89 protein-coding genes are annotated in these 115,343 nt (G+C 73.0%); 41 read left to right on the top strand and 48 right to left on the bottom strand.

Going from position 1 to position 115,343, the window contains the following annotated elements; translation table 11 throughout:
* Positions 1-61: 61 nt before the first annotated feature.
* A complete protein-coding gene (locus IE274_RS10865; RefSeq protein ID WP_229909504.1) occupies positions 62-883 on the top strand; it encodes a PPK2 family polyphosphate kinase in 822 nt (273 codons plus the stop codon).
* Positions 884-892: 9 nt separating this feature from the next.
* On the opposite strand, the gene IE274_RS10860 is transcribed toward IE274_RS10865, so the two are convergent.
* Positions 893-2,176, bottom strand: a complete 1,284-nt coding sequence (locus IE274_RS10860; protein WP_229909454.1) for a methyltransferase — start codon at positions 2,174-2,176, stop codon at positions 893-895.
* Positions 2,177-2,343: 167 nt separating this feature from the next.
* Entirely contained in the window at positions 2,344-2,754 is a 411-nt protein-coding gene (locus tag IE274_RS10855) for a VOC family protein (protein WP_190115452.1), read from the bottom strand.
* 244 nt (positions 2,755-2,998) lie between these two features.
* Between IE274_RS10855 and IE274_RS10850 the strand changes: the two genes are divergently transcribed.
* The 3 genes from IE274_RS10850 to IE274_RS10840 all read left to right on the top strand — a co-directional run bounded on the left by IE274_RS10850 (position 2,999) and on the right by IE274_RS10840 (position 5,322).
* Positions 2,999-3,973 carry a polysaccharide deacetylase family protein gene (locus tag IE274_RS10850; RefSeq protein ID WP_190115451.1) on the top strand — a complete coding sequence of 325 codons (975 nt, stop codon included), beginning with the start codon at positions 2,999-3,001 and terminating at the stop codon, positions 3,971-3,973.
* A gap of 10 nt (positions 3,974-3,983) precedes the next feature.
* Entirely contained in the window at positions 3,984-4,169 is a 186-nt protein-coding gene (locus IE274_RS10845; RefSeq protein WP_190115450.1) for a hypothetical protein, read from the top strand.
* 274 nt (positions 4,170-4,443) lie between these two features.
* Complete coding sequence (locus tag IE274_RS10840) at positions 4,444-5,322, top strand: peptidyl-tRNA hydrolase (protein ID WP_190115449.1); 879 nt, start codon at positions 4,444-4,446, stop codon at positions 5,320-5,322.
* 29 nt (positions 5,323-5,351) lie between these two features.
* Here the strand turns inward: IE274_RS10840 and IE274_RS10835 are convergent, their stop codons facing one another.
* Complete coding sequence (locus IE274_RS10835) at positions 5,352-5,939, bottom strand: SMI1/KNR4 family protein (protein ID WP_229909453.1); 588 nt, start codon at positions 5,937-5,939, stop codon at positions 5,352-5,354.
* A complete protein-coding gene (locus IE274_RS10830) occupies positions 5,936-6,379 on the bottom strand; it encodes a DUF5959 family protein (RefSeq protein ID WP_190115447.1) in 444 nt (147 codons plus the stop codon). The genes IE274_RS10835 and IE274_RS10830 overlap by 4 nt, the downstream gene beginning before the upstream one ends.
* A gap of 359 nt (positions 6,380-6,738) precedes the next feature.
* Here IE274_RS10830 and IE274_RS10825 point away from each other — a divergent pair, with 359 nt between their 5' ends.
* The 5 genes from IE274_RS10825 (at position 6,739) to IE274_RS10805 (ending at position 12,713) form a co-directional block, all read left to right on the top strand.
* On the top strand, positions 6,739-7,506 hold the full coding sequence (locus tag IE274_RS10825) for a DUF4142 domain-containing protein (RefSeq protein WP_190115446.1): 768 nt from the start codon (positions 6,739-6,741) through the stop codon (positions 7,504-7,506).
* 204 nt (positions 7,507-7,710) lie between these two features.
* A complete protein-coding gene (locus IE274_RS10820; RefSeq protein WP_190115445.1) occupies positions 7,711-9,183 on the top strand; it encodes an MbnB/TglH/ChrH family RiPP precursor modification enzyme in 1,473 nt (490 codons plus the stop codon).
* A 102-nt stretch (positions 9,184-9,285) separates the two neighbouring features.
* On the top strand, positions 9,286-10,041 hold the full coding sequence (locus tag IE274_RS10815; RefSeq protein WP_190115444.1) for a DUF4142 domain-containing protein: 756 nt from the start codon (positions 9,286-9,288) through the stop codon (positions 10,039-10,041).
* A gap of 98 nt (positions 10,042-10,139) precedes the next feature.
* Positions 10,140-10,910 (top strand): TIGR04222 domain-containing membrane protein, encoded by a 771-nt coding sequence (locus IE274_RS10810; RefSeq protein WP_190115443.1) that lies wholly within the window; start codon positions 10,140-10,142, stop codon positions 10,908-10,910.
* A 162-nt stretch (positions 10,911-11,072) separates the two neighbouring features.
* Positions 11,073-12,713: an alpha/beta hydrolase gene (locus tag IE274_RS10805; RefSeq protein WP_190115442.1), complete on the top strand. Its 1,641-nt coding sequence runs from the start codon at positions 11,073-11,075 to the stop codon at positions 12,711-12,713.
* Positions 12,714-12,719: 6 nt separating this feature from the next.
* On the opposite strand, the gene IE274_RS40360 is transcribed toward IE274_RS10805, so the two are convergent.
* The 3 genes from IE274_RS40360 to hemG all read right to left on the bottom strand — a co-directional run bounded on the left by IE274_RS40360 (position 12,720) and on the right by hemG (position 15,563).
* A complete protein-coding gene (locus tag IE274_RS40360; RefSeq protein WP_372447142.1) occupies positions 12,720-12,965 on the bottom strand; it encodes an RNHCP domain-containing protein in 246 nt (81 codons plus the stop codon).
* 359 nt (positions 12,966-13,324) lie between these two features.
* On the bottom strand, positions 13,325-14,044 hold the full coding sequence (hemQ, locus tag IE274_RS10795) for a hydrogen peroxide-dependent heme synthase (RefSeq protein WP_190115441.1): 720 nt from the start codon (positions 14,042-14,044) through the stop codon (positions 13,325-13,327).
* A gap of 4 nt (positions 14,045-14,048) precedes the next feature.
* Positions 14,049-15,563, bottom strand: coding sequence for a protoporphyrinogen oxidase (gene hemG / locus IE274_RS10790; protein ID WP_190115440.1), 1,515 nt, complete (start codon positions 15,561-15,563; stop codon positions 14,049-14,051).
* A 391-nt stretch (positions 15,564-15,954) separates the two neighbouring features.
* Between hemG and IE274_RS10785 the strand changes: the two genes are divergently transcribed.
* On the top strand, positions 15,955-17,127 hold the full coding sequence (locus tag IE274_RS10785; protein ID WP_229909452.1) for a DUF4349 domain-containing protein: 1,173 nt from the start codon (positions 15,955-15,957) through the stop codon (positions 17,125-17,127).
* A gap of 86 nt (positions 17,128-17,213) precedes the next feature.
* Entirely contained in the window at positions 17,214-18,599 is a 1,386-nt protein-coding gene (locus IE274_RS10780) for an FAD-dependent oxidoreductase (protein ID WP_190115438.1), read from the top strand.
* Positions 18,600-18,717: 118 nt separating this feature from the next.
* Here IE274_RS10780 and hemE read toward each other — a convergent pair whose 3' ends face one another.
* Positions 18,718-19,722, bottom strand: coding sequence for a uroporphyrinogen decarboxylase (gene hemE, locus IE274_RS10775; protein ID WP_229909451.1), 1,005 nt, complete (start codon positions 19,720-19,722; stop codon positions 18,718-18,720).
* Positions 19,723-20,073: 351 nt separating this feature from the next.
* On the opposite strand from hemE, the gene IE274_RS10770 reads away from it, so the two are divergent.
* The 5 genes from IE274_RS10770 to IE274_RS10750 all read left to right on the top strand — a co-directional run bounded on the left by IE274_RS10770 (position 20,074) and on the right by IE274_RS10750 (position 26,610).
* On the top strand, positions 20,074-20,733 hold the full coding sequence (locus tag IE274_RS10770) for a DUF3000 domain-containing protein (protein WP_190115436.1): 660 nt from the start codon (positions 20,074-20,076) through the stop codon (positions 20,731-20,733).
* Between the two features lie 282 nt (positions 20,734-21,015).
* Entirely contained in the window at positions 21,016-21,678 is a 663-nt protein-coding gene (locus IE274_RS10765) for a response regulator transcription factor (protein WP_016643199.1), read from the top strand.
* Positions 21,679-21,756: 78 nt separating this feature from the next.
* The gene (locus tag IE274_RS10760; RefSeq protein ID WP_190115435.1) at positions 21,757-23,052 is read left to right on the top strand and encodes a ribonuclease D; all 1,296 of its coding nucleotides are present in this window, start codon (positions 21,757-21,759) and stop codon (positions 23,050-23,052) included.
* A 202-nt stretch (positions 23,053-23,254) separates the two neighbouring features.
* On the top strand, positions 23,255-24,481 hold the full coding sequence (locus IE274_RS10755) for an acetyl-CoA C-acyltransferase (protein ID WP_190115434.1): 1,227 nt from the start codon (positions 23,255-23,257) through the stop codon (positions 24,479-24,481).
* Entirely contained in the window at positions 24,478-26,610 is a 2,133-nt protein-coding gene (locus tag IE274_RS10750; protein WP_190115433.1) for a 3-hydroxyacyl-CoA dehydrogenase NAD-binding domain-containing protein, read from the top strand. The genes IE274_RS10755 and IE274_RS10750 overlap by 4 nt, the downstream gene beginning before the upstream one ends.
* A gap of 107 nt (positions 26,611-26,717) precedes the next feature.
* On the opposite strand, the gene IE274_RS10745 is transcribed toward IE274_RS10750, so the two are convergent.
* Positions 26,718-27,752 carry a PLL family lectin gene (locus IE274_RS10745; protein ID WP_190115882.1) on the bottom strand — a complete coding sequence of 345 codons (1,035 nt, stop codon included), beginning with the start codon at positions 27,750-27,752 and terminating at the stop codon, positions 26,718-26,720.
* Positions 27,753-27,872: 120 nt separating this feature from the next.
* Between IE274_RS10745 and IE274_RS10740 the strand changes: the two genes are divergently transcribed.
* Positions 27,873-28,241, top strand: a complete 369-nt coding sequence (locus tag IE274_RS10740) for a PIN domain-containing protein (protein WP_190115432.1) — start codon at positions 27,873-27,875, stop codon at positions 28,239-28,241.
* 71 nt (positions 28,242-28,312) lie between these two features.
* Here IE274_RS10740 and IE274_RS10735 read toward each other — a convergent pair whose 3' ends face one another.
* The 6 genes from IE274_RS10735 to IE274_RS10710 all read right to left on the bottom strand — a co-directional run bounded on the left by IE274_RS10735 (position 28,313) and on the right by IE274_RS10710 (position 36,092).
* On the bottom strand, positions 28,313-28,777 hold the full coding sequence (locus IE274_RS10735; RefSeq protein WP_190115431.1) for a hypothetical protein: 465 nt from the start codon (positions 28,775-28,777) through the stop codon (positions 28,313-28,315).
* A gap of 195 nt (positions 28,778-28,972) precedes the next feature.
* Entirely contained in the window at positions 28,973-30,043 is a 1,071-nt protein-coding gene (locus IE274_RS10730) for a C40 family peptidase (RefSeq protein WP_190115430.1), read from the bottom strand.
* A gap of 16 nt (positions 30,044-30,059) precedes the next feature.
* Positions 30,060-30,542, bottom strand: coding sequence for a poly-gamma-glutamate biosynthesis protein PgsC/CapC (locus tag IE274_RS10725; protein ID WP_030357209.1), 483 nt, complete (start codon positions 30,540-30,542; stop codon positions 30,060-30,062).
* Positions 30,539-32,371: a poly-gamma-glutamate synthase PgsB gene (pgsB, locus tag IE274_RS10720; protein ID WP_190115429.1), complete on the bottom strand. Its 1,833-nt coding sequence runs from the start codon at positions 32,369-32,371 to the stop codon at positions 30,539-30,541. Before pgsB ends, IE274_RS10725 begins: the two co-directional genes overlap by 4 nt.
* 6 nt (positions 32,372-32,377) lie before the next feature.
* On the bottom strand, positions 32,378-34,612 hold the full coding sequence (locus tag IE274_RS10715; protein ID WP_190115428.1) for a HAMP domain-containing protein: 2,235 nt from the start codon (positions 34,610-34,612) through the stop codon (positions 32,378-32,380).
* A gap of 280 nt (positions 34,613-34,892) precedes the next feature.
* The gene (locus tag IE274_RS10710; protein ID WP_190115427.1) at positions 34,893-36,092 is read right to left on the bottom strand and encodes a CapA family protein; all 1,200 of its coding nucleotides are present in this window, start codon (positions 36,090-36,092) and stop codon (positions 34,893-34,895) included.
* A gap of 107 nt (positions 36,093-36,199) precedes the next feature.
* Between IE274_RS10710 and IE274_RS10705 the strand changes: the two genes are divergently transcribed.
* Positions 36,200-37,222 (top strand): hypothetical protein, encoded by a 1,023-nt coding sequence (locus IE274_RS10705; protein WP_190115426.1) that lies wholly within the window; start codon positions 36,200-36,202, stop codon positions 37,220-37,222.
* Positions 37,223-37,452: 230 nt separating this feature from the next.
* Here the strand turns inward: IE274_RS10705 and IE274_RS10700 are convergent, their stop codons facing one another.
* From IE274_RS10700 to ngcE, 9 genes are all read right to left on the bottom strand, one after another.
* The gene (locus IE274_RS10700) at positions 37,453-39,003 is read right to left on the bottom strand and encodes an amino acid permease (protein WP_190115425.1); all 1,551 of its coding nucleotides are present in this window, start codon (positions 39,001-39,003) and stop codon (positions 37,453-37,455) included.
* 148 nt (positions 39,004-39,151) lie between these two features.
* Positions 39,152-41,080: a 1-deoxy-D-xylulose-5-phosphate synthase gene (dxs, locus tag IE274_RS10695; RefSeq protein ID WP_190115881.1), complete on the bottom strand. Its 1,929-nt coding sequence runs from the start codon at positions 41,078-41,080 to the stop codon at positions 39,152-39,154.
* 267 nt (positions 41,081-41,347) lie between these two features.
* Positions 41,348-42,664 (bottom strand): sugar ABC transporter permease, encoded by a 1,317-nt coding sequence (locus tag IE274_RS10690; protein WP_190115424.1) that lies wholly within the window; start codon positions 42,662-42,664, stop codon positions 41,348-41,350.
* A complete protein-coding gene (locus IE274_RS10685) occupies positions 42,661-43,461 on the bottom strand; it encodes an ATP-binding cassette domain-containing protein (protein WP_190115423.1) in 801 nt (266 codons plus the stop codon). Before IE274_RS10685 ends, IE274_RS10690 begins: the two co-directional genes overlap by 4 nt.
* Positions 43,462-43,672: 211 nt before the next feature.
* Positions 43,673-44,770, bottom strand: a complete 1,098-nt coding sequence (locus IE274_RS10680) for a substrate-binding domain-containing protein (protein ID WP_229909450.1) — start codon at positions 44,768-44,770, stop codon at positions 43,673-43,675.
* Positions 44,771-44,892: 122 nt separating this feature from the next.
* Positions 44,893-46,092, bottom strand: a complete 1,200-nt coding sequence (locus IE274_RS10675; protein WP_190115422.1) for an ROK family transcriptional regulator — start codon at positions 46,090-46,092, stop codon at positions 44,893-44,895.
* Between the two features lie 199 nt (positions 46,093-46,291).
* Positions 46,292-47,218, bottom strand: coding sequence for a carbohydrate ABC transporter permease (locus IE274_RS10670; protein ID WP_190115421.1), 927 nt, complete (start codon positions 47,216-47,218; stop codon positions 46,292-46,294).
* Positions 47,219-47,231: 13 nt separating this feature from the next.
* A complete protein-coding gene (locus IE274_RS10665; RefSeq protein WP_190115420.1) occupies positions 47,232-48,161 on the bottom strand; it encodes a carbohydrate ABC transporter permease in 930 nt (309 codons plus the stop codon).
* Positions 48,162-48,282: 121 nt separating this feature from the next.
* Positions 48,283-49,731, bottom strand: a complete 1,449-nt coding sequence (ngcE, locus tag IE274_RS10660) for an N-acetylglucosamine/diacetylchitobiose ABC transporter substrate-binding protein (protein WP_190115419.1) — start codon at positions 49,729-49,731, stop codon at positions 48,283-48,285.
* Positions 49,732-50,317: 586 nt separating this feature from the next.
* Here ngcE and IE274_RS10655 point away from each other — a divergent pair.
* From IE274_RS10655 to IE274_RS10635, 5 genes are all read left to right on the top strand, one after another.
* Positions 50,318-51,655, top strand: a complete 1,338-nt coding sequence (locus IE274_RS10655) for a KAP family P-loop NTPase fold protein (protein WP_190115418.1) — start codon at positions 50,318-50,320, stop codon at positions 51,653-51,655.
* Positions 51,645-53,441, top strand: a complete 1,797-nt coding sequence (locus IE274_RS10650) for a hypothetical protein (protein ID WP_190115417.1) — start codon at positions 51,645-51,647, stop codon at positions 53,439-53,441. Before IE274_RS10655 ends, IE274_RS10650 begins: the two co-directional genes overlap by 11 nt.
* 159 nt (positions 53,442-53,600) lie before the next feature.
* The gene (locus IE274_RS10645; RefSeq protein ID WP_190115416.1) at positions 53,601-57,506 is read left to right on the top strand and encodes a GH92 family glycosyl hydrolase; all 3,906 of its coding nucleotides are present in this window, start codon (positions 53,601-53,603) and stop codon (positions 57,504-57,506) included.
* A gap of 121 nt (positions 57,507-57,627) precedes the next feature.
* The gene (locus IE274_RS10640; protein ID WP_190115415.1) at positions 57,628-58,320 is read left to right on the top strand and encodes a DUF7019 family protein; all 693 of its coding nucleotides are present in this window, start codon (positions 57,628-57,630) and stop codon (positions 58,318-58,320) included.
* Positions 58,321-60,351 carry a HEAT repeat domain-containing protein gene (locus tag IE274_RS10635; RefSeq protein ID WP_190115414.1) on the top strand — a complete coding sequence of 677 codons (2,031 nt, stop codon included), beginning with the start codon at positions 58,321-58,323 and terminating at the stop codon, positions 60,349-60,351.
* A 34-nt stretch (positions 60,352-60,385) separates the two neighbouring features.
* Here IE274_RS10635 and IE274_RS10630 read toward each other — a convergent pair whose 3' ends face one another.
* Entirely contained in the window at positions 60,386-61,831 is a 1,446-nt protein-coding gene (locus IE274_RS10630) for an MFS transporter (protein ID WP_190115413.1), read from the bottom strand.
* A gap of 121 nt (positions 61,832-61,952) precedes the next feature.
* On the opposite strand from IE274_RS10630, the gene IE274_RS10625 reads away from it, so the two are divergent.
* Positions 61,953-62,273 (top strand): ArsR/SmtB family transcription factor, encoded by a 321-nt coding sequence (locus IE274_RS10625; RefSeq protein WP_190115412.1) that lies wholly within the window; start codon positions 61,953-61,955, stop codon positions 62,271-62,273.
* Between the two features lie 118 nt (positions 62,274-62,391).
* A complete protein-coding gene (locus tag IE274_RS10620) occupies positions 62,392-62,781 on the top strand; it encodes a VOC family protein (protein ID WP_190115411.1) in 390 nt (129 codons plus the stop codon).
* Positions 62,782-62,851: 70 nt separating this feature from the next.
* Here the strand turns inward: IE274_RS10620 and acnA are convergent, their stop codons facing one another.
* Together acnA and IE274_RS10610 are read right to left on the bottom strand one after the other, a co-directional pair.
* Positions 62,852-65,578, bottom strand: coding sequence for an aconitate hydratase AcnA (gene acnA, locus IE274_RS10615; RefSeq protein WP_307822160.1), 2,727 nt, complete (start codon positions 65,576-65,578; stop codon positions 62,852-62,854).
* A gap of 278 nt (positions 65,579-65,856) precedes the next feature.
* Positions 65,857-66,885, bottom strand: coding sequence for a LacI family DNA-binding transcriptional regulator (locus tag IE274_RS10610; RefSeq protein ID WP_190115409.1), 1,029 nt, complete (start codon positions 66,883-66,885; stop codon positions 65,857-65,859).
* Between the two features lie 239 nt (positions 66,886-67,124).
* On the opposite strand from IE274_RS10610, the gene IE274_RS10605 reads away from it, so the two are divergent.
* From IE274_RS10605 to IE274_RS10595, 3 genes are all read left to right on the top strand, one after another.
* Positions 67,125-69,047 carry an amidohydrolase gene (locus IE274_RS10605; RefSeq protein ID WP_229909449.1) on the top strand — a complete coding sequence of 641 codons (1,923 nt, stop codon included), beginning with the start codon at positions 67,125-67,127 and terminating at the stop codon, positions 69,045-69,047.
* 208 nt (positions 69,048-69,255) lie between these two features.
* Positions 69,256-70,785: a UDP-N-acetylglucosamine 1-carboxyvinyltransferase gene (locus tag IE274_RS10600; protein ID WP_190115408.1), complete on the top strand. Its 1,530-nt coding sequence runs from the start codon at positions 69,256-69,258 to the stop codon at positions 70,783-70,785.
* Between the two features lie 68 nt (positions 70,786-70,853).
* The gene (locus IE274_RS10595; protein WP_190115407.1) at positions 70,854-72,305 is read left to right on the top strand and encodes a hypothetical protein; all 1,452 of its coding nucleotides are present in this window, start codon (positions 70,854-70,856) and stop codon (positions 72,303-72,305) included.
* 93 nt (positions 72,306-72,398) lie between these two features.
* On the opposite strand, the gene IE274_RS10590 is transcribed toward IE274_RS10595, so the two are convergent.
* The 3 genes from IE274_RS10590 to IE274_RS10580 all read right to left on the bottom strand — a co-directional run bounded on the left by IE274_RS10590 (position 72,399) and on the right by IE274_RS10580 (position 74,992).
* Positions 72,399-73,235 (bottom strand): alpha/beta fold hydrolase, encoded by an 837-nt coding sequence (locus IE274_RS10590; protein ID WP_190115406.1) that lies wholly within the window; start codon positions 73,233-73,235, stop codon positions 72,399-72,401.
* Positions 73,236-73,313: 78 nt separating this feature from the next.
* Positions 73,314-73,712, bottom strand: a complete 399-nt coding sequence (locus tag IE274_RS10585) for a RidA family protein (protein ID WP_190115405.1) — start codon at positions 73,710-73,712, stop codon at positions 73,314-73,316.
* Positions 73,709-74,992: an acyl-CoA dehydrogenase family protein gene (locus IE274_RS10580; RefSeq protein WP_229909448.1), complete on the bottom strand. Its 1,284-nt coding sequence runs from the start codon at positions 74,990-74,992 to the stop codon at positions 73,709-73,711. Before IE274_RS10580 ends, IE274_RS10585 begins: the two co-directional genes overlap by 4 nt.
* 144 nt (positions 74,993-75,136) lie before the next feature.
* Here IE274_RS10580 and IE274_RS10575 point away from each other — a divergent pair, with 144 nt between their 5' ends.
* Together IE274_RS10575 and IE274_RS10570 are read left to right on the top strand one after the other, a co-directional pair.
* Positions 75,137-76,846, top strand: a complete 1,710-nt coding sequence (locus IE274_RS10575; RefSeq protein ID WP_190115404.1) for an AMP-binding protein — start codon at positions 75,137-75,139, stop codon at positions 76,844-76,846.
* A 9-nt stretch (positions 76,847-76,855) separates the two neighbouring features.
* Positions 76,856-77,755, top strand: a complete 900-nt coding sequence (locus tag IE274_RS10570; RefSeq protein WP_190115403.1) for a PaaX family transcriptional regulator — start codon at positions 76,856-76,858, stop codon at positions 77,753-77,755.
* A gap of 264 nt (positions 77,756-78,019) precedes the next feature.
* On the opposite strand, the gene IE274_RS10565 is transcribed toward IE274_RS10570, so the two are convergent.
* Both IE274_RS10565 and IE274_RS10560 read right to left on the bottom strand, forming a co-directional pair.
* Positions 78,020-80,482: a bifunctional salicylyl-CoA 5-hydroxylase/oxidoreductase gene (locus tag IE274_RS10565; RefSeq protein ID WP_372447128.1), complete on the bottom strand. Its 2,463-nt coding sequence runs from the start codon at positions 80,480-80,482 to the stop codon at positions 78,020-78,022.
* Positions 80,479-81,306: an enoyl-CoA hydratase family protein gene (locus IE274_RS10560; protein ID WP_190115401.1), complete on the bottom strand. Its 828-nt coding sequence runs from the start codon at positions 81,304-81,306 to the stop codon at positions 80,479-80,481. The genes IE274_RS10565 and IE274_RS10560 overlap by 4 nt, the downstream gene beginning before the upstream one ends.
* A 373-nt stretch (positions 81,307-81,679) precedes the next feature.
* On the opposite strand from IE274_RS10560, the gene IE274_RS10555 reads away from it, so the two are divergent.
* A complete protein-coding gene (locus tag IE274_RS10555) occupies positions 81,680-82,132 on the top strand; it encodes an ATP-binding protein (RefSeq protein ID WP_372447141.1) in 453 nt (150 codons plus the stop codon).
* 39 nt (positions 82,133-82,171) lie between these two features.
* Here the strand turns inward: IE274_RS10555 and argF are convergent, their stop codons facing one another.
* From argF to IE274_RS10525, 6 genes are all read right to left on the bottom strand, one after another.
* Positions 82,172-83,182 carry an ornithine carbamoyltransferase gene (argF, locus tag IE274_RS10550; RefSeq protein ID WP_190115399.1) on the bottom strand — a complete coding sequence of 337 codons (1,011 nt, stop codon included), beginning with the start codon at positions 83,180-83,182 and terminating at the stop codon, positions 82,172-82,174.
* A gap of 170 nt (positions 83,183-83,352) precedes the next feature.
* Complete coding sequence (locus IE274_RS10545; RefSeq protein WP_190115398.1) at positions 83,353-84,579, bottom strand: arginine deiminase; 1,227 nt, start codon at positions 84,577-84,579, stop codon at positions 83,353-83,355.
* 102 nt (positions 84,580-84,681) lie between these two features.
* Positions 84,682-87,510 (bottom strand): polynucleotide kinase-phosphatase, encoded by a 2,829-nt coding sequence (locus tag IE274_RS10540; protein WP_229909446.1) that lies wholly within the window; start codon positions 87,508-87,510, stop codon positions 84,682-84,684.
* Positions 87,507-89,024, bottom strand: coding sequence for a 3' terminal RNA ribose 2'-O-methyltransferase Hen1 (locus IE274_RS10535; RefSeq protein WP_190115397.1), 1,518 nt, complete (start codon positions 89,022-89,024; stop codon positions 87,507-87,509). Before IE274_RS10535 ends, IE274_RS10540 begins: the two co-directional genes overlap by 4 nt.
* A gap of 347 nt (positions 89,025-89,371) precedes the next feature.
* A complete protein-coding gene (locus IE274_RS10530) occupies positions 89,372-90,376 on the bottom strand; it encodes a 2-dehydropantoate 2-reductase (protein ID WP_190115396.1) in 1,005 nt (334 codons plus the stop codon).
* 234 nt (positions 90,377-90,610) lie between these two features.
* Positions 90,611-92,935, bottom strand: a complete 2,325-nt coding sequence (locus IE274_RS10525) for an MMPL family transporter (protein ID WP_190115395.1) — start codon at positions 92,933-92,935, stop codon at positions 90,611-90,613.
* 326 nt (positions 92,936-93,261) lie between these two features.
* Here IE274_RS10525 and IE274_RS10520 point away from each other — a divergent pair, with 326 nt between their 5' ends.
* Entirely contained in the window at positions 93,262-94,494 is a 1,233-nt protein-coding gene (locus tag IE274_RS10520; RefSeq protein ID WP_190115394.1) for a sensor histidine kinase, read from the top strand.
* Between the two features lie 120 nt (positions 94,495-94,614).
* Here IE274_RS10520 and IE274_RS10515 read toward each other — a convergent pair whose 3' ends face one another.
* Positions 94,615-95,289 carry a response regulator gene (locus IE274_RS10515; protein WP_190115393.1) on the bottom strand — a complete coding sequence of 225 codons (675 nt, stop codon included), beginning with the start codon at positions 95,287-95,289 and terminating at the stop codon, positions 94,615-94,617.
* Between the two features lie 160 nt (positions 95,290-95,449).
* Here IE274_RS10515 and IE274_RS10510 point away from each other — a divergent pair, with 160 nt between their 5' ends.
* Positions 95,450-95,752 carry a hypothetical protein gene (locus IE274_RS10510; RefSeq protein WP_229909445.1) on the top strand — a complete coding sequence of 101 codons (303 nt, stop codon included), beginning with the start codon at positions 95,450-95,452 and terminating at the stop codon, positions 95,750-95,752.
* Positions 95,753-95,864: 112 nt separating this feature from the next.
* On the opposite strand, the gene IE274_RS10505 is transcribed toward IE274_RS10510, so the two are convergent.
* Entirely contained in the window at positions 95,865-96,788 is a 924-nt protein-coding gene (locus tag IE274_RS10505) for an LLM class F420-dependent oxidoreductase (protein ID WP_190115392.1), read from the bottom strand.
* 265 nt (positions 96,789-97,053) lie between these two features.
* Between IE274_RS10505 and IE274_RS10500 the strand changes: the two genes are divergently transcribed.
* Positions 97,054-97,302: a hypothetical protein gene (locus IE274_RS10500; protein WP_233103348.1), complete on the top strand. Its 249-nt coding sequence runs from the start codon at positions 97,054-97,056 to the stop codon at positions 97,300-97,302.
* A gap of 361 nt (positions 97,303-97,663) precedes the next feature.
* On the opposite strand, the gene IE274_RS10495 is transcribed toward IE274_RS10500, so the two are convergent.
* The 4 genes from IE274_RS10495 to IE274_RS10480 all read right to left on the bottom strand — a co-directional run bounded on the left by IE274_RS10495 (position 97,664) and on the right by IE274_RS10480 (position 100,767).
* Positions 97,664-98,185 (bottom strand): DUF6099 family protein, encoded by a 522-nt coding sequence (locus tag IE274_RS10495; RefSeq protein WP_190115391.1) that lies wholly within the window; start codon positions 98,183-98,185, stop codon positions 97,664-97,666.
* 411 nt (positions 98,186-98,596) lie between these two features.
* Complete coding sequence (locus IE274_RS10490; RefSeq protein ID WP_030357267.1) at positions 98,597-98,920, bottom strand: nucleotide pyrophosphohydrolase; 324 nt, start codon at positions 98,918-98,920, stop codon at positions 98,597-98,599.
* 12 nt (positions 98,921-98,932) lie between these two features.
* The gene (locus IE274_RS10485) at positions 98,933-100,237 is read right to left on the bottom strand and encodes an AAA family ATPase (RefSeq protein ID WP_229909444.1); all 1,305 of its coding nucleotides are present in this window, start codon (positions 100,235-100,237) and stop codon (positions 98,933-98,935) included.
* Positions 100,238-100,383: 146 nt separating this feature from the next.
* Complete coding sequence (locus tag IE274_RS10480; protein WP_190115390.1) at positions 100,384-100,767, bottom strand: cell division protein SepF; 384 nt, start codon at positions 100,765-100,767, stop codon at positions 100,384-100,386.
* Between the two features lie 195 nt (positions 100,768-100,962).
* Here IE274_RS10480 and IE274_RS10475 point away from each other — a divergent pair, with 195 nt between their 5' ends.
* The 6 genes from IE274_RS10475 to IE274_RS10450 all read left to right on the top strand — a co-directional run bounded on the left by IE274_RS10475 (position 100,963) and on the right by IE274_RS10450 (position 107,004).
* Complete coding sequence (locus tag IE274_RS10475; protein WP_229909443.1) at positions 100,963-101,247, top strand: hypothetical protein; 285 nt, start codon at positions 100,963-100,965, stop codon at positions 101,245-101,247.
* Between the two features lie 68 nt (positions 101,248-101,315).
* Entirely contained in the window at positions 101,316-103,673 is a 2,358-nt protein-coding gene (locus tag IE274_RS10470) for a heavy metal translocating P-type ATPase (protein ID WP_190115875.1), read from the top strand.
* Positions 103,670-104,347: a copper chaperone PCu(A)C gene (locus IE274_RS10465; RefSeq protein ID WP_190115389.1), complete on the top strand. Its 678-nt coding sequence runs from the start codon at positions 103,670-103,672 to the stop codon at positions 104,345-104,347. The genes IE274_RS10470 and IE274_RS10465 overlap by 4 nt, the downstream gene beginning before the upstream one ends.
* Before the next feature lie 269 nt (positions 104,348-104,616).
* Complete coding sequence (locus tag IE274_RS10460; RefSeq protein ID WP_190115388.1) at positions 104,617-105,255, top strand: ATP-binding cassette domain-containing protein; 639 nt, start codon at positions 104,617-104,619, stop codon at positions 105,253-105,255.
* A 112-nt stretch (positions 105,256-105,367) separates the two neighbouring features.
* Positions 105,368-106,252: a metal ABC transporter permease gene (locus IE274_RS10455; RefSeq protein WP_190115387.1), complete on the top strand. Its 885-nt coding sequence runs from the start codon at positions 105,368-105,370 to the stop codon at positions 106,250-106,252.
* Complete coding sequence (locus IE274_RS10450) at positions 106,195-107,004, top strand: metal ABC transporter solute-binding protein, Zn/Mn family (protein ID WP_190115386.1); 810 nt, start codon at positions 106,195-106,197, stop codon at positions 107,002-107,004. The genes IE274_RS10455 and IE274_RS10450 overlap by 58 nt, the downstream gene beginning before the upstream one ends.
* A 122-nt stretch (positions 107,005-107,126) precedes the next feature.
* Here the strand turns inward: IE274_RS10450 and IE274_RS10445 are convergent, their stop codons facing one another.
* Both IE274_RS10445 and IE274_RS10440 read right to left on the bottom strand, forming a co-directional pair.
* Positions 107,127-108,875: a class I adenylate-forming enzyme family protein gene (locus tag IE274_RS10445; RefSeq protein ID WP_190115385.1), complete on the bottom strand. Its 1,749-nt coding sequence runs from the start codon at positions 108,873-108,875 to the stop codon at positions 107,127-107,129.
* 122 nt (positions 108,876-108,997) lie between these two features.
* On the bottom strand, positions 108,998-111,229 hold the full coding sequence (locus IE274_RS10440; RefSeq protein WP_229909442.1) for a CoA transferase: 2,232 nt from the start codon (positions 111,227-111,229) through the stop codon (positions 108,998-109,000).
* Between the two features lie 235 nt (positions 111,230-111,464).
* On the opposite strand from IE274_RS10440, the gene IE274_RS10435 reads away from it, so the two are divergent.
* A complete protein-coding gene (locus IE274_RS10435) occupies positions 111,465-112,631 on the top strand; it encodes an acyl-CoA dehydrogenase family protein (RefSeq protein WP_372447295.1) in 1,167 nt (388 codons plus the stop codon).
* Between the two features lie 57 nt (positions 112,632-112,688).
* On the opposite strand, the gene IE274_RS39370 is transcribed toward IE274_RS10435, so the two are convergent.
* Together IE274_RS39370 and IE274_RS10425 are read right to left on the bottom strand one after the other, a co-directional pair.
* Complete coding sequence (locus IE274_RS39370; protein WP_229909441.1) at positions 112,689-113,972, bottom strand: sugar ABC transporter permease; 1,284 nt, start codon at positions 113,970-113,972, stop codon at positions 112,689-112,691.
* 13 nt (positions 113,973-113,985) lie between these two features.
* Positions 113,986-115,122 carry an MFS transporter gene (locus IE274_RS10425; protein ID WP_190115873.1) on the bottom strand — a complete coding sequence of 379 codons (1,137 nt, stop codon included), beginning with the start codon at positions 115,120-115,122 and terminating at the stop codon, positions 113,986-113,988.
* Between the last annotated feature and the right edge of the window lie 221 nt (positions 115,123-115,343).

The following is a 115,343-nucleotide window of genomic DNA, read 5'->3' as shown; positions in this document are numbered from 1 at the left end:
GGGCGGCGGCAGGAAGGGCAAGGCCGCCGCCGACGCGCCCGCGCTCCGCCTCAGCGATCTCCTGCGCGTCCCCGAGGGCGAGCCGTACGACCTCGCCGCCCGGGACGCGGCCGCGACCCCCGCGGGCCCGGCGGACAAGGCGGCCGGGCTCGCGGCGACCGCCCGGATGGGCGAACACCTCACGGACCTCCAGGAACGCCTGTACGCGGCGAGCACGAAGGGCGATCCGCGCCGGGTGCTCCTGGTCCTCCAGGGCATGGACACCAGCGGCAAGGGCGGCACGATCAAGCACGTCGTCGGCCTGTTCAACCCGTCGGGCTGCCGCATCCGGGCGTTCAAGGCGCCGACGCCCGAGGAACGTGCGCACCCGTTCCTGTGGCGGATCCGCAAGGCCCTGCCCGAGGCGGGCGAGATGGGCATCTTCGACCGCTCGCACTACGAGGACGTCCTCATCGCCCGCGTCCGCGAACTGGTGCCACGCGCCCAGGTGACCCGCCGCTACGCCCAGATCAACCGCTTCGAGCAGTCCCTCGCCGACGACGGCGTCACCGTCGTGAAGTGCTTCCTGCACCTCTCCTACGAGGAGCAGCGGCGCCGTCTGGCGGCGCGCCTGGACACCCCCGAGAAGCACTGGAAGTTCAACCCGGCCGACATCGAGGAGCGGGCGGTGTGGCCCGCGTACCAGGAGGCGTACGAGCTGGCCCTGGAGCGCTGTTCGACGGCGGCGGCGCCCTGGTTCGTGGTCCCCGCGGACCGCAAGTGGTACCGGAACTGGGCCATCAGCACGCTGCTCCGCGAGCACCTGGAGGCGCTGGACCCGCAGTACCCCAAGGCGGACTTCGACGTGGCGGAGTGCAAGGCGCGGCTGCTGAGCGAGGGCTGACCCGCTGGTTCAGCCGGCGGGGGCGAGCCGCCACAGGGAGGTGACCTCGGCGGCGCGGGCGGCGTGCAGGGGGTCCGTGGTGTCGGCGGCGCGGGGGTGCCGGGGCTTGGCGTCGTGGCGGTCGACGACACGCAGCCCGGCCGCGTCGAAGGCGCCGACGAGTTCGTCCCGCGTCCGCAGACCGAGGTGTTCGGCGAGGTCGGAGAGGATCAGCCAGCCCTCGCCGCCCGGCTCCAGGTGGTCGGCGAGCCCGTCGAGGAAGGCGAGCAGCATGGCGCTGCCCGGGTCGTACACGCCCTGCTCCACGGTGGAGGTGGGGCGGGCCGGGAGCCACGGCGGATTGCAGACGACGAGGGCGGCACGGCCCGCCGGGTAGAGGTCCCCGCTGTCGACGACCTCCACCCGGTCGCCGATGCCGAGCCGTTCGACGTTGTCCCGCGCACAGGCCAACGCCCGGGGACTGCTGTCGGTGGCGACGATCCGGTCGAGGCCGCGGTGGGCGAGGACGGCGGCGAGGACGCCGGTGCCGGTGCCGAGGTCGAAGGCGGCGCCGCGGGCGGCGGGCAGCGGGGCGTCGCCGACGAGGTCGACGTACTCGCCCCTGACCGGGGAGAACACGCCGTAGTGCGGGTGGATGCGGGCGTCGAGCGCCGGGATCGGCACGCCCTTGCGGCGCCACTCGTGGGCTCCGATGACGCCGAGCAGTTCGCGCAGCGACACGATGGTGCGGTGCCGGGGCGGGCCGTAGGCCTCGGTGCAGGCGGCCCGGACGTCGGGGGCGCGCCGCAGGGCGAGCCCGTGGTCGTCCTCCAGCACGACGAGCAGCATGCCGAGCACCCGGGCGCGGTGGCCGCGGGCCTGCCGGTGCCGGTGGAACGTCTCAGCGGGGGTGGCCCCCGGCTTCGGCGTCAGCCGGTCGAGCCGCCGCCCCAGGGCGGTCAGCAGCTGCCGCGCCCCCTGATAGTCCCCGCGCCAGAGCAGCGCGGTCCCCTCGCAGACCAGGCGGTACGCGGCGTCGGCCTTCATCCGGTCGTCGACGACGCGGACGCGGCGGGGGGCGGGGAGGCCGCTCTCGGAGTGCCAGGGGGTGGTGTGGGTGAGGGTGGTGGGGGTGGTGTCGGACTCAGGGGTGGGGCTGGTGTCGGGCTCAGGGGTGGGGGTGTCCGGGTCCCCGGGGAGGGAGTCGTCGCCGGGGCCCGTCGCGCGTCCCGGCCCGTGTCCGGACCGGCGTCCCGGCCGGGTTCTGGTCGGCCGGACGTCCTCGGTCCAGGTGATGTCGGTGTGGTCGGACATCGACGGCTCGTCAACTCCTCGTGGTCGCGGGTGCGCGGGGCCCGGGGCCGCGGCGCGACCGGGAAGCGTCCGGGGAAGTCAGGACCTCAGGACGATTCCACAGCGGCCGCCCCCTGGCAAACCCGGACTTCCCCGGCGAACACCGTCCGCCGCCCCACCCGCACGCCTCACTCCGACTTGGCCCCGCCGCAGGTCACGGCCTCGCCCCGGTCCCGTTCCGCCGCGCTGCGCAGCACACAGAACTCATTGCCCTCCGGGTCCGCGAAGACGACCCATCCCGTGCCGTCGGCCTCGCGCCGGTCGGCGACCACGGTCGCGCCGACGCCCCGGAGCCGCTCGACCTCCTCGTCGCGCGGGCCGTCCGGCCGGAGGCACACGTGCACGCGGTTCTTGCCGTTCTTGGGCTCGGGGATGTTCTCGAAGTACAGGTGCAGGCCCGTGGGCAGCGCGATCACGGCGACGGGGTCGCCCGGCCGGTCCTCCTCGTCCAGCGGCTGTCCCACCACCTCGCTCCAGAACCGCGCGAGTCCGTACGCGTCCGCGCAGCCGAAGGCGACGTTGTAGAGGGAGGCGGGCATGGGGCACGTCCTTTCGTACGATCATGGGCCGGGCACGCATTGTCTCCCACGCGGTCCGCGGTGTGCTTCGGCTTTTCCGTGGGCCTCGGGGTCCGCGCGCTTCGGCGTCGCGCATGCTTCGGCGGCTCCCGCGTGCTTCGGCGCCCCGCGTGCCTTCGGCGGCTCCCCCGCGCTTCGGCCCGGCACCCCCTCGGGCGGGCCTCGCCTACCCGATTAATCCTATTTGCACAGTTATCTTCACCGCATGATCACTCGTGCACGGCAGCGGGCCGCCCGCGCCTCCCTGGCCGCATTCGCCGCGGCGGCACTGACCGCCCTCAGCGCCTGTGCCTCGCCCTCCACCCCCACCCGCCCCCACAGCCCCGCTCCCCACCACAACCCCCAGAAGGCCGCCCCGCCCACCCTCGCCCCGGGCCCCCAGGGCCTCACCCCGGTCTTCAAGAACGCCCCCCGCACCAAGCAGGGCGCGCCCACCGTCGCCCTCACCTTCGACGCCGACATGACGGCCGATCAGGGGCCCCGCGCCGGGGCGGGCGAGCGCTTCGACAACCCGGCGCTGGTCGACACCCTGCGCCGCCTCAAGGTCCCGGCGACGTTCTTCATGACGGGCCGGTGGGCCGAGGAGTACCCGGCGCAGGCCAGGGCCATCGGCCGCAGCCCGCTCTTCGAGGTCGCCAACCACTCGTACAGCCACTACTCCTTCACCCCCGACTGCTACGGCCTGCCCACCGTCGCCCCGCACCGCATGCGCGCCGACGTCGAGCGCGCCTTCGCCGCCTTCCGCAAGGCGGGCGTCGAGCGGCCGGTGCCGTACTTCCGCTTCCCGGGCGGCTGTTACGACCAGCGGGCGCTGCGCGCGCTCGCCCCGGCCGGGGTGACCGCCGTGCAGTGGGACGTGGTGGGCGGCGACGCGTTCGCCACGGACCCCGACGCGGTGGCCCGGCAGGTGCTCGACGGGGTGCGGCCCGGCTCGGTCGTCGTCCTGCACTGCACCCGCAGCGCCGCCCCCGCGACGGAACGCGCCCTGCGCACGATCGTCCCGAAGCTGCGCGAGCGCGGGTTCCGCTTCGTCCGGGTCTCGGAGCAGATCGGGGCCGCGCGCACTCCGGAGGGAGCGCGGCATTCCGGGCCTGGCGGGCCTGCCGGGCCTGCCGGGCCTGCCGGTGCCGACGAGCCCGCGCGGCACCGCCCGGAACGGACCGCCACCGGCCCGAACTAGGCTGCCCACCATGGCGGACGACGACGAGTACTGCGCCCCGGCCCCTTCCACCGCCCCCCGGCCGACGGCGGGCCCGCCCTTCGCGGAGTGCGTGCTGTGCCGGAAGCCGACGGAGTACCCCGAGTCGTACCGGGGCAGCACGCTGTGCCCGGTCTGCGAGTGGCAGGAGGCCCAGCGGACCGCTTGCTCGGGGTGAGCGGGGGCGGGGTGGAGGGCGGGGCTGGAACACCGGGCCGAGGCCAGGAGCACCGGGCCGGGGCTGCGAACACCGGGCCGCGCCCGGGAGCACCGGCCCCGACCCCACAGAACCCCACCGCCCAAGCCCGACGCGGCCGCCCCTCACCCCCGACGCGCGCACACCCCGCAAGCCACCACCACCGCCACCACCCCCGCGAACCCGCGCCGCAGCCCTCCCCGCGCCCGCCGCCACCGCCCCGGGCCTGCGATCACCGCCCTGGCAGACTGGACGGGTGACCAGCAACGCGCCCCGCCCCGGAGACTCCGAGCCCACCTCCCACACCGAGGGCCACCCGAACACCACGACCACCGCGGGCACCGCGAACTCCCCGGGCACCCCGAACCCCGAGGACCCGGGCACCCCGGCCGCCCTCGACGCCCCCGCCTCCCCGGCCACCCGGTACTCCCCGCCGGCCAGCCCCTTCCGCGTCGAACGCACGCCGCGCGACGAGGCCCCGCAGTTCGTGCTTCCCCTGGTGGCCCGGATCGAGCGGGGCGCGCCCCCGGCGCGTACGGACGCGTTGGAGACGGCGGCGCGGGCGGTCCTGACGATCCTGAGTGACGAGCGGGCGCTCGGCGAGGGCGAGTGGGCGCAGGTGATGCGGGACTGGCAGGACGCCCGGATCCGCAAGGTGGTGCGCAGGGCGCGTGGCGCGGAGTGGCGCCGGGCGGAGGCGCTGCCCGGCATCACGGTGACGGGCAAGTCGGCCGAGGTCCGGGTGTATCCGCCGGTGCCGCTGGACGGCTGGCCGAAGGACCTGGCCCGCCTCCAGGTCTCCGGCACGGACCTGGACGACCCGGAGCCCCCTCGGGACCCCGACCCGTCGACCCCGGTCCTCTGGCTGAACCCCGACATCACGATGTCGGCGGGCAAGGCGATGGCCCAGGCGGGCCACGGCGCCCAGTTGGCCTGGTGGGACCTCTCCGCCCCGGACCGCACGGCCTGGCGCGAGGCGGGCTTCCCCCTCTCCGTCCGCACGGCCCCCGCCCCCCGCTGGCCCGAACTGACCACGAGCGGCCTCCCCCTGGTCCGCGACGCGGGCTTCACGGAGATCGCCCCGGGCTCGTGCACGGTGGTCGCCGACCACCCGGCACTGCGCCGCCGCCCTTGAGCCGCTGGTGGGTGAGCCGGAAGACTTCGTCAGCCGTCGTCCCGCAGCTGTTCGAAGGACCGCCGTTCGTCGGCGACGAGGGCGGCGAAGGAGGCGCGACGCTCGCGCAGGCCCGGGTACCAGCTGGCCCAGATGTTGGCGGCCCATTCCCCACCGGGTGAGACGTCGCCCGGGTCGAGCAGCCAGTACTGGGCGTCGGCGACGTCCGATATCAGCAGCACCCGGTCCATGTAGGCGGCTTCCTCGGGTCCGCCCTGGCGGATGATCTCCCAGGTCGAGGGCTCCGCCTCGCGCAGCCAGCCCACTGACCTGGTGGTTCTCATCTCGTACAGGAACGGACCCAGGTGGCTGAAGCCGTTGGACGCGCCCAGGAACGCGCGGTAGCTGGGCGGCAGTCGCGTACCGAGCCGTTCTTCCGTGGCCGCCAGCTGTTCCTCGGTCGCACCCGCGCAGCCAAGCCAACCGGCGGCCCGCTGAGCGTCGCTGATCCGCTGCCAGTCGTCGTTCTCGTACGCCCGCAGGACATCGATGCTGTACGAGGCGAGGTAGGCCCGCCAGTACTCGACGCTGTCCCACCGTGGGGCGTCAGCGCCTGTCGCGTGTGCCGCGTCCCTCACCCCCGCAGCGCCCCCTCCACCGGCCAGGCCCGCAGCGTCGCGTCCAACCGGTCGTACGCCTCGTCGAACCACTCGTCGGTGAGGGTGACGGTGGCCGTCACCGTGGTGAGGGACATCGTGTGGTCGGCGATCGTGACGTGGGCCCGCTCGCCGTCCGGGTCGAGTTCGACGAGGAGTTCGGGGGCGCGGCCGCCCTCGCGCCAGGTGCTGTCGTCGCCGCCGTCCAGGGCGTCGAGGGTCTCGCGCCACTGCGTGAGGTCCTCCGGGGACACCGATGTGGCGAGCGTCCCCTGGACGAAGGCGGTGTCGACAAGGATCTCGCCGACGAGTTCGTCGATTCCGGGGCGCCCCGGGGCGGGACGTTTTCCGGTGATCCTGACGACGACGCTGTTGTCCTCGCCCTCCAGGCGGATCAGGTCGATCGGCTTCTCGGACGCCATGGCCCCTCCAGTTCCCCGTGTGCACCGCCCGGTCCGGCTCCCCCGCGCACTCCCAACCCGTTCCCCGTGCGCGCGGGGCCGCCCCCGCGGTGTGCTGTGTGCGGTCGTGTCCTTCCGGGCCGCGGTCCGTTCCCTTTCGAACCCCGGCCCGTGTCCTTCCGGACCCTAGTCGACGGCACTGACAACGCCGAGGCGGCGAACCGCCTGCCCGTACAGGCCCCTTGCGTGACCCCCGTCACAGAACCTTCACGCCGCTGAACACCGGCCCCGCACCTCCCGTACCTTCCGGTACCACCAAGTGGCCCGGCCCCCGGCCGGGATGCGGCTCGGGAGGCAGTACTTTGCAGCGCATCAGGCACATGGGGCGTATCAACGGCACGGCCCTGATCATCGCCGCCCTCGTCGTCACCGTGGGAGCCCTCGCCTTCCCGGTGTGGTCCTACGCCGACCGCTCGGGCACGGGCGAGGCGAATCTCAACGCCGGGAGCGTGTCGACCCGTTGGGGCCCGCTGTCCGCCACCGACCGGGACTTCCTCGTGAAGGTGCGGCTCGCCGGGCTCTGGGAGATACCCGCCGGACAGCAGGCCGTGGAGCGCGCGCCGAGCAAGGCCGTCAAGGAGGCGGGCGACCATCTGATCGTCGGCCACACCGACCTCGACCAGCGGGTGCGCGGCGTCGCCTCGCAGCTCGGCGTGGAGCTGCCGAACCAGCCCAACGCCCAGCAGCAGGGCTGGCTGCGGGAGTTGACCGACGCGAGCGGCGAGGACTACCAGCGCAAGTTCGCCAACCTGCTGCGCGTCTCGCACGGGAAGGTCTTCAGCCTCATCGCGCAGGTCCGCGACACCACCCGCAACTCCCTTGTCCGGCAGCTCGCGTCCGACGCCAACCAGACCGTCCTCGACCACATCACGATGCTCGAAGGCACCGGGTACGTCGACTTCGACGCCATCGCGAACGACACCGCGGGAAAGTCCACCGCGAGCCCGACCGGCCCCCCGCCGCCCGGCGGCAACGCTCCCCCGCAGCCCGATCCCGCCGGCCCCACGGGCGACGTCTCCGGCACCTCACGGCCCTCTCCCGGCGCTCCCGGCACGGTCAACACGGATCGGCCCGAACCTCAAATGTAGCTCTGAAACCCCTGATCAGAAGGTTCACCCCGACCTGGCACGGTCATGACTACGGCTACGTGCACCAATGGGGAGGACCAGCGGCAAGGAGGGGGAACGAGGATGACCGCACGGGGGACGACAGCGGTATCGGGGGCTGCGGCGCGCGAGTACGCCGCGGTACAGCGGGCTGCCACGGTACGAGGAACGACCGCGCGAGGAACCATGGCTCAGCTCGGGACGGGGATCGGGTGGCGCCCTGAGATCGCCGACGCCGTCGAGCGCATGCCCGGCATCGACTGGGTCGAGGCCGTCGCCGAGAACGTGTGCCCGGGCCACCTGCCCGACTCGCTGCTGCGGCTGCGCGAGCGCGGCGTGACGGTCGTGCCGCACGGCGTCTCGCTCGGGCTCGGCGGCGCGGAGCCTCCGGACGAGGCCCGGCTCAGGGCGCTCGCGGAGCGCGCTGAGGCACTCGGCTCGCCGCTCGTCACCGAGCACATCGCGTTCGTACGGGCCGGGGGCGCCCTCACCGCGTCCCCGCACCTCGAAGCGGGCCACCTGCTGCCCGTCCCGCGCACCCGCGACGCGCTCGCCGTGCTGTGCGAGAACGTCCGCATCGCCCAGGACGCCCTGCCCGTGCCCCTCGCCGTCGAGAACATCGCCGCCCTCATCTCCTGGCCCGGCGAGGAGCTGACGGAGGGGCAGTTCCTGTACGAGCTGGTGGAGCGCACCGGCGTACGCCTCCTCATCGACGTCGCCAACCTGCACACCAATCACGTCAACCGGGGCGAGGACCCGGCCCGCGCCCTGGACGAGCTGCCGGTGGAGGCCATCGCGTACGTCCACGTGGCGGGCGGCTTCGAGCGGGACGGCGTCTGGCACGACAGCCACGCCCACCCCGTCCCGCGGCCCGTCCTCGACATCCTCGCCGACCTCGCCGCGCGCACCCGGCCGCCGGGCGTGCTCCTGGAGCGGGACGAGAACTTCCCCGAGGAGGGGGAGCTGGAGCGGGAGTTGGCGGCGATCCGGGAGACGGTGGAGACGGCGACGCCCATGAGCTCGGCGGCGGCCCCCGTGACGGCCTCGGCTCCGGGCTTCTCGGCGGACACGGGGGACACGGGGGACACGCCGGACACGGCAGACACGGCACCGGCCCTCGCCACGGCCCCCGCCGCCGCCCACCCGACCACCACCCCCGACCCGACCGGCACACCCCCCACCCTCGCCACCCGCCAGCGCGTCGCCCTCGCCCAGGCCGCCCTCCTCTCCGCCCTCGTCGCGGGCACGCCCGCGCCGGAGGGCTTCGACGGGACCCGGCTGCGGGTGCAGAGCCGCGCGCTCGGCGCCAAGCGGGCGGACGTCGTGGCGAAGGTCGCGCCGGAACTGCCGTGGATCGTCGGCGACGCGTACCGCGCGGAGTTCCTCGACTACGCCCGCACCCGCCCCATGACGGGCGGCTACCGTCAGGACGCCCTGGACTTCGCCGAGCACCTGCTGCTCGCCGGGCGGCCCGAGGACGCGGAGGGGCGCGGGGAGCTGACGGCCTGGTGGCTGGAGCGCTCGGGCCCGAAGCCGCTCGACGGGCGCCCCCTCACCCGCTGGCTGCGCACCCGGGCGGCCCGGCTCGCGCTGCGCCGGGCGCGGCGGCGGACGCCCGGCCACGAGGGCGTGGACGCCGGCCCCGCCCCGGCGACGTAACCGCTCCCCCGGCGCCGTACAGCCGTTGGCGTACTCCGCCCGATATGCGGGACGCCTCCCCCGCGCCGCGCACTAGCGTGCGGTGGCGCGACAGGAGGCGTCATGCGTTCCCGAATCATCAGCGGCACCGGGCTCGTGCTCACGGGGCTCGTGGCCACGCTGGCCGCGCTGGTCTATCCCGTGTGGTCGTACGAGGACCGCTCGGGCACCGGCCTCGACGCGCTCACCTCGCAGAGCGTGGCGACCGAGTACGGGCCGCTGTCCGCGCTCGACCGGGACTTCATCACGAAGGTGCGGCTCGCGGGCCTGTGGGAGCTGCCCGCGGGCCAGCAGGCCGGGGAGCGCGGCACCACGCGGGCCGTGCACACCGCGGGCAAGCACCTGGTCGAGGGGCACACGTTCCTGGACGCGCGGGTGCGCGAGGTGGCGGCGGCGCTGCGCCTGGAGCTGCCCAGCCAGCCCAGCGGCCAGCAGCGGCGCTGGCTCGCGGAGCTGAGCGCGGTGCGCGGCACGGCGTACGACGTGAAGTTCGCGAACATCCTGCGGCGCGCGCACGGCAAGGTCTTCGCGCTGGTGGCGGAGGTCCGCGCCAGGACCCGCAACTCCCAGGTGCGCGCGCTCGCCGACGACGCCAACACCACCGTCCTCGACCACATCAAGGTCCTGGAGGGCACGGGTCTGGTCGACTTCGACGGCCTGGCCCGCGACGCCGCCACGTCCACCCCGCAGCCCCCGGCCCGCTCCCCCGCGCCACCGGGCCCCGAGGACTCCCCGCCGCCCGCGGCGCCGGTGTCGCCGACCCCCACGTACTCCCTCCCCCCGGCCGTCTCACGGCCCGCGCCCGACCCGCGCGACTGAGGCACAGCGGGTCAAACGGCAGCTCGGGCGGGCAGGACGGTGTCCACATCGTGGAATACCGGTAGCGGCGTCACACCTCCTTCACATAGAAAACCGGCATGTTCTGGGTCCCGCTGCTGCTCCTCGCCTGTGCTCTCGCCGCGCTGTCCTGCGGTCGGCTCTGTGTGGCCGCCGTGCGGGCCGCGGCCAGTGAGGCGCGCGGGGCGCACGAGGGTCGGCGACTGACGCTCTACGAGGCGGCGTTCCTGTCGGGCGGGCCGGGGCGCGTCATCGATGTGGCGCTGCTCTCGATGGCACGGGGGCGGCGGCTGCTGCTCGCGCACACGGGGTGGGCGACCGTGGTGGATCCGGTGGCCGGGGACGACCTGGAGCGGTCGGTGCTCGGGGCGATCGGTCCCGCGGGGCAGTCGCGGATCGCGCCGGTGCGCCGGGCCGCGGCGGCCGGGGACGGGGTGCGGGCGCTCGCGGACCGGCTGGTCGCGGCGGGGCTCGCGGTGCCGGACGGGATGTGGTCGGGCATCGCGGGCGCGGCCCGGCAGGTGCGGGCGGCCGCGGCGGCCGTCGTGGCCCTCGGGGTGTGCGCGACGCTGCTTCCGGCGCAGGGGCGCGAGGGGGAGATGCCGGTCGGGGTGTGGTTCGCGCTGCCGTTCTTCCTCACGGTGAGCTGTCTGGCCATCGCCCGCTTCGAGGTGCCGACCACGCGCTGGGCGTCCCCGGCGGGGCGGCGGCTGCTCGGCGCGCTGCCCTCGCGCGACGACCTGACGTCAGTGGCCGTGCGCGGCATCCGCGCCCTGGAGGACCCCGCCCTGCGGGCCGCGCTCTCGCACCGGGACCCGAACCTCGACGGATACCGGGAGACCCGCTCCTAGCGTCCCGCGCGGCCGCCACGAAGGGCCATTGGGGCGCGACTCGCGACGCCCGCGTTCCGGTGCTGGACTTTGCCACTCTTCGAACTGAATATCCCTTTTGTTGTGATTTTGCGATTTACGCAGTCACTTGGGCCCGCGCCGCGAAAGGGACACAGAACAGCGATGAGAGCACCAGCAACCGCCGCCGCCCGGTACAGAGCCGTCAGAACCGTCGGAACCATCGGCTCCCTCGTCCTGACCGCCCTCGCCGCGGCCCCCGCGAGCAGCGCCGCCACCCCCTCCGCCGCCACCCCCTCCCCCGAGACCCTCGGCACCGCCCTCGCCGCCCAGCGCGCCCAGACCACCGGCATCGAGTTCGGCCCCTGCCCGAAGGCGGAGAACCTGCCGCCGTCCGTGGAGTGCGGCACGGTCGCCGTCCCCCTCGACTACGCCCACCCCGACGGCAAGCAGATCCGACTGACCGTCAGCCGCGTCGAGGCCACCGGGAAGTCGGGCCGGGCCGTGGTGTCGCGGCAGGGCGCGCTGGTCTTCAACCCGGGCGGCCCGGGCGCGTCCGGCATGTACTTCCCGATGGTCGGCCCGATGCCGGAGTGGCGGCGCGTCGCGGCGGCGTACGACCTCGTCGGCTACGCGCCGCGCGGTGTCGGCCGCTCCGCGCCGCTGTCCTGCCAGGACCCGAAGCAGTTCGCCAAGGCGCCCACCCACTCGCCGACGCACCCCGACGCCTCGTACAAGGCGGAGCGCATCGCGCAGGCGAAGGCGTACGCACGCGGCTGCGCCCGGCACGCGGGCCCCGACCTGGCCCACTACACCACCCTCAACAACGCCCGTGACCTGGAGGTGCTGCGCGCCGCCCTGGGCGAGCGGAAGCTGACGTTCATGGGCGCCTCGTACGGCACCTACATCGGCTCGGTCTACGCGACGCTGTTCCCCGGGCACGTCCGCCGCATGGTCTTCGACTCCGCGGTCAACCCGGCCCCGGACCAGATCTGGTACGCCAACAACCTGGACCAGTCGTACGCGTTCGAGCGGCGCTGGGCGGACTTCCGCGCCTGGGTCGCCAAGCACCACAAGGCGTACGGCCTGGGCACGACGCCCGCGGAGGTGCAGCGGTCCTACGAGACGGTCCGCGCCGAGCTGACGCACAAGCCCGCGGGCGGCAAGGTCGGCTCCTCGCAGCTGCGGTCGGCATTCCTGCGGGCCGCGTACTACGACGACTACTGGCCGATGCGGGCGACGGCCCTGTCGCAGTACCTGAAGGGCAACCCGAAGCCGCTGATCGAGCAGGCCGCGCCGCATCCGGCGGCGGCCGTCGAGGACGAGAACGGCAACGCCGTCTACACCGCCGTCGAGTGCAACGACGCCGCCTGGCCCACCGACTTCGCCACCTGGGACCGCGACAACTCCCGCCTCGCGCGCCTCGCGCCGTTCGAGACCTGGGACAACGCCTGGATGAACCTGCCGTGCGCCTACTGGCCCGCGCCGCGCCAGCAGGCCCTCGACGTCCGCACCGCCGAGGGCGCCCTGCCCCCGACCCTGATCCTGGCCGCCGAGCGGGACGCCGCGACGCCGTACGAGGGCGCCCTGGAACTGCACCACCGGCTGGCGGGCTCGACCCTGGTGACCGAGAAGGACGCGGGCACCCACGGCATCGGAGGCGGCACCAACGAGTGCGTCAACGCGCACCTGGACGCCTACCTCCTGGAGGGCCGCCTCCCGGCACGGCGCGCGGCGTGCGCACCGCACCGGGAGCCGGAGCCCCGGCCGGGGACGAGGACGGCGGACCTCCGCAAGGCGCTCTAGGAGAGATCAGAGCGCCCCGAGGCGCTCCAGCGGGAACGGCGGCTGCGCCAGCGGCCGGACCGCCAGCCGGGTGAGCGGCAGGACGTTGTCGTCACCCGCGGTGCGATGGGCGTGCAGCACGCCGCAGTGGATGCACCGGTGCACGAGAACCCACTCGCCGTCTCCGCGCACGGAGATGGCGAGTGGTTCCATGCGGGCGCCGCAGTCCGCGGCCCGGTCGCCGGGCGAGTCGTCGAGGTGACGGCTCCACAGGCAGTTCGGGGAGGGGGTCCCCCTGCTCTTTAAGAGCTTGGGGGAGGTTGCGGTGATCGGTGCCGGGCGCGGTCATCGGGACGTCGAGACCGCACTGCAGGCAGCGGAAGGACTGGGCGCGTGCTTCAGTGCGCGCCCGCCGGGAGGTGTTGCGAGGCATGGACATGTTGCGAGACATGGTGGAAGTGACTCCAGTGCGATGCGGAAGGGGCTGACCTCGAGCTGTTCCGCAGGGCCCTGGGCATACACGCACCATCTTTCGTTGCTAGGTCTCGACCTCTCGATGAAACGCGCACCGGGCGGGCGCGGCAACCGAATTAACGGTGCCGCGCCCGCCCGGCGCGTGCGGAGGGGGTCGCTTACGCGAGACCCGCCACGAGGTCGGCCACGGACTTGCGGCGGCCGGTGTAGAACGGCACCTCTTCGCGGACGTGCATGCGGGCCTCGGAGGCGCGCAGGTGTCGCATGAGGTCGACGATGCGGTACAACTCGTCGGCCTCGAAGGCGAGCAGCCACTCGTAGTCGCCGAGCGAGAACGAGGCGACGGTGTTGGCGCGCACGTCGGGGTAACCGCGGGCCATCATGCCGTGGTCCTTGAGCATGCGGCGGCGGTCCTCGTCGGGCAGCAGGTACCAGTCGTAGGAGCGCACGAAGGGGTACACCGAGACGTAGTTACGGGGCGTCTCGTCGGCGAGGAACGCCGGGATGTGCGACTTGTTGAACTCGGCGGGGCGGTGCAGCGCCATGTTCGACCAGACCGGCTCCAGGGCGCGGCCGAGCTTGGTGCGGCGGAAGAGGTTGTACGCCTCCTGCAGCTCGTCGGCGGTCTCCGCGTGCCACCAGATCATGACGTCGGCGTCGGCGCGCAGGCCGGACACGTCGTAGGTGCCGCGGACGGTGATGTCCCGGGCCCCGAGCTTGTCGAACAGCTCCTGGACCTCGTCCGCGTAGCCGAGGCGGCTCTCGGGCAGGACGTCGCGCAGCTTGAAGACGGACCACAGGGTGTAGCGGATGACCTCGTTGAGGTCCTTGGCCTTCTTGCCGGCGTTCGGGATCTTGGCGGGGGCGTCGTCACTCATGCGGCTATTCTCCCGCGCCGCCGTGCAGGCTCTGCACCGGGTTGGCGGTGAGCTCCCGCACCGCGGAAAGGTCCCCGGTCAGCTGGTCCACGGCGGCGTTCGCGCTGGCGATGCAGGCCGGGATGCCCACGCCGTCGTACGCCGCCCCGCAGACCGCGAGCCCCGGCACCCGGCCGACCTGCTCGCGGACGCGGGCCACGCGCGCGTGGTGGCCGACGGGGTACTGGGGCAGGCCGTCGTGCCAGCGCGTGACCGTCGAGTCGACAGGGGCGGCGTCCAGGCCGGTGGCCGCGCGCAGGTCGTGCCGGGCGATGTCGATCAGCTCGGCGTCCGGGCGCCCGAAGTCCTTCTCGTCGCCGTACCGCCCCACGGACGCGCGCAGCACGAACAGATCCGGGTCCTGGTCCGCGATCCACCCCCACTTCTGGCTCGCGAAAGTGGACGCCTTGATGGTGTGCCCGTCGACGGGCGGCACGAGGAAGCCGCTTCCTGCGGGCAGTGCGCCCGTGTCGGCGCGGCGGTAGGCGAGGGTGATCAGCGCCATGGAGGCGTACTCGACGGCGCGCAGCTCGGCGGCGGCGCCGGGGACGTCGTGGTCCAGGAGGCGGGCGGCGTGCGGAGCGGGGACGGCGAGGACGACGGCGTCGGCCGCCAGGTCCCAGTCGTCGACGTACACCTCCCAGCCGTCCTCGACCCGGCGCAGGCCGTGCGCCGCGGAGTTCAGCAGGATCTCGCCGCCCCGGGCCCGCACCGACTCCGCGACGGCGGGCGGCAGTTGGCCGATGCCGCCGTCGATGCCCATGAAGACGGGGCCGGGCTGCCGGCCCTGCTGGTTCGCGGCGGCCCGCGCCTGGATGTCGCGGACGCCCTCGGTGAGGGAGGTGTGGGTGCGGGCGACCGCGAAGAGCTGCGGGACGGCCGAGCGCATCGAGATGCGGTACGCGTCCCCGGCGTACACCCCGCCGAGCAGCGGCTCCACCAGGCGGTCCACGACCTCGCGGCCGACCCGCCGGGCGACGTACTCGCCGACCGCGACGTCGTCGCCGACCTCGGTGGGCGGCAGCTCGGCGTCCTGCCCGACGCGGCGCAGGCCCTCCTCGGAGAGGACTCCGGCGACGGCGGCCGCGGCACCGGGCACGCCCATGACGTGCCCCTTGGGCATGGGCCGCAGCGCGCCGCGGGTCCAGAGCGCGGCGCTCGCCGTCGCCGGGGGCCGCAGCCGGTCGCCGAGGCCGACCTCGCGGACCAGGGCGACCGCCTCCGGCCTGCGGGCCAGCATCGACTCGGCGCCGAGGTCGACGCCCACGCCCGCGATCTCGCCGGTGTGCAGCTTCCCGCCGAGCCGTCCGGAGGCCTCCAGGACGGTGACGCGCGCTCCGGCGTCGAGGAGGCGGTGCGCGGCGGCGAGGCCCGCGATGCCGCCGCCGATGACGACGACGTGGCCGAGGCCGCCGGGGGGGCCGCCGGGGGCGTCGGGGGCAGAGGGGTTCTTGCTCGTCCGTGGGTCCGCTGCGCGCATGTCCCCACTCTCTCAGAGCCGCTCAGGACCGCTTTCGGGTACCCGCGCGCCTCCGGTCCGGGTACCCGATCGCCCGCCGGTCCGGGTGCCCGCGCGCGCTTCCGGACGAGTCCCGTCCGTGACCGCGCCGGAACCTCATCGGGACCACCCGGACCGAACACCGTGCCCGGTCCCGGCGTCGTAGGAGCACACTCACCACGACCTCGGGGGTACGTCGATGCACACGTCCAGCACGTCAGGGTCATCCGGTACGGGCGGTGCGTCCGCGCCCCCGGACGCGCGTCCGGGCACGCCTCCGGGCACGCCGACGCTTCCCGGTGCACCGACGGCCCGCGGCCGGGCGGGGCGCGGGCGCGCGGCGCGGCGGGGTCCGCTCACCGGGCTCGCCGCGGTGCTCCTCACCGTGACGCTCGCGGTCGCGGGGTGCGGCGCGGGCGGCGACGACTCCGACCAGGGCAGTGGGTCCGGCGGCGACCGGGCCGCGGGGGCGCAGGCCAGCCAGGGGCCCGCCGACGGCAGCGGCGCCCTGACCGACGAGAGCGGGGCGCGGGACGGCGCCAAGGCGGACAGCGACCGTGCCGGGAGCGGGAAGGAGCGCGCGGGCGGCGACACCCGGAATCCGTCCGGGCCGCTGCGGGCGGCCGACACCCACATCATCCGCACGGCCTCCTTGACCGTACGAGTCAAGGACGTGCCGCGGGCCCTGGAGCGGGCGCGGACGGCGGCCGAGGACGCGGGCGGTCTGGTCGGTGACGAGTCCACGGACCGCGACCGGCGCGGCCACGACCGCTCCCGCGTCGTGCTCCGCGTCCCGCAGGACCGCTACGAGCAGGTCCTCTCCGACCTCGCGGGCACGGGGAAGCTGATCAGCCGCACCGCCAAGGCCGAGGACGTCACCGAGGAGGTCGTGGACGTCGAGAGCCGGATCAGGACGCAGCGGGCGAGTGTGGCGCGGGTGCGGGCGCTGATGGACAAGGCCACGAAGATCAGCGACATCGTGTCGCTGGAGGGCGAGTTGAGCGGCCGTCAGGCGGACCTGGAGGCCCTGCTCGCGCGGCAGTCCTCCCTGAAGGACCGCACGACGATGGCCACCATCACGCTCACGCTCACCGAGTCGCCGCAGGCCGGTGCGGACGGCAAGGACGACGACCCGACGTTCACGGGCGCGCTGTCCGGAGGCTGGAGCGCCTTCGTGACGATGCTGGGCTGGCTGGCGGTCGCCCTGGCGGCGGCCCTGCCGTTCGCGGCCGTGTCGGCGCTGTTGGTGCTGCTGTGGCTGCGGGTGGTGCGGCCGTGGACGGGGCGGCGGGCGGTCGCGGTGCCCGCGGGGTCGGCCGTGGGCCCGGGCCGGGCTGTGGATCCGGGCGGGGCGGTCGGTCCCACGGGTCCGGGAGGCGCGGGGGGTTCGGGAGGCCCGGGGGCCTCTGGCGGCAGCGGGACGGGCGGCTCCGGGAGCGGCGGCACGGGAGGGCCGGGCGGCTCCGGCGGCAGCAGCGGTTCCGGGGGCACCGGTCCGACTGGCCCGGGCGACCCCAAGGCCCCGAAGGCGTCCGGCGGTTCCTGACCTGCGCGGGGTGGGGACGGGGTCCCGGTGCCGTGCCGGGGGCGGCACCGGGACCCGAACTGCCCCCCGCCCCGTAGCGTGTCCGCATGAGTGAACGACTGGTGGTCATCGGAGGGGACGCGGCCGGGATGTCGGCCGCGTCGCAGGCACGCAGGCTGAAGTCGCCGCGGGAGCTGGAGATCGTCGCCTTCGAGCGGGGCAACTTCACCTCGTTCTCGGCGTGCGGGATCCCCTACTGGGTGGGCGGCGACGTCGCCGAGCGGGACGACCTGATCGCGCGGACGCCCGCACAGCACCGGGAGCGCGCCATCGACCTGCGGATGCGCACCGAGGTCGTCGAGATCGACCCGCGGGAGCGGCGCGTACGCGCGCGGGACCTCGACTCGGGCGCCGAGGAGTGGACTTCGTACGACAAGCTCGTGATCGCCACCGGCGCCCGGCCGCTGCGCCCGGACCTGCCCGGCATCGACGCGCCGGGCGTGCACGGCGTGCAGACCCTGGACGACGGGCAGGCGCTGCTCGACACGCTCACCGGGACGCCCGGCCGCCGGGCCGTGGTGATCGGCGCGGGCTACATCGGCGTGGAGATGGCGGAGGCGCTGCTCGGGCGCGGCTACGAGGTGACGGTCGTCAACCGTGGCCGGGAGCCCATGTCCACGCTCGACCCGGACATGGGCCGCCTCGTGCACGAGGCGATGACCGGCATGGGCATCACGATGGTGAACGACGCCGAGGTCACCAAGATCCTCACCGAGGACGACGGGCGGGTCAGGGCGGTGGCCACCGAGGACCGCGAGTTCCCGGCGGACGTGGTGGTCCTCGGCGTCGGCGTACGCCCCGAGACCGCGCTCGCACGCGCCGCGGGTCTGCCCGTCGGGGAGCACGGCGGACTGCTCACCGACCTGGCGATGCGGGTGCGCGGGCCGGTCGCCGACGGGGCGGTCTGGGCGGGCGGCGACTGCGTGGAGGTCCTCGACCTGGTCTCCGGCCGGGAGCGGCACATCGCGCTCGGCACCCACGCCAACAAGCACGGGCAGGTCATCGGGTCGAACGTGGGCGGCGGCTACGCCACGTTCCCGGGCGTCGTCGGCACCGCGGTGAGCAAGGTCTGCGACCTGGAGATCGCGCGCACGGGCCTGCGTGAGAAGGACGCGCGGGCGGCGGGCCTGCAGTACGTGGCGGTGACCATCGAGTCGACGAGCCGGGCCGGGTACTACCCCGGGGCGGCCTTGATGACGGTGAAGATGCTGGCCGAGCGGCGCACGGGGCGACTCCTCGGCGTGCAGATCGTGGGCCGCGAGGGCGCGGCCAAGCGGGTCGACGTGGCGGCGGTGGCGCTGACGGCACGCATGACGGTGGAGCAGATGACGGCACTCGACCTCGGGTACGCGCCGCCGTTCTCGCCGGTGTGGGACCCGGTCCTGGTGGCGGCGCGCAAGGCGGTGGCCGCGGTGCGGGCGGGCGGGGCATGAGGCCTGGGGGCGGCCCCCGTCCCATGGACAGCGCGGACAGCACGGACAGCACGTCCTGAGCCGCCGGGCAGGGAGCCGCCCCCGTGGCGTGTACCGCCGCCTGAACGAGCTGCGGCCGTCAGGCGGTGCGCGTGTGCACGTACTCCACGAGCCGCGTCAGAGCGTCGGGGTCGGTGCTGGGCAGCACGCCGTGACCGAGGTTGAAGATGTGTCCCTCGAGGCCCGAGGCGGCGGCGAGCACCTCGTCGGCCTTGGCCTCGACGGCCTCGCGGGAGGAGAAGAGGACGGCGGGGTCGATGTTGCCCTGGAGCGCCTTGCCGGGCCCGACCCGCCGGGCGGCCTCGTCCAGGGGCACGCGCCAGTCGACGCCGACGACGTCGGCCCCGGCCTCGCCGAGCAGTCCGAGGAGTTCGCCGGTGCCGACGCCGAAGTGGATGCGCGGCACGCCGTACCCGGCGACGGCGTCGAAGACCTTGGTGGACGCGGGCATCACGGAGCGCCGGTAGTCGGCGGGGGCCAGCGCGCCGACCCAGGAGTCGAAGAGCTGCACGGCGCTCGCGCCCGCCTCGATCTGCACCTTCAGGAAGGCGCCGGTGATCTCCGCGAGCCGGTCGAGCAGGTCGGCCCACAGCTGCGGGTCGCCGTACATCATGGCCTTGGTGTGCTCGTGGTTACGGCTCGGTCCGCCCTCGACGAGGTAGCTCGCGAGGGTGAAAGGCGCACCGGCGAATCCGATGAGCGGCGTCTCGCCCAGTTCCCGGGTGAGCATCCCGATGGCCTCGGTGACGTACGAGACGTCCTCGGGCGTGAGGTCACGCAGCCTCGCGAGGTCGGCGCGGGACCGGATCGGCTGCTCCACGACCGGCCCGACGCCCGGCTTGATGTCGAGGTCGATGCCGATGGCCTTGAGGGGAACGACGATGTCGCTGAAGTAGATCGCCGCGTCCACGCCGTGCCGGCGCACCGGCTGCAGCGTGATCTCCGTGACCAGCTCCGGCATCATGCACGACTCCAGCATGGCCGTGCCCTCGCGCACCTTGCGGTACTCGGGCAGTGAGCGCCCTGCCTGCCGCATGAACCACACCGGCGTGTGCGGCACGGGCTCACGCCTGCACGCCTTCATAAATGCGGAGTCGTACGTAGCTGCGTTCTGCCGGCCCGTGGCCTCGTCATTGACACTCACCCCCAAAGTCTCGCACGCGCCCCACCCTCGGGATCGCCGGGTCAACAACGAGCCCGCTTCAGCCCGTCCGGCGCTTGCGGACGAGCGCGCAGCGCGACAGAGCAGCACCCCCACGGCGGGACGGGGCAAAGGCCACAGCCGGAAGGAATTCAGCCCGTCCGGCGCTTGCGGACAAGCGCGCAGCGCGGCAAGGCGGCAACCGCCCCGAGCCAGGGTCAAGGAGTGAGCAAAGCGCGCCCCGAGAGGGGCGCCTCCCTGCACGGAGGCGCCGTTCCCCTTAATCTTCCCCGCATGGCTGCGGCTCAAGGACAACGGTCGGACGACGCGGGCGAGATGGACGGCGCGCAGGGGGTGGTGGCGGACGCGGGTCCGCCGCCGTTCCGTGCTGCGGTCGAGGCCCTGCGCGGGGCACGGCTGCGGCCGCAGATCGAGGTCGAACAGACCCGGTCGCCGAAGCGGCTCGCTCCGTACGCATACGCGCTGGAGGCGGCCGTCGTGGACGGCGAGGAGGACCTGGCGGACGGCAGGCTGGTGCTGCTGCACGACCCGGACGGGCACGACGCCTGGCAGGGCACGTTCCGGCTGGTGACGCTGGTGCGGGCGGAGCTGGAGCCGGAGATGGCCGCGGACCCGCTGCTTCCGGAGGTGTGCTGGTCCTGGCTGACCGGGGCGCTGAGCGCCCGGGGCCTGGCCTGCGGCGAGCCGAGCGGGACGGTGACGCGGGCGGGCTCGCACTACTTCGGCGGCCTCGCCGAGCGCCCGCCCGCCTCCCAGATCGAGATCCGGGCGTCGTGGACGCCGCGCGAGTCGGCCGCCGGGGTGCCGGACACGGCGGCGCACTTGGCGGCGTGGTGCGACCTGCTGTGCCAGATCGCGGGGCTGCCGCCGATCGCGGCGGCCGACGGCTCGGTGGTGTCGCTGCCGCAGCGGCGGGGGCCGCGCTCCACCTGAGGGCGCGACGCGGTGGTGCCTCGGGCGGCACGGCGATGACCCCCGGCGTTGACGTGGCCGGGGGTCGGGCACGGCCGACAGGAACGGCACGCCTGGTGAGAGGGGTTGATCGTCGGATGATCGATCACATGTCCGAATCGCCCGAATTTGTTACTCACCAAATCGTGATCATCCCCTAAAGGCGGGTGCCATTGGTGCCGAAGAGGTCTGTGACCTTGAAACGTACGGTTCGTCCCGGCTTCATCCCCGAGCCGGTTCCGACCCGCCACCCCAGGAGGCCTGGTGTCCGTTCTCCTCGAGCAGCCCGCAAGCCTGGTCGCCTACCGCCCGAACAAGCCGACCGCCATGGTCGTCGTGGCCGACCCCCGCGTCCGCTCCACCGTGACCCGCCACCTGTGGGCCCTCGGTGTACGTGACGTCATCGAGGCCTCGTCCATCGCGGAGGCTCGTCCCCGCATCGGCAACCCCCGCGACATCTGCGTCGCCGACGTCCACCTTCCCGACGGCTCCGGCCTGACCCTCCTGTCCGAGACCCGCGCCGCGGGCTGGCCCAACGGACTCGCGCTCTCCGCCGCCGACGACATCGGCGCCGTGCGCAACGCCCTCGCGGGCGGCGTCAAGGGCTACGTCGTCACCGGCACCCGTACCAACGTGGGTCTGCCCACCCGTCCCGGCGCCGCCCCCATCGGCTCCGCCGCCGCCCGTATGCACCGGCGCCCGCCGGGAACCCCGAGCCACCCGGGCGGCTACCGCGAACTGTCCGGCCGCGAGGTGGAGGTTCTCCGCCTGGTGGCCGAGGGGCAGTCCAACAAGGCCATCGGCGTCTCGATGGGCCTGTCCGCACTGACCGTAAAGAGCCATCTCGCCCGCATCGCCCGCAAGCTCGGCACCGGTGACCGGGCGGGAATGGTAGCGGTGGCCCTGCGCACGGGAATCATCCACTGACCGATTTACACCCCCTGGCCGCCCGTCGACGTAACGTTCCGTCGACGGGCGCCGTGCGTTCACAGATACCCTTGACAGGTGACCGACGCCCAAGAGACCGCAGCAGACAGTTCACTGCGAACCACCGGAGGCGCTCCTCCGGACGAAGGCGTCACAGGCGTCTCCGTCGAAGGGACACCGACCCCTCTCCTCGAACCGCGTGACGGCATTCCGCCCGTCGTGGCCGACGACGCGACGCTCGCGCAGGTCATCGCGGCATTTGCCGCCGGTACGGGACCGGTGGCCGTGGACGCCGAGCGGGCCTCCGGGTACCGCTACGGCCAGCGCGCCTATCTGGTCCAGCTCCGCCGCGAGGGCGCGGGCACCGCGCTCGTCGACCCTGTCGCCTGCCCCGACCTGTCCAGGCTCGGCGAGGCGCTCGCCGGCACCGAGTGGGTGCTGCACGCGGCCACCCAGGACCTGCCGTGCCTGCGGGAAATAGGCATGGTCCCGTCCGCCGTCTTCGACACGGAGCTCGCCGGGCGGCTCGCCGGATTCCCGCGGGTCGGGCTCGGCGCCATGGTCGAGAGCGTCCTCGGGTACGTCCTGGAGAAGGGCCACTCCGCCGTCGACTGGTCGACCCGCCCGCTGCCCGAGCCCTGGCTGCGCTACGCCGCGCTCGACGTGGAACTCCTGGTCGACCTCCGCGACGCCCTCGAGAAGGAGCTCGACCGGCAGGGGAAGCTGGAGTGGGCCCGCGAGGAGTTCGACGCCATCGCCTCCGCGCCGCCCGCGCCGCCCCGCAAGGACCCCTGGCGGCGGACGTCCGGCATGCACAAGGTGCGGCGCCGCCGTCAGATGGCCGTCGTACGGGAACTGTGGGTGACCCGGGACCGGATCGCGCAGCGGCGGGACGTCTCGCCCGGCAAGGTCCTCAGCGACGGCGCGATCGTGGAGGCCGCGCTCGCCCTGCCCCCGAATGTGCACGCGCTCACCGCGCTGCCCGGATTCGGGCACCGCATGGGGCGGCGGCAGCTGGAGCAGTGGCAGGCCGGGGTCGACCGTGCCCGGGCCCTGCCGGACGCGGAGCTGCCGCAGCCCGGGCAGGCGGTGGCGGGGCCGCCGCCGCCCCGCTCCTGGGCCGACCGGGACCCGGCCGCGGCGGCCCGCCTCGCCGCGGCCCGCGCCGCCGTCTCCGGCCTCGCCGAGCGCCTCAACATGCCCCAGGAAAACCTCATCACCCCCGACACGGTCCGCCGCGTCTGCTGGGAGCCCCCGTCCGACCTCACCGTCGACACGGTCGCCACGGCCCTCACCGCCCATGGCGCCCGCGCCTGGCAGATCACCCAGGTGGCCCCGGCCCTCACCACGGCCCTCGCCACCCCGGCCCCGTAACCGGACCCTCGGGCCCCTGACCCGCCTCGCCCCCCGGCGCAACGGCACGGGTGGGCGGGTGGGGGCGGAGGCAGGGTCCCGGACCGCGCAGCACATGTGACGTGTGCCTCCCCGGACCAACCCTTGGCCTCGTAGTTACCGGCAAGTAGCATGAACGGAGGAAGCGCGCCGCAGGCGCACCGCACCCTGGAGGAGAGCCATCGTGCCTCGTACCGTCAGGGACGTCGTCTTCGTCGACGGCGTCCGCACCCCGTTCGGCAAGGCGGGCCCCAAGGGCATTTACCACGAGACCCGCGCCGACGACATGATCGTGAAGGCCATCCGGGAGCTGCTGCGCCGCAACCCGGCCCTGGATCCGGCCAAGATCGACGAGGTCGCGGTGGCCGCGACCACGCAGATCGGCGACCAGGGGCTCACGATCGGCCGCACGGCGGGCATCCTCGCGGGGCTCCCGCAGTCCGTGCCGGGCTACTCGGTGGACCGCATGTGCGCGGGCGCCCTGACGGCCGTGACGACGACCGCGGGATCGATCGCGTTCGGCGCGTACGACGCGGTGATCGCCGGTGGCGTCGAGCACATGGGCCGCCACCCCATGGGTGAGGGCGTCGACCCGAACCCCCGGTTCGTGAGCGAGAAGCTCGTCGACGAGTCCGCCCTGTTCATGGGCATGACCGCCGAGAACCTGCACGACCGCTACCCCTCCATCACCAAGCGCCGCGCCGACGAGTACGCCGTGCGCTCGCAGGAGAAGGCCGCCAAGGCGTACGCCAACGGCAAGATCCAGCAGGACCTGGTGCCGATCTCCGTGCGCCGCACCAACGAAGAGGCGGGCGAGACCGGTTGGGGTCTGGCCACCCAGGACGAGCCCATGCGGCCGGGCACGACGCTGGACAACCTGTCCGGCCTCAAGACGCCGTTCCGTACGCACGGCCGCGTCACCGCGGGCAACGCGGCCGGTCTCAACGACGGCGCCACCGCCTCGATCATCGCCTCCGAGGACTTCGCCCGGGAGAACGGCCTTCCGGTCAAGATGCGGCTCGTGTCGTACTCCTTCGCGGGAGTCGAGCCCGAGGTCATGGGCTACGGCCCGATCCCGGCCACCGAGAAGGCCCTCGCCCAGGCGGGGCTCTCCATCTCCGACATCGGCCTCTTCGAGATCAACGAGGCCTTCGCCGTGCAGGTGCTCGCCTTCCTGGAGCACTACGGCATCGCCGACGACGACGCCCGCGTCAACCAGTACGGCGGCGCCATCGCCTTCGGCCACCCGCTGGCCTCCTCCGGTGTCCGCCTGATGACGCAGCTGGCGCGGCAGTTCGAGGAGCAGCCGGAGGTCCGCTACGGCCTGACCACCATGTGCGTGGGCTTCGGCATGGGCGCGACGGTCATCTGGGAGAACCCGCACCACAAGGACGCCGGAGGCGACAAGTGAGCACCACCACCACTGAGCTGTTGAAGGGTGCGGCCGAGCTGTTCCCGGACGAGGTCGTGACGCAGGCTCACGTACGTCACCTCGATCTGCCCGCCGGTGCGGGCCGGTTCGCCCTCATCACCCTCGACAACGGCTTCGACCACACCAAGCCGACCACCTTCGGCCCGGGCTCGCTGGCGAACCTGAACGCCGCGATCGACCAGGTCGAGAAGGAGGCGGCCGAGGGCACCGTCGTCGGTGTCGGCATCACCGGCAAGCCGTTCATCTTCGCCGTCGGCGCCGACCTCAAGGGCGTCGAGATCCTGCAGCGGCACGAGGACGCGCTGGCCATCGGCAAGGGCGGCCACGACGTCTTCAAGCGGCTCTCGGGCCTGGCCGTGCCGACGTTCGCGTACTACAACGGTGCCGCCATGGGCGGTGGCGTCGAGGTCGGACTGCACTGCTCGTACCGCACCGTCTCCAAGGCGCTGCCCGCGTTCTCGCTGCCCGAGGTCTTCCTCGGCCTCGTCCCGGGCTGGGGCGGCTGCACGCTGCTGCCGAATCTGATCGGCGCGGACCGAGCGGTTTCGGTCATCATCGAGAACTCGCTGAACCAGAACAAGCAGCTCAAGGGCAAGCAGGTCTTCGAACTCGGCATCGCGGACGCGCTGTTCGAGGGCGCGGACTTCCTGGAGCAGTCGCTGATCTGGACGGCTTCCGTCCTCAACGGCACCGTCAAGGTGGAGCGGCCCGAGATCGACCGCGGCGAGGGCTGGGACGCCGCTGTCGCCCGTGGCCGCGCCATCGCCGACTCCAAGGTGCACGGCGCCGCCCCGGCCGCGTACCGCGCCCTGGAGATCGTCGCCGCCGCCAAGGACGGCGACGCCCAGAAGGGCTTCGACGCCGAGGACAAGGCGCTCGCGGACCTCATCATGGGCGGTGAACTGCGCAGCGGCATCTACGCGTTCAACCTCGTCCAGAAGCGCGGCAAGCGCCCGGCGGGCGCCCCGGACAAGAACCTGGCGCGGCCGGTCACCAAGGTCGGTGTCGTGGGCGCGGGCCTGATGGCCTCGCAGCTCGCCCTGCTGTTCCTGCGCCGTCTGGAGGTGCCGGTCGTCCTGACCGACATCGACCAGGAGCGCGTGGACAAGGGCGTCTCGTACGTCCACGGGGAGATCGACAAGCTCCTCCTCAAGGGGCGCGTCAACCAGGACAAGGCCAACCGCCTGAAGGCCCTGGTCACCGGTGTCCTGGACAAGGCCGAGGGCTTCTCCGACGCGGACTTCATCATCGAGGCCGTCTTCGAGGAGATCGGCGTCAAGCAGCAGGTGTTCGCCGAGGTGGAGGCGGTCGCTCCGGCGCACGCGATCCTCGCGACCAACACCTCGTCGCTGTCGGTGACGGAGATGGCGTCGAAGCTGAAGCACCCCGAGCGGGTCGTCGGCTTCCACTTCTTCAACCCGGTCGCGATCCTGCCGCTCCTGGAGATCGTGCGCGGCGAGCAGACCGACGACGCCTCGCTGGCCACGGCCTTCGGTGTCGCCAAGAAGCTGAAGAAGACCGCGGTCCTGGTGAAGGACGCCCCGGCGTTCGTCGTGAACCGCATCCTCACCCGCTTCATGGGCGAGATCCAGAACGTCATCGACGAGGGCACCCCGGTGCCGGTCGCCGAGAAGGCCGTCGAGCCGCTCGGCCTGCCGATGTCGCCCCTGGTCCTGCTCGAACTGGTCGGCCCGGCCATCGGCCTGCACGTCTCGGAGACGCTGAACCGTGCCTTCCCGGACCGCTTCACGGTGTCGCCGAACCTGAAGGCGGTCGTCGAGGCGGGCAAGCGCGGCTTCTACGTGTACGACAGCGGCAAGCCGGAGCTGGACCCGGAGGTGGCCGCGCTCCTGAAGCAGGGCGACTCCGTCCTGGCCGAGGAGCAGGTGCGGGCCCGCGTGCTCGACGCCGTCGCCCAGGAGATCGGGCTCATGCTCGACGAGGGTGTCGTCGCCGAGGCGCAGGACATCGACCTGTGCCTGATCACCGGCGCGGGCTGGCCCTTCCACCTGGGCGGCGTCACGCCGTACCTGGACCGTGAGGGTGTCAGCGAGCGGGTGAACGGCAAGCGGTTCCTGGCGCAGGGGCTCGCGAGCGTCCCCGCCTAGCGGAGCTGAACCGAGGTGCCCGGTACGCCGACTGGCGTGCCGGGCACCGTCATGTCATGGGCCCGGCGCCGTCATGTCACGGCCCCTACGCCGTCATGTCATGGTCCTTACGCGGAAGCCGCCTGCTCCCAGGCCTTCAGGGCCAGGCCCGGCTCGTCCTTGCGGTGGGTCAGGCGCAGCGCTCCCGTGCCGGGCACGAAGGTCGCCGCGACCACCCGGCCGGAGCCGTCCGTGGCGAGGGCGACCCGCGCGTCCACCGGCAGGGCGGGGCCCGACTCGGCCCACCAGGCGCCGGCCGACTCCAGCTCGGTCGGGTAGGCGGCGAAGGCGACGCGGCCGCTCTCGGCGCGCTGGGCCAGCAACGTGCAGTCGTGGCCGTCGAGTTCGCAGCGCATGGCCGAGACCGGGCCGGGTCCCGCGGCCGTGAGGAGGCGGACCGGTTCGGCGTCGGCGTCGCCGCGCCAGGCGCGCAGTTCGCCGTCCTCGTCGGTGAAGAACAGGGTGGTGTGCTCGGCGGAGGTGGCGAGGGCGCGCAGGGTGCCGGGGCGGGCCTTGACCGGCAGCGGCGCCTCGTCCAGGGCGGGGATGGCGCCCGGGGAGGCCTGGCGCCAGCGCAGGATGCCGTCCGGGGTGGCCGCGTACGCCGTGACCAGGCCGGACTCGCCCGTCACTGCGGCGAGCTCGCCGCGTACTCCGTGACCCTTGAGGTCCCGCCAGGGCCCCCAGCCGCCCTTCTCCTTCTGACCGCGCATGCTGACGCCGCCGCCCCGGTTGGGCACGAAGACGTGGGCGCGGCCCTGGGCGTCGACGGTGACGGCGGGGGCGCCGGTGCTCTGGCCCTTCTTGTTCGGGTGGCCGAGCGGGTTCCAGTCGAGGGCGGTGAGGTGTGGCTGGAAGTGCGTGGAGTGGACGAGTCCGGACTCGCCGGAGACGGTGGGGCGCCAGGACACCAGGTGGGCGTAGGTGTCGATGCCCTGGGCGACGGCGAGGACGGGGTGGACGCGCTGGTCGCCGCCGACGGGGCGGGGCGCGGTCCAGGGCTCGCCCGGGCGGCGCTGGGTGCGGCAGACCACGGCGTCGCTCTCACAGGCGTAGACGGCGAGCCTGCCGTCGCGTGCGCGTATGAGCCAGTCGCCGTTCACGGTCGGTGGGGTGGGGGCTGGGGGCATGCGGCGGTTTCCGTGGCCAAGGACGTCGGGTTCACCGCAACTCTAATGGGCGAGGTGGGGGTGGGTGCACCCGGGCGTGCGAGGCTGGCCCGCATGGACACTGTGACCCTCGTCGTGGACGCCGCCAATGTCGTGGGCTCGGTGCCGGACGGCTGGTGGCGCGACCGCCGGGGCGCGGCGGAACGCCTCCGCGACCGCCTGGTCCCCCTCGCCGCCGCGGGCCTCCCCGGCCTGCCGGGCCCCCTCGACGTCGTCCTCGTCGTCGAGGGCCGGGCCCGGGGCGTCGAGTCCGTCCCCGGCGTACGGGTCGACTCGGCCCCCGCGAGCGGCGACGACCGCATCGTGGAAGTGGTCGCGGGGATCCCGGGCCCGTGCGTCGTGGCGACCGCCGACCGTGAACTGCGGCGCAGGGTGGGCGCGTTGGGGGCGGAGTGCGTGGGGCCGCGGGCGGTGCGCGGCTAGGGCGCGCCCGTGCGGACGGCTGCCGCGGGCCGGACCACCCGGCCCGGCCCGCGGCAGCACCGTCCCGGCTGTCAGTGCCAGTCCCCGCACCACACCTGTGCTCCCGCGCTGTCGACCGTGCAGACCCTGACCTTCAGGTCCTTGATCTTGACCGCCGGGTCGGTGTGCAGGCTGGTGTGGCGGCCGCTGTCGCTGGCGTCCTTGACCGTGTTGAGGGTGCGGGTGGCGGGCTTCCAGGTGGAGCCGTCGAGCCAGGAGTAACCGGCCTGCAGGGTGGCGTCGTAGCCGTCCTTCTTGAGGTCCCACAGGTTTCCGTAGACGCCGCCCTTGCCGGTCTCCCAGTCCACGCGCAGGACGGCGCGAGCGCCCTGGGTGCCGTCGTACGGCGTGAGGATCGAGCGGGAGTCGGCGTAGTGGACCTCGCCGTCGGTCCAGTGCTGGGGCGCGGCCGTCGCGGGTGCGGCGAGGGCGGCGGTGGCGAGCGCGGCTCCGGCGAGCGGCAGCAGGACGCGCGCGGGCACCTTGGCGATCTTCATGAACTCCCCCTTCTGCGGCCCGCGTTGTCGGGCCGACGGTGATCGGGCGGGCCCACACAAGCACGTCGTCGCGCGGCTTGTCATCAGCGATAGGGGCCCTTGCTCCTGTCGCCAGTGGTGTTCTCGCCAGATAGGGGGCGGGCAGGGGTGCGGCGCTCCCGCGCGGGGTCGTCCGCCCGCGCGGGAGCCGGGCGGCTAGAGCCGCTTGGCGCTGCGCAGCGCCTTCGCGTAGTAGCCGTTGCCGTCCAGGCGGGACGTGCCGCCCTTGTCGCCGATGGTGGGGCCGTTCACCTCTTCGCGGCTGGAGATGAAGATCTTGTGGCCCTCGGCGTCGTGGCCGAGGAAGATGCCGACGTGGTCGAGGCGCTCCTTGGTGCGGGCGTCGAGCTTGAAGAAGACCAGGTCGCCGGGCTGGACGACGTCGATGGTCTGCGGGCGGTCGGTGGCGCCGACGCCCTTGAGGGGGATGACGGGGGCGCCGAGCTTGCCGCGGGCCATGCCGTTGGCGGTGCGGGGCAGGCCGTCGCCGGTGGTGTCGCTGGCCATCAGCGGGAACCGGGCCCGGTAGCCGAAGACGGTGCGGATGAAGCCGGAGCAGTCGATGGCACGGGCCCGCTTGGCCTCGGGCTGGATCGTCGTGCCGTCGCGGAAGGTGTAGGGGATGCCGAGGTAGTCGTAGAAGTCGGACTGCTCCTCGCGCAGGTCGTTGCCCTCGCTGCCGTTCGGGTTCAGCGGCCCGAAGCTCGCGTCACCGGCGTAGGAGATGCCCTCGTCGTCCTTCTTGACGGGCGCCCCCTCGACGTACTGGAACGCCATCGCGAAGATGTCGTCCTCCTCGCTGCCGGCGAACTCCTTGAACCAGTCCTTGAACCACTTCTCCTTCTCCGCGCCCTTGCGCCACACCTCCGGCATCAGCCGCACCCAGTCGTCGGTGACGACCTTGGACTTGGTGTTGGTGGGCTCGGCGAAGGTGCGGCTCGGCCCGGAGAGGGTCGCCGTGCGGGCACCGTCGGTGAAGGAGGCGAGGACCTTGCCGTCCTCGGTGCGCAGGACGGAGCGGTCGGGGTTGCGCAGCCGCTCCCACTTCTGCTTCCCGTCGGCCTGGCCGGTGCCGTTGGTCAGGTCCGGGGTGTCGGTGACGGCCTGCACTGTCGGCGTCTTGTCCTTCTCGTCCTTGCGCAGCTCGACGGTCAGGTAGGTGCTGCCCGCGAGCAGGGCGAGGACGGTGACGGCGTGGACTGCGGGGCGCTTCTTCTTGGGCGGCATGTGTGGCTCCGGTAAGTCAGGCGGAGGGCATGAAGCCGAGGAGGATCCCGGCCGTGAGGACGACATAGGCCATGAGGGTCACCGAGCCGGTGGCGAGCAGGGTGGGGCCCTTGGGCTGACGGACCAACTGGTAGGCGATCAGGCCCGGCACGATGAAGCCGAGGGTCTGGTTGCTGTACATCAGCGGGAACTCGATGGAGAGCACGATCATCACGGTGGCCTGGAGCACCACGCCGGTGAGCACGACCGCGGCGAACAGGCGCTTGCCGTAGAGGATCACGAACTTCTGCATCAGCAGGGTGCAGACGTACGTGAGGACGGTGACGCCGACCACCATGGCGGCGCGCTGGAGGTCCTCGACGAGGGTCAGCGCGAGCCAGCCCGGCGTGATCATGCCGCCGGGCGACAGGTTGGTCGTCAGATAGCAGACGAGCGAGAACAGCAGCCCGAGCGCGATGCCGACCGCGGCGATCTCGGGGGTGAGGACGGACGGGATCAACGCTGCTCTCCTGGGCTGTGCCACTGCTGGGTTTCATCCGCGGCGGGCGGGGCGGGCGGGACGCGCGGCTCGAACAGGCCGCGGGGGGCGGGAGGTTGGGACGGGTCCTCCGGGTGCGCCACGTGCGGCGCGCGGTAGGACTCGTGCGGCGCGTACTGCTCGTGCGCGCCCTGGGGCTGGTGCGGGGCGTGCTGGTGGTGCTGTGCGGGCGAGGGCTGCTGGCCGTGGTGCGGGTGCTGGCCCTGCTGCGGGTGCTGGCCCTGCTGGTCGTGGTGCGCGTGCGGGCCCTGCTGGTGCTGCTGCCCGTACGCGTCGTACGTGACCGACGTGTCGTACGACGCCTGCTGCGCCGCGTACGGTTCCTGCGTCGCGTACTGCCCTTGGCCCTGCTGGTACGCGCCCTGCCCCGGGTAGGGGTCCGGCACGGCCTGGCCGTCGTACTGCGGGTAGGGCTGCTGGGCGGTGCGCTGCACGGGGACGTGCGGCACCGGGACCATCCGGTGCGACCCGGTGTTGGTGTACCGCGACTCGTACGCCTCCGGGTAGTGCTGGTACGGGTCGATGTGCGGCTCGTACAGCTGGTGACTGCCGGTCGTCTCGTTCGCGGACTCCCCGGCCGGGGCGGCCGGGGCCGCCGGGTCCTCGCTCTCGTCGGCAGGCAGCTCGGCGAGGTGCTCCAGGAGCACCTCGCCCTGGCCGTGGATGTTGCCGATGGCCACGAGCGAGGAGTCGGCGCCGAGCTGCCCGAGCAGCTGGCCCATGAACTCCTCCGGGTCGCGCCGGTCGCCGCCGAGGTCCACGGCGCGCGAGCGCCAGTCGGCGGGGATGGCGTCGATGGCGGACTTGGCGGGGTGGCCGATGACGAAGACCTTGTCCGGCTGCAGGTCCGGGATGATCTCGCCCATCTGGCCGTTGCGCTCGACGCGGTCGGGGCGGCAGTTGATGACGACGTTCAGCGGCCGGTGGATGGCGCCGAGGTCGAGCAGCTGGTTGATGTTCATCAGCGTCGACTCGGGGTCGTTGGCCGCGAAGACGTTGGCGAAGCGGAGCTTCTTGCCCTCCTCGGTGACGTACCGCTCGACGGAGAGGACACCGGGGTCCGGCGGCGCGTCGTACATGCCCTGGAGGGCGACCTCGCGGCCGACGCCGAGGAGTTCGGCGACCTTCAGCGCGATCGACACGTTCTCCTTGAAGGTGAACCAGCTGAAGCCGCGCAGCTCCTCGTCGCTGACCGTCTCCGGGTCGGCGTAGATCAGCTCGCAGTTCCGGGCGTCGGCCTCCTCCTTGAGGATGTCGAAGCGGTCCTTCTCGGCGGTCACACAGATGCCGTTCTCCGGCATCGAGCGGGACAGCGAGCGGGCCACGTCGTCCAGCGTCGGGCCCATCTCGGCGAGGTGGTCCTCACGGACGTTGCAGAGCACGCCGATGGTGGAGCGGATCAGCTTGGACTGGTTGATCTCCTGGAGCGCCGGCATGACCGCCATGCACTCGATGACCAGCGCGTCCGGGTTGTACGCGGCGGCGCGCCGCACGATGCCGATCTGCTCGACGACGTTGGCGATGCCGAACTTGCGGTAGACCGGCTCCTCGGTGGCGTCCGGGTGGATGAACCGGGCCGCGGTGCCGGTGGTCTTGGCGACCGTGGTGAGGTCGCCGCCGCGCAGGGCACCCGCGCACAGGCGGGTGATGGAGCTCTTGCCGCGGATGCCGTTGACCAGCACCCGCGACGGTATGTGTTCCAGGTTGGTGAAGTGCCGTCGCTGCTCGATCACGCCCGCGACCAGCAGGACGGCGCAGCACACCACCAGGACGGTGTAGAGGAAGAGCACAGCGGTTCAGTTCCTTCCGGCGAGGCCGGCCGTAGCGCCGTCCCGCTTGCGCTGCGTGCCCGACGGCAGCTGCTGCCTGATCAGTTCGAGGCTGCGCGTGACGGCACCGACCTCGTCGTGGTGGACCGGGTACAGAACGGTCTTGCGGTCGCCGTCGGCCAGCGCCTCGGCCTGGTCGGCGAGCTTGCGCAGCGGCCGGACCACGATGATGTGCAGCCAGCCGAGGCAGGCCGCGGCCGCCGTGAGCCCGAGCATGCCCGCGAGGACCGTGCGGTTCTGCAGGGTGTACTCGGGGATGGCGAGGGCGGAGGCGGGCTGCCAGCTCACCACGGACCAGCCGAGCTGCTCGGCCGCGCCGCCACCGGCGAACGGGGCGGCGGCCGCGATCTGGATGTCGCCGCCGTCGCGGTAGAGCACGCCGCTGGGCCGCGGCTTGCCGCCGACCTTCTGTCCGGTGCCCTCGACGAGCCCGTTGAGGCGGCCGCTGGGCAGCCCCTGGAACTCGCGGTAGCCGTTGTTGCCGCCGAGGACACGGCGCTTGGCGTCGACCACGCGGACCTCGCCGAGGCCGGGGCGCTTGAGCAGCGAGTTCAGGAACTCGATGCGGAACTCGCCCACCACGGCGGCGCCCTGACGGCCCGGCACCTCGGCGGTGCCGATGATGACCGGCTCCTTGCCGTCGTCGTCGATCACCCGGACCTGCTTGTCGGACGGCTTCTCGCCGGACGGGCTGCGCGGGTCGTCGCCCGCCCTGGACAGCACCTTGCCGTCCTTGTCGAGGACGTACAGCGAGCGGTAGCGGGAGTGCTGGTTGCGGGTGCTCTCCAGGACCTTGTCCATGTCCGCGGGGTCGGTGCGGGCACCGATGAGGGACGCGACCGAGGTGAGGTCGGCGTGGCCCTCGTTGAGCGCGCGGCGGACCCGGTCGGAGAGGGTGTCGGTGCGCTCGCGCTGGTCGTTGACCATCTGCTGCGGCACCTGGACGGTGTCCCCGGCGCGGTTGATGAGCAGCAGCAGCGGCGCGGACCAGACGAGCAGCAGCACACCGGCGACCGCGAGCAGGGTCCGGCTGCCGAGCCCCTTGCGCTTGGCCGGGGTGGCCTTCGCGGCCGGTTCGCCGTTGAGCTGGCGGCGCAGCCGTTCCAGGGCGCCGCCGATGCGGGCGGCCTCGCCGTGCTTGGGCACGGACACCGGTCGGCCGAGGTCGCCGCGGGTGAGCCGGCGGCTCTCCAGGAACAGCCGGATGAGCGGGCGCTGCACGGTGCGAAGGAGCAGGAAGACGGTCAGTCCGCCGATGACGAGCAGCGCGCCCGCGGCGAACAGGCCGAGCGCGGAGCCCTTGGTGCGCTTGACGTCCTCGGCGACCGGGACCATGGAGACGACGCTGAGGCCGAGCCGGGTGGCGACGGTGGACTCGCCCGCCTCCGGTGCGGCGAGCGAGGCGTAACCGGCGATGGACCGCTCACCGAGGTGGCGGTCGCCGACCAGATGGCCGCTGACACCGAGATAGCCGCCGGAGCCGGGCTCCTTGGCCAGGATCGGGTGACTGCGGGACTTCTTCGCGGAGGTCTCGGCGAAGGCCTTGAGCTGCTTCTCCGACGCCTTCACCTCCGCGCGTTCGTCGTCGGTGCTGACCTGCTCGGGCGCGGGGATACCGTCGGTGCTCAGCACCTTGCCGTCGTCGCCGACGACGGCGATGGAGCGGAAGTTGCCGAGGCTGATGCCGGGGAAGCGCAGGCTGCTGGAGGCGACCAGGAGCTGCTGCGGCTGTCCCTTCCAGGCGAGGACGGCGAAGGCGAGGAGGCGGGTCTCGCCGCTCTCCAGGCGCACCATGCGGGGCGCGAGGCCGTCGTCGTCGGAGAGCTTGGCGCGGTCGATCGCGGCCAGCGGGACGTTCTCGCCGCGGGCGGCGAGGAGCTTGCCGGAGCGGATCTCGACGACGGCGGTACCCATCCACTTCTGGTACACGCTGCTGATCTTGTCGAGTACGGCGTCGGCGGGCACTGGGTCGGACGCGTTGAACAGGTCGGCGGTCCGGGTGAGGTCGGTGACGCTCTCGTCGATGGAGGCGCGCAGGGCGATGGCGCCGTCCTCGGCGAAGTGCTGCTGGGACGACTTGACTGCCTTGGGGACGGCTTCCTGGCCGACGCGGCCAAGAGTGAGGGCGGTGACGCCCGCCAGGGCAAGGAGCAGGACCGACAGCACGGCGATCGGGGGGCGGATGCCTCCGATCAGTGACATGTCGGTCCTTCGGCGGACCTTGTGCCGCCGCTTCGTGGGCGAAGCGGCCAAGGGGGTGCTCCTCTCCTGGAGTGACACAGCGAGTGACACTGGTGTGACACGGGGTATGGGCGTCGCGCCGTGGCGCGCGCGGGCGCACGGGTGCGATCTGGAATGTCATGACCCATGACGGGTCCGGATGGATGTACGAGCGTAGCGAGATGTGAGCTACGTCAAAGATCCACTTCCGGCACCCTTCACAAGGCCGTCGAACGCGTTACCTGGAGTTCCGCGGAATTTCTCAGTCCGGCAACTTCTCCAGGGGCTTGAGGCCGTCCTCGCTCGCGCCGCGGTTGAGCAGCGTGCCCTGGGTGCGCTCGAACGCGAGGCGGTAGCGGGCGCGTTGCTGGGTGGTGAGGCCCTTGTCCGCGCGCAGCGCGGTGGCCACGTCGAGCAGCCGGTGGTCCTTGACCGCGCCCTTGGGCAGCGCGCCGCCGTCCTCGTCGGGCTCCGGCGGGATCTCCGTGAACGTGGGCGCGTACTTGGCGCTGACGTCCCAGTCGTCGCCGTTCTTGCGGAACTCGAACCAGCCGATGACGCCTTCCTCGGTCAGTCCGCTGGGCGCGTCGTGCCGGGCGATCTGGTTGCCGAGGCCGTACGCGATCCAGGTCCCGTCGACCTTCTCCATCGGCTGCACGACGTGCGCGTGGTGGCCGATGACGAGGTTGATCCCGGTCTCCTTGGCGATCCTGCGGCCGAGTTCGATCTGCTGGGCGGCGGCGTTGGGCTGGTGCTCCTTGCCCCAGTGGATGCTCAGGATCACGACGTCGGCGCCCGCGGCGCGGGCCTTCTTCTCGGCGGCGGCGATCCGGTCGAAGTCGGTGAGGTTGGCGAGCCAGGGCTTGTCCTTGGGCACCTCACGGCCGTTGAACCCGAGGGCGAAGGCGATCTGGGCGACCTTGACGCCCTTCACCTTGGTGATGAGGGGCTTGTCGGCCTCGGCCTTGGTGCGGGCGGTGCCGGTGTGGCGCAGGCCCGCCTTGTCGAGGGCGTCGAGGGTGCGGGTGACGCCTTCGGGGCCGTGGTCGAGGCTGTGGTTGGAGACGCTGGAGCACTGGTCGTAGCCGACGTTCTTGACGGCGGTGGTGATCTGCGGCGGGACCACGAAGTCCGGGAAGCCCTGGAACGGGCCGCCGGGGGCGCCCACGACCGGCTCGAAGTGGCAGATGCCGAGGTCGGCCTTGCTGATCACCGGCTTGATGCCGGCCATCATCGGGTCGAAGTCGATGCCCTTCTCACCCTTGCCCGTCGCCTTGGCGTCCTTGCGGGCCTGCTCGGTGAGTTCGGGGTGGATGAGGATGTCGCCCGCGGCGGCGACGGTGAAGGCGGGCGCGCCGTCGGCGGCGTCGCCGTCGTCGCCGAAAGGACCGCAGGCGGTGGCCGCGAGCAGGACGAGCGAGGCGGCGCAGGTCGCTATGAGCCTGCGAGAAGGACGTGTCATCACGAGGCTATCTTTATACAACCATGACTCACCCTCCAATTCGGTCGATAACAAACGCAAAGCGGCGCAGGGGTCTTGTGGCGCTGGCCGTCGCCTTGGCGGGCGTGTTGTGTCTCACACAGTGCTCCTCGGCGTCGGACAGCGAGAAGCCGCGCTCCGGGTGGGCCGAGCGCTCGCCGGACCGGCGGCCGTCGGAGGGCCGCTCCCCGGAGGACCGCGATCCGTCCGCGACGCCGACCCCGTCGACCGCGCCTTCACCGTCGTCCCGCGGCCGCGTCCGCGCCGACCTGGAGCGGCGGGTCACCGCGTACACCGCGGGCTTCTCCGAGGACAGCGGCTACCGCCGCCCCTCGGCCGCCGACCGGCGCACCGTCGCCGAGGGCGTGGCCCTGCTCCTGGACCGGCACCGCTCCCGGGCCGAACGCCGCCTGGCCGACGTCGACTTCCAGGTGCGCACGGTCACCGACACCGACTCCGGGCGGCGCTTCGCCGAGGTATCCGACCTCTCCGAGGACGCGTCGGCACCGCGCGGCTGGGGCCGTGTCTACGTAGACCTCGACTCCCCCATCCGCTGGTCCGTGCAGGTCCCCCACCCCGTCGCCGACCGCCACACCGAGCGGCTCGGCGCCGCGCTGCTCAGTCGCTCCCCCGGCGGCGTCATGGTCATTGCGGGGGCACATCGCAAAGCAGGGCGAGACGACGAGGCGGACGTGGCGCACCGGCGGAAGAGCGTATTCCACGCCATCTGCGACGAGTTGGCGAAGCGCGGCGTACCCGGCATCCAGGTGCACGGGATGGCCGACGACTCCGCACCCAAGTACGACGTGGTCGCCTCCACGGGCAAGGGCCGCGAGGCCGTCGCCGAGGGCCGCGACCTGGCGGACGCCCTGCGCCGCCGCGGCTACGACGTGTGCCGCGCCTGGACCCGCTCCTGCCCCCTGGAGGGCCGCAAGAACGTCCAGGGCCGCAACGCCACCGCGCAGGACACGGAGTTCCTGCACGTGGAGTTCGGCGCGCGGATCCGCGATCGGGACAGACATCTGCGGGCCGCGGTGTCGGCGATGGCGTCGGTGACGCGGGACTGGCGGCGGATGCAGGCCGGGGAGCGGGGCGCCGTCGCCGGTCGGTGAATCGGTACATCTCTGGGCATATCCCTCGGCCGTCGGCGGCAACCAGGCATACGCGGCGGCAAGGAATGCCCTGACCGTGCGCTCGGGGGGCAGGATTTGCAGGGCAACTGTGCCCGAAGGGTCGACCGGCTCGACCGGCCGGACCGGCCGCACCGCACGGCCGGGACAGCACTCGGCCCCGCAGTTCCCACCCCAAGGGAACGTACGGGGCCGAAAGGCCGTCCAGCGGGCTACTCGGTGTCGCGACCCGAGGCACCCGACGAACCCGACGGGCCCGACGGCGGCGGCACCGCCCCCGCCATCGCCTTCAGCTGCTGGCCCAAGCGGCTGTGCGAGCGCCCGTACAGGAAGTAGACGACGACACCCAGCAGCATCCACCCGCCGAACCGGACCCAGGTCTCGGCGGGCAGGTTGAGCATCAGCCACAGCGAGGCGCCGACGGACAGGATCGGCAGGACCGGCACCCAGGGGGTGCGGAAGGAGCGCGGCAGGTCGGGCCGCGTCCTGCGGAGGATGACCACGCCGACCGCGACGATCACGAAGGCGAACAGGGTGCCGATGTTCACCAGCTCGGCGAGCTCGCTGAGCGGGGTGAACCCGGCCACGACGGCGATGATCACGCCGAGCAGGATCGTCGGCCGGTGCGGGGTCTGGAAGCGCGGGTGGACGCGGGAGAAGAAGCGCGGCAGGAGTCCGTCGCGGCTCATCGCGAAGAACACCCGGGTCTGGCCGAGCAGCAGGATCATGCAGACCGTGGTCAGGCCGACGGCGGCGCCGAAGCTGATGAAGCCCGCGTACCAGGGGTGTCCGGTGGCCTTGAACGCGTCGGCGAGCGGGGCGTCCACGGAGAGCTGGGAGTAGTGCTGCATGCCGGTCACGACGACCGACACGGCCACGTACAGCGTGGTGCAGATGAGCAGCGAGCCGAGGATGCCGCGCGGCATGGCCCGCTGCGGGTCCTTGGTCTCCTCCGCGGCGGTGGCCACGACGTCGAAGCCGATGAAGGCGAAGAAGACGACGGAGGCGGCGGTGAAGATGCCCATCACGCCGAAGTTGCTCGGCGCCCAGCCGAACATGAGCTGGATCAGCGGGGAGTCCAGACCGCCGCCCGCCTCGACCTCCTGGGCCTTCGGGATGAACGGGTCGTAGTTGTCGCCCTTGATGAAGAAGGCGCCCGCGACGATCACGACCAGGACGACCGTCACCTTGACGGCGACGACGAGGGACGTGATGCGCGCGGACAGCTTCATGCCGAGGACGAGGATGACGGTGAGCAGCAGGACCAGGGCGGCGGCGAGGATGTCGAAGCCGAAGCCGTCGGCCGCGTCCCTGCTGCCGAGCGCCGCGGGCAGGTGCCAGCCCGCGTTGTCGAGCAGCGAGGCGATGTAGCCGGACCAGCCGACGGCGACCACCGCCGTGCCGAGCGCGAACTCCAGGACGAGGTCCCAGCCGATGATCCAGGCGGGCAGCTCGCCGAGTGAGGCGTACGAGAACGTGTACGCCGATCCCGCCACCGGGAGTGTGGAGGCGAACTCCGCGTAGCAGAGGGCGGCGAGGGCGCAGACGACGCCCGCCACCACGAAGGCGAGGGCGACGGCGGGTCCCGCGTTGTTCTTGGCGACCGTGCCGGTGAGGACGAAGATGCCGGTGCCGATGATGACACCGACGCCGAAGACGGTCAGGTCCAGCGCGGACAAGGATTTCTTGAGCGCGTGCTCTGGTTCCTCGGTGTCGAGGATGGACTGCTCGACCTTCTTCGTCCGGAAGAGGGTGCTGCTCACGGCGTACCTCCCACGCTTGTCGTGCTCGACATGATCGAGAGGGCACGAAGTGCTCATGCCCCGACGCGGGTGGATTCACGCAAATGGGCCGGTTTCACCACTCTTCACGGTGGCGAAACCGGCCCATCGGACACATCGGTCGTTTACTTCAGTCGCGCGCGGGCTCCACGGAGTCGACGGACGCAGCGTTGCGCTCGAACCGGCCGTCGAGCTTGGCGACCAGACCCGTCACCTGGCGGGCGATGTCCGGGGCCGTCAGGCCGATCTCCGCCATGATCTCCTTGCGCGACGCGTGGTCGAGGAAGCGCGGCGGGATGCCGAAGTCGCGCAGCGGCACGTCCACGCCCGCGTCCCGCAGGGCCTGGGCGATGGCCGAACCGACGCCGCCCGCGCGGGAGTTGTCCTCGACGGTGACGACGACGCGGTGCTGCTCGGCGAGCGGCGCCATGGCCTCGTCGACCGGCTTGACCCAGCGGGGGTCGACGACGGTGGTGGAGATGCCCTGCTTGTCGAGCAGGTCGGCGATCTCCAGGCACATCGGCGCGAGCGCGCCCACGGAGACCAGCAGGACGTCCGGCCGGTCGGCGCCCGCCGTGCGCAGCACGTCCATGCCGCCGACCGTGCCGACGGCCTTCACGGCGGGGCCGACGGCGCCCTTGGAGTAGCGCACGACGGTCGGCGCGTCGTCGACCTCGACGGCCTCGCGGAGCTGCAGGCGGACCTGGTCGGCGTCGCGGGGCGCGGCGATGCGCAGGGTCGGCACGCACTGGAGGATCGACATGTCCCACATGCCGTTGTGCGAGGCGCCGTCGGTGCCGGTCACCCCGGCGCGGTCCAGGACGAAGGTGACGCCGCACTTGTGCAGGGCCACGTCCATCAGGAGCTGGTCGAAGGCGCGGTTGAGGAAGGTCGCGTACACCGCGAAGACGGGGTGGACGCCGCCGCTGGCGAGGCCCGCGGCGCTGACGGCCGCGTGCTGCTCGGCGATGCCGACGTCGTAGACCCGGTCGGGGAAGGCCTTGGCGAACTTCTGCAGGCCGACGGGCTGGAGCATGGCCGCGGTGATGGCGACGATGTCGTCGCGCTCGTGGCCGAGCTTGACCATCTCCTCGCCGAAGACGGACGTCCAGTCCATGCCGCCCGCGGCGATCGGAAGACCGGTGTCGGGGTGGATCGGGCCGATGCCGTGGAAGTGGTCGGCCTCGTCCTCCTCCGCGGGTTTGTAGCCGCGGCCCTTCTCGGTGATGCAGTGCACGATGACCGGGCCGTTGAAGCGCTTGGCGCGCTGCAGGGCGGACTCCAGGGCCTCGATGTCGTGGCCGTCGATGGGGCCGACGTACTTCAGGCCGAGGTCCTCGAACATGCCCTGCGGGGCGATGAAGTCCTTCAGGCCCTTCTTGGCGCCGTGCAGCGTCTCGTACAGCGGCTTGCCGACGACCGGCGTGCGCTCCAGGAGGTCCTTGCCGCGGGCCAGGAAGCGTTCGTAGCCGTCGGTGGTGCGCAGGGTGGCGAGGTGGTTGGCGAGGCCGCCGATGGTGGGGGCGTAGGAACGCTCGTTGTCGTTGACGACGATGACGAGCGGGCGGTCCTTGGCGGCCGCGATGTTGTTCAGCGCTTCCCAGGCCATGCCGCCGGTGAGGGCGCCGTCACCGATGACGGCGACCACGTGGTCGTCCTTGCCGCGCACCTCGTTGGCCTTGGCGAGGCCGTCGGCCCAGCCGAGCACGGTGGAGGCGTGGCTGTTCTCGATCACGTCGTGGTCGGACTCGGCGCGCGAGGGGTAGCCGGACAGGCCGCCCTTGGCGCGCAGCTTGGCGAAGTCCTGGCGGCCGGTGAGCAGCTTGTGGACGTAGGCCTGGTGGCCGGTGTCCCACAGGACCCTGTCCTTCGGCGACTCGAAGACGCGGTGCAGGGCGATGGTCAGCTCGACGACACCGAGGTTGGGGCCGAGGTGACCGCCGGTCTTGGAGACAGCGTCGACGAGGAAGCCGCGGATCTCGTCCGCCAGCTGGTTGAGCTGTTCCGGGCCGAGCAGGTCCAGATCGCGCGGTCCCGTGATGCGGGTCAGCAGCGGCACCCGTGCCTCCTTGCAGTAGAGCGTGTAGCGCTGTTCGAGCATTGCCGGGCCTGTCGAGTCTAATGTTCCGCCGCTGACGGCGTAGTCCGGGCCAGGGGTCCGGCGTCACGCGATCGGCTGTAAATCGACTGGTACGACCGGGGGCGGCCCGGAAATCCGGCCCCCCGGACGGGAACACATGTTCCTATTCGACGACGCGCCCGTGCCCGGTACCGGAATGACCGGTACCGGGCACGGATGCGTGTACTCAGGCGTGGGCCTGCGGAATCAGGCGCGGCCTGCGGACTTCTGGGTCTTGCGCGAGACCGAGTCGATCACGACGGCGGCGAGCAGCACCGCGCCGGTGATCATGTACTGGATCTCGTTGGGCATGCCCTCCAGGTTCAGGCCCTGCTGGATCGACTGGATCACCAGCATGCCGAGCATCGCGGACCAGATCTTGCCGCGACCGCCGAAGAGGCTGGTGCCGCCGATCACGGCCGCCGCGATCACCATCATCAGGGTGTTGCCGGCGCCGAGGCTCTTGGTCGCGCCGCCGGAGAGGCTCGCGATGAAGAGCCCGCCGAAGGCGGCGAGCATGCCGGAGATCGCGAACACGGTGATCCGGACCCGGTCGACGTTGATGCCCGCGCGGCGCGCCGCCTCCGCGTTGCCGCCGACCGCGAAGACCTGGCGGCCGAAGGTGGTGCGGCGGGCCACGAAGTCCGCGATGACGAGCACGGCGAGGAACAGCACCAGGGCGAGCGGCAGGCCGCGGGCGCCCTCCGGCTCGTTCAGGAAGTACGCGGCGACGAAGGCGAGGACGGCGAGCAGGCCGGTGCGCAGCAGGATCTCGCTGAGCGGGCGCGAGGGCAGCTCGGCGTTCTTGCGGCGCCGGGCGTCCAGGTACTGGGAGGCCCCGTAGGCGAGCACGGCGAGCAGCGCCAGGCCGTACGCGGCGATCTTGGCGGCGAAGAAGTGCGTGGTCAGGTCCTCGACGACGGAGCCGGTGGGCGTGTTGATGCTGCCCTCCTTGCCCATCAGCCAGATCTGCAGACCGCTCCAGCCGAGGAAGCCCGCCAGGGTGACCACGAAGGCCGGTACGCCGATCTTGGCGAAGAAGAAGCCGTGCAGCGCGCCGATCACCATGCCGGAGGCGATCGCCACGACCACCGACAGCCAGTCGCCCCACCCGTGGGTGACGCTGAGGACCGCCCAGACGGCGGCGCCCACACCGGCGACGGAGCCCACGGACAGGTCGATCTCGCCGAGCAGCAGCACGAAGACGATACCGACCGACATGATGCCGACGCCGGAGGTGAACACCGCGATGTTGGCGAGGCTGCTCGCGGACAGGAACTTGTCGTTCTGGAGCTGGAAGACCAGCGCGATGACGATGAGGCCGACGACGACGGGCAGCGAGCCCAGCTCACCGCCGCGGACCTTGCGGACGAACTCCGTCCAGTAACCGGCGAAGCCCTGCTCGCGCACCAGGAGGCGCGGGTCGACGGCCGCCGCGGGGGTCGCGGACGGCTCGGCGTCCACGGTGCCGCCGGTGGCCGCCTGGACCTTCTGGGTGTCGGGGGTCTTGGCGAGGTCGCTCACTTCGCGCCCTCCTTCGTTGCCGTGGCCGTGCGCGCCCTGCGGCGGGTGACGGCGTTGTCCGTGGCGCCGGTGATGGCGGCGATGACTTCCTCGGGCGAGGTGTCGGCGACCCGGAAGACGCCGTTGTTGCGGCCGAGGCGGAGCACCGCGACCCGGTCGGCGACGGCCTGGACGTCGGCCATGTTGTGGCTGATGAGGATCACGCCGTGACCGCGCTCGCGGAGGCGCTCCACCAGGTCGAGGACCTGGGCGGTCTGCTCGACGCCGAGGGCGGCGGTGGGCTCGTCGAGGATGACGACCTTGGGGTCGCCGACCAGGGCGCGGGCGATGGCGACGACCTGCCGCTGGCCGCCGGAGAGGGCGGCGACGGGGATGCGGACGCTGGGGATGCGGATGGACAGCGTGTCCAGGAGCACCCGGGCCCGCTTCTCCATCTTGATCTCGTCCAGGACGGAGGCGCTCTTCAGCTCGCTGCCGAGGAAGAGGTTGGCGACGACGTCGAGGTTGTCGCAGAGCGCGAGGTCCTGGTAGACGGTGGCCACGCCGAGGTGCTGGGCGTCGTGGGGGCGGCCGATGCGGACCTCCCTGCCCTCCCACTCGATGGCGCCCTCGTCGATGGGGTGGACCCCGGAAATGGTCTTGACGAGCGTGGACTTGCCGGCGCCGTTGTCGCCGACGAGGGCGACCACCTCACCGGCGTGGATCTCCAGGTCTACGTCCGTGAGCGCCTGGACGGCGCCGAACCGCTTGGAGACCCCGCGCAACGCCAGCACGGGCGTAGCGGACACGTGAATCATCTCCTTCGCCGCCTTCAGGGGCGGGGATGGTGGTGCGCGCGGGCGGCACGGACCGCGTGTGCGGGGACACGGGGCCGTGCGGCACGCAGGACAAGGTGCCCGGTGCCCGCCCTCCGACTGCGGGGCGGAATGTAGCGGGCGGGCACCGGACCGCTGGGGAAGGTGTCTCGCGGCGCGCGGGCCGCGTCAACACCTGGAACCTGACCGGGAGTTACTTGATCCCGGCCTCGTCGCAGGCCTTCTTGAACTGCTTGGTGCAGATGTCGCTGGCCTTGTAGACCTTGTCCTTGACGATGGTGTCCGCCACCTCGTCCTTGGTGATCGCCTGGGCGTCGTACAGCTTGGCGGGGATGCCCTTGTAGTCGCCGCTGAGCGAGTTGACCTTGCGGTCGGTCAGGTCGTCGATCTTCTTGTCCTTGAGCAGCCGGACCGCGATCTCGGCGGTGGTCTCGGCCTCCGGCTTGATCTGCTTGTAGATCGTGAAGGCCTGGTCGCCGCTCAGCAGGCGCTGGATGCCGGCGAGCTCCGCGTCCTGGCCGCCGACGGGGACGTCGATGCCGCGCTGCTTGAGGGCGGTGATGATGCCGCCCGCCATGCCGTCGTTGGCGGAGTAGACGCCGTCGATGCCGTCCTTGCCGAGCTTGTCGATGGCGGCGGCCATCTTCTTGTTGGCCTCGTCCGGGGACCAGTCCGGGATGTCCTGCTCGTACGCGACCTTCTTGACGTTCTTGTCGAGCACCGAGTGGGCGCCCTTCTTGAAGAAGGGGGCGTTCGGGTCGGTCGGCGAACCGTTGATCATGACGACATTGGAGTCCTTGGCGTCGGAGCCCAGCGCCTTGACGAGCGCGCCGCCCTGGAGGCGGCCGATCTTCTCGTTGTCGTAGCTGACGTAGGCGGCCAGCGGACCCTCGGCGAGCCGGTCGTACGCGACGACCTGCACGCCTTCCTTCTTGGCGCGGTCGATCCAGCCCTTGGTGGACTTGTAGTCGACCGAGTCCAGGATGATCACCTTGACGCCCTGCGTGATCAGCGCGTCGAACTGCTTCTTCTGGGTCTCGATGTCCTGCGCGGCGTTGTTGTACTTGACCTCGCAGTCGCTGCACAGCGACTTGATCTTCGCCTCCATGATGGGGCGGTCGAAGGTCTCGTAGCGGGTGGTCTTGTTCTCCGGCAGGAGCAGGCCGATGGTCTTGCCGTCGCCGCCGCTGCCCTTGTCGTCGCCGTCACCGGCCTCGCCGCACGCGGCCAAGGCCAGCGCCATGGAAACGGTGACGGTGCCTATGCCGACGCGGCGCGTCAATGCGTTCATTTGGGGGTGCCTCCCTGACGTGGCCGCGTCGCTGCGGCCGAGGTGGCTCGAAGTCAACTCGGCCGCCCGACACGCGTCAAGGAGTAAATCCTTAACGAGATGACAACGGTGCCATGCGTTATCTAAGTGAAGGCAGGTGTGGTGGCGGGCAGGGTCTCGTCCAAAAGGGTTGAATCCCCCATCTCGCTGAGCGCGAGGGCGAGCGCCCCCAGAACCTCGGCGCGCGAGCCAAGTGCCCCCGGAAGTACCGAGAGTTGACGGGCCGCGCTGGGGATGGCGTAGCGCCCCACGGACTCCCTGATCGGCGCGAGCACCAGCTCCCCGGCCTCGGCGAGGGCGCCCCCGAGGACGACCCGGCTGGGGTTGAGCAGGTTGCACAGGTTCGCGACACCGCTGCCGATGTGCCGACCGACGTCGGAGATCACCCGGCGGCAGCCCGGGTCCCCGTCGCGGGCGAGGGCGACCACGCGCTCCATGGTCAGGTCGGTGCCGTGGCTGGACTGGAGCAGCGGCAGGACGTAGCGGGCGGCGGCGAAGGTCTCCAGGCAGCCGCGGTTGCCGCAGCGGCAGACGGGGCCGGACTCGTCCAGGGTGATGTGTCCGATTTCTCCCGCCGTGCCGCCGGGCCCCCGGTAGATCCGGCCGCTGATCACCAGACCGGCGCCGACACCGCTCGCGACCTTGATGTACGCGAGGTCCTTGACCCCCCGGCCGCTGCCCCAGACCAGCTCGCCGAGCGCGCCCAGGTTGGCGTCGTTGTCGACGTGCACGGGCACGCCGAGGCGCTCCTTCAGCTCCTCGGCGGGCTTGGTGCCCGCCCAGCCCGGCAGGATCGCGGTGGAGCCGAGCGTGCCGGACTCCACGTCGATGGGCCCGGGCACGCCCAGGCCGACGCCCGCGACCTTGGCGCGGTCCACGCCGGTCGCCTCGATCAGCTTGCCGACGAGCCGCTCGGCCCGGTCGAAGCCCTGCGCGGCGGAGGCGTCCACGTCCAGCGGCTCGGCCTCCTCGGCGAGCACCTTGTGGGCGAGGTTGCCGAGGGCGACGCGCAGGTGGGTGTGGCCGAAGTCGATGCCGATGACCATGCCCGCGTCGCCGCTGAGGGAGACGCTGCGGGCCCGGCGGCCGCCCGCCGAGGTGGGGGTGACCTCGACGGTGCCGCCCTCCTTCAGCTCCCGGACGATGTTCGACACCGTCGCGGCGGACAGGCCCGTCGTCCTGGCGATCTCCGCCTGCGTGAGCGATCCCGCGAGCCGTACCGCGCGTACGACCCGCTCGAGATTTGCTCGGTGCAGTGAGGACTGCGACCCCGGAGTCTCCATCGACTCATCCACTCCCGCCTATGGCGGGCGGCGTCACCGCCGCCCGTACAAGTTGTGAACTCCAAGCTCTGCTGAAGGGGTTACCGCAGTCAAGTCCTTGACGAAAATCCAGTAGGCCGCACCACACGGCCGAAGCGCCCCGCGTACGGAGCGCTTCGGCTGTGTGGTCGTGCTCGGCGATACTCGATCGTTGCCGTCGTTACTTGATCGTGGCCGCCGTGAGTCCGGACTGCACCTGTCGCTGGAAGGACAGGTACACCACGAGCACGGGAATCATGGAGATCGTCATGCCCGCGTACAGGGCCGGCAGGTCGGTCTCGTAGTTGCCCTGGTTCATCAGGCTGACCAGACCCTGGGCGAGCATCGAGCGGTCCGGGTCGGATCCGCTCTGCTTCTGCATCAGGGTCAGCGGCAGGATGTACTGGTTCCACTGGCCGAGGACGTTGAAGATCCCGACGCTGATCAGTCCGGGCTTCGCCATCGGCACCATGATCTGGAAGAACACCCGGGTGTGCGAGGCGCCGTCGATCACGGCGGCCTCGTGCACGGCCGTCGGCAGGGTGCGGAAGAACGAGTGCAGATAGAACACGGTGAACGGCAGCGAGTAGGCGACGTACACCAGGATCAGTCCTTGGTACGTGTTGAGCATGCCGAGCCGGTCGACCATGAAGTACAGCGGTACGAGCGCCAGGAACACCGGGAACATCGAACCGGCGACGAAGAAGTAGTACACGAACCGGTTGCCGACGAAGTCGTAGCGGGCGAGCACGTAGGCCGCCATCGCGCCGAGCAGCATCGTCAGGGGCACCGAGATGACCATGACGATCAGGGTGTTCAGCAGATAGTCGCCGACGCCCTTCTCCCAGCCGCGCTGGAAGGCGTCGAAGGTCCACTCGGTGGGCCAGGTCCAGGCGCTGGACTTGATCTGGGAGTCGGTCTTGAAGTTGCCGAGCAGGATCCAGCACAGCGGCAGGACGATCATGACCGCCCACAGCACCAGGAAGCCGTGCGAGAAGGCGTTGAGGGTCTTGCCCTCCATGCCGTCCTTGCCGGGGCCGCGGCCGCCGCCGCGCTGGCCCGGCACCTTGACCTTGGTGACCGGCGGTTGAGTCGCAGGAGCCGTCATCGCTCGCGCCTCCCTAGAACTCGATGCGGTCACGACGGCTGAGCCGCAGCGTGACGATGGACACGATCAGGGTGAGCAGCAGCATCACCACACCCATGGCGCAGGCGTACCCGCTCTTGCTGTACGTCTGGAAGTTGCGCATGAGGTACGTCGAGATGACCTCACTGCTGTGGTCGGGACCACCGCCGAAGTCCTGCGACGTGAGGGTGGAGATGAGCAGGAACGCGTCCATGGACAGAATGGCGAGGAACACCCAGGCCGTCTGGATGGTCTCCCAGAGCAGCGGCAGCGTGACCCGGAAGAAGGTCTGGAACCGCCCGGCGCCGTCGAGCAGCGCCGCCTCGTAGATGTCCTTGGGGATGGACTGCATGGCGGCCGAGAACAGCACCATGTAGAAGCCCGCCCCGGCCCAGACCATCACGAAGATGATGCACCAGAGCACCAGGTCGGGGTCGTTGAGCCATTCCGTGGGGTTGCTCTTGTCGCCGAGGCCGACCGCCTGGAGCGTGCCGTTGATGAGCCCCGAGTCGTCGCCGCGGTAGACCGCCTTGAACAGGATGGCGAGGATCGCGATGGACAGGACCTGCGGAAAGAAGAAGATGACGCGGTAGAAGGCGGAACCCTTGACGCCCGCGACTCCACCGGCTCCGCCGCGGCCGCCGACATTCACCATGAAGGCGAAGAACAGCGCGAGCAGAATCGTCAGGGTCGGCACCAGAACAAGGAGCAGGGCATTGTGCTGCAGCGCCTTGATGAAGACGTCGTCGCTCGCGAGGTCCTTGTAGTTGTCGAGGCCGACGAAATTGAAGTTCTGGGAGGCGCCGCTCCAGTCGGTGAAGGAGTAACTGATGGTCTGGAGGTAGGGCCAGATCACCAGCAATACATAGAGACCGACGGGAAGAATGAGGAATCCCGCGATGAACGGGTACTTTTTCCGATGCATAACACCCTGCTCCTGGCCTTGCCGTGGCCGTGCCGAGGCGGCGCCGCGCCCCCGGCCGGGCCGTGGGCGACGCCCGGCCCGGCCGCGCCGCCCGGCCCCGGCCGGCGGCTGACGACGACTACTACTTCCGCTTCGTGTCCGGGTTCTTCGCTGCTTCCTTGTCGACCGCCGCCTGGCAGCGCTCCAGCCACTTCTTGGGCGTGATGCGCTTGGCCATCAGCTCACCGGTGGCGTTCTGGATGGCGACGTCCAGCTCGCCGTACCACTCCGAGTAGCGGAAGTTGAAGCGCTCGTCGACCGGACAGGCGTCGACGGCCGCGAGCGCGGTCTTGATGCCCGGGCGCAGCTGCACGCTCTTGTCCACGTACTCGGGGCCGATCACGGACAGCGAGCTGGCCTCCTTGGCGAAGGCGGTGGCGCCCTCCTTGGACAGCATGCGGCGCAGGAACTCCAGGCCCCCCTGCACGTTCTTCGCCTTGGACGGCACGATGAAGGGCTCGTCGGCGCCGGTGCGCAGGGCGTGCAGCTTCATCTTGGAGTCGGGCAGCAGGGGCAGCGGCAGGAACGTCATCTCGAAGTCGTCCGGCGTCTGCTTGGCCTGCTCGTTCTCCAGCCAGGAGCCGGAGGGGATGAAGACGGCCTTGTACTCGTTCCACTTGGTCTGGGCCTCGGTGTGCTCCAGGGAGTTGGTGCCCGGCATCAGCAGGCCCTTCTCCACGATCTCGTACACCGCCTCGATGGCGCGCTCGGCGGCCGGGTTGCCGACGAAGGCCTTCTTGTCGAGGTTGTCGATCGCCTTCACGGCGTCCATGCCGCCGGTCTTGGCGATCAGGTCCATGATCACGATGTTCATGTAGTACGGGTACTTGCCCTGGTGGGCGAGGCCGCCGATGCCCTTGGACTTGGCGTCCTTCATGATGTCCAGGAGCTCGTCCCAGGTCTTCGGGACCTTCCAACCGTGCTTCTTGAACAGCTTGTTGGAGTACCACAGGCCCCAGGTCGCGTAGACGTAGAACAGCGCGTGGAACTTGCCGCCGAAGGTGCCCTGCTCGATGGTGCCGGGCAGCATGATGTCGCGGATCTTCTTGCTCGGGTCGTCGATGGACGGCGCGTCGAGCAGTTGGGTGAGGTCGGTCAGATGACCTTCCTTGTGCAGGGTGTCCAGCTTCATCTTCTTGGAGCCGGAGTCGTCGACGACGTCCGGCGGGTTGCCCTTGTTGAAGCGGGGCTGGAGCTTGCCGGTGACGTCCTGCTCGCCGCTGTGCGCGACGGAGCCGCCGTACTTCTTCTCGTAGCTGGCCTCCCACGCCTTGGCGTAGGCGTCGCCGTAGCCGCCCTTGAAGATGAAGACGTCGAGGTCGTTGTCCTTGGCGACGCCGAAGGGGTTGTCCTTCGTCTTCTTGACCGTCTTGGCCTTGTCGTTGTCATCGCCGCCGCCGGAGGCGCAGGCCGAAAGGAAGCCCATCGTCGGTACGGAGATGATGCCGAGCGCGGCCGCGCGCTTGATCAGATCTCGTCGGCCGACGCCGTCGCTGCCGGGCGTGCCGGTGGTCCCAGGTGTGGATCCCATGCTCAAGTCCTCGCCTTCTTCCAGGACTCAGGCGGTGAACCGGATCCTCCCCGGCACCGCGGAGTTGTGAAGCTGGGGTCGTGCGATGGTGCGGTGGTGTCCGGCCGGACCGGTGAGAGACAGATGCTCGACGGGGCGATCCCCGGCCGCGTGAACCCCGGGTCCGCCGTCGGTCGAACGGCTGCCGCGCCGGTCGATCGGGCTACCCGGACGCCGACAGGTATAGTCCACTCACGGTCGGGCAAGCAAGATCGAATGCAGGTTTGGACTGCAGGCTTTTCCGAGTTGAGACCTCCCGGAGACGTGCCGCTTCTCCGGTCCGGATACACGTATCACGCCGAGCGCGGGCGCCATTGAGGACAGGGCCGGGGGTAACCCCCGAGCAGGATGCGGCGTCCCTCTCGCGCGCCATGAAAGTCCGTACCAATGGGGAATCGGACCGGCCCTTTCGGGAAGCCCATCGGCACCGCCCTCATTTCCGGATACTTCGGCGAACTTCGCGCCCAGAAGGGCCGGTTCGGGCACCATGAGTGGTATGCCGCTGGCAATCAGTCACGGTGGCTGATTCGCGGCGCATGGGGGGCTCATGCTGCTGACCGACAACCCGATCCAGGGCGCGGACGGGGACCGCTACGGATTCCGGGCCCACGCCGACGTGCTCTGCGCGGCGATCGTCGCCACCGAGGACCTGCCGCTGACCGTCGGGGTCTTCGGGCCCTGGGGCACGGGCAAGTCCAGCTTCATGAAGGTCTGCCAGGACCTGCTGCGGAAGCGCTCCGTCCCGACCGTGTGGTTCAACCCCTGGAAGTACGACCAGAAGGACGAGATCTGGCACGCCCTCATCCAGAGCGTGCTCACCGAGATCGCCCAGGACCTGGAGGAGCGGCGGCTGAAGGGGGACCTGGCCCTGCGCGAGCGGATGGCGGGCGCCCTGGAACGGATCCGGCGGCTCAGCCAGGCCGCGGCCTGGCTCCTGGCCCGACGGGCCGCGGGCCCGCTCACCGCGGGTGTCGTCACCGCCGACGACGTGGCCGCCGCGCAGACCGCGCTCACCGAACCGGGCACGGAGACCTATCTGCACGTCAACCGCTTCGAGGAGGACTTCAAGGAGGTGGTCGCCACCTACACCGACGGCGGCCGCCTCGTGCTGTTCATCGACGACCTGGACCGCTGCACCCCGGACGCGGCGATCACCGTCCTCGACTCCCTGAAGCTGTTCCTCGGCGAGGGGGCCTGCGCGTTCGTGCTCGCCATGGACTACCAGGTCGTCGCGGAGGCCGCCGCCCGGCGGTTCCACAGCGAGAACCCGGACGAGGCCCGGGGGCGGCAGTATCTGGAAAAGCTCATCCACTTCCCGTACCACCTGCCGGGGGTCTCCTTCGAGTCCATCGTCCGGCACCTCCAGCACAAGATCACCGACACCCGGCTCGCGGGCTCGCAGGAGCTGTGGGAGCTGGTCGAGGTCGCCTTCGAGGCCAACCCGCGGCGCGTCCGCCGCTTCGTCAACGGTCTGAACCTGACGGCCATGAGCCTGCGCCTCAACCCGGACGACCCGCCCTCGCGACGGCTGCTCCTGCACGCGGGCACCCTGCTCGCCCTGCGCATGAAGCACCCGGGCTTCTTCACGGCGCTCCAGTCCGACCCCGGCGTCTGGACGCGCTTCGACGACTCCGAGTACTTCAAGACGGACCTGAGCGGCCAGGACCGGGCGCTCGCGGCGGCGAGCCCGGGGGTGCGGCGGCTGCTCGCGGCCGTCTCGTTCCGGCGCTCGGGCTTCGAGTTCCCCGACCCGCCGAGCCCGACCGAGATCAGGCTCCTCACCCAGGTCCTGACGGTGACCGGCGGCCCGCCGAACGGCGCCGCGGCCACCTCGTCGAGCGCCGCCGACGGGACTCCCGGAGAGGGTCCCGACCATGCCGCATGACCTGGAACGCGACGTCCGGTACGCGGTCGGCCTTGACCTCGGCGACGGCGAGAGCTCGCTGTGCTGGCTGGAGACGACCGGGCAGGGCCCGGCGGAGGTGCACGTCCGCGGCACGGAGGGGACCGCGATCGTCACCGCGCTGGGGCGTGTGCCCGGGCGGCCCGACGACTTCGCGGGCGCCGACACCGACCTCGCCTACCAGGTCGTCATCGGCGAGGACGCCGTCCTCGCCAAGAACTGCGTGCACTTCAGCGTCAACTTCAAGAACCGCCACCAGCACACCGACCTGCAGGCGGTGCAGTTCGCCCAGGTGTTCCTCGCGGAGTTCTTCGCCGAGCATCCCGAGGTGCACGAGGACTGCGTCGTCCACGTCGGCCACCCCGCGGGCTGGAACCGCCGCTCGGTGCAGGCCTACCTGCGCCAACTGCGGGTCATGGACGTGCCGGTGCGCCTGGTCGCCGAGTCCCAGTCGGCCCTCGTGCACGTCCGGGACCGCCGGGCCGGGCGCCGGAACGGCGGCGGGCTGGACCGGGTCCTCGTCGTCGACGTGGGCTCCTCCACGACCGACTTCACCGTCGTGGAGGACCTCAAGCCGAGGAACCTGCCCGTGGGCGCCGAACTGGGCTGCCGCGAGATCGACACCGCCGTCGCCCGGATCGTGCGCGCGGACTTCAAGGACACGGCTGAGTTCACCGCGGCGCTGGAGCGGGACGGCGGCCCCGACATGCTGACGCTGGTCTGCCGCCGGGCCAAGGAGGCCCAGTTCACCGGCACGGACCTGCGGGTGCAGGAGCTGCGGTCCGGCTGCGCCCGCGAGTTCGCGCCGCTGGTCTCGCTGAGCGTGGAGCGGCTGCGGTCGGTCGACATACCGGAGCGCGTCGTCCGGGCCCCCGGCGGCTGGGCCGAGCGCTTCGCGGAGATGCTGACGGAGGTACGCGGCCTCCTCGGCGCGACCGTGCCCGAGCTGGTCGTCCTCACCGGCGGCGGCTCCCGGATGCCCGTCGTCCGCGAACGGTGCGTCGCCGCGTTCCCCGAGGCCGTCGTGGAGCACGCCGCGGAGCCCTCGCTCTCGGTGACCCGGGGGCTCGCGAGCATCGGGCGGCACAGCGTCAACGTGGCCCGGTTCCGCCGCGACATCCAGGCGCTCCAGGACGGCCCGGAGTTCCAGGAGGCGATCCGGGCCGGGCTGCTCGACGCGTTCGACCAGGCCAAGAACTCCCTCCTGGCCCGCCTCCTGGAGCGGGCGGGACGCGTCGACGCCGACGGGGAGAAGGACCTCGACGCGCTGATCCGCGAACTCACCGATCTGGACGCGGTCCTGGCCGAGCTGCGCGCCACGCTGGAGGCCGCGCTGATCCCGATGGTGCTCGACATCTGCCGCTCGTACGGCATCCGCGACGAGGAGTTCGCGCTGGACATCGCGCTGCCCGAGATCATCGGTACGGCCATCAGCCGCCGCATCCGCGCCCTGTGGCGGGTGCTGCGCAACTCGCAGGGGGCGCTCTGGGCCGCCACCAGGGTGCCGCAGTTGGGCCTGATGCGGCTGCGGAGCGCGATGCGAGCCGGGGCCACTCCGGCGCAGATGGCCGCGCTCGTCGCCGGGATGGCCGCGATCGTCGCGCTGCCGAAGGGCGCCGAACTCGCCGCCCGCCAGCTCATCAGGACCACCCTCAACAACGCCGAACTCGACCCCACCGAGGTGGACCGCCTGGTCACCGACGTCGCCGAGCGGATCAGCGCGCAGATGGACGACCGCGCGCGGGAGGTGGAGCGCTTCCTCGTCTGATCCCGGCGAGCCCTGTTCTCCCTCGTCTCTCCCCCGTCGCGGCAGCCTCCGGGAACCCGCTACAACCCCCTTGACACCACTGCCCACTTACCGCCCTACTGGACCCTGCGCAGCCACTGACAACGTTGTCCGGACAGTTGCTTGGAGGGGACTCAGGGGATGGGACACAGACCTCGGGGACACAGACCGCGCTGGGCCTTTGCCCAGCTCGCGGGCGGGGCGGGGCACCGGCGCCGCGCCACCGCCGCCGTCGGCATCACCGCCCTCGCGGTGCTCGCCGCCTCGCAGGGCGCCGCCGTGGCCGGGCCGGAACAGGCGCCGCGGGCGGCCGAGGAGTTCAGCTCCTCGTTCGAGAAGGACGACGCCCAGCCCGACTGGCTCAACACGGTCGAGACGGGGCCCGACGGCAAGAAGAAGGCCGGTGGGGTCAACGGCGGCTTCGGCGCCGGGATTCCGGGGAGCGTGAACGACCACATCGTGGAGGTGCGGGCGAGCGCCGAGAACACCGGGGGCGGTGAGACCAAGGAGAACCTGACCGACGGCGAGACGTCGACGAAGTGGCTCACCTTCAAGCCGGCCGGCTGGGTGGAGTTCGACCTGGACGCGCCCGCGAAGGTCGTGACGTACGCGCTCACCTCCGCCAATGACCACGCCGAGCGCGACCCCAAGGACTTCACGCTGCAGGGGTCGACGGACGGCAAGGACTGGAAGGACCTCGACACCCGCAAGGGCGAGAAGTTCGACGGCCGCTTCCAGACCAAGAAGTACGCGTTCGAGAACGCGACGGCGTACTCCCACTACCGCCTGGACATCACCGCCAACAACGGCGCGGGCGACGCCCTCCAGCTCGCCGACGTGCACCTGTCGACCGGCGGCGGCGACAACCCCGCCCCGCCCGACGACATGCTGAGCCTCGTCGACCGCGGCCCCCTCGGGTCCCCGACCGCGAAGGCCCGCGCCGGGTTCACCGGCAAGCAGGCGCTGCGGTACGCGGGCACGCACACGGCCGAGCGGCGCGGGTTCTCGTACAACAAGGTCTTCGACGTGAACGTGAAGGTGGGCCGGGACACCGAGCTCGGCTACCGCGTCTTCCCGTCCATGGACGACGAGGACTTCAAGAAGTCGCCGTACGACGCCACCAACGTCGCCGTCGACCTCGCGTTCACGGACGGCACCTATCTGAGTGACCTCAAGGCCACCGACCAGCACGGCTTCCCGCTGACCCCACGCGGGCAGGGCGACGCGAAGGTGCTCTACGTCAACCAGTGGAACGACGTCGCGGCGCGCGTCGGTGAGGTCGCCGCCGGCAAGACGGTCGACCGGATCCTGCTGGCGTACGACTCGCCGAAGGGCCCGGTGAAGTTCCGGGGCTGGGTGGACGACGTGTCCCTGGCGGAGAAGGCGCCGCCGAAGCCCAAGGCGCACCCCTCCGACTACGCCTCCACCACGCGCGGCACCCTGTCCAGCGGCGGCTTCTCGCGCGGCAACACCTTCCCCGCGACGGCCGTCCCGCACGGCTTCAACTTCTGGACGCCGGTGACCAACGCGGGCAGCGTGGACTGGCTGTACGACTACTCGCGGCGCAACAACGACGACAACCTGCCGACGCTGCAGGCGTTCAGCACCAGCCACGAGCCGAGCCCGTGGATGGGCGACCGGCAGACGTTCCAGGTGATGCCGTCGGTGGCGGCGGGCACCCCGGACGCCGACCGCGGCAAGCGGGCGCTGCCGTTCCGGCACGCGAAGGAGACGGCGAAGCCGCACTACTACGGCGTGACGTTCGAGAACGGCCTGAAGGCCGAGATGACGCCGACCGACCACGCGGCGATGCTCAAGTTCACCTATCCCGGTGACGACGCGAGCGTGATCTTCGACAACATCGAGAAGACGGGCAACACCACCCACAAGGTCGGCCTGACCCTCGACAAGGAGAAGGGGATCGTCTCCGGCTACTCCGACGTGAAGTCGGGCCTGTCGACCGGCGCGACCCGCATGTTCGTGTACGGCACCTTCGACCGCCCCGTCACGGACGGCGGCAAGCTGACGGGCGGCGGCACCACAGACGCCACCGGCTACTTCCGCTTCTCGCCCGGCAAGGACCGCACGGTCACCCTGCGCCTCGCCACGTCCCTGCTCGGCGTCGACCAGGCGAAGGCCAACCTGGACGCGGAGATCCCGGCGGGCTCGTCCTTCGCGAAGGTCAAGGACAAGGCCCAGAAGCAGTGGGACGACATCCTCGGCCGCGTCGAGGTGGAGGGCGCGAGCGAGGGCCAGCGGACGACCCTGTACTCCAGCCTGTACCGGCTGTACCTGTACCCCAACTCCGGCTTCGAGAAGGTCGGTTCGACGTACAAGTACGCCTCGCCGTTCACCAAGCAGCCGAACCCCGACACCCCGACCCACACCGGCGCCAAGATCGTCGAGGGCAAGCCGTACGTGAACAACGGCTTCTGGGACACCTACCGCACGACCTGGCCCGCGTACTCACTGCTCACCCCGAACAAGGCCGGTGAGCTGGTCGACGGCTTCGTGCAGCACTACAAGGACGGCGGCTGGACCTCGCGCTGGTCCTCGCCGGGTTACGCGGACCTGATGACCGGCACCTCGTCCGACGTGGCGTTCGCCGACGCCTATGTGAAGGGCGTCAAGGGCTTCGACGCGAAGGCGGCGTACGACGCGGCGGTGAAGAACGCGACGGTCGCGCCGGACCAGTCGGGCTACGGCCGCAAGGGCATGACGTCGTCGCCGTTCCTCGGCTACACCCCGTCCGAGACGCACGAGGGCCTGTCGTGGGCGCTGGAGGGCTACCTCAACGACTACGGCATCGCGAAGATGGGCGAGGCGCTCTACAAGAAGACGGGCAAGAAGCGCTACAAGGAAGAGGCCTCCTACTTCCTCAACCGCGCCCGTGACTACGTCAACCTCTTCGACTCCAAGGCCGGGTTCTTCCAGGGCAAGGACAAGAAGGGCGACTGGCGCGTCCCCTCGGACAAGTTCGACCCGCGCGTCTGGGGTCACGACTACACCGAGACCAACGCGTGGGGCTACGCCTTCACCGCCCCGCAGGACTCCCGCGGCCTCGCCAACCTGTACGGCGGCCGCAAGGGACTGGCGAAGAAGCTCGACACCTACTTCTCGACGCCGGAGACCGCGTCGCCGGAGTTCGTCGGCTCCTACCCGGGCGTCATCCACGAGATGACGGAGGCCCGCGACGTGCGCATGGGCATGTACGGGCACTCCAACCAGGTCGCCCACCACGCCGCGTACATGTACGACGCGGCCGGGCAGCCCGCCAAGACCCAGGAGAAGGTCCGCGAGGTCATGTCCCGGCTCTACACCGGAAGCGAGATCGGGCAGGGCTACCACGGTGACGAGGACAACGGCGAGCAGTCGGCCTGGTACCTGTTCTCCGCGCTCGGCTTCTACCCGCTCGTCATGGGCAGCGGCGAGTACGCCATCGGCTCCCCGCAGTTCACGAAGATGACCCTGCACCTGGACAACGGCCGCGACCTGGTCGTCAAGGCGCCCAAGAACAGCGCCGAGAACATCTACGTCCAGGGGCTCAAGGCCAACGGCAAGTCGTGGAAGTCGACGGCGCTCCCCCACAAGGAGATCGCCCGCGGCGGCGTCCTGGAATTCGACATGGGCCCGAAGCCGTCCGCCTGGGGCACCGGAAAGAACGCCCAGCCGGTCTCCGTCACGGACGACGACAAGGTCCCCTCGCCCCGCGAGGACGCCACGAAGGTCGAGGGCGAACTGTTCGACAACTCCTCGGCGACCTCCGCCGACGCGGCGTCCGTGGTGGTGCCGGTCACCGGCCGCACCAAGGCCGTCCAGTACACCCTCACCTCGGCCGACCGGGCCAAGGCCCCGCGCGGGTGGATCCTCCAGGGCTCGCCCGACGGCGAGAAGTGGAAGACCGTCGACAAGCGCTCCGGCCAGTCCTTCGCCTGGGACCAGCAGACCCGCCCGTTCACGGTGAGCAAGCCCGGTTCGTACCAGAAGTACCGCCTGGTGTTCACGGGTGGGCGGGGCACGCTGTCGGAGGTGGAGTTGCTGCGCTGAGCTGAGCCACACCCGAAGCAGGCCGCGCCCCGACTCACCCACTCCCCCCTTGGCGAGTCGGGGCGCGGCCTGCTTCGCCCGGTGGTGCGGGGCGGAACGGCGTGTGCGATGCTGCGGACCCATGCTTCGGTACTACGTGTACGTCTCCACCGCCAAGGTGGACATGCTGTACGGGCAGATCCCGCCCAAGCTCCTGCGGCGGCTCGCCGTCGAGGCCAAGGTCGACCTGAAGGTCGTGAGCGTGGCCGTGCAGTCGCCGCGCGCCGACACGAGTGCGTACGACCGGCTCGACCTCGTAGAGGCCTATCTGGACCGGGAGTTCGACGTCAGCTGGATGTCGGAGCCCACGGCCTGGTTCCGGGGGGATCTGGGGCTGCGGATCGCGGGGTACGGCGGCGACGCGAACAGCCCGACGCTCATGACGGGCCGCGACGGTGACACGGTCGTCGCGCTCATCGGGTCGGCGCACCATCTGATCGGCTATCAGGCGGCGCCCGACATGCACCGGGTCGGCTTCTCGGGACTGCCGTCGATATTCCGGCTGCTTCAGGACATGCCACCCGAGTGGGAGGGCCAGTTCGATGTGCGCTGGCGGGGCCGGATGCCGGACCGCGTGAACGTGACGCACGACGTGCTCCGCTGCGCCGAGTCGTTGACGGTGCCGCCGGTGTACTGCGAGTTCCTGGCACGGCAGTTGATGCGCGGCACCGTGACGCGGGAGGACGGGCGGGAGCTGACGGTCGTCGTCGGGACGCCGCTGTACGTGGCGATGTCGGACCGGGTGCCCGAGGGCCCCGAGCACGGGGAGGCCTGAGTGGAGGGGGCGTCGTCGGTCGCCGATCTGGTGCGGATGCGGATGGACGGCGACGTCGCGGGACTGTGCCGGGCCACGCGGTCCGAGGTCCACGACATCCGGGTGGACGCCACCATGATGCTCGGCGGCAGCACGGGTTCACCGGAGGTCGTCGAGGCACTGTTCGCCTGCCTGCGGCGGCGGGACGAGCAGTACCCCGGGCTGCGGTGGCAGGCTGCCGTGGCGCTGGGGAAGCTGCGGGAGCGCCGTGCGGTCCCCGAACTGCTGCGGATACTGATCGAGGAGCGTGACACTCGCGAGCAACTGGACGAGCCGACGGTCGGGGCCCTGGTCGCCATCGGTGGACCGGAGGCCGTCCGTGGACTCGTCGGCCTGTGCGACCAGTTGGCGACCGGCCGCGGGTACTGGACGGTGCGGGTGCTCGACGCGCTGGCCCGGCTGCGGCCGCCCGAGGCCGTGACTCCCCTGCTCGCCGCGCTCTGGGGCTACCTGCCGGAGCGCGCGGAACGCGTCGTACGGACGCTCGGTGCGATCGGGGACCCGCGCGCGGCCTCCGCCCTCCTCGTCCTCGCGCACTCCCCCGCCCCGGGCACCCAACTGCGCGGGACCGCGGTCGCGGCGCTGCACGCACTGCCCGACGCCGACTGGCCGCCCACCCACCACTGGCCGCCCGTCGAACGCCTCCTCCACGCCCCACAGCGCGACCCGGACCCCGAAACGGCCCGCGTCGCGACCGTCCTGCTCTCCAGAACCGAGGACGGCCGGGACCACCTGTGGGGCGTCCTCCGCACGGCGGCAAGCGACCCGCACCACCCCGACTGCCCGCCCCACGCCGTGGCCGCCGTCTGCGCTCGGGTGGCGGAACGGCCCGGCCTCTTCGACGCACCGGACCCGGGCGACTACCACGCCCTGCTCCGGCACCACCTGCGCGAGTCGGCGGTTCCGGCCGTGCGCCGGGCCGCCGCCCGGGCCCTCGCCGCGTACGCGCGCGCCGACGCGAGCGAGGCCCTGCTGGAGGCGCTGGGTGACGCGCGCATCAGCGACGACGTGGCGAACGCCGTCGCCCGTCTCCCCAAGCCGCCGCTCCGGGAACTCCTGGACCTGCTCACCGGCACGGACCACACTGTTGCCCAACAGCGCGGCGCTACAAGGGCGTTGGGTGCCGCCGGGCACACGGCGGCCGCTCCGGCGCTGCTGGCCGTCCTGTCGGACGACGCGGCCCCGACAGCGCTGCGCAGCGCCGCCGCGGAGGCGCTCGGTGCCCTGCGACCCCCGGAGGCCGCCGCGCCCCTCGCGGCCCTCGCCGAGGACGAGGAGGAACCCGGCACCCTGCGCGCCCACGCGGTGCGGGCCCTCGGTCTGATCGGCGCACCGCACACCTTCCCGGTGGTGCTCGCCTGCGCGGGCTCGCCGCACGAGGCGGTGCGGGCGCGGGCGGTGCCGGCGTTGGGCGGGTTCCCGATGGCGGAGGCCGCCCGGGCGCTCGGGGAGTTCGTCTCGCGCAGTGCCGAACCGCAGGGCGTCGAACCCGACGTGGCCCGCGCCGCCGTACACGCCCTGGGCCGGATCGGCGCCCCGGCGCTGCCCGTCCTCGTCGCGCTCGCCGGCATCGCGGACGACCTGAGCGAGAACCTGGCCGACCGGCTCGTCGCCGCGCTCGCCGCCCGCCCCGAGGCCGAGGCGACCGCCGTCCTGGGGCGGCTCGCCACGTCACCCTCCGCTCGGAATGCCCGGGGCACCAAGCCCGGCGAGGGACGGCTCTCCGCGTCGCGCCCGGTGAGGGAGGCCGTGGCCACCGCTCTGAGCGAGCGGGCCACACCCGAGTGCGTCGCCCCCCTGGCCGCCGTCCTCGCCACCGACATGGGGTCCGGAATCCGCGAGGCCGCCGTACGCGCCCTGCTGAGGATCGGCACCGACGAGGCACACGAGCACGTGCTGGCGCACTGCTACGCGGCCACGCATCTCTACAGCTGGCACGTCGAAGCGCTGGACGTCATCGCCGAGGCCCGCGGGATCAGGCTCGGGCCATAGGCCCCCTCTCTCCCCCGAGGCGCCCGCGCCCGACTCACCGGTCCTCGCTCCGCGCGCGCCCGCCCAGCAGCGCGAAGACGACCAACCCGAGCACCAGGCAGATCGCCGCGAGCCCCCACAGGACCAGGTGGAACGCGGAGTCGTACGACCGTGACGCGGTGAGCGTCGTGAGGACCGAGCCGTACAGCGCCACCGCGACCGCCTCGCTGCCGAGCCGCAGCGTGTTGAGGAAGCCCGCGGCCATACCCGCCTTCGCGGGGTCGACCAACGCCAGGGCCTGGCCGTCGACGAGCCCGGCGGCGAGGGCCATGCCCGCGCCGGTGACGATCATCGGCAGGGCGACGACGCCGACGGAGACGTCGGGGCCGAAGACGGTGAGGGCGGCGTCGCCGACGACGAGGGCGCCGAGGCTGACGTAGATGATGGTGAGCGGGGAGACGCCACGGGCCACCGACTTGGCGGCGAGCAGCGGGAAGACGAGCATCGGCGCGGTGAGCAGGACCATGATGAGGCCCGCCGCGCCGGTGCCACGCCCGGTCACCTCCGTCAGATAGGTCGGCAGGTACGTGAGCATCGTGACGAAGCCGAACGATCCGGCGACCGGGACCAGGCACAGCGCGAGGAAGTGGCGGTTGCGCAGCAGGCTCAGGTCGAGGAGGGGGTGTGCGCGCCGCTTCTCCACGGAGCCGAAGACGGCCAGTGCCACGACCGCGCCCGCGAAGAGCCCGAGGACGCCCGCGCTCCCCCAACCCCACTGGGAACCCTGCACGATGGCGGTGGTGAGCAGCACCATGGCGACGACGAAGACCGCGCTGCCGGGGACGTCGATCTTCGCGCCGGTGCGGGGCGTCGGCGGCACCGCCCGCGCGATGACCGGCACGGCGAGCAGGACGACGGCGAGCGCCACGGCATGCAGCGCGAACACCCAGCGCCAGCTCACCGTCTGCAGCAACACCCCGGAGAGGGACGGCCCGACCGCGATGCCCACGCCCGCCACGGTCCCGAACAGCGCGAACGCCTTGGCCCGCGCCGGACCCTCGTACACCGTCGAGAGGATCGCGGCGCCGCACGAGAAGATCGCCGCGCCGCCGACGCCCGCCAGCGCCCGGGCGGCGTCGAGCAGCAGCACGTCGGAGGCGAGGGCGCTGCCGAGCGAGGCGACGGCGTAGACGGCGGCACCGGCCGCGAAGGCCTTCACCCGGCCGACGACGTCGGCGACGGAGCCCCAGACGAGGGTGAAGCAGGCGAACGCGACGTTGAACGCGTTCACCACCCACTGGAGCGGGGCGGCCCCGGCTCCCGTGTCGGCGCCGATGCCGGGGAGGGCGACGGCGGTGCCGGAGATGGACATGGGGACGACGAAGACGGCGAGGAGGATGGCGGCGAGAGGGAGGACGCGGGGCTCGGGGGCGGCGGCCGCGGGGCTCGCCTCGGCAGCGGGTTCCGCGGGGGCGGGCAGGGTCGACGACGATTCGGGCATGGCGAGGAGACCTCCAGGAGGTGTGAGGTTCGGTTTGGATCGAACCTGACCTTGGCACGCACAGGAGGTACGATGCAAGTAGAACCTGTTGTCCCGAGCCGATCGAAAGGACCGAGCCGCCATGCCGGACGAAGACGGCCACCCCCGGCCCGACGAGATGGACCTGCGCACGGTCCTGCACGCGCTCGCCGACCCGCTGCGCTTCGCTGTGATCGCCCAGTTCCTGCGCGAGCCCGAGGAAGCCGAACGCACCTGCGCCTACTTCCAGTTGCCGGTGTCGAAGTCGACGACGTCGCACCACTTCAAGGTGATGCGGGAGGCGGGCCTGCTCCGCATGGTCGACAACGGCAACAGCCGCTCGGTGGTGCTGCGCCGCAGGGAACTGGACGCCCGCTTCCCGGGATTGCTCGCACTGGTGGGCGCCGAGCCCGCACACGACTGACCGAAGGAACGCGCTCGACAGCGCGCGCCGCCCCTGCCTAAGATCCCCGGCAGCATCGCGTGCCGGTCACCGCCTGGGTGAGGCATGGAGGTGCGGGACATGCCCATGGAGGCATTCCTTGCCGGTCCAGCTCAATCACACGATCGTCCACGCCCGGGACAACCGGGAGTCCGCAGAGTTCTTCACCGACCTGCTGGGACTCGACATCACCGCGGAATGGGGCCCGTTCATCGCGGTCGACCTGAACAACTCGGTCACCCTGGACTTCGCCACGATCCCCGCCGAGTCCCTCACACCGCAGCACTACGCGTTCCTCGTCTCCGAGGAGGAGTTCACCGCGGCGTACGAGAAGATCGAGGCCCGCGGCGTCGAGCACTGGGCCGACCCGCACCAGAAGGTGCCGGGCGAGATCAACACCAACGACGGCGGCCGAGGCGTCTACTTCCTGGACCCGTCGGGCCACGCCATGGAACTGATCACGGTCCCGTACGGCGGCTGGCCCGTCTAGCGCAAAAGGCCGGAGGGCCGCACCCCGTCCGGTGGACGGGGTGCGGCCCTCAACCGCTGTGCGCCGCCGCTTACTTGCGGATCAGCGAGCGCAGCACGTACTGCATGATGCCGCCGTTGCGGTAGTAGTCCGCCTCGCCGGGGGTGTCGATGCGCACGACCGCGTCGAACTCGACGCCGGTGTCGGTGGTGACCTTCACCGTGCTCGGGGTGGTGCCGTTGTTCAGCTCGGTGACGCCGGTGAAGGAGAAGGTCTCCTCGCCGGTCAGGCCGAGGGTCTCGGCGGACTGGCCCGCCGGGAACTGCAGCGGCAGGACGCCCATGCCGATGAGGTTCGAGCGGTGGATGCGCTCGTACGACTCGGTGATGACGGCCTTGACGCCGAGGAGCGCGGTGCCCTTGGCGGCCCAGTCGCGGGACGATCCGGAGCCGTACTCCTTGCCGCCCAGGATGACCAGTGGGGTGCCCTGCTCGATGTAGTTGCGCGAGGCGTCGTAGATGAACGACACCGGAGCCGCGTCAGCGGTCGCGGCCTGGGTGAAGTCGCGGGTGTAGCCGCCCTCGGTGCCCGGCGCGAGCTGGTTGCGCAGGCGGATGTTGGCGAACGTGCCGCGGATCATGACCTCGTGGTTGCCGCGACGGGAGCCGTACGAGTTGAAGTCGCGGCGCTCGACGCCGTGCTCCGTCAGGTACTTGCCCGCCGGGGTGTCGGCCTTGATCGCACCGGCCGGGGAGATGTGGTCGGTGGTGACCGAGTCGCCCAGCTTGGCGAGGACGCGGGCGCCCGTGATGTCGGCGACCGGGGTCGTCTCCATCGTCATGCCCTCGAAGTAAGGGGGCTTGCGGACGTACGTGGACTCGGTGTCCCACTCGAAGGTGTTGCCGGTCGGGATCGGCAGCGCCTGCCACTGGGCGTCACCGGCGAACACGTCGGAGTAGGACTTGTTGAACATGTCCTCGCCGATGGAGTTGGCGACGACGTCGTTGACCTCGGCCTCGGTCGGCCAGATGTCGGCGAGGAAGACGGGCTTGCCGTCCTGGTCGACGCCGAGCGCGTCCTTGGTGATGTCGACCTTCATCGAACCCGCGATGGCGTACGCGACGACCAGCGGCGGCGACGCCAGGTAGTTCATCTTGACGTCGGGGTTGATGCGGCCCTCGAAGTTCCGGTTGCCGGAGAGGACCGAGGTGACCGCGAGGTCGTGGTCGTTGACGGCCTTGGAGACCTCCTCGGGCAGCGGGCCCGAGTTGCCGATGCAGGTGGTGCAGCCGTAGCCGACGAGGTTGAAGCCGACCTTGTCGAGGTACGGGGTGAGGCCCGCCTTGTCGAAGTAGTCGGTGACGACCTTCGAGCCCGGGGCGAGGGTGGTCTTGACCCACGGCTTACGGGTCAGGCCCTTCTCGACGGCCTTCTTCGCGACGAGCGCGGCGGCGACCATCACGTACGGGTTCGACGTGTTGGTGCAGGACGTGATCGCGGCGACCGTGACGGCGCCGTGGTCGATCTCGTACGTCGAGCCGTCGGGGGCCGTGACGGTGGTCGGGCGGGACGGCACGCCGTTCGACGTGGCCGGGGCGTCGGAGGCCGGGAAGGACTCCTTGCCCGCCTCCTCGTCCTCGGAGACGTAGTTGCGGACGTCCACGGCGAACTGCTGGGCGGCGTTCGCGAGGACGATGCGGTCCTGCGGGCGCTTCGGTCCCGCGATCGACGGGACGACCGTGGAGAGGTCCAGCTCCAGCTTCTCGGAGAAGTCCGGCTCGGCGGCCGGGTCCAGCCAGAGGCCCTGCTCCTTGGCGTACGCCTCGACGAGCGCGACCTGCTGCTCGGAGCGGCCGGTCAGCTTCAGGTAGTTCAGCGTCTCCCCGTCGATCGGGAAGATGGCAGCCGTCGAACCGAACTCGGGCGACATGTTGCCGATGGTGGCGCGGTTCGCCAGCGAGGTGGCGGCGACGCCCTCGCCGTAGAACTCGACGAACTTGCCGACGACGCCGTGCTTGCGCAGCATCTCGGTGATCGTGAGCACGAGGTCCGTGGCGGTGGTGCCCGGCTTCAGCTCGCCGGTCAGCTTGAAGCCGACGACGCGCGGGATGAGCATGGAGACCGGCTGGCCCAGCATCGCGGCCTCGGCCTCGATGCCGCCGACGCCCCAGCCGAGCACGCCGAGGCCGTTGACCATCGTGGTGTGCGAGTCGGTGCCGACGAGGGTGTCGGGGTACGCCTGGCCACCCCGCACCATGACCGTACGGGCCAGGTGCTCGATGTTGACCTGGTGGACGATGCCGGTGCCCGGCGGGACGACCTTGAAGTCGTCGAACGCGGTCTGGCCCCAGCGCAGGAACTGGTAGCGCTCCTTGTTGCGGCCGTACTCCAGCTCGACGTTCTGGCCGAAGGCGTCCTTCGTACCGAACTTGTCGGCGATGACGGAGTGGTCGATGACCAGCTCGGCCGGGGAGAGCGGGTTGACCTTCGCCGGGTCGCCGCCCAGCTCCTTCACGGCCTCACGCATCGTGGCGAGGTCCACGACACACGGCACGCCGGTGAAGTCCTGCATGATCACGCGGGCCGGCGTGAACTGGATCTCCTGGCTCGGCTGCGCCTGGGAGTCCCAGGAGCCGAGCGCGCGGATGTGGTCGGCGGTGATGTTCGCGCCGTCCTCGGTGCGGAGCAGGTTCTCCAGGAGAACCTTCAGGCTGTAGGGAAGGCGTGCGGAGCCCTCGACCTTGTCCAGCTTGAAGATCTCGTACGACTCGTCGCCCACGCGCAGCGTGGCGCGGGCGTCGAAGCTGTTCGCCGACACGACAGTCTCCTTCATATATGTGCGCAGTCCACCGCATCCTGCCGCTACGACTTCTCGCCGATCCGCTAAGGTAAGGCTAAGTTAGGTAACCCTTACCGATCGGACTCGATGATGGCGTGCGGCCGCGGCGCGCCTCGGCAGATATCTCGATGTCGAGATAACTCTAGTACATGACCCGCCGTGGCGACGAGGCGCGCCCCGCTGCCCTGTCACAGCGGAGGTCCGGCGTGCGCTGATGCCGGGTGCGGGTCGGGTGGGCCCTCATGTCGAGCGTGCGCTCATCGCGGCGGGCGCGCCTGCGGGGCGCGGGGGCGGGAGGTCCGTCCGGACGAGGTCCGCACGTGGAGTGCCGCCGGTACGGCGGTCGGGCCGGGGGCCGGCGGGTGGGCGCCCTCGACCAGGGCGACCAGGCGGGCCACGGCCGCGCGGGCCATGAGTTCCGGGTTGAGGCTCACGGTGGTGACGGGCGGCGCGGTCTCCGCGTACCCCGGATCCTCGCTCGCGCACACCAGGAGCAGGTCCTCGGGGATCCGCAGTCCGTGGCGGCGCGCGGCCGCGAGGAGCTGGCGGCCGCCCGGGTCGTACGCGGCGTACACGGCGTCGGCGCGGTCGGCGCCGGTGAGCAGCCCGTCGAAGGTCCGGCCCTCGGTGTCGGCCTCCTCGAACCGCACGGCGCGGGCCGCGACGCCGTGCGCCGCGCACCACTCCTCGTACGTCTCCGTCACCACGCGCGCGTACGTCTCGGTGCCGCTGCCCGACTGCAGGGCGATGCGCCGGGCACCGGCGGCCGTCAGGTGGTCAAGGACCTGGCGGGTGGTGGCGGTGTGGTCGTTGTCGATCCAGTGGTCGCCCTCGTGCACGTCGCCGGGGACGCCGTCGAAGACCAGCGGGATGCCGCGGGCGCGCAGGGCCCGTGCCATCGGGTCGCCCGGCGGGCTGTCGGCGATGAGCATGCCGTCGACGGCGAGCGTGTGCCAGGCGGCGTCGGCGACGCGGTCGGCGGGCAGCGTGGTGAGCGCGTAGCCGTGCGCGTGGGCGGCGGCGGTGGCCGCGGTGACGGCGCGCGCGAAGTAGGCGATCTCGGTGTAGTTCCACGGGCCCGGGAACGTGGTGACGGCGATGCCGAGGGTGCGGGTGCGCGGGCCCGTGCGCGGGGCGCCGTAGCCGAGGGCGGTCGCCGTCGCGCGGACCCGGCGCCGGGTCGCGTCGGCGAGCCGCCCGGTGCCGTTGAGCGCGTGCGAGACGGTCGCGGTCGACACCTCGGCGGCGCGCGCGATGTCGGCGAGGGTCGGTCCGCTGTCCGGCACGCGGACATCGTACGGACGGGGGGCCGCGAGGGAAGGGGGGCGGCGGAAAGAGGGTGCGGCGGAAGGGGGGTACGGCGGAGGGGGGTGCGGGCGTGGGTCGCGCGGGCGTGCGGGCGTGCGGTCGGGGATCTCGCGTGTGCGGGGCTGCGGAATTCGTCGTTCGGGGTGGGTTCTGGTTAACGGGTTACTCACGCAGCGTGCGGTCACGACCCAGCCGACGTATGCGCCTTGGAGTGACCATGCCTGCCGAGCCGTCCGCACCGCCCGCGCCGAAGCCGCCGAACGCGCCGACGCCGCCGTCTTCGGGACTCGCCCGGCGCAGTCTGCTCGCCGCCGCCGGTGCCGTCGGGGCCACCGGACTCGTCGCCGCGGCCGGCGCCCCCGCCTCCGCCGCCGCCCCGGCCGCGCGCGGACCCCGCCGCGCCGCCGCGCTCGTGGTGCACGACGCGCGGGTGTTCACCGGCGTGCGCGGGTCCGGGCCCGCGCGGGCGGTCGCCGTCGGGCGGGACGGGCGGATCCTCGCGGTGGGGTCGGACGCCGAGGTGCGGCGGTTCGCCGGACGGGACACCGAGGTCGTCGACGGGCACGGCGGCAGCCTGCTCAGCGGGATCCACGACGGGCACGCCCACCCGACGGACGCGGCCTCCCGGTCGCTCCGGCCGTCGCTCGACGGGGCCGAGCAGACCGCCGAGGACCTGCGGAAGACCCTCACCGGGTTCCTGAAGGACACGTCCGGCGACGAGCCCGACGGGTGGCTGGTCGTGGAGGACTGGAACCCGGTGGGGCTCCTTCCGCGCGGCACCGCCCCGCACCACTCGATGCTCGACGCCCTGCCCACCCGCCGCCCCGTCGTCCTGCGCGGCGGCGACGGCCACAACATGTGGGTCAATCAGCGCGCGCTGGACATCGCGAAGATCACCGCCGCTACGCCGGACCCCATCGGCGGCAAGATCGTCAAGGGGCCGGACGGCAAGCCGACCGGCGTGCTCAAGGACGACGCCCAGCCCCTGGTGTCCCGGCACATCCCCGAGCCCGACGAGGCCGCGCTCGTGGCCGCCGCCGCGAAGGTGTTCGCCGAGGCGGCGGCGTCGGGGATCACCACGTTCATGGAAGCGGTGACGGGCGCGGAGGAGCTGGCCCTGTACCGGGCGCTCGCCGCGGCGGGCAAGCTGCCGCAGCGGATCGTGCCCGCACTCCGGCTCACCTCCGAACAGGCCAAGGACCCGCGCGGTGCGGTTGCGTACGCGAAGAAGCTGCGCGCCGACTTCGACGGTGTGCGCGGGCTCCGGTTCGGCACCGTCAAGGTCTTCCTCGACGGCGTCATCGAACATCCGGCGCAGACCGCCGCCCTCCTCAAGCCGTATCTGGACAAGGACGGCAAGCCCACCGACCACCGGGGCGACCTGTATGTGTCGGCCGCGGACTTCGGACGGCTCACCGCCGCCTGCAACGCCGAGGGCTGGCAGCTGCACGCGCACGCCATCGGCGACCGGGCCGTGCGCACCGCCCTCGACGGCTACGCCTACGCGCTGCGCCGGACCGGCCGCCGCGACGTCCGCAACACCATCGCGCACCTGCAGCTCGTCGACCCGGCCGACCTGCGCCGGTTCGCCGAACTCGGCGTCGTCGCCTGTATGCAGCTGCAATGGGCGACACGGAACGCCTGGACGGTGGACGCGCTGCTCCCCTACCTCGGCGCGGCGCGCCACCGCTGGCTGTACCCGGCGCGCGGCCTGCAGTCGCACGGCGCGCGGCTTTCGGGTGGCTCCGACTGGCCCGTCGATCCGCTCCAGGTGTGGAACCAGGTGCGCACCGCCGTCGACCGGCGCGGCACGGACGCCGAAGGAGAGGGCGACCTCTACCGCGCCAAGGAGGGCATCAGCCGCACGTCGTCGCTGCTCATGCACACGCTCGGCGCCGCGCGACAGCTTCGTATGGCGCATCTCACCGGAACCGTCGAGGCGGGCAAGCAGGCGGATCTGGTGCTGCTCGACCGTGATGTGACGCGGTGTCCGGTAGCCGACATCAGCGGCGCCGAAGTGCGGCTCACGCTCGCCGGAGGCACAGTGGTGCACGACGGCGAGTCGCCGTCGGGGCGCGCGGCCGCCGCCCGGGTGACGCGGGCGGCGGGCCGGCCGCGCGGGTCGTGCGGCTGCGGCTGACCGCCCGTGACCTCGGTCGGCTTCGGCCGACCGGGCGCCGGGCGCGGCGGACGACGCGCCCGGCGCCCGGTGCGGCCCGGCTCAACTCCCGGGCGCCGGGCGGCTCCCGCGGGCGCGAGCTGGCCCCGCGCTCCGCTCGATACCGGTCACTCCACCAATGGCCCACCCCAACGCTTACGCCATCTCATATCTGAGATAGCCTGCACCCATGGCAGACGACTACCTCGTACGCATCGGCAAGCTCATTCGTGACGCCCGGCAGCACCGCGGCTGGACTCAGGCGCAGTTGGCCGAGGCGCTCAACACCAGCCAGAGCGCCGTCAACCGCATCGAGCGGGGCAACCAGAACATCAGCCTTGAGATGATCGCCCGTATCGGCGAGGCGCTCGACAGCGAGATCGTCTCGCTGGGCTATGCCGGGCCGATGCATCTGCGGGTCGTCGGCGGCCGTCGCCTCTCGGGCTCGATCGACGTCAAGACGAGCAAGAACGCCTGCGTCGCCCTGCTGTGCGCGTCGCTGCTGAACAAGGGCCGCACGGTGCTGCGCCGCGTCGCCCGCATCGAAGAGGTCTACCGCCTCCTCGAGGTCCTCAACTCCATCGGCGTGCGCACCCGCTGGATCAACGACGGTGTCGACCTGGAGATCGTGCCGCCCGCGCAGCTCGACATGGACGCCATCGACGCGGAGGCCGCCCGCCGCACCCGCTCGATCATCATGTTCCTGGGCCCGCTCCTGCACCGCATGGACCACTTCAAGCTGCCCTACGCGGGCGGCTGCGACCTCGGCACCCGCACCATCGAGCCGCACATGATCGCGCTGCGCCGCTTCGGCCTGGACATCGCCGCGACCGAGGGGCTGTACCACGCGGAGGTCGCCCGCGACGTCACGCCCGACCGTCCGATCGTGCTGACCGAGCGCGGCGACACCGTGACCGAGAACGCCCTGCTCGCCGCCGCCCGCAGCGACGGCACGACGGTCATCCGCAACGCCTCCTCCAACTACATGGTCCAGGACCTGTGCTTCTTCCTGGAGGCGCTCGGCGTCAAGGTCGAGGGCATCGGCACCACCACGCTGACCGTGCACGGCGTCCCCACCATCGACGTGGACGTGGACTACTCCCCGTCGGAGGACCCGGTCGAGGCGATGAGCCTGCTGGCCGCCGCCGTCGTCACCGAGTCCGAACTGACGGTCAAGCGGGTGCCGATCGAGTTCCTGGAGATCGAGCTCGCGGTCCTGGAGGAGATGGGCCTCGACCACGACCGGTCGGCGGAGTACGCGGCGGACAACGGCCGCACCCGCCTCATCGACCTCACGGTGCGCCCCTCCAAGCTGGAGGCGCCCATCGACAAGATCCACCCGATGCCCTTCCCCGGGCTCAACATCGACAACGTCCCCTTCTTCGCGGCCATCGCGGCGGCGGCGCAGGGCAAGACCCTCATCCACGACTGGGTCTACGACAACCGCGCGATCTACCTCACCGACCTCAACCGCCTCGGCGGACGCCTGCAGCTCCTCGACCCGCACCGGGTGCTCGTCGAGGGCCCGACGCGCTGGCGCGCCGCCGAGATGATGTGCCCGCCCGCGCTGCGGCCCGCCGTGGTGGTGCTGCTCGCGATGATGGCGGCCGAGGGCACGTCGGTGCTCCGCAATGTGTACGTGATCAACCGCGGCTACGAGGACCTGGCGGAGCGGCTGAACTCGGTCGGCGCCCAGATCGAGACGTTCCGGGACATCTGAGGCGCCCTGGCCGGTGGTTACCGGCCGGCGCTGGAGTCCGGGCGGGTCCCGGTGTGAAGGTGTGCCCCATGCCTGCTCGCACCGTGACCCGCCCGTTCGCCGTCTGCGCCGCGCTCGCCCTCCTGGCGGGGTGCGGCGGGTCCGGTGCCGACGGGTCCGGCACGTCGGGCGGGAACGCGTCCGCCGCGCGCGCCCCGGACGTCGTACCGACGAAGAGCCGCCCGCCGAAGCCCGGTCGCGGCTCCGCCGACCCCGACGACATCAACGGCGACGGACACCGCGACCTGCTCATGAAGGCGGCGGTGCCCTCGCCCGGACAGCAGGGCGGCCCGCCGCCCGCCGTCGCCGTGGTCTTCGGCTCCGCGCGCGGCCTGGACCCGACGACCCGCACCGTGTACACGTCGCGCGAGCTCGGGCTGCCCGCCGCCGAACCCCCGTCGACCGAGGCGCCGCTCCCCGACACGACCGCCGACCTGGACGACGACGGCTTCCCTGACTTCGTCACCCGGGGCGGCGAGGACGTGCCCGCGCAGGAGCGGGGTCCCTCCGGCCTGGCGCAGCGCGGTGTCGAGTACGTGACGTGGGGCGGCCCGGCCGGACCCCGGCGCGCCGGGGCAGCGACCCGGCTCCGACTGCCCGCGCAGGACGCGGCGGAGGGTTACAGCGGGACGGTGCGCGGCGACTTCGACGGCGACGGGCGCCACGACCTGGCGGGGCTGCGGGCGGACGGCACGTCCGTGGCGCTGCTGTTCGGCCCGTTCTCCCGGGCGGGCGCGGCGGCGCGCACGGAGCGGCGCCCGCTGGCGGACGCGGGCCCGGCGTCGTACGGCACCCTCTCCGCGGACGAACCGCCCGCAGCGGGCAAGCCGCGTACCACCGGCGTGTACGTGCACTACGGCAACGACGGCGAGCAGTCCGCGGGCGAGTACTTCGCCGCCCGCTCCGACGGCGGCCTCGCCGCCACGAGCCGTACCGTGCGCAAGGGCAACGGCCACGCGTTCGGCGACTTCGACGGCGACGGCACCCGCGATCTCGCCGTCGGCGACGACGGCGAGCGCAACGACGAACCCGGCGCGTCCAAGGAGAGCGCCGACGTCCACGGCAGTTACGCCGTCTACCCGGGCGGAGACGGCACCGTGCGCACGTACCGGGTGCCCAGGATCGCCCGCCTGGGCTCGTACACGGCCGTCGACCCCGACGGCGACGGCCGCGACGCGCTCCTGCGCGACCACCCGCGGACCCCGGTCCTCATCGACCGCGACCGCCGGACCGGCCGGCTCGTCCGCAAGCCGCCCGCCCGGGTCGACGGCATGCGCGTCCCCGCCGCCAGCGGCTGGAAGCAGGTGCACGCCGCCGCCGACTTCGACAGCGACGGCAAGGACGAGGTGGTCCTCTCCTGGACGTGGACGAAGCTGCAAGGGACGTACGGGTCGACGCCGACGCACTGGTGGCTGACGGATGGCGTGAGCGCGCGGGACGACGCGGTGTTCTCGTCGCGGAAGTTCGCACCGCGGGCGTGAGATCCGCCGAGGCCTCGCGAGGTCCGGCCCGGCCGGGTCCCGTGCGGTCCGATCAGATCCCGTGCGGTCCGGTCGGACCGCGCGAGGTCCGGTTCACTTCTCGTCGGCGAACTCCCGGATCGCGTCGGCCGGTCCGTCCGGACGGTCGAGGGGGATCAGCGTGCCGCAGTCGTCCAGCTCGACCAGGCGTCCCCGGGGCAGCAGCGTGGCCAGGCGGCGGCCGTGCTCGGGCGGCATCATGCGGCCCTGCCTGCCCCAGACGACCAGGGCGGGGCGGTCGTAGGCGCGCAGGCCCTCGACGGCCGCCATCAGGTCCGTCTTGCTGACGGCCCGCAGATAGTCGACCAGCACGCGGCGCGCGACGGGGTTCTTGCGCAGTGGTTCGATCCAGCCGTCGATGAGGTCGTGCGGCACGGGACGGTGCGCCATCACGGCATACCCCGTGCCGGGCACGCGGCGCAGCGGGCGGACGGCGAGCCCGTGCGCGAGCAGCGCGATGCCCCCGGGCATCCGGGACGCCACGTCGAGCAGCTTGCCGCCCGCGCCCGGCGGACAGTTGTCGAAGGCCTCGCAGCCCGCGATCACCAGCCGCCCCAACCGCTCGGGCCGCTCCGCGACCAGCTGCTGCAGCCGCCCGCCGTCGTTCTCGACGAACACCGTCTCGTCCCCGAGCCCGAGCGCGTCCGCGAACTCCCCGACGAGCAGCGCCATCGTGCGCGGCGTGAGCCTGGCGCCGGGCTTCAGCGGTACGCGATGGCTGCCGTACGAGAGCGTCGGCACCAGGCAGCGGAAGGGGGCGCCGAGCCGGTCGACGACGTGCTGCCAGACCGTGCCGTCCTGGGCGGGCCCGTGCACCAGGACGACGGGCAGGCCGTCACCGCCGCTGTCGTCGTACGCGACGGGGCCCACGCCGAGTTCGGTCTGCGGCATGCGGCTCGCTCCTTGCCCACGGAGGCACGGCCGGCGGGAACGAGCGCATGGCGCCGCCCCCGGCCGGGTCCGGGCAGGTCAGTCGAGCACGGCGATCCCGTCCAGCTCCACCAGACACTCCTCGTCCCACAGCCGCACCGCGCCGATCACGGCCATCGCCGGATAGTCGCGGCCCGCCAACTTCTTCCAGATCCGGCCGAGTTCGGGGGCGTGGGCGCGGTAGTCGGCGACGTCGGTGGCGTACACCGTGACGCGGGCGAGGTCGGCCGGGGTGCCGCCCGCGGCGCGCAGGGCGGCCAGGAGATTGGTGAGCGCCAGCTCGAACTGCTCGGGCAGGCCCCCGCCGTCGACCTTGCCCTCGGTGTCGAGGGCGGTCTGCCCGGCGAGGAAGACGAGGCGGCCGCCGGTGGCGACGACGGCGTGCGAGAAGCCGGTGGGCGGAGAGAGGTCGGCGGGGTTGAGTCGGTCGAGGCTCATGCGGTGGTGCGCTCCTTCGCGGTCGCGGTCGTCGCTGCGTTCGCCGGGTCGACTGCTGTCCCGGCGGCCGGATCGACTGCTGTCCCGGCAGCCGGATCGGCGGACCCGGCCCCTCTCGGCTGCTTCCCTCCCGACGCCGTCTCGCCCGAGGCCGTCCCGTCCGGCTCCCTCCCGTACAACTCCTTGGCGATGACGGTCCGTTGGACCTCACTGGCGCCCTCGTAGATGCGCGGCGCCCGTACCTCGCGGTACAGGTGCTCCAGCAGATGGCCGTGGGCCAGGGCGCGGGCGCCGTGCAGCTGGACGGCGGTGTCGACGACGAACTGGGCGGTCTCCGTGGCGAACAGCTTCGCCATCGCGGCGCGCCCCGGGACGTCCGGTTCGCCGCGGTCGTACGCCGCCGCGGCCGCGTACACGAGCAGCCGTGCCGCCTCCGTGCGGGTCGCCATCTCGGCCACCTGGTGGGACACCGCCTGCAGGTCCTTGAGCTTGCCGCCGAACGCGTCCCGCCCGGCGGTGTGCGCGAGCGTGGCGTCCAGGGCGGCCTGGGCCATGCCGACGGCGAAGGCACCGACGCTGGGGCGGAAGCGGTTGAGGGTGGTCATGGCGACGCGGAAGCCCCGGTCGGGCTCGCCGAGGGCGTCGTCGGCGCCGACGCGGACGCCGTCGAAGGCGAGGGTGCCGATGGGGTGCGGCGAGAGCATGGCGAGGGGGGCGCCGGTCAGACCCGCGCGGTCGGCGGGGACGAGGAAGGCGGTGACGCCGCGGGCGCCCGCGTCCGGGGTCGTCCGGGCGAAAACGGTGTAGAAGTCGGCTTCGGGCGCGTTCGAGATCCAGGACTTCTCGCCGGTCAGGCGCCAGGTGGCGGGGCCGTCGGGCACGGCGGTCAGGGCGAGGGCGGCCGCGTCGGAACCGGCGCCGGGCTCGGAGAGGGCGAAGGCGGCGACGGCGCGGCCCGCGCGGGTGGCCGGGAGCCAGCGGTCGCGCTGGGCCGGGGAGCCGTAGGTGTGCACGGGGTGGGCGCCGAGGCCCTGCAGGGCGAGGGCGGTCTCGGCCTCCGTACAGACACGGGCGAGGGACTCGCGCAGCAGGCACAGTTCGAGCGCGCCGGAGTCGAACAGGCCGTCCAGGAGGCCGAGTTCGCCCAGCTCCTGGACCAGCGGGCGGTTCACGCGGCCCGGCTCGCCCTGGTCGGCGAGGGGGAGCAGCCGCTCGGCGGCCAGCTCCCGGAGCCGTTCACATCGGGCGATCTCTTCCGGATTGAGCGAGAATGCGGTCATCCCGGTCCTCTCCCCTCGCGCGCCCGCTCCCTCGCGTTGATCGCGCCCTCGCGTTTATCGCGCACCGTTGACTGTCGTCACCATCACGATACGCTCGTCTGGCTGGCGCACCACTACGCCCGACCGGCAAAGGGGCGAGGCACCATGGAGACATCCGGCCACGTCGACACCTTCGCGCGGGACCACCTGCCGCCCCGCGAGCAGTGGCCCGCGCTGGTCCGCGACCGGCCCGAGCTGCACTATCCGGACCGCCTGAACTGCGGCACCGAGCTGCTCGACCGCTCGGCCGAGCGGTACGGCACGGAGCGGCCCGCGTTCCGTACGGCCGACGGCGCCGTCTGGACGTACGGGCAGCTGCGGGAGCAGGTCGACCGGATCGCGCACGTCCTCACCGACGAGTTGGGCGTGGTCCCCGGCAACCGCGTGCTGCTGCGCGGCGCCACCACGCCGCGGCTCGCCGCGTGCTGGCTCGCGGTGATGAAGGCGGGCGGGGTCGCGGTGACCGTCCTCGCCCAGCAGCGCACCCAGGAGCTGGCCACGATCTGCGAGATCGCGCAGGTCTCGCACGCCCTGTGCGACATCCGCGCGGTCGACGACCTGACCAAGGCCGGGGTCCCCGGCCTGCGCGTCACGACGTACGGCAGCGCGGGCCCCGACGACCTCCTCGCCCGCGCGGCGGCCCGCCCCCCGGCCGCGTACACCACCGTGGACACCGCCGCCGACGACGTGGCCCTCATCGCCTTCACGTCCGGCACCACGGGCCGCCCCAAGGGCTGCATGCACTTTCACCGGGACGTGCTCGCGATCGCGGACACCTTCGCCCGCCACGTCCTCAAGGCCCGCCCCGACGACGTCTTCGCGGGCAGCCCCCCGCTGGGCTTCACCTTCGGCCTCGGCGGCCTGGTCGTCTTCCCGCTCCGCGCGGGGGCGTCGTCCCTGCTCCTGGAACAGGCGGGCCCGAAGCAGCTCCTGCCCGCGATCGCGGAGCACGGGGTGACGGTGCTGTTCACGGCGCCCACGGCGTACCGGGCGATGCTGGACGCGCTCGCGGAGCCACCGCCGGACGACCAGGCCGAGTCACCCTCGCAAGAGGCGTCCCCCACCACCGCCTCACCCACCGCCACCGCCGCCCCCCTCTCCGCCCTCTCTCCCCTCCCCTCCCTCCGCCGCTGTGTCTCCGCGGGCGAGAACCTCCCGGCTGCGACCTGGCAGGCGTGGTACGAACGCACGGGCCTGCGCATCATCAACGGCATCGGCGCGACGGAACTCCTGCACATCTTCATCTCCGCCGCCGACGAGGCGATCCGCCCCGGCACCACGGGCCTGCCCGTGCCCGGTTGGCACGCGCGCGTGGTGGACGAGGCAGGCGTGCCGGTGCCGGACGGCGAACCAGGGCTGCTCGCGGTGCGCGGCCCGGTCGGCTGCCGCTATCTGGCCGACCCCCGCCAGCGGGAGTACGTACGCCATGGCTGGAACGTCACGGGCGACACGTACGTCCGCGACAGCGACGGCTACTTCCGGTACGTCGCGCGCGCGGACGACATGATCATTTCGGCCGGGTTCAACATCGCGGGCCCGGAGGTCGAGGAGGCGCTGCTGCGCCACCCGGACGTGGTGGAGACGGCGGTCGTGGGCCGCCCCGACGAGCGGCGCGGGCAGGTGGTCGTGGCGTACGTGGTGCTGCGCGCGGGCGCGGCGGCGGACGCGGAGCGGCTGCGGGAGTTCGTGAAGGCGGAGCTGGTGCCGTACAAGTGCCCCCGGGAGGTGGTGTTCCTGGAGACGCTGCCGCGCACGGCGACGGGAAAGCTCCAGCGCTTCCGCCTCCGCGAGCCCGGCCCCGCGTCCGGGGCCTAGAGTGATCACGTGTCCGAGCAGCACACTCCCAGGTCTCTGATCGTCACGTTCTACGGGGCGTACGGCCGGGCTGCGCCCGGGGCGGCCGGAATCGGTGGGCCGGGGCCGTCCGGGCCGGGGTCCGCCCCGGACGACCGCTCGGCGCCCGGGCCGGTCGCGGTCGCCGAACTGGTCCGCCTCCTCGCCCCCGTTGGCGTCGACGCACCGTCCGTGCGGTCCTCCGTGTCCCGCCTGAAGCGGCGCGGCCTGCTGCTGCCCGCGCGCACGGCGACCGGGGGCGCGGGGTACGCGCTCTCCCCCGACGCCCGGCAGCTCCTGGAGGACGGCGACCGCCGCATCTACTGGCCGTGGGCCGACCGGCGCGCGGACGACGGCGGCTGGGTCCTGGCCGTGTTCTCCGTCCCGGAGGCCGAACGCAGCAAGCGGCACGTCCTGCGCTCGCGCCTCGCGGGCCTCGGCTTCGGCAGCGCGGCACCCGGCGTGTGGATCGCCCCGGCCCACCTCTACGAGGAGACCCGCCACACCCTCGAACGCCTCCACCTCGCCGCGTACGTGGACCTGTTCCGCGGCGAACACCTCGGCTTCACGCCGACGGCGGAGGCGGTGGCCCGCTGGTGGGACCTGACGTCCCTCGCCAAACAGCACGAGGCCTTCCTCGACCGCCACGAGCCTGTCCTGCGCACCTGGCAGTCCCGCGCCGCCACACCCCCCGAGGAGGCCTACCGCGACCACCTCCTCGCCCTGGACTCCTGGCGCCACCTCCCCTACGCCGATCCCGGGCTGCCCGCCGAGTTGCTGCCTTCGGAGTGGCCGGGGGTGCGGGCGGCGGAGGTGTTCCGGGGGTTGGACGAGCGCCTCGGGGAGGCGGGGCGGGGGTTCGTGTCGGGGTCGGGGTCGGGGTCGGGCTGAACGGCGGCCGCTGCGCGGGGCTTTCCCCAGTCCCGCCCCTTCCCGAAACCTGGGGCTGCGCCCCCGGACCCCCGCTTGTCGGCGCTCCGCGCCTCGTCCTCAATCTCCCCCAAGCTCTTAAGGAGCAGGGGGGACCCCCACGACGGGCTGAGAATGTGCGGGCAAGTTTTCAGCCCCTCCGGCGTTTGAGGAGCGGGGTCTGGGGCGGAGCCCCAGTTTCGGGAAAGGGGCGGACTTGGGGAAAGCCCCGCAGGGCCCCCAGCCTCAACCCCCCAACGACAACCGCGGCTTCGGCGCGTCCGTTCGCCCCGTCTGGGGGCGGCGACTGCCCGCGCGGTACTGGACGGGCCAGGACGCGCCGGGGCCCGTGTAGCCCTGTTCGGCGGCCGCGTGCAGCGTCCAGTGCGGGTCGTACAGGTGCGGGCGGGCCAGGGCGCACAGGTCGGTGCGGCCGGCGAGGAGGAGGGAGTTGACGTCGTCCCACGACGAGATGGCGCCGACGGCGATGACGGGGACGCCTGTCTCGTTGCGGATGCGGTCGGCGAAGGGGGTCTGGTAGGAGCGGCCGTAAGCGGGTCGTTCGTCGGAGACGACCTGGCCGGTGGAGACGTCGATGGCGTCGGCGCCGTGGGCGGCGAAGGCGCGGGCCACGGCGACCGCGTCGTCCGCGGTACTGCCGCCGTCGGCCCAGTCCGTGGCGGAGATGCGGACGGTCATCGGGCGGGGCGAGGGCCATACGTCGCGTACCGCGTCGAAGACTTCCAGGGGGAAGCGGAGGCGGCCCTCCAGGGAGCCGCCGTACGCGTCGGTGCGGTGGTTGGTGAGGGGGGAGAGGAAGCTGGAGAGCAAGTAGCCGTGGGCGCAGTGGAGTTCGAGGAGGTCGAAGCCGGCGGCGGCGGCGCGGCGGGCCGCGGACACGAAGGCGTCGCGGATGGCGGGGAGTTCGGCCGCGGCCAGGGCGTGCGGGGTGTGGCTTCCGGGGGTGTACGGGAGGGAGGACGGGGCCACGAGCGGCCAGTTGCCGGCGGGCAACGGCTCGTCCATGCCGTCCCACATCAGCTTCGTCGAGCCCTTGCGGCCGGAGTGGCCCAGTTGGACGCCGAGCGCGGTCGTGGGGGCCTGGGTGTGGGCGAAGTCGACGATCCGGGTCCAGGCGGCGGCCTGTTCGTCGGTGTAGAGGCCGGCGCAGCCCGGCGTGATGCGGCCGTGCTCGCTGACGCACACCATCTCGGTCATGACCAGGCCGGCCCCGCCGAGCGCCCGCGCGCCGAGGTGGACGAGGTGGAAGTCGCCGGGTACGCCGTCCTCGGCGGAGTACATGTCCATGGGGGACACGACGACGCGGTTGCGGAGTTCGAGGTCGCGGAGGCGGAACGGCGTGAACATCGGCGGGGTGCCGGGTGGGCAGCCGAAGTCCCGTTCGACGGCCTCGGTGAAGTGGGCGTCGCGCAGGCGCAGGTTGTCGTGCGTGACGCGGCGGCTGCGGGTGAGCAGGTTGAACGCGAACTGCCGCGGCGGCTGGTCGAGGTACGTCGGCAGCTCCTCGAACCACTGCAGGCTGGCGCGGGCGGCGCGCTGCGTGGACTCGACGACGGGTCGGCGCTCGGTCTCGTACGCGGCGAGGGCGGCGGGGATGTCGGGCTGCTCCTGGAGGCTGGCGGCGAGCGCGAGCGCGTCCTCGACGGCGAGCTTGGTGCCGGAGCCGATGGAGAAGTGCGCGGTGTGGGCGGCGTCGCCGAGGAGGACGGTGTTGCCGTGCGACCAGTGGGCGTTGACGACGGTGCGGAAGGTGAGCCAGGAGGAGTTGTTGGAGCGCAGGGCGCGGCCGCCGAGCGCGTCCGCGAAGAGTTTGGCGCAGCGTTCGACGGACGCGGGCGCGTCCAGGTCCGCGAACCCGGCGGCCTCCCACACCTCTTCGCGCATCTCGACGATGACGGTGGACGCGCCGGGGGCGGTGGCCGTCGCGGCCTGGTACGGGTAGCCGTGGAGCTGCATCACGCCGTGCTCGGTCTCGGCGATCTCGAAGCGGAACGCGTCGAAGGCGAAGTCGGCGGCGAGCCAGATGTAGCGGCAGCGGTGGCTGGTCAGGGTGGGGCGGAACGCCTCGGGGTGCGCCTCGCGGGTGAGGCTGTGCACGCCGTCCGCGGCGATCACGAGGTCGTACGCGGTGGCGAGTTCGGCGGCGGGCGGTGCTTCTGTTCGGAAGCGGAGGTCGACGCCGAGGTCGCGGCAGCGCTCGTGCAGGACCGCGAGCAGGGAGCGCCGCCCGAGCGCGGCGAAGCCGTGGCCGCCGGAGCTGTGCCGGGTGCCGCCGCGCACGATGTCGATGTCGTCCCAGCGTACGAACTCCGCCTGCAGCGCCGCGTACACGACCGGGTCGGCGTGCTCGATGCCGCCGAGCGTCTCGTCGGAGAGGACCACGCCGAAGCCGAAGGTGTCGTCGGGGGCGTTGCGTTCCCAGACGGTGACCTCGCGGTCGGGGTCGAGGCGCTTGAGGAGGGCGGCGGCGTAGAGGCCGCCGGGGCCGCCGCCGATCACCGCGATGCGGTGGGCCTCGCCGACCGGGGGGACGGGGGCCACCGGGTGCGTGGTGGGCGTGGACCCCCTGGCGGGGGCGGGCCGACCTTCCGGGGGTGGGCGTTTCCCCTCGGGTGGGACGGGCCTCCGCTGATCGCGCTGCGCGCTCGTCCTCAATCGCCGGACGGGCTCGTCCCCCGGCGCCGTCATCGGCCCTGCCACTTCGGCGCCCGCTTCTCCGTGAACGCCGCGTGGAACTCGGCGTAGTCCTCGCCGTTCATCAGCAGCGCCTGCGTCGCCGCGTCCATCTCGACGGCCGCGGCGAGCGGCATGTCGAGTTCGGCGGTGAGCAGGGCCTTCGTCTGGGCGTACGCGAGGGCGGGGCCCTCGGCCAGGCGGCGGGCCAGGGCCGCGGCGGCCTCCCCCGCCCTGCCCTCGTCCGTCAGTTCGCTGAGGAGGCCGATGCGCTCGGCCTCGGGGGCGCGCACCGGCTCGCCCAGCATCAGCAGGCGCGTGGCGTGGCCGAGGCCGACGACGCGCGGCAGCAGGTACGCCGCGCCCATGTCGCCGCCGGACAGCCCCACCTTGGTGAACAGGAACGCGAACCGCGCCGACGGGTCGGCCACCCGGAAGTCCGCGGCGAGCGCCAGCACCGCGCCCGCACCCGCGGCCACCCCGTGCACCGCGGCGACCACCGGGAACGGGCATTCGCGCAGGGCCCGTACCACCTGGCCGGTCATGCGGTTGAAGTCGAGGAGCTGCGCGGTGTCCATGGCGAGCGTCGCGCCGATGATCTCGTCCACGTCCCCGCCGGAGCAGAAGCCGCGGCCCTCGCCGCCGAGGACGAGGGCCCGCACGGACCGCTCCCGGGACAGCTCGGCGAGCAGGTCGCGCAGGTCGGCGTAGGCGCCGAAGGTGAGGGCGTTCAGCTTGTCGGGGCGGGCGAGCGTGACGGTGGCGACGCCGTCGTCGACGGTCAGGCGCAGATGTTCCCACTCGGGGGTGCGGGCGGTGGAACCGGTGAAGGGACTCATGAGGTGCGGCCTCCTCGGTCGGGGGCGGCGGGGGCCGGTGCGCGGGCCTTGGCCGGGGCGGGGTCGGACGCGCCGGGGCGCGGTCTCGCTCCCTCTCGAAGTTATCACTCGTCCATGACTGTCGTCACGAGTGCGCGATATGTGGGGACGGGGGCGCACCTCGGGGCCGCCCGCCCCGACCTCAGGGGCGGTCGCCCCCGGCCCGCAGGGGCAGCCTTCCCCGGCCCTGCGGCCGGTCATCCCCGGTCGCAGAGGCGTAAGTCCCGCAATGTCCCGGCATCGGACCGCAAACCGGCCGACGGTCGCCCCTGTCGCCACTCGGCTTAGGATTCGTACGGTTGACAGCAGGACCGCACAGGACCCCCTGCTCGGGATCACCTGCTCGCCGAACGGACCCGCCTTGCCCGAACCGCACGCTCCCGCCTCCTGGCGCATCGGACTGCCGCACACCGTGGCGGCCGTGCCGATCGCGCGCGCCCTGGTCCGTACGGCCCTCGTCGACATCGGCTCCACCGCGGACACCGACACCGCGGAGCTGCTCACCGCCGAGCTGGTCGCCAACGCCGTGGAGCACGCCCCGGGGCACGACCCGATAGAGCTGGTCATCGAGCTGCTGCCGACCAGCTGCCAGGTCGAGGTGCGCGACTCCAGCCCGATCCCGCCGGGCGACCTCACCGACCCGTCGCCGGACGACGAGCCCGACCCCTGGCAGGAGCACGGCCGCGGCCTGCTCCTCATCCGCACCCTCAGCTCGTCCTGCGGCCACCGGCCCACGGAGTCCGGCAAGGCCGTGTGGTTCACGCTGCGGGCCCCGGCCGACCACTAGGGCCTGTCCGGCGGGCCCCAGGTCCCGGCGCCACCCGCCTCAGGCGAGCGTCGCCACCAGCACCGCCTTGATCGTGTGCATCCGGTTCTCCGCCTCGTCGAAGACGACCGAGTGCGCCGACTCGAAGACCTCGTCCGTGACCTCCAGCGAGTCCCGCCCGTGCCGCTCGGCCACCTCGCGCCCGACCTGTGTGGCCAGGTCGTGGAAGGCGGGCAGGCAGTGCAGGAACTTCACGCCGGCGTTGCCGGTGGCGCGCAGGACGTCCATCGTGACCGCGTACGGAGCGAGGGCGGTGATGCGCTCGTCCCAGACCTCGGCGGGCTCCCCCATCGACACCCACACGTCGGTGGCGACGAAGTCGGCGCCCGCGACGCCCTCGGTGACGTCCTCGGTGAGCGCGATCCGCGCGCCGGTGGACGCGGCGAGCTCCCGTGCCCGGGCGACGACGTCCGCCGCGGGCCAGTACGCCCGGGGCGCCACGATCCGTACGTCCATGCCGAGCAGGGCGCCGGTGACCAGGTAGGAGTTGCCCATGTTCAGGCGGGCGTCGCCGAGGTAGGCGAGGGTGACGCGGTCCAGGGGCTTGGCGCAGTGCTCGGTCATCGTGAGGACGTCGGCGAGCATCTGCGTGGGGTGCCAGGCGTCGGTCAGGCCGTTGTAGACGGGCACGCCCGCGTGTGCGGCCAGCGTCTCGACGGTGTCCTGGGCGTCGCCGCGGAACTGGATGGCGTCAAACATCCGGCCGAGGACGCGGGCGGTGTCCCGTACGGACTCCTTCTTGCCGATGTGCGCCCCGGAGGGGTCGATGTACGTCGTGGCGGCGCCCTGGTCGGCGGCGGCCACCTCGAAGGCGCAGCGGGTCCGGGTGGACGCCTTCTCGAAGATCAGCGCGATGTTCTTGCCGGACAGGCGCCGGGTCTCGGTCCCGGCCTTCTTGGCCGCCTTCAGTTCCGCGGCCAGGGCGAGCAGGCCGCGGAACTCGTCGGCGGTGAAGTCCAGCTCCTTGAGGAAGTGGCGGCCGGTGAGGTCGGTCGTGGCTGTCGTCGCCATGGGGCGCTCCTGGGGTACGCGATGCGTCGAGGCGGGCAGGGAACCCTTGAAAGTCTATACGATCTTTCACATTTATATGCAGGCCCCCGCGCCCGCCCTCCCCGCTCACCCTCCCCCGCCGCGCCCCCGTCAGCGACCTCGCCCCCGGCCCGCCGCTCCCCCGGCCGCGCCTAGCCCACCGGGTCCCGCCGCACCGGACAGCTCATGCAGCGCGGGCCGCCCCGGCCCCGGCCCAGCTCGCTGCCGGGGATCTCTATCACCTCGATGCCCTGCTTGCGCAGGTACGTGTTGGTGGTCGCGTTCCGCTCGTACGCCACCACGACGCCCGGCTCGACCGCGAGCACGTTGCAGCCGTCGTCCCACTGCTCCCGCTCGGCGGCGTGCACGTCCTGGGTGGCGGTGAGGACGCGGATGCCGCCGAGGCCGAGCGAGGCGGCGATGGCGCGGTGCATGTGCTCCGGCGGGTGGTCGGTGACCTTCAACTCGCGCTCGTCGACGCCCGGTTCGATGGTGTACGAGGGCAGCATGCCGAGGCCCGCGTACTGCGTGAACGTATCTCCGTCGACCATCGTCATGACCGTGTCCAGGTGCATGAAGGCCCGGCGCTTGGGCATGTCCAGGGCCACGATCGAGGTCGCGGAACCGGCGGCGAACAGCTTGTGCGCGAGCATCTCGACGGCCTGCGGCTTGGTGCGCTCGCTCATGCCGATCAGCACGGCGCCGTTGCCGAGGACCAGCACGTCGCCGCCCTCGATGGTGGACGGGTAGTCGGCCTGGCCCTGCGACCAGAGGTGGAAGCCCTGGTTGTGGAAGAGCGGGTGGTGCTGGTAGATCGCTTCGAAGTGGACGGTCTCGCGCTGCCGGGCGGGCCAGCGCATCGCGTTGATGGACACGCCGTCGTAGATCCAGGCGGAGGTGTCGCGGGTGAACAGGTGGTTGGGCAGCGGGCCGAGCAGGAAGTCGTCCATGTCCATGCAGTGGAAGCGCACGGACGTCGGCTCCGGGTGCCGCTCCAGATACTCCCGCTTGGTCATGCCGCCGATCAGGAACTCGGCGAGCTCCGCGGACGGCAGCGACTCGAAGCTCGCCCGCAGGTGGTCGGTGGCGAGCGGGCCGTACTCCTTCTCGTCGAAGACGCGGTCCAGGACGAGCAGCCGCGCGGCCGGCACGTCCAGCGCCTCGGTGAGCAGATCACCGAAGAGGTGGACCGTCACTCCCCGGTCGCGCAGCACGTCGGCGAAGCCGTCGTGTTCTTGTCTTGCCCGCCGCACCCACAGCACGTCGTCGAACAGCAACGCGTCCTTGTTGGTCGGCGTGAGGCGCTTCAGCTCCAGGTCCGGACGGTGCAGGATCACACTGCGCAAGCGCCCGGCCTCGGAGTCGACATGGAATCCCATGTCCCCATCCTCACCCCACCGGGGCCGCGTCACGCGCCCGACGGCGCGTTTTGGGCGTCCCGCCAGGCAGGACACGGACGCCCAAAACGCGACATTTGCGCCTCAGAGCCGCGGATCCACGGGCTCCGATTCCAGCGCGAGCACCGCGAACACCGCCTCGTGGACCCGCCACAGCGGCTCGCCCTCCGCGAGCCGGTCCAGGGCCTCCAGGCCGAGCGCGTACTCCCGGATCGCCAGCGAGCGCTTGTGGCCGAGGGTGCGGCCACGCAGCTTCTCCAGGTTCTCCGGCCGGGTGTACTCCGGGCCGTAGATGATCCGCAGGTACTCCCGGCCGCGGCACTTGATGCCGGGCTGCACCAGGCGCCCCTTGCCGTCGCGGACCAGCGCGCCGACCGGCTTGACGACCATGCCCTCGCCGCCGCGCCCGGTCATCTCCAGCCACCAGTCGACGCCCGCGCGCACCGACTCGGCGTCGCCGGTGTCGACGTACAGGCGCCGCGTGGTGCGCAGCAGGCCCGTGGTGTCGTGTTCCACCATGCGGTCGAGCAGGGCCAGTTGCCGGTCGTGGGGCAGACCGGCGAGGCTGCGGCCCTGGACGGCGAGGATCTGGAACGGCGCGAGGTGCACGCCGTCCAGGCCGTCGGTCGGCCAGCAGTAGCGGCGGTAGGCGTCGGTGAACGCGGCCGCGTCCGCGGCGCGTTCGCGCTGCTTGCCGAGCAGGCCCTGGACGTCCACGCCACGGGCGACGGCCGCCTCAAGAGCGGTGAGGGCGCCCGGGAAGACCGCGCCGGACGCGGCGCCCACGGCCGCGTACTGCGTGCGGAGCAGCCCCGACGCCTTCAGCGACCACGGCAGCAGCTCCGCGTCGAGCAGCAGCCAGTCCGTCTCCAGCTCCGCCCAGAGTCCGGCGGCGTCGGCGGCGTCCCGCACCCGGCCGAGCAGCGCCTCGGTGCGGTCGGGGTCGTTCAGGAACGGGCGGCCGGTACGGGTGACGAGCGCGCCCGTCGGCCCTCCCCCACTGCCTGAAACGGCGTGGGAGGTACCCCCTACGCCGAACCGCTCGCGCGCCACGTCCGCGTCCCGGCACACCAGGGCCACCGCGCGGGAGCCCATGTGCTTCTCCTCGCACACGACCCGGGCGACGCCGTCGGCCGCGTACTGCGCGAACGCGTCCTCCGGGTGCTCCAGATAGCCGTCCCGCCGGGAGGTGGCGGTGGGCGCCATCGTCGGCGGCAGGTACGGAAGGAGACGCGGGTCGACGGCGAAGCGGCTCATCACTTCGAGCGCGGCGGCGGCGTTCTCCTCGCGCACGGTGACGCGCCCCGCGTGCCGGGTCTCCACGGCACGGCGGCCGTGCACGTCACCGAGGTCGAGCGGACGGCCGTCGTGGCCGCCGGGCGCGTCGGTGCGCAGCGGGCGCGTCGGCTCGTACCAGACCCGCTCCGCCGGTACGTCGACCAGCTCGCGCTCCGGCCAGCGCAGCGCGGTGAGCTTGCCGCCGAACACCGCGCCGGTGTCCAGGCAGATGGTGTTGTTCAGCCAGGTCGCCGTCGGCACCGGGGTGTGGCCGTAGACCACGGCCGCCTTGCCCCGGTAGTCCTCCGCCCACGGGTAGCGCACGGGCAGGCCGAACTCGTCGGTCTCGCCGGTGGTGTCGCCGTACAGGGCGTGCGAGCGCACCCGGCCCGAGGTGCGGCCGTGGTACTTCTCCGGCAGGCCCGCGTGGCACACGACGAGGCGGCCGCCGTCGAGGACGTAGTGGCTGACGAGCCCGTCCACGAACGCCCGCACCCGGGGCCGGAAGTCCGGGTCCCGCGCGTCCTCCGCCGCCAGCTGCGCGATGGTCTCGGCGAGGCCGTGGGTGTGCTGGACGCCGCGGCCCTTCAGATACCGGCCGAGCTTGTTCTCGTGGTTGCCCGGTACGCACAGGGCGGTGCCGTCGGCGACCATCCCCATGACGCGGCGGAGGACGCCCGGGCTGTCCGGGCCGCGGTCGACGAGGTCGCCGACGAACACGGCGGTGCGGCCCTCCGGGTGCGCCCCGTCGACGTAACCGAGCCTGCCGAGCAGGGTCTCCAGCTCGTTCGCGCAGCCGTGGATGTCGCCGATGATGTCGAACGGTCCGGTCAGGTGCGTGAGGTCGTTGAAGCGCCGCTCGGTGACGACCTCGGCGCTCTCGACCTCCGCCACGCCCCGCAGGACATGCACCTTGCGGAAGCCCTCGCGCTCCAAGTGCTTGAGCGAGCGCCGCAGTTCGCGCTGGTGGCGCTGGATGACCCGGCGCGGCATCCCGGCCCGGTCGGCCCGCGCGGCATTGCGCGCGGCGCACACGTCCTCGGGCACGTCGAGGACCACGGCGATGGGCAGCACGTCGTGCCGTCTGGCCAGCTCGACCAGCTGCTTGCGGCTGTCGGACTGCACGCTGGTCGCGTCGACGACGGTACGGCGCCCGGCCGCGAGCCGCTTGCCCGCGATGTAGTGCAGCACGTCGAAGGCGTCGCCGCTCGCGCCCTGGTCGTTCTCGTCGTCGGCGACGAGGCCCCGGCAGAAGTCGCTGGACAGCACCTCGGTCGGCTTGAAGTGGCGGCGGGCGAAGGTGGACTTGCCCGCGCCGGAGGCGCCGATGAGGACGACGAGGGAGAGGTCGGTGACGGGGAGGCGGCGGGGGGCCGCCGCGGGGGCTTCGGGCGCGCAGGGGGTGGCGGCTTCACGGGCCGGGGCTGCGGGGGCCTCGCGGGCCGGGGCCGTAGCAGCTTCGCGAGCGGGGTCCACGGCGCTCTCGCGAGCCGGGTCCGTGGCGGCCTCGCGGGCCGGGTCCACGGTGGTCTCGCGGGCCGGGTCCACGGTGGTCTCGCGGGTGGCGCGGTCGCCGGGCCGCGGTGCTCGGTCCGAGCCCTCGGCCGAGGTGGCCCCGCTGTTCAGGTTCGTCATGCCGCCTTCACTCCCTTCCCGTTGCCGGTCCCGCTGCCGGTGCCGCCCTCGGCGACGCCGTCCGTCCTCGTGAACACCGCCATCTGCGTCGGCGGTCCCACCTCGGGGTCGTCGGGGCCGACGGCGACGAACTCCACCCCGTACCCGTGCTGTCGGGCGACCCCGTCCGCCCACTGCCCGAACTCCGCGCGGGTCCACTCGAAGCGGTGGTCGCCGTGCCGGGCGTGGCCGGCGGGGAGCGACTCCCAGCGGACGTTGTACTCGACGTTCGGCGTGGTCACGAGCACGGTGCGGGGGCGGGCCGAGCCGAACACCGCGTACGCGAGCGCCGAGAGCCGCTCCGGGTCGACGTGCTCGACGACCTCGCAGAGCACCGCCGCGTCGTACCCCTTGAGGCGCTTGTCGGTGTACGCGAGCGAGCCCTGGAGGAGCGTCACGCGCTCCGCCTGCCGCTCGCCCATGCGGTCCAGCTTGAGCCGCCGGGACGCGACGGTGAGCGCGCGCATCGACACGTCGACGCCCACGATCTCCGTGTACCGCACGTCCTTGAGCAGCGCCTTGATCAACTCGCCCTGGCCGCAGCCGAGGTCGAGTACCCGGGCGGCGCCCGCCGCGCCGAGGGCGTCGAGGATCGCCTCGCGGCGCTGCGCGGCGAGCGGCGCGGGCCTGTCCTCCGCGTCCGGCCCCTCGTCGGTGACGGCGTTGTCGATCTCCTCGACGGCCGTGTCGTCGGCGTCGGCGAGCCGTGCCAGTTCGAGTCGCTCCATGGCCTCGCGGGTCAGCGACCAGCGGCGGGCCAGATAGCGGTTGGTGATCAGCTTCTGCTCGGGGTGGTCGGCGAGCCAGCCGTCCCCGGCGCGCAGCAGCTTGTCGACCTCGTCGGCGGAGACCCAGTAGTGCTTGGCGTCGTCGAGCACCGGAAGTAGCACGTACAGGTGGCGCAGCGCCTCACCGAGGGTCAGCCTGCCGTCCGGCACCTCGAGGACGAGGCGTACGTACCGCGAGTCGCCCCACTCCGGGAAGCGCTCGTCCAGCGGCACCGGATCGGCGCTCACCGTCCAGCCCAGCGGCTCGAACAGCGCCCGGACCAGGACCGCCCCGCCGCGCGCGGGCAGCGCGGGCACCTCCACGCGCAGCGGCAGCGGCTGCGCCGCCCGCTCCGGCAGGGCCTTGCACACGCCGCGCACGGCGCTGGAGAACACGTTGCTCAGGGCGACGGCGAACAGCGAGGAGGCGGCGTACGGACGGTCGTTCACGTACTGCGCGAGCGCCGCGTCCGCCGCGCCGCCCCGGCCCTTGGTGGCGCCCCTGACGCGCCGCGCCAGCGTCACCGGGTCCACTTCCAGCAGGAGCGCGGCCGTGCAGCGCTCCGCGGTCGCCTCGGGGTAGAAGACGTGCGCCTGCCCGTAGGACGTGGTGAACGCCTGCGCCTTGCCGGGATGCTTGTGCAGCAGGAACCCGAGGTCGGTCGCGGGGCGTTCCGGTGTACCGGTGGTGCTGATCGTCAAGAACATGGGTATGCCTCGATAAGCAATCTGAGCCGTGGACTCGATGGGCCGTCTGGGCCATGGATGCGTGCTGGGCTGTCTGTCGCTCGGCGCGTCGGCCCGACCGTTCCCTCGTCGGCCGACCGTCCCTGCGCGAAGGGGTGGCAGATCACGCCCCTGCGGGCCTGGCACGCGTCTTTCGCCGCGGCCCCGGCCTGCTCCTCAACCCCCCGTATCTGTCGCGTGCGCCGCGGCGCACGACCTCTCGCCGCGCACCACCCTCTTCCCGGCGCACCTGCACAAACGTACAGCGAAGCCCCCGGACGCACGCGCGAATTACCGCTCGGCCCGGGCCCGGTTCGGCGCGCCGGGCCTCAACGTGCCGCGCGCAGCTCGGCGTACAGCTCGGGTCCCGTCCACGTACGCGGCACGGACTCCGCCTCGTGCACCAGAGCGGCCAGGCGGGCGTTCGCGGGGGCGCGCTGTCCGTGTGCGGCGGCGAGGTCGACGATCTCGCCCTGCAGGGAGTCGACCTCCGTGGGGCGGCCGCAGCGCAGGTCCTCCCACATCGAGGAGCGCGCGTGGGCGTCGGTCCGCAGGGACGCCGCCGCCACCCGGCGGAAGACGGCGTCGGGGAGCCCGAGGACGAACGGGACGGCGCCGGGCGCGATGGGGCCGAGGCGGGCGGGCGCGACCCCGGCGGCGCGGTAGGCGGCGAGGGCCTCGCGCTGGCACAGGGCGAGGCAGCCGCGGTAGGCCCGCAGGCCGAGCTGGTCGCGCAGCGGCAGGCCGGACAGGGCGTTGACCGCGTTGTTGAGGTTCATCAGGAGCTTGGAGTGCTGCACTTCGGACATGTCGGTGCGCGCCTCGATGGCCAGGCCCGCCGCGTGGCAGGCGGCGAGGAGCGTGTCGTCGGGCTCGGCCATGAGCAGGCCCGGCATGCCCTGGTGCACGGTGCCCGGCTCGGACCGCAGCACGTTGTACGGCACCATCCCGGCAAGCACGGTGTGGCCGGGGAGTGCGGCCCGCAGGGTGGCGGGGTTGCGCAGCCCGTTCTGGAAGCTCACCACGACGGCACCGGGGTCGAGATGGGCGGCGAGGTCCCTGGCGGCGGCCTCGGTGTCGGCGCTCTTCACGGTGACCAGCACATGGTCGGCGCCCGCTGCCGCTTCGGGCCCGGTGGCCAGCGTCAACCGGTCCGGCGTGAGGTGCACGGGCGGGCGGGTGGAGCTGCTGAGGGTGAGTCCCCGCTCGGCCAGGGTTTCCATCGCGGCCGTCCGGCCGATGAAGGTCACGTCGTGCCCGGCGGCGACGAGGTGGCCGCCGAGGTGACAGCCGATGCTGCCGGCACCGAGGACGGCGAAGCGGGGACTGGGCATGGGCGGCTCCTGGGGCGGGGTGCGGCGCGGCGGGCAGGGGCGGGGCGGGCGCGTCGGGTCAGGCAGGGACAGCCTGGACCAGGGACGCACGGGCTGACCAGCCCTCGGCTCCTGCCGCTCACGCGCACCTCGCGCCCTGCTGCGCCCCGGCGAGGGGGTACCGGGCCCGGCACGACTCGCCCCGCCCCGCCCCGGCGAGGGGGTGGCGCCGGGGCAGGCACCACCCCCTGCCGCTCAGCTCCGTCCGCTGTAGTCGTGCGCGGGCCGGTGACCCGGCCGCTCCGGCTGCTCCGACTGGGGCGGTGCGGGCTCGGCGCGCGCCAGCTTCTCCCCCTCGATGTCGACATGGGGCAGGATCCGGTCGAGCCACCCGGGCAGGGACCAGGCGCGCTTGCCGAGGAGGGCGAGAGCGGCGGGCACGATCGTCATGCGGACGACGAACGCGTCGAAGGCGACGGCGACCGCGAGGCCGAAGCCCAGTGCCTTGATCATGGCGTCCTCGGAGCCGATGAACCCGGCGAAGACCGTGATCATGATGAGGGCCGCGACGGTGACGACGGTCGCGCTGTGCCGGAACCCCTCCGCCACCGCCGTCCGCGCGTCGGCGCCGTGGACGTACGCCTCCCGCATGCGGGTCACCAGGAACACCTGGTAGTCCATGGCCAGGCCGAACACGATGCCGACCATCAGGATGGGCATGAGGCTCATGAGGGGGCCGGTCTGCTCCAGGCCGATCAGGTCCTTCAGCCAGCCCCACTGGAAGACCGCGACGATCGCGCCCAACGAGGCGAGGACGGAGAGCAGGAAGCCCAGGGCGGCCTTGAGGGGCACCAGGATCGAGCGGAACACCAGGATCAGGACGAGGACGGCGAGACCGACGACGAGCGCGAGGTAGGGCACGATCGCCTTGCTGAACTTGTCGGAGACGTCGATGTTGAGGGCCGTCGTGCCGGTCACCAGGGCGCGGGCGCCCGTGTCCGCCCCGGTGCGGTCGGCCAGGGAGCGGATGTCGCCGACGAGTTCCTTGGTGGCGTCACTGCCCGGCGCGCTCTTGGGGACGACCGTGAAGAGTGCGGTGTCGCCCGCCTTGTTGAAGACGGCCGGGGTCACGGCGGTCACATCGCGCAGTTCCTTCAGGGACTTTCCCAACGCCGCCGCCCCGGTGCGGGTCACGGCGGGATCCTGGTTGTCGACGGTCACCGTGAGCGGGCCGTTGAAGCCGGGGCCGAACGACTGCGACAGCATGTCGTACGCCTTGCGCTGGGTGGAGGAGGCGGTCTTGGAGCCGTCGTCCGGCAGCCCGAGTTCGAGCTTCGTGGCGGGCAGGGCGATCACGCCGAGGGCGAGTACCGCAAGGACCAGGACCTTCGCGGGCTTGCGCAGCACGAACGCGATCCAGCGCTGCGCCAGCCCCGTCCTGGCGGGCCCCGCCGGGGTGGGACGAGTGGCGGACGCCTCGGCCGGGCGGGTGGCGGACGCCTCCGCAGGGCCCGTGGCGGACGCCTCGGCGCGGCCGGGGAAGAAGCGGCGGGTGAATCGCTTGCGGCCCCTGCCGACCACGCGTTCACCGGCGAAGCCGAGCAGCGCGGGCATCAGCGTGACGGCGACGAGCACGGCGACGGCGACCGCCCCGGCGGCGGCCAGGCCCATCGCGGTCAGGATGGACAGGTTCACCACGGCCAGACCCGCGAGAGCGATCACGACCGTGAGGCCGGCGAAGACGACGGCCGATCCGGCGGTGCCGTTGGCGCGGGCGGCGGCTTCCTCGGCGTCGTAGCCGTCGGCGCGTTCGGAGCGGTAGCGGGACACGATGAACAGGGCGTAGTCGATGCCGACGGCGATCCCGAGCATCGTGGCCAGGACCGAGGCGTTGCTGTTGAGGTCGAACGGCCCGCTGAGCGCCGTGATGGCGGTCATGCTCACGGCCACCCCGACCAGCGCGGTCACCAGCGGAAGCCCGGCGGCGACCAGGGAGCCGAAGGTGATGAGGAGGATGACGGCGGCCAGGGCGAAGCCGATGACCTCCGCGCTGTGGCTCTCCTCGGGGGGCTGCAGCGCGTTCCCGGACGCCTCTACCGTCAGACCCTGGTCGCGGCCCGACTCCAACGCCTTGTCGAGGCCCGAGTGATCACGGTCCGTCAGGTCCACGTCCGGCACGCTGTACGTGACCTGGGAGTAGGCGGTGCTGCCGTTCGCGCTGACCGCCTTCGCCGCGAAGGGGTCGCTGACCTTGGCGATGTGCGCGGAGGACTTCTTCACCTCGGCGAGCGTCGCCTTGAGTGCCGCTCTGTTGTCGGCGCTGCCGATCTTCTCCCCGCCGGGGGCCCGCAGGACGACGCGGGCGGAGGCGCCATCGGCGTTGGCGGCCGGGAACTGCTTCTCCAGCAGGTCGTTGGCTCGCTGTGCCTCCGTGCCGGGGAGGGTGACGTTGGACGTCTGCGGGCCCGAGCCGTTGGCGGCGCCGACGCCCACGGCACCGAGGACGAGCGCCCAGAGGAGGACGACCAGCCAGCGTCGCCTGAAGGCGGTCCGGCCGATGCGGTGCAGGAAGGTGGCCATGAGGGGGTGCGATCACTCTCTGTCTGTCGGTGCGAGCAGGCGGGGCCCGGCCACGGGTGCGGCCGGCCTTGGCCCGGCCGCTGACGGCCCGGGGCCCGGCTGCTGGGTCGCGGCGGGCCGATGTGGTCACAGCGGCCGTGCGTTGCCCCCGGTCGCGGGACGTGCGGGGCGGCGGCCGGGCCCCGGGGGTAGGTCACCGGCCGCCGTGGTCACCAGGGTTCCGCCGGACGGGGGCTCGTTCCGTCGGCCGTGCGGACCCTTCCCGCACCTGCCTGTCGGTCATTCGGCCGACACGGGCCTCCGCTTCCGCTCCTACGCTGATCGGCGTGGACTGGAAACTCCCCCTCAACCCGGCCGCCGACGGCAGGCTCCTCAGGATCAGCAGCCTGACCGCGTTCACGCTGATCCTGGTCGGGGACTTCGCCGCCGCGCGGATCGCCGACCCCGATCCGTTCCAGGCGCCGACGGCATGGCTGCCCGTGGTCGTCACCGGGCCGCTGATCGGCCTCGCCGTCCTCGGCCTGCCGCGCTCGTTCGCCCTGGGCCGACGCGTCATCGGCGCCGTGACGATCTCCCTCACCCTGACCGTGTGGACCCTGATCGACTCCTCCGGCCTGCAGTGGTGGGGGGCGCTGGAGACCTGCGGGCTGCTCTTCCTCACCATCCGCGCCACGGCCCACGCCTGGCGTCCGGCGCGCGCGATCGCGGCCACCGTCGCCCTGTGCGTCACCGTCCTGATGCTGCCGCTGCGCAGTGGTTCCTGGTCCGCCTTCGTCGCGGGCGGCTACATCCTGACCGTGGCCCTGGCCATCTGCGTCGCCACCGGCTGTGGCCTGCGCGCCCTGGAGCTGCGCAGGGAACGGGCCGTGCACGACGTGCGCCAGACGGAACGCCTTGCCCTGGCCCGGGACCTGCACGACCTGATCGCCCATCACATGACGGGCATCATCGTCCAGGCCAATGCCGCCGTGACCATCCAGGGCACCGCGCCCGACCAGGTGGATCCCCTGCTGCGCAACATCGCCCGGTCCGGCACGGAGACGCTGGAGTCGATGCGCCGCCTGGTGGGCGTCCTGCGGGAGGACAACCATGCCGCGCTGCGCCCCGGCGATCTGCTCACCGAGCTGGCCGACCTCGTCTCCGCCCACTGCGCCCACGCGACCGCCGACGGCGACACGCCCGCCCGGCTCGACGTCACGGCGGCCGCCCGCACCGCCCGCCTCGGCCCCGAAGTCGAGATCTCGGTGCAGCGGCTGGTCCAGGAAGCCCTCACCAACGTCCGTCGGCACGCCCCGGGCGCCCGCGCCACGGTCCGCCTCGACGCGGACCCCGCCTGGCTACGGGTGACGGTCACCAACACCACGGCCCCGCACCGGGCCACCACCCCGGCGGGTGGACGCGGCGGCTTCGGCCTGCTCGGGCTGCGCGAACGCGTCGAGGCCCTGGACGGGACGCTGCGCACCGGCGCGCTCCCCCAGGGCGGCTGGCAGGTCGAGGCCGCCTTCCCACTGGCGACGTCCGCCGCCGACGCCCTCCAGGACCACGGGCCGGGACGCTGAGGGGCCGGGGGCGCCGAGAGGGGCGGGGAGCCGCTGAGGGGCGGAGAACCGCTGAGGGGCGGGGAATCACTGAGGGGACGGGAGCCCCTTAAGAGATGGGAGCCCCTGACGGCCCGGGAGTCAACGCGCCGGGTGCGCGACGCCGTGCTCCCAGGCCCACGCCGCGACCTCCACCCGGTTACGGGCCGCCAGCTTGGCCTGGATCCGCGCCAGATACGTCTTCACCGTCGACAACGACAGGAACAGCTCGTCGCAGATCTCCTGATTCGTACGCCCCACCGCGACCAGCCGCACGATGTCCAGCTCCCGCTCACTGAGCCCGGCGGCCCCCGCGTTCCCGGACGCCGCGCCCCGCTCCGACTCCTCAAGACGCCGCAGCAGGCGCACCGTCACCGCCGGTGACACCAGGGCATCCCCACGGGACGCGGCCTGCACCGCCTCCACGAGCAGCCCCGGTGAGGCGTCCTTCAGGAGGAACCCGCACGCCCCGTTCCGCAGCCCGGTCCGCACGTAGTCGTCCTGGTCGAACGTGGTGATCAGCACCACGTTCAGCGGATCGGTCACGCCCGGCCCGGCCAACTGCCGCACCACTTCAAGACCATCCAGGCGCGGCATGCGGATGTCGGCGAGCACCACATCCGGGCGCAGCCGACGCGCCATGTCGATGCACTCCACCCCGTCGGCCGCCGCACCGACCACGGTGATGCCCGGCTGGGCCCCCAGAATCAGGCTGAATCCGGTGCGCACCAGCTCCTGATCGTCGGCGATCACCACATCGATCCGTGTCTCGGCCACCGTCCGTTCCTACCACAGTGATCCGTGGCCCCGGCCCGACGGCCGCCCCGCCCCCGGCTCCGGGGGGCCCGGCCCCACCCTTAGAATGATCATGAACACGCTTCGCCGTGTCCGCACCACGTTTCGTTCGCCCGACAGGGCATCTCTGGGGGAGACTTCCTTGAAGCTCACTGTGTCGCGCCGCGCCGTGACCACGTCCATCGCGGCCGCGTTCCTCGTCGGCGGCCTCGCCACCGCCGCACCCGCCTCCGCCGCCGGCAGCTACAGCTGCGGCAACTGGAAGATGAAGGTCAACACCTGGTCCGCCTCCTGCAAGGTGAAGAGTGGCCAGGCCCGCGCCGTCACCGACTGCAGCAACGGCAAGACCATCTACGGCAAGTGGGTGGGCCGTGGCCAGTGGCGGTTCGGCGGTGACTGCGGCAAGTACTTCATCGTCGCCCACACCACCCAGGGCCGTGGCTAGCAGCACCGAGCAGTGACCAGCGGTAGCTGACGCGAGGGCCCGCCGAGTCATCGGCGGGCCCTCGGTCGCGTCACCGCCCGGTGGCGGCACCGGAGCCGCAAGCCGCCGTCGACTACGACAGCTGCGACTGCACCTGCGCCGAGATCAGCTCCAAGTGGTCCAGGTCGGACAGGTCCAGGCACTGCAGATAGACCCGGCTCGCGCCGATCTCCGCATAGCGGCCGATCTTGTCGACGACCTCGGCGGGGGAACCAGCGAGCCCGTTGGCCTTCAGCTCGTCCACCTCCCGCCCGATGACGGCGGCGCGCCGGGCCACCTCAGCGTCGTCCTTGCCCACGCACGCCACCAGGGCGCTGGAGTACACCAGGTCGTCGGCCTTGCGACCGGCCTCCTCGGCGGCGGCCCGCACCCGGCCGAACTGCCGCTCGCTGTCCGCCACCGAGGCGAACGGGATGTTGAACTCGTCCGCGTACCGCGCGGCCAGGCGCGGCGTGCGCTTCGCGCCGTGACCGCCGATCAGGACCGGCACCTTGGCCTGCGCGGGCTTGGGCAGCGCGGGCGAGTCGGTCAGCTGGTAGTGCGTGCCGTCGTACGAGAACTTGTCGCCCGGCGGGGTCTCCCACAGCCCGGTGACGATGGCGAGCTGCTCCTCCAGGCGCGCGAACTTCTCCTTCGGGAACGGGATGCCGTACGCCTTGTGCTCGTCCTCGAACCAGCCCGCGCCCAGGCCCAGCTCGACCCGGCCGCCCGACATCTGGTCCACCTGCGCGACCTGGATGGCGAGCACGCCCGGCAGCCGGAACGTGCCCGCCGTCATCAGCGTGCCGAGCCGGATGCGCCGGGTCTCGCGGGCGAGCCCGGCCAGCGTGATCCAGGCGTCCGTGGGGCCGGGCAGGCCGTCGACCGAGCCCATGCGCAGATAGTGGTCGGAGCGGAAGAAGGCGTCGAAGCCCAGGTCCTCGGTCGCCTTGGCGACCGTGAGCAGCGTGTCGTAAGTGGCCCCCTGCTGGGGCTCGGTGAAGATGCGAAGATCCATACCTCCATCCTGCACGGTCGAACGCCCGTCAACCTCTCCTGTCCCGCCGGTCCGCCGCCGCCCCGGTCGGGTGAAATCCGTCAACCCGGCGACCGGGGCGGGCCCGCCGCAGTGACTGTGCCGCACGGGAGATCGTTGGCTCGGCGGAGCCGGACCGCCCGGCACCCGCGCCGGCGGTCGCTGCCGACGCGTCCCCCGCACCAACTGCCTTGCCCGGCCGGGGCGCGCCCCGGTCAGCGGCGGGGCGCGGGCCGAGGAGGCCGTCATGTCCCAGGAAGCCGTGCCCGAGCAGGCGCACGACCCGCTCGCGCCGGAGCAGCCCCGCGACGAGGTGGTGCCGGAGCAGGCTCGCGCGCAGGCCCCGGCCGGTCAGCAGGGCGCGCCCAAGGGCCTGCTGCAGCAGATGGAGGAACTGATGGCCGCGCTCAACGCGGATCTGACCCAACTGGACGCCGACCTCCAGCAGTCCACGACCGCGCGGCCGCCTGCCGGCGAGGAGCCCGGTCCCGCCTGACGGCAGGGCGCCGCCGCCCCCGGCCCGCCTCGGCCGCCCCGGACCCACCTCGGCTGCCCCGACTGCCCCCGGCTGCCCCCGGCCGCCCCGGCCACCGAGGCCCCGCGGCGGCCGGGGCCCTGCGGCAGCCGGGGGCAGCGCCTCATGCGTCTCGCCGCGCCTCATCCCCCTCACAGCACCTCGGCGCACCCCGCCCCGTGCCTCCCCCGATCGCGCTGGCGCGCTCGTCCTCAAACGCCGGGCGGGCTGATTCCAGCCCACCCAGGGTGATTCCAGCCCGCCCCCAAGCTGGTTCCAGCCCGCCCGGGGCTGGTTCCAGCCCCCGGACCGTAGCCGCCCGCCGGGCCCTGCTCCCCCACCCTCAGCAAGAGGGCGACTTTCCCTCCGTCACCCGATCCCCCCTACCCCGATCCAAGGCGCCCTCGCCAGACACCGCGTTGCGTTCGCGGGCCGCGAGTCTGCGGAGCATTTCGAGGACCCGGTCCCTGGACTCGTCGGCGGCGTCGATGGCTTCCATGCACTGCCAGTACACCCCCTCGTCGTCGGCGCCCATGGCGACCGTGACCAGGGCGATGCCCACTTCGCCGAGGAGGGCGCCCAGGCCGAGGAGGGTTTCGTGGGCATCGCCTATCTCCGTCAGCCCCGCCGCGCGTATCTCCTCCGTGCCGGACTGGCGGGGGTCGAGGACCGCGCACCCTCTGCCGCTCAGCTCGCTCAGGCCCAGCGCCTCGCCGCGTAACTCCGGCGGCCCCGTGACCGCCAGGCGGCTGCCGATCGCCTGGGACAGGGCCTGGGACTGCCACACCTCCGCCACGATGGCCCCGGACTCCTGACTCCGCGCCAGAGCGCACCTGCTCGCCTCGATGAGCCGCATCGCATCCATGCGCCGTCCCCATTCATCGCGCGCCCACTCACAGCACGTACATCCGAACTCCCTTATCCACTACCCACAGTGAGCGCCTTCAGGACGAAAAGCCAGAGGAAGCCTGAAATCTGTGGACAAAAAATCGACTGTGGACAATGCATCCACTCCGGAGAGTGACGATGAGGTGTCTTTGGGGGGCTTTCGGCATGTCCAACGGGCGGTGACGGCCGGGGACTCCGAGACGGATGGTCCGCACCCTGGGGCGGATGCGCCGCACTCCGGGGCGGACGCGGCGCGTCCTGGGGCGGATGCAGCGCACCCCGGGGCGGACGCGGCGCGTCCCGGGACCCATGCGCCGCGCCCCGTGCCGCACCGGATCACGCGGAGCCGCCCCAGGGTGCGGACCCGGGCCTCCGGCCTACGCGGGCGCTACGGCGCCGGGAAGCGGTGCTCGTTCCGCTCGATCTTCGCCGCCAGCGCCTGCAGCGGGTCGATGCCGAGCACTTCGCAGAACTGGAGGAGATAGGCGAGGACGTCGGCCACCTCGTCCGTGACGCGGTGCGCCGAGTCCGGGTCGGCCATCACCCGTGCCGACTCCTCCGGCGTCAGCCACTGGAAGATCTCCACGAGTTCGGAGGCCTCCACGCTGAGCGCGGCGGCCAGGTTCTTGGGCGTGTGGTAGGGCTCCCAGTGCCGCGCGGCCGCGAACTCGGCCAGCCTGCGCTGCAGTCCCGCTACGTCTTGGTCTGTCACGGCTCAAGTCAACTACATCCCGGGCCTCCGCGATCTCGGCACCCGCGCGGCACGGGCGGCCGGTGTGCTCCCGGTCCCGGCACGCCCGGCCCCGCTCCGTGCCCTGGACCCGGCACCGCCCCCACCCTCGGCACCACCGGCTCCCGCCCCGCTCCGCCCCAGGTCCACCACCGTCACCCCCGTCGCCGTCGCCGCCCACGTCGCGTCGGCCACGGCGCCGATCAGGCGCAGGTGCCCGCGTCCGCACATGCGGGCCGCGAGGTCCGCGAGGGCCCGCTTCTGGCGCTGGTCGAGGCAGCGGTCGAAGCCGTCGGCGAGGACGGTGAGGCTCTGGTACGCCTCCGGGACCTCCGCCACCGGGTCGACCTCCAGGACGCGCGGGCCGGTGAGCAGTACCAGGGCGAGGGCGAGGTAGCGCAGTTCGCCGTCGCCGAGGCGCCCGACGCAGGTACGGACGCCGTCGCCGCGGTCGAGCAGCGCGCGCAGCGCGCCGTCGCGGGTCTCCTCGGCGAGGACGTCGGCGACCGGCCCCGCACAGCCGGAGCGCAGTGCCGCCACGAGCTGCGCGTGCCGGTTGCCGCACTCGGAGCGGGTGCGCCACAGCACCTCGGCGAGGTTGTCGCAGCCGCCGAGCAGTCGGCCCGCGCCGACGAGTCCGGGCGGCACGGGCGCCCGCATGCGGCCGGGCCGGGGGTCGCAGGTGAACACCGAGCGCAGCGCGACGACGACTTGTTCGGCGGCGGCGAGCACCAGGCGCTGCCCGTCGGTCTTGCCCGCGACACGCAGCGGCAGGAGGGCCGTGCCGAGGCGGTCGTCGGGCAGCGGCGCGCGGGTGACGGGCGCGGCGCCCGCGGTGTGCCAGGCGGCCTGGACGGCGCGGCGGCCGGGGTCGCGCAGCGCGGTCTCCAGGAGGGTGAGGCCGTCGCGCGTCAGCCGTTCGCCCGCGATGCGCAGTTCCGGCTCGGCCTGCACGGCGACGTCGAGCCGGACGGGTCCGGCGGGGCCGTCGACCGTACAGCCGATGCGGAAGCCGCGGCGGGCCTGGCCGTCGGCGCGGGCGCGCTCGGGCACGCAGCGGGTGGGCTCGGGGAAGACATCGACCAGCTCGACTCCCGCGCCGAGCAGGGCGAGGGCCTCGTACGCCCGCAGCGCGCTCGACTTGCCGCTGCCGCTCGGGCCCGCGAACAGCGTGAGCGGGCCGAGCGGGAACGCGGCGCCGCGGTGCCCCGCGAAGGCGGAGAGCCGCAGTTCGGTGACGCGTGGCTTGGCCCGGGCCGACGGATCCTGCGCGAGCGCCCGGCGGGAGTGCACAGTCATGAACGGAAGCTACGGTCCACTGGACAAGCCGAACCGTTTTGCCCAACCGACCTTCGCACGATCGGGGGACCGGGAGCCGAAGTCCCGCACGGAGCGGGGAGTTGGGCTAGAGCAGCACCGGAGCGCCGCCCGCGCGCCCGGTCCGGCTATATGCCGGTCGCGGCCTCCACCAGGCCCTGGACCTCCGTGTCCGGCGGCGACAGCAGGAAGACGTTCTTCTCCACCCGGTGCATCCCGCAGCCGAGTCCGAAGACCACGCCGCTGCTGAAGTCCAGCACGCGCTTGGCCACTTCCGTCTCGGCCCCGGACAGGTCCAGCAGGACCGGGGTCCGCGACATGAGGTACTCGGCGACATCGCGGGCGTCCGCGAAGATGTTCACACGTGTCACGACGAAGCGGCGGCGCGCTTCTGTCTCGGCGTCAGGCAGCGCGCGGTGCCCGGGCCATGACGGCCATTCATTGCGGCCCCGCAGCGGTACGACCTGGGCGAGCCCTTCCCACTGTTCGTCGGTGGCTTCGTGGCTGGTCACAGAGCAACCCCGTCCTGGCTCGTCCTCAACGTCTGCACCAGGCAATTCTTGCGCAAGTCACCCGTTCGGCCCAACTGCGACACGTCCGCATGGCACGCGTCACACCGCCGGGAACCCGACGGCGGCGGCGCGCGACCACCTGGCCGGTGCGGGGCGTCCGCTGCCCGCGCCGCCGGACCAGCCACGGGAGCGTCGATGGCAGACGAGCGTTCGTCCCTTTCGGGTACGTCGCCGCATTCGCGTACGTACATCAGTTCGCGTACGCCGGGAGCGTCGGGGAGATGGCGGCCGCCGCCCGCGCTCCTCGGGTTCCTGGTCCTGCTCGTCGTCGTCTTCGCCGTCGCGTACCAAGTCGGCTCGTCCATGGGGCCCGTGGCGCCGGGGATGCGGTCCTCGACGCCGGAGGACGGCTCGGGCGGCGACCGGGACGGCGGGTCGGGCGGGGGCCACGGGGGCGGGCACGGAGGCCACGGCCAGTGACACCCGACCCCACGACCGCCGAGGCAGCCGCCGTCCCCGAGGCCAGCACCGACCTCGTCGTCGGCGGGATGACCTGTGCCGCCTGCGTGAACCGCGTCGAGAAGAAGCTCGGCAAGCTGGCGGGCGTCAGCGCGACGGTCAACCTCGCCACCGGCCGGGCCCGGGTGCGCCACCCCGCGGACACGGACCCGGACGAGCTCATCGCCGTGGTCGTACGCGCCGGATACACCGCCGAGTTGCCACCGCCGCCCGCACCGCCCACGCCCTCGGAAGCGCAACCGGCGGAGACGGCAGGGGAAGAGGAGAGGCGGGCCGAGCGGCAGCGGCTGCTGGTCACCGCGCTGCTCTCGCTGCCCGTGCTCGTCCTGTCGATGGTGCCCGGCTGGCAGTTCCGCAACTGGCAGTGGCTGTGCTTCGTGCTGACGGCGCCGGTCGCGGTGTGGGGCGCGTGGCCGTTCCACCTGCGGGCGGTACGCGGACTGCGGCACGCCGCCGCGACCATGGACACGCTGGTGTCGCTCGGCGTCGCCGCGTCCTTCTCCTGGTCGGCGTACGCGCTGTTCCTCGGCGGGGCGGGCGAGCCGGGGATGCGGATGCCGTTCGAGGTCCTGCCGTCGGCGGGCGGGGGCGCGCACGTGTATCTGGAGGCGGCGGTGGGGGTGCCGCTGTCCGTGCTCGCGGGGCGCTTCCTGGAGGCGCGGGCGCGGCACAGCACCGGTGCGGCGCTGCGGTCGCTGGCCTCTCTCGCCGTCAAGGACGTCGCGGTACGGGACGCGGACGGCGGTGAACGGCGGGTGCCCGCCGGTGAGTTGCGGGTGGGGCAGGAGTTCGTCGTACGACCCGGGGAGCGGGTCGCCACCGACGGTGAGGTGGTGTCCGGGCACTCCGCGCTCGACCTGTCGCTGGTCACCGGCGAGAGCGAGCCGGTGGAGGTCGGGCCCGGCCAGGACGTCGTCGGGGCCGCCGTCAACGAGAGCGGGCTGCTCGTGGTGCGGGCGACCGCCGTCGGCGCCGACACCCGACTCGCCCGCATCACCCGGATGGTGACGGAGGCCCAGGCCGGGAAGGCCCGCGCCCAGCGCCTCGCGGACGCCGCGGCGGGCGTCTTCGTCCCCGTCGTCCTGACGCTCGCCGTGACCGTCCTCGGCTTCTGGCTCGGCGCCGGGGCCGAGCCAGAGGCCGCCATCACCGCGTCCGTGGCCGTCCTCGTCGTCGCCTGCCCCTGCGCCCTCGGCCTCGCCACGCCCACCGCGCTGCTCGCCGCCACCGGCCGCGGCGCCCAACTCGGCGTCCTCGTCAGCGGACCACGCGCCCTGGAGACCCTGCGCCACGTCGACACCGTCGTCCTCGACAAGACCGGCACGCTGACCACGGGCCATATGACCGTCACCCAGGTCACCGCCGCACCGGACGGGCTCGGCCGGGATGCGGTGCTGCGGCTCGCGGGGGCGGTGGAGCGGGGGTCGGAGCATCCGCTGGGGCGCGCGATCACGTCGTACGCCCGACAGGAGCCGGCGGGGCGGGAGTTGCCGGAGGTCACGGAGTTCCGGGCGCGGCCCGGATGGGGTGTGCGGGGTGTGGTGGAGGGGCGGTTGGTGGAGGTCTGCTCGCCGGGTGGGGAGGGGGGTGGGGCTGTCGGCGGGCCGGACGGCCTCCCCGACAGCCTCGCCCGTGCCCTCGCCGACGCCGAGGCCGCCGCCCGGACCGTGGTCCTGGTGCGGGTCGACGGCGTCGTCGAGGCCGTCGTGGCCGTGGGGGACGTGCTGCGGGCCGGGAGCTACCGCGCCGTGGACCGGCTGCGGCGGCTCGGTGTGGAACCCGTCCTCGCCACCGGGGACCGGGCGGCGACCGCGCACGCCGTGGCCGCCGAGCTGGGCATCAGCGAGGTGCACGCGCGCTGCGCCCCCGAGGACAAGGCGGAGTTGGTCGGGCAGCTGCGGGCGCGGGGCCGCCGGGTCGCGGTCCTCGGCGACGGCGTGAACGACGCGGCGGCGCTCGCCCGCGCCGACCTGGGCATCGCCATGGGCTGCGGCAGCGACGCCGCGATCGGCGCGGCCGACGTGACGCTGGCCGCCGGTGACATCGGCGCGGCGGCCGTCGCGGTCCGCCTCGCCCGTCGCACCCTGGCCACCATCCGCACCAACCTGGTCTGGGCGTTCGGCTACAACGCCCTCGCCGTACCCCTCGCCGCCGTCGGCCGCCTCGGCCCGATGACGGCCGCCCTCGCGATGTCGGCGAGCTCCTTGCTCGTGGTCGGGAACAGCCTGCGGCTGCGTACGTGGGAGCCGGTGCCGGGGAGTGCGGCGCGGGGGCGGGAGGGTGCGGGACGGGAGCGGAGGCCGGTGCGGGAACGGACAGGGCGGGAGCGGACAGGGCGGGAGCGCGCCGGACGAGCGCGGGCCGCGCGTGGAAGGGGGCTCCGATGAAGGACCGTCCGACCACCCGACCGACCACCCGCCCGGCCGCCCGGCCGAGCGACCAGCAGCAAGCCGACAACACCCCTGCCGCCACCGGCACCTCCAGCGCCTCCAACGCCACCAACGCCACCAACGCCACCAACGCCACCAACGCCACCAACGCCACCAACGCCACCAACGCCACCAACGCCACCAACAAGACGTACACCCGCCTACGCGCCACCCTCCCCACCGTCCTCGTCCCCCTCCTCGCCGCCGCCCTCGCCCTCTGCGGCCTCTCCGCCTGGGTCGCCACGGGGGCCGCCGGAAGCCCCGCGCGCGTGCGCGTCGACGACGGACGGGTGTTCCTGCCGTACGGCGGCAAAGCGGAGACCGCGGCGTTCTTCCGGATCACCAACACCGGGGAGTCCGGCGACGTGTTGCTGTCCGTCCGTTCGCCCGTGGCCGATGACGTCATGCTCAGTCGGACCGTGGAGCGGCCGGGGAACGTGGAGTCGATGCGGATGGTGGACTCGGCGGCCGTGCCCGGGCGTTCCGTGGTGCGGATGACGCCCGAGGGGCTGGACGTGATGCTGCGGCCCAGGAAGGCGCTGCGGCTCGGCGACCGGGTGCCCTTCGTGCTGCGGTTCCGGTACGGCGGGGAGGTGACGGTACGGGCCGTGGTGGTCAGGCCCGGCAGTTGAAGCTGGTGCCGGGCCTGACAGTTGAGGCTGGTGCCGGGCCCGGCAGGTGAGGCTGGCGGCCGGGCCAGGCAGGTGAGGCCGATGGCTGCGCCCGGCAGGCGGGACCGGTAGCCGGGACGGGCAGGCGCGCCCTCCCCGCGCCCGTCGCGGATCCGCCGCCCGCCCGCGGGAACTCCCCGCCCCGCCCGTCCGACTACTGCCCAGGACGGAGGCCGGGAGCGGCCGCGGCAGGCCCAGGACCGGGGCCGGGAGAGGGGCACGGGCGACCGATGGGTGGTCTGGACATACGTATGCGGGGTGTGACCTGCAGGCATGGGCGCGTCGTCGCCGTGGACGACGTGCATCTGGAGGTCGCCGCGGGCGAACGCGTGGCGCTCACCGGGACGAACGGCTCCGGCAAGTCCACGCTGCTGCGGGCCGTCCTCGGCCTGCACCGGCAGACGGCCGGCACCCTTCTCGTCGGCGGCCGCGGCACCGCGTCCGCGGCGGACCGGGCGTGGCGGCGGCGGGCCTGCGCGTGGGTGCCGCAGAAGCCCGCGACCGGCCGGTTCCCGCTGCTCGCGGGCGAGTTGCTGGACTCCGGCGGCGCGCCCGAGGAGGCCGCGGAGGCGGCCGCCGACCTGGGTGTGGGCATGCTGCGGCGGCAGCCCCTGGACACGCTGTCCGGGGGCCAGTTGCAGCGGATGTACCTGGCCCGCGCCATCGGCTGCGTTGCCGCCGGGGCCGGGGTGCTGCTCGCCGACGAGCCCACGGCCGCCCTGGACTTCGCGGGGCAGGAGGAGGCCGCCGAGGCGCTCACCGTGCTGCCGGTCACGCTGGTGGTCGTCACCCATGACCGGGCCCTCGCCGAGCGCTGCGATCGCGTTCTGGACATGGCTGCGGGGCGGCTGCGGGAGGTGGGGCGGTGAGGCCCTGCGGGGAGGCCCCCGGGCCCGTCCCTTCCCGAACCGGGGCTCCGCCCCGGACCTCGCTCCTCAATCGCCGGAGGAGCTGGATCCGCAGGCCACCGGAGGCACAGCCATGACCCTTCTCGCCACCGCCGACGTCGGCCTGATGCTCCAGCTCGTGCCCGTGCAGCGCGCCGGGTTCGCGCTGCTGCTCGCCTCCGTCGGCCTGCCGATCATCGGCGTCGTGATCGTCGGGCTCGACATCATGCCGGTGCGGTTCGCCATGATGCACGTGGCGCTGCTCGGCATCGCCGTCGGCCTGCTCACCGGGCTCGACCCGATGCTGTGCGCCCTGGTGGCGTGCGCGCTCGCGGGCGCCGGGGTGGCGCCGCTGGCCAGGACACCGGCCGGGCTCTCCGGGGCGATGGGGCTCCTGATGAGCATGGCCATCGCGGCGGCGCTGCTCGTGCTCTCCGTCTCCGGGGTCAACGCCGCCGGCGCGTTCGCGCTGCTGTGGGGGTCGATCCTGTCCGTCGGCAGCGCGGACCTCGTCGTGGTCGGGGTGCTCGCCGTCGTGGTTCCTGCGCTGTTCTGGTGGCGCCGCCGCGACCTCGCGCTGCTCCTGTACGACCGTGAACTCGCCCAGTGCTCCGGCGTGCCCGTCGGCCCGCTCACCGTCGTCCTGCTCGTCCTGGTCGCCGTCGCCGTGGCCGGGGCGATCAAGCTGACCGGGGCGCTGCTCGTGGACGCGCTCACCCTGCTGCCCGCGCTCGCCGCGCGCCGCCTCGGCAAGCGCCTCACCACCATCGCGCTGTGGGCCGTGGCCATCGGCCTCGCCGTCAACGTCACGGGCTTCCTCATCGCCCTCTGGCTGGACTGGCCGCCCGGGCCCGTCCTCGTCCTGACCGCGGGGGCCGTCGTCCTCGCCGTCCACCTCATCCCCGAACGGAGCATCACCTCATGGCGCGCACCGGCGTCCGCATCCCCCACACCCCCAAGCCCGTACTCCTCGCACTGAGCGCCGTGCTCGCCCTGACGGCGGCGGGCTGCGGCGACGGCTCGTCCGACGGCGGCGGCGACAGCAAGAAGGACGGCCCCGTCGTGGTCGCCACCACCACGTGGGAGGGCGCCTTCGCCAAGGCCGCGGGCGCCGAGAACGTCACGGTCCTGGTCCCGTCGTCCACGCAGCACGCCCCGGACTACGATCCGAAGCCGTCCGACCTCGCCGCCGTCGCGAAGGCCGACTTCGTGCTGTACGCACCGTTCGAGCCGTACGCCGGGAAGATCAAGGACGCGGCGGGCTCCAAGGCCGAGCTGGTGAAGGTCGACCTCGACAACGACGCCGGGAAGGTGCGCGGCGAAGTCGCCCGGCTCGGCGGCCTCTTCGGCACCAAGAGCGCGGCGGCCGACTGGCGGAAGACCTTCGACCGCGAGTACGCCGCGCTCACCAAGGACCTCAAGGCGTCCTGGCCCGGCGGCAGGAGCCCGGCCGTCGTGAGCCAGGTGTTCACCACGTGGTCGGCGCGCATGGCGGGCGCGCGGACCGTCGGCACGTACGGTCCGGAGGCCGTGACGCCCGCCCAGCTCGCCCGGCTCTCGGCGAAGAAGCCCGCGTTCGTGCTCGACAACGCGCACATGTCCACCGGGAAGGTCCTTCCCGACTCCGGCGCCGCGCAGGTGAAGATCGTCAACTATCCGGGCGAGGACCTGGATCTGCTGCCGGTGTACCGGGACGCGGCGGCGGCGATGAAGAAGGCGATGAAGGGGTGAGGACGACGCCCGGGTGCGCCGTTGGGCCCGGGTGGGCCTGACGCGCTGAGGAGGGGGCGGCGGCCGGGGATGTGCTCCCTGGCCGCCGCCCCCTCCTGTCTGTCCGGTCCGTTCGCCTGGCCTCAGGCGTGCGTGGCCCGCTCCCGCAGGGCCGCGCGGTCCGGCTTGCCCGCCGGGGTCAGGGGCAACTCCGCGACGAGCAGGAGCCGTTCGGGGTGCTTGGCGCGGTCGAGGCCGCGCGCGGTGAGGTGGCGGCCCAGGTCGTCGAGGGTCGGCGCGGCGGGTCCGGCCGCGCGGGAGGCCGGTACGACGCAGGCCGCGAGCCGCTCCCCCATCACCGCGTCGGGTACGCCGACGCACACCACGTCACGGACCAGCGGATGCGCGCTCAGCTCCCGTTCGACCTCCGCGGGGCTGATGTTGGCGCCGCCGCGGATCACCACGTCCTTGAGGCGGCCGACGACGTGCAGGACGCCGTCCGCGTCGAGGAGCCCGAGGTCGCCGGTGCGGACCCAGCCGTCCGGGGTGCGGTAGCGGGCGTCGAGTTCGGGGGCGCCGACGTAGCAGAGCGGGGTCATCGGGCCGCGCGCGACGATCTCCCCGACGGCGCCGTCGGGGAGGGGCTCGTGGGTGGTGGGGTCGGCGACGCGGATGTCGGCGACGCGGGGGTCCGGGCGGCCCGCGACGATGCCGCGTCCGCCCCCGTCCCTGTCCCCGTCCCCCGTGAGACCCTCCGGCTTCCCTTCCGAATGCCCCAGTCCTGTATGGCAGTTGACGCCGTCCGCGGAGCCGTAGAGGTTCACGACGGGACAGCCGAAGGCGCGGCGGGCGTCGGCGGCCGTGGTGGGGTCGAGCGGGGAACCGCCGAGGACCAGGGCGGTGGGCGCGGGCAGCTTGCCCGCCCCTTCCTGGTCCTGTTCCCGCTCCTGCTCCAGGCGGTCGAGCATCATGCGGGCCATCGTCGGGACGCCCAGGACGTGGGTGGGTTCGTGCTCCCGTACGGCGGCGATGGCGGCCGCGGGCGTGAAGTGGTCGAGCAGGACGAGGGTGCCGCCGTGCCGGGCGAGCGCGACGGCCGTGCCGTTGGAGCCGAACGCGGAGGCCAGCGGCACCAGGAAGAGACAGCGCGGGGGCTCCGCCGGGTCCGGCATCAGCGACGCGAGGAAGTTGCCGCGGCCACCGGCGAGAGCGTTGTGGGAGTACGCGACCATCTTCGGCTCGGCCTCGGAGCCGGAGGACACCAGGATGCGGGCCGGGCCGTCCGGGTCGGGGCGCGCGGCGACGAACGCGGCGGGGTCGGAGCGGAGCAACCGGGCGAAGGGGACAGCGCCTTCGGGGATGTCGCCGGGGCCGACGGCTATGACGTGGCGCAGGGCGGTGGGGTGGTCCGGGGCGGTCCGGGCGGCCGCCGCGGTCCGCTCGGCCGCCTCCGGCGCCGAGGCGAGGAGGGCCGCCGCCGGGTGGGCGCCGCGGTGCTCGGCGGCGGCGATGACGGCCACCGCCTCCGCGCGGCGCAGCAGGCTGGTGGCCTCCGTGGCGCCGCGGCCCACCGGGAAGGGCAGGGCGACCGCGCCGATCGCCGCGAGGGCGAGATCGGCGATCACCGCGGCGCGGGCGTTGGGGAGTTGGACGCCGACGACGTCGCCCGCTCCGACGCCGAGCTCTCTGAGCCCGACGGCCAGACATCGGACCTTGCGGTCCAGAGCGGTGTAACAGAGCTTGCCCTTGGCGTCGACGACGGCCGTGCGGTGCAGGTCGCTGATCTGCCGGGCCCGGAACAGGCTGTACAGGTCGAGGTCGGGGCAGGTCCCGTCGACGGCCCAGGCGCGGCGGAGGGAGGCGGGGAGGAGGTCGTTCAGGGGGCGGGGCATGAGAGCTCCTGGAAGGGAGGGAGGGAAGGGGAGGTCTTGAGGCCGACGGGACTTCGCGCCGGGCCGATGGGACGGACGCGCGCTCCGGCCGCCGCCGTCCGGCCGGTGCCACCCGGCTGCCGTCAGGCGAAGGTCCACGGGTCCGGGACCACGGGTGCCCCGTGCGGGTCGCGCCCGATGGAGCCCGCGAACCGCGCGTCGGTGTGCAGGGACGCCAGGTCGGTGGTGACGGGGGTCGCCGTCAGGCCGTGGGAGCCCAGGAGGCGCAGGGCGTCCGGGGTGGGCAGGGCGCTCAGGTCGTACGCACCGGCGGCGGCCGCGCAGGTGTCGGTGGGGGCGAGCCAGCCGTCCGCCGTGCGCAGGGGGCGGCGGAACCCGGCGGGCGGGCGGGGTTCGGCGCCGTGGGCCGCGCGGCGCAGGGCGGGGGCGATGAGGGTGTCGGCGGCGCCGAGGAGGGAGGAGTCGACGCGGACGCCGCGGCCGCCGTTGCGCTCGCGCAGGAGGAGTCCGGCGAGGACGGCTTCGGCACCGAGGAGGCCGCCGAGCACGTCGAGGAGGGTCATGAGGGAGGGCGCGGAGGGCTCGTCGGCCGGGCGTACGGCGGCGCCGACGGCCGTGCGGGCCTGGACCATGAAGTCGGTGCCCATGGGGGCGTCGTCGAGGCGGTCGCCCCAGCCGCTCGTGTACGCGTAGACGAGGCCGGGGTTGACGGCGGTGAGGTCGGCGGCGTCCAGGCCGAGTTGGGCGGCCTTGCCGGGGGCCCAGTTGTGCAGGAACACATCGGCTTCGGCGACGAGTTCGCGCAGGCGGCGGCGTCCGGAGGGGGACTTGATGTCGGCTTCGACGGCGCTCTTGCCCCGGTTGAGGGCGAGCCAGCGGGCGGAGATGCCGCCGCAGGCGGGCGGCATGCCGCGCAGGGGGTCGCCGCCCGGGGGCTCGATGCGGACGACGTCGGCGCCGAGGAGACGGAGGAGGTGGGCGGCGAGGGGGGCCTGGATGCGGCGGCCCGCCTCCAGAACGGTGATCCCGGCCAAGGGCCCGTCAGAGATGGGGAGTTGACGGTCGCGCTCGCCCGGCGCGGCGGCGGCCGGGCCGAGCCTGGCCAGGGACCAGGGGGCGGCGCCGTCGTACTCGGCGGCCCGCTCGGCGAGGGTGCGCAGGGCGCAGACCTCGGCGCCGGAGGTGGCCGCGGCCTGCCTGATCCGCGCCCAGCCGTGGCCCCGGGCCGTGGCGTGCAGGGCCTCCGGGAAGGGCGCGCAGGCGGTGGCGTACCGGAACTGGAAGGGGCGCCAGCCTCCGCGTATCGCGTCCCCCGGGGCGTCGAGGGCGCGCCAGAAGGCGGCCCACGCGCCGGGGTCGAGGGTCTCCAACTCGAAGCGGGTGCCGTCGGCGGAGGTGAACGGGGGCCCGCCCGGGGCGAGTCGGTCCGCCTCGTCCTCGTCGGCGCCGGTGGCGGCGAGATACTGCGACACGGCGAGCAGCCCCGCGCGGGCGGCACTGGTCGTGACCCGCCGCGCCGCGCGGGCGTCGGCGCCGCGGGCCTGGGCGAGGAGTTGGGCCAGGAGGCCCTGCACGGCGAGGACGCCCGCGGCGGTGGCGGCGTAGTCGGCACCGAGCCCGCGGGGGGCGTCGTCGCGGCGCCCGTGCACGGCCATGATGCCGGTGGCGGCCTGGGTGGTGGCTTCGTCGTGGGGGGCGGCGACGTGAAAGGTGCGGGCTCCCTCGGCCGCGGTGGTGGTGCTCGGAGCGATCGCCGCCTTCTTCGCGCCATCGGCCGCCGGGCCTGCGGCGGCGGTCTCCGTGGAAGCGGCGGGCGCAGCGGACGCCGCCCCTGCGCCCGGTGCGTCGCCCGCTGCCGGGGGCAGCACGTCCTGCGGGGGCGAAGCCGCCACGTCCCGCGGGGTGCCCGCGTCCCCGGACGGCGTGCCTGCCACGTCCGGAGACGGCACGTCCACCGCGTCGCGCGACGCCGTGGTCTCCGGTTCCGCCCAGTGCACCTCCGCCGTCACCGGCCCGAATCCGCCTCCGGCGAGGACGACATGGGCGTGGGCGCCGGACGTGTCGCCCGGCTCCGGTGTGCCGTGGGGGTCCTCGGGTCCGTCGGTCCCATCGGTTCCGGTGGCCTCGGCGGTCCGGGCGGCCCCGGAGGTCCCGGCGGCTCCAGCGGCTCCGGCGGCACCGGGAGACGTGGCCGCCCCCGCGGCCCCCGCCGCCCCGGCCGTCTCCGCGCCCAGCAGGCGCAGATGCTCGGCCACGACCCGCGTCAGCTCCGGCGGTCCCGCGATGTCGCAGCGCAGCGACTCCAGGGGCGACGCGGCGGTGGTCCGCACTGTGGTGAGGGGTGGTGACGTCATGTCGGTCGTGTCTCCTCTCCCGGTGCGGGGGCAGCCCCCGCCGGGGTCGTTCCGAACGCGGGAACCCGAGGCCGTCGGCACCCGACCAGTTCCTTGGAAGACAGTCGGGCGCCCGGGCCCGCGGGTTCCCGGTGAACCAAAGGAAGCGGTGGGAGCGGTGGGAGCAGTGGGGTCAGAGGACGTGGTGGACGTGGTGGAGGGGTCGAGCGGGCGGTGCGGGGACGCGGGCGGAGACGTGGGCGGGGCGGCGGCGCCGGTCGACGGCTCGGCGTCGCTGGCCGAGCGCGTCGCCGTCTTCGTACGCGAACACGTCATGCCGTACGAAGACACCCTGGACGCGGGCGGGCCACCGGCCGACGCCGCCCTGCGGGACCTGCGCGAGCGGGCCCGGCGGGCCGGGCTCTGGGCGATGCCGCTGCCCGTCGAACTGGGCGGGCAGGGGCTTTGCCTGGCCCGGTACGCGGCGTTCGCCGAGGCGGAGGGGGCCAGCGATCACGGGCCCGCCGCGCTCGGCTCCGCGCCGCTGCTCGATGTGACGATGCTGCGCCGCCACGGCAGCCCGCGGGTCCGCGAGGCGTACCTCACCCGGCTCGTCGCGGGCGGGATCCGTACGTGTTACGCGATGACCGAGCCCGACGTACCCGGCACCGATCCCTTCCTCACCGGCACCCGTGCCACCCTCCGGCCGGACGGGAGTTGGCGCCTGACCGGCCGCAAGTGGTTCACCTCCGGGGCGGCGGGCGCGGACCTCGTCACCGTGCTCGCCCGCACGGACGGCGCGCCGCCGGACCGCGACGGCCTGTCCCTCTTCCTCGTGCCCACCGCGTCGCCCGGCTTCCGCGTCGTCCGCGAACTGCCCGTCCTCGGCGCGGGCGGCCAGTGGGAGATCGAGCTCGACGGTGTACGGGTGCCGGGTGACCACCTCGTCGGGGCGCGCGGCGCCGCCCTCGCCGTCGCCGGGGAGCGGCTCCAACTCGGCCGTACGCTGCGCTGTCTGCGCTGGCTCGGGCAGGCCCAGCGCGCCTTCGACCTGATGGCCGCGCGTGCCGTCGCCCGTACGGGGTCCCGTGGCCCGCTCTCCTCCCACCAACTCGTCCAGCGCCACGTCTTCGAGTCGCTGCTCGCCCTGCGCACGACACGGCCCCTCGTCCACGAGGCGGTGGCGCGGCTCGTGGCCGACGAGGACGCCCACATCGAGGTGGGCCTCGCCAAGGTCGCCGCCGCGCGCACGCTGCAGCAGGTCGTGGACGCGGCGATCCAGGTCCACGGCGCGGCCGGGCTCGGGCCCGATACGGCGCTGCCCGCGCTGTTCCGCACGGGGCGGGCGGCGCGGATTCTGGACGGGCCGGACGAGGTGCACGTCACCGCGGTGGCCCGGCGGGTGCTGGGTGGGTACGTGTAGCCGACGGTGGCGGGCAGTCGGGGGCCGTTGCGTGCCGCGCGGCCTCCGCGCGCCGTCTCACGCTTCGCGCGGGTCCACCAGGCCCGTCAGTGCGGCGAGGCCGAGTGCCAGGAAGAAGTCGCCCCAGATCAGCTCGTGTTGGACGGCGGTGTCGGTCGCGGCGTCGTGGCAGCCGTGGAGCAGCCTGCCGGGGGGTGGGGCGGGGGTGCTGGCCCCGGCGTCGGTTCCCGTGCCGGTGTGGGCGTCGTTGCCGGTGTCTGTTCCCGTGTCGGTGTCGGTGTCGGTGCCGGTTCCGGTGCCCGTGCCGGTTCCGGTGCCCGTGCCGGTTCCGGTGCCCGTGCCGGTTCCGGTGCCGCTCAGGTGCGCGGTGACCAGGCGGTGCAGGACGGCCTCCGCGTGGCGGGCGCAGGCCTCGTGGCCGGGGAGGGTCGCGAGCTTGAGGAGGGCGACCGCGGTGATGGCTGCGGCGGAGGTGTCGAGAGGGCCGTCGGGGTGGGACGCGTCGGCGGGTGGGATCAGGGAGGTCGGTGGGGACAGAGGAGTCGGTGGGGACAGGAGGGTTGGCGGGGGCAGGGGGGTAGGGCGGGCCACGTCGGCGGCGGGTTCGGGCTGTGGTGCTCCCAGCCGCGTGGCCGTCTCGCGCAAGCAGTCGGGGCACCCTGCGGCGCCGCCGGGCAGCGTCAGCGCGTCCGCGACGGCGAGCAGCAGCCAGGCTCGGCCGCGGCTCCAGCCCGGGGCCGGTTCGGCGAGGGGGTACCAGCCGGTGGCGGGGGCGTACTGCCAGGCGGGGGCGAGGTGCCCGCCGGCGCCGACACACAGTTCCAGATGCCGACGCAGGTGCGACGCCGCCGCCGCCCGCCCCCGCGGACCCGCCGAGGCCAGCAGCGGCACCAACCCCGGTGCCCCGTCCGCGCGGGCGAGCAGGCGGGGGCCGCCGAAGGCCGAGCCCCAGGGGACCAGGCCCAGTTCGGGGTCGAAGGCGGTGAGGCAGGCGTGGGCGGCACGGGAGCGGAGGGTGGTGGCGGGCTCCGAGTCCGTGGCCAGCGCGGTGCCGTACCAGAGGATCAGGCCGCGGGTCGCCGTGTCGGCCTCGGCCCGGTCCGCGAGGCGGGCCGTGCACTCCTCGGCGGCGGTCCGGTCGGCCGCGGTGCCCGTGTGCCGGGCCCGGAGCCACAGCAGCCCGGCCCAGCAGCCGCCCGTCCAGGAGCCCCGCCGGGTCGTCGTCCACGTACCGGTGTCCGGGTCGGCGGACAGCGGGAAGCGGGGGCCGACTTCGGCGAGGGTCACAGCGGCCCGGCCGAGGACCACGTCCAGCGCGGCACCGGCCCACCCGTCCGGCATACGGCCCCGCCCGTCACGCATCCCGGTCCCCCGTCGCTCGCACGCCGCCCCGTTCCCGTACCGCCCAGGCCAGTGCCACCCCGCCCGCCGCCGCGAACTCCGTCGCCACCAGCGTCCAGCCCCATCCGTAGTGGCCGGCGGAGGCCAGGAGGCCGAAGAGGGGCGGGCCGAGGGCGAAGCCCGCGAAGAAGCCGGCCGAGACCAGGGCGGAGTCCTGGCCCGCCCGGCCCGGCGCCGCGCGTTGCATCACCAGGACCATCGACACCGCGTTCGCCGACACCGCGAACACCCCCACCGCCACCGCGCCCGGCCACACCAGCGCGGCCAGCGCCGCCGCCCCGGCCAGGAGCAGCGCCGCGCCGACCGCGCCCGCCGCGAGCAGGCCCGGCAGCCACTCCGCGCGGCCGGGCGTCGCCGCCCTGGACCAGGCCACCCGGCCCACCACCCCGGACACCCCGAGCACCGCCACCAGCGCCCCGGCCGCGCCCGGCCCCAGGTCCAGACTGTGCGCGCCGTACAGCGCCAGGTAGGTGTTGACGGAGGCGATGCCGCACCCCAGGAGGAGGGAGAACGCCGCCAGCCAGGCGATGGTGCCGCGCGGGACGAGGGACGCGGGGGGCGCGGCCGTTCGGGCGGGTGCGTCCGGTGGCAGCGCGCGCAGCGCCCATGCCGCCGTCGCCACCGCCGCGAACGCCGCTGTCCACACCGCGCCCCGCCAGCCGAGCCAACCGGCGAGCGCCGCCAGCGGCAGGCCCGCCGCGAACGCGCCCAGTTGGACGCCGGACTGCTTCATGCCCGTCACCGCGCCCCGCCGCGCCGGTTCCACGGCGGCCAGGATCGCTTTGTTCGTCGCCGGGTTGGCGAGGGCCTGCGGCAGTCCGCCGAGGGCCACCGCCGCCAGCAGGAAGCCCGCCCCGGGCGCCGCACCGATCAGCGCCAGCGCCAGCGCCGACAGCAGGAGCAGCGCCGCCAACGCGCGGCGCGGGCCGACCCGGTCCACGATGCGGCCGCCCGCGGGCGAGAGCACAGCCGCGGTGCCGAAGCCGATCGTCGTGGTCAGGCCGAGCACCGTGGGCGAGAGGTCCAACTCGTCCACCAGGCGCGGGCCGAGCGCCCCGAGCAGGAAGAGCTGGAGCATCGAGAAGGCCATGGCGCAGGTGAGGAGGGCGGTGGGGAGGGGGCGCGGCGCCGGGAGCGGGGGTGACGCGGGGCGTCGGGGTGCCGTGCCCTCCGGCTCCGGCTCGGCGCCGTCCGGGTGGGGCCGCGGATGCCGCTCCGGCTGAGGTTGTGGCTCGGCACCGTCCGGGGGCGACCCGGCACCGTCCAGGTGCGACCCAGCACCGTCCAGGTGCGACCCAGCACCGTCCAGGT

The organism is Streptomyces flavofungini (genome assembly GCF_014650815.1).
Taxonomy (GTDB): Bacteria; Actinomycetota; Actinomycetes; order Streptomycetales; family Streptomycetaceae; genus Streptomyces; species Streptomyces flavofungini.
This window is presented reverse-complemented; position numbering and strand designations above follow the sequence as displayed.

Excerpts from the sequence above, each read along its gene's own strand:
- IE274_RS10860 (WP_229909454.1), bottom strand. The coding sequence starts at position 2,176 with ATGTCCGACCACACCGACATCACCTGGACCGAGGACGTCCGGCCGACC.
- IE274_RS10855 (WP_190115452.1), bottom strand. The coding sequence starts at position 2,754 with ATGCCCGCCTCCCTCTACAACGTCGCCTTCGGCTGCGCGGACGCGTAC.
- IE274_RS10850 (WP_190115451.1), top strand. The coding sequence starts at position 2,999 with ATGATCACTCGTGCACGGCAGCGGGCCGCCCGCGCCTCCCTGGCCGCA.
- IE274_RS10845 (WP_190115450.1), top strand. The coding sequence starts at position 3,984 with ATGGCGGACGACGACGAGTACTGCGCCCCGGCCCCTTCCACCGCCCCC.
- IE274_RS10830 (WP_190115447.1), bottom strand. The coding sequence starts at position 6,379 with ATGGCGTCCGAGAAGCCGATCGACCTGATCCGCCTGGAGGGCGAGGAC.
- IE274_RS10825 (WP_190115446.1), top strand. The coding sequence starts at position 6,739 with ATGGGGCGTATCAACGGCACGGCCCTGATCATCGCCGCCCTCGTCGTC.
- IE274_RS10820 (WP_190115445.1), top strand. The coding sequence starts at position 7,711 with ATGGCTCAGCTCGGGACGGGGATCGGGTGGCGCCCTGAGATCGCCGAC.
- IE274_RS10815 (WP_190115444.1), top strand. The coding sequence starts at position 9,286 with ATGCGTTCCCGAATCATCAGCGGCACCGGGCTCGTGCTCACGGGGCTC.
- IE274_RS10810 (WP_190115443.1), top strand. The coding sequence starts at position 10,140 with ATGTTCTGGGTCCCGCTGCTGCTCCTCGCCTGTGCTCTCGCCGCGCTG.
- IE274_RS10805 (WP_190115442.1), top strand. The coding sequence starts at position 11,073 with ATGAGAGCACCAGCAACCGCCGCCGCCCGGTACAGAGCCGTCAGAACC.
- hemQ (WP_190115441.1), bottom strand. The coding sequence starts at position 14,044 with ATGAGTGACGACGCCCCCGCCAAGATCCCGAACGCCGGCAAGAAGGCC.
- hemG (WP_190115440.1), bottom strand. The coding sequence starts at position 15,563 with ATGCGCGCAGCGGACCCACGGACGAGCAAGAACCCCTCTGCCCCCGAC.
- IE274_RS10780 (WP_190115438.1), top strand. The coding sequence starts at position 17,214 with ATGAGTGAACGACTGGTGGTCATCGGAGGGGACGCGGCCGGGATGTCG.
- hemE (WP_229909451.1), bottom strand. The coding sequence starts at position 19,722 with ATGAAGGCGTGCAGGCGTGAGCCCGTGCCGCACACGCCGGTGTGGTTC.
- IE274_RS10770 (WP_190115436.1), top strand. The coding sequence starts at position 20,074 with ATGGCTGCGGCTCAAGGACAACGGTCGGACGACGCGGGCGAGATGGAC.
- IE274_RS10740 (WP_190115432.1), top strand. The coding sequence starts at position 27,873 with ATGGACACTGTGACCCTCGTCGTGGACGCCGCCAATGTCGTGGGCTCG.
- IE274_RS10735 (WP_190115431.1), bottom strand. The coding sequence starts at position 28,777 with ATGAAGATCGCCAAGGTGCCCGCGCGCGTCCTGCTGCCGCTCGCCGGA.
- IE274_RS10730 (WP_190115430.1), bottom strand. The coding sequence starts at position 30,043 with ATGCCGCCCAAGAAGAAGCGCCCCGCAGTCCACGCCGTCACCGTCCTC.
- IE274_RS10715 (WP_190115428.1), bottom strand. The coding sequence starts at position 34,612 with ATGTCACTGATCGGAGGCATCCGCCCCCCGATCGCCGTGCTGTCGGTC.
- IE274_RS10710 (WP_190115427.1), bottom strand. The coding sequence starts at position 36,092 with ATGACACGTCCTTCTCGCAGGCTCATAGCGACCTGCGCCGCCTCGCTC.
- IE274_RS10685 (WP_190115423.1), bottom strand. The coding sequence starts at position 43,461 with ATGATTCACGTGTCCGCTACGCCCGTGCTGGCGTTGCGCGGGGTCTCC.
- IE274_RS10680 (WP_229909450.1), bottom strand. The coding sequence starts at position 44,770 with ATGAACGCATTGACGCGCCGCGTCGGCATAGGCACCGTCACCGTTTCC.
- IE274_RS10675 (WP_190115422.1), bottom strand. The coding sequence starts at position 46,092 with ATGGAGACTCCGGGGTCGCAGTCCTCACTGCACCGAGCAAATCTCGAG.
- IE274_RS10670 (WP_190115421.1), bottom strand. The coding sequence starts at position 47,218 with ATGACGGCTCCTGCGACTCAACCGCCGGTCACCAAGGTCAAGGTGCCG.
- IE274_RS10665 (WP_190115420.1), bottom strand. The coding sequence starts at position 48,161 with ATGCATCGGAAAAAGTACCCGTTCATCGCGGGATTCCTCATTCTTCCC.
- ngcE (WP_190115419.1), bottom strand. The coding sequence starts at position 49,731 with ATGGGATCCACACCTGGGACCACCGGCACGCCCGGCAGCGACGGCGTC.
- IE274_RS10655 (WP_190115418.1), top strand. The coding sequence starts at position 50,318 with ATGCTGCTGACCGACAACCCGATCCAGGGCGCGGACGGGGACCGCTAC.
- IE274_RS10650 (WP_190115417.1), top strand. The coding sequence starts at position 51,645 with ATGCCGCATGACCTGGAACGCGACGTCCGGTACGCGGTCGGCCTTGAC.
- IE274_RS10645 (WP_190115416.1), top strand. The coding sequence starts at position 53,601 with ATGGGACACAGACCTCGGGGACACAGACCGCGCTGGGCCTTTGCCCAG.
- IE274_RS10640 (WP_190115415.1), top strand. The coding sequence starts at position 57,628 with ATGCTTCGGTACTACGTGTACGTCTCCACCGCCAAGGTGGACATGCTG.
- IE274_RS10630 (WP_190115413.1), bottom strand. The coding sequence starts at position 61,831 with ATGCCCGAATCGTCGTCGACCCTGCCCGCCCCCGCGGAACCCGCTGCC.
- IE274_RS10625 (WP_190115412.1), top strand. The coding sequence starts at position 61,953 with ATGCCGGACGAAGACGGCCACCCCCGGCCCGACGAGATGGACCTGCGC.
- IE274_RS10605 (WP_229909449.1), top strand. The coding sequence starts at position 67,125 with ATGCCTGCCGAGCCGTCCGCACCGCCCGCGCCGAAGCCGCCGAACGCG.
- IE274_RS10600 (WP_190115408.1), top strand. The coding sequence starts at position 69,256 with ATGGCAGACGACTACCTCGTACGCATCGGCAAGCTCATTCGTGACGCC.
- IE274_RS10595 (WP_190115407.1), top strand. The coding sequence starts at position 70,854 with ATGCCTGCTCGCACCGTGACCCGCCCGTTCGCCGTCTGCGCCGCGCTC.
- IE274_RS10590 (WP_190115406.1), bottom strand. The coding sequence starts at position 73,235 with ATGCCGCAGACCGAACTCGGCGTGGGCCCCGTCGCGTACGACGACAGC.
- IE274_RS10585 (WP_190115405.1), bottom strand. The coding sequence starts at position 73,712 with ATGAGCCTCGACCGACTCAACCCCGCCGACCTCTCTCCGCCCACCGGC.
- IE274_RS10580 (WP_229909448.1), bottom strand. The coding sequence starts at position 74,992 with ATGACCGCATTCTCGCTCAATCCGGAAGAGATCGCCCGATGTGAACGG.
- IE274_RS10575 (WP_190115404.1), top strand. The coding sequence starts at position 75,137 with ATGGAGACATCCGGCCACGTCGACACCTTCGCGCGGGACCACCTGCCG.
- IE274_RS10565 (WP_372447128.1), bottom strand. The coding sequence starts at position 80,482 with ATGACGGCGCCGGGGGACGAGCCCGTCCGGCGATTGAGGACGAGCGCG.
- IE274_RS10560 (WP_190115401.1), bottom strand. The coding sequence starts at position 81,306 with ATGAGTCCCTTCACCGGTTCCACCGCCCGCACCCCCGAGTGGGAACAT.
- argF (WP_190115399.1), bottom strand. The coding sequence starts at position 83,182 with ATGGCGACGACAGCCACGACCGACCTCACCGGCCGCCACTTCCTCAAG.
- IE274_RS10545 (WP_190115398.1), bottom strand. The coding sequence starts at position 84,579 with ATGGGATTCCATGTCGACTCCGAGGCCGGGCGCTTGCGCAGTGTGATC.
- IE274_RS10540 (WP_229909446.1), bottom strand. The coding sequence starts at position 87,510 with ATGACGAACCTGAACAGCGGGGCCACCTCGGCCGAGGGCTCGGACCGA.
- IE274_RS10535 (WP_190115397.1), bottom strand. The coding sequence starts at position 89,024 with ATGTTCTTGACGATCAGCACCACCGGTACACCGGAACGCCCCGCGACC.
- IE274_RS10530 (WP_190115396.1), bottom strand. The coding sequence starts at position 90,376 with ATGCCCAGTCCCCGCTTCGCCGTCCTCGGTGCCGGCAGCATCGGCTGT.
- IE274_RS10525 (WP_190115395.1), bottom strand. The coding sequence starts at position 92,935 with ATGGCCACCTTCCTGCACCGCATCGGCCGGACCGCCTTCAGGCGACGC.
- IE274_RS10505 (WP_190115392.1), bottom strand. The coding sequence starts at position 96,788 with ATGGATCTTCGCATCTTCACCGAGCCCCAGCAGGGGGCCACTTACGAC.
- IE274_RS10500 (WP_233103348.1), top strand. The coding sequence starts at position 97,054 with ATGTCCCAGGAAGCCGTGCCCGAGCAGGCGCACGACCCGCTCGCGCCG.
- IE274_RS10495 (WP_190115391.1), bottom strand. The coding sequence starts at position 98,185 with ATGGATGCGATGCGGCTCATCGAGGCGAGCAGGTGCGCTCTGGCGCGG.
- IE274_RS10485 (WP_229909444.1), bottom strand. The coding sequence starts at position 100,237 with ATGACTGTGCACTCCCGCCGGGCGCTCGCGCAGGATCCGTCGGCCCGG.
- IE274_RS10475 (WP_229909443.1), top strand. The coding sequence starts at position 100,963 with ATGGCAGACGAGCGTTCGTCCCTTTCGGGTACGTCGCCGCATTCGCGT.
- IE274_RS10470 (WP_190115875.1), top strand. The coding sequence starts at position 101,316 with ATGACCTGTGCCGCCTGCGTGAACCGCGTCGAGAAGAAGCTCGGCAAG.
- IE274_RS10465 (WP_190115389.1), top strand. The coding sequence starts at position 103,670 with ATGAAGGACCGTCCGACCACCCGACCGACCACCCGCCCGGCCGCCCGG.
- IE274_RS10460 (WP_190115388.1), top strand. The coding sequence starts at position 104,617 with ATGGGTGGTCTGGACATACGTATGCGGGGTGTGACCTGCAGGCATGGG.
- IE274_RS10455 (WP_190115387.1), top strand. The coding sequence starts at position 105,368 with ATGACCCTTCTCGCCACCGCCGACGTCGGCCTGATGCTCCAGCTCGTG.
- IE274_RS10450 (WP_190115386.1), top strand. The coding sequence starts at position 106,195 with ATGGCGCGCACCGGCGTCCGCATCCCCCACACCCCCAAGCCCGTACTC.
- IE274_RS10445 (WP_190115385.1), bottom strand. The coding sequence starts at position 108,875 with ATGCCCCGCCCCCTGAACGACCTCCTCCCCGCCTCCCTCCGCCGCGCC.
- IE274_RS10440 (WP_229909442.1), bottom strand. The coding sequence starts at position 111,229 with ATGACGTCACCACCCCTCACCACAGTGCGGACCACCGCCGCGTCGCCC.
- IE274_RS39370 (WP_229909441.1), bottom strand. The coding sequence starts at position 113,972 with ATGCCGGACGGGTGGGCCGGTGCCGCGCTGGACGTGGTCCTCGGCCGG.
- IE274_RS10425 (WP_190115873.1), bottom strand. The coding sequence starts at position 115,122 with ATGGCCTTCTCGATGCTCCAGCTCTTCCTGCTCGGGGCGCTCGGCCCG.